Here is a 115,343-nt window from a genome sequence, read left to right on the forward strand (position 1 = left end):
CGCAGCAAAACTTGGATGCCGTGCTGGCGGTGGTAGTCGCCCTGCTCGGCGACAACAGCAAACAAGTGCGGCAAGCGGCGATGTTGTTGATTCCGAAATTGAGCTCGGAAAAGTTATTGGCTTATTTGGACGACCACTACCTTGCCTTCGACAATACCGCTCGTAAAACGTTGGTGCCGATGTTGCCGGTTCTGGCCGGCGACGGCGCTGTAGAGTTATTGGAAAAGTGGCAGAGTGCCGAGCCCAGCAAGGCCATTCGGGAAACCATCGGCCAGGCGTTGGCAAACAAGGCCGCTGCCCGGCACACGGCCCAGGCCGAGCTGGTGTTGCCGGAATGGGTTCCGCTGGCTACCGACGCCTCCATTCCCAATCACTGGTTGGAAAAGTTAACGGCTCAATATGCCAAATCGCTCACGGCCTACGAACGGGCCGCCGAAGAAGAGCGGACGCGAAACCTCGCGCAAAAAACCAAGTACGACTGGCAACAGAAAACCTATAAACGCTGGTTGGATTACAAGCCCGAACAGATTCGACGCGATTTGGACGCATTGCTGGGTAGCTCGACACAACCTGGGTTGGCGCAACGGATACAACAAGGGCTCGAACAATTGACGGGAAAACAAACCGACAGGGATTTTACCCGGCTCAAAGAATTGTGTCTTAAAGCTAACTTGTTGTCCGATGCCGATTTCACAGCCATCCATTTGGTGCGTTTTTTTCAGGGTGACGTCCAGATGGCCCGAGCCAGGCCCTGGTTTACCGCTCACCCCGGCGTCGTCACCGATTTACGCCAGTTGGCACAGTTGATTCACCAACAAGGTGGCGACGTCCGCAAACTGGCGCAATGGCTATTGATTCATAACTGGAACACCGATGCCGGCCTGCCGGATACTTACGGCATCACGATCTGGCCGTTTTTCGCCGAAAACGGGGACTATCTCAAGGAAGCTTTCGGCCTGATGGAAAGCAGGGAAAAAAACTATTATAAGTTCGAACTCGCCCACGGCATGGCTGTTATCGCGCAATTTCCGGTCATTCCCGAAACGTATTTGCAGGTGCTGTATCAACAAGCCTTGTCAACCGGCAAAACCTACGGCCCGTTGGCTCGGGAAATACTGGGCAAGTACGGCATCGCACCGCAACGCATCTTAGACGCCTTGGGTTCGGGAAAAGTCGACGAGCGCATTGTCGCAGCCGACTGGATTGCCGAACTAAAACTGAAACAAGCCGTTCCGGAACTGCAAAAAGCCTTGAAAAAGGAAACGCACCCGGCGGCCACGGCCATTTTACTCGCGGCGCTGCACGACTTGGATAGCGATATCAGCGCTTATCTGGCGCCTGCCGTATTGCTGAAAGAAGCCCAAAACAATTTAAAAAAAGCGCTGCCGAAAGGACTGGCCTGGTTTCCGTTCGACGCGCTGCCCGCACTCAAATGGCTTAGCGGCGAAGCGATAGACAGGGACGTTTTGCAATGGTGGCTGGCATTGGCCTGCAAACTCAAACAACCCGAGGGCAATCCCTTGTTGGATTTGTACGTCAGGCAACTGGAGGGCAACAGCCGAAAGTCCTTGGGTAACTTTATTCTGCATGCCTTCATCCACGAGGATACTTTAAATCCCGACGACGAAACGGCGCATGCCTTTGCCAAACAATACCACCAGCAGCATTTCGACAACTGGCAGAAGTGGGCGAAATCCGACTGGGGCAAGCAATATGCGGATAAAACTTTGGATGACGCTTACCGCGAGTTATTCAACCAAAAAAAGGCGGAGTATTTAGGTTCGGCAATCGGCGAAAAAGGCATCCTGGCGCTGGCGGCCTATGCCGAACCCGCCGAAGCGGTGCTGGTAGTGAAGCGTTATATGAAAGACCATTACACGCGGCGCGCACAGATCGAAGCCTTGCTGACCGCCTTGGCCAACAACAACGATCCGACCGTCATCCAATTGCTGCTCGCCGTGGCGCGGCGCCACCGTACCAAGTCCGTGCAAGAAACGGCCAGGGAACTGGTTGCCGCTATCGCCGACAGAAATGGCTGGAGCCACGACGAATTGGCCGACCGCACCATCCCTACCGCGGGCTTCGAAAGCAACGGCACGCAACGGCTGTCCTACGGTTCGCGCAGTCTAGTGTTGAAGCTGAACAACGACCTAACGGTCATTCTGGAAAACGAGGCCGGCAAGGTACTCAAAACCTTGCCGACTCCGCGCCAGGACGATGACGCCGAAGCGGTCAAACAGGCCAAGACAGATTTCTCCAACAGTAAAAAAGAACTCAAGCAAGTGCAGGAAATGCAAACCCAACGTTTGTACGAAGCTATGTGCGTCGGCCGTGTTTGGCAAGGTGCCGAATGGCGGACTTATCTGCTGGAACACCCGCTGATGCAGCGTTTGCTGCAACGCATGGTTTGGCAAGTCGAAACAAACGGGGAATCGCGCCGCTTACGGCCGACCGCCGAATTAGAACTGATCGACCTGGATGACGAAACCTACGATTTGGCCGACGACGCCCGGATCAGCGTGGCCCATGCCGGCCAATTGCCGCAAGAGGAAGCGAAAGCCTGGGCAAAGCACTTCAAGGACGAAAAATTGAAACCCTTGTTCGAGCAAATCAACTTGCCGCAACATGAACTGACCGATGCCGAGCTTGCCGGCAAGCAGTTGGATTACCATCAAGGCTGGATGACCGATACCTTTACGCTGCGCGGCGTATTGACCAAGCGCGGCTACCAGCGGGCGACGGCGGAAGACGGCGGCTTTTTTACCCACTACTACAAAGATTTCGCCTCCTTGAATTTGCGCGTGATGATCGAGTTCAGCGGCAATTGCCTACCGGAGGAAAACGTCGCGGCCGTCTTGTACCAACTAGCCTTCATCAGCCCGGACCAGCGCGGCTGGGTAGGCGAAGAAAGCTTTAAACCGCTGCACGGCATACCACGCAGTTTACTATTCGAAGCCATGTTGGATTATGAAGCCGTCGCCGCCAAAGGCAGCTTCGATGCCGACTGGCGGCAAAAATCGCCATGGTAAACGGGGAAAAGCAAATGTCCGAAGCAATCAAACAAGCCGCCGAATCGCTGTTTCAACAGGAATTGCAAATCCTGCGCGAACAGGATATAGGTCCCAAACCAGCCGGCTGGCAACTATCCGGGCAAGCGGTGCGGGACTTCGTGATCGGCAATCCGCAATTAGGCATTAGCCAGAAATTTTACGGCGACGATGCGCTGGTCGAGCGCGCCATCGTTACCTTGATGGGCCATCAAGCCTTGCTGTTGGTGGGCGAACCGGGCACCGCCAAATCGCTATTGTCGGAACTGCTGAGCGCGGCGATCAGCGGCGATTCGCAAAAAATCGTGCAAGGTACGGCCGGCACCACCGAAGAGCACATCAAATATTCCTGGAATTACGCCTTGTTGTTGTCGCACGGTCCGAGCGACGATGCATTGATACCCAGCACGATTTATCGTGCCATGCACAGCGGTACGCTGGCGCGCTTCGAAGAAGTTACGCGTTGTCCGCAGGAAATCCAGGACGCGCTGATTTCGCTATTGTCGGAAAAGCAAATCATGCTGCCCGAACTGAACCGCGTCACCGCCGCCAAGCCCGGATTCAATCTGATCGCCACCGCCAACCTGCATGATCGCGGCGTCAACGAAATGTCCAGCGCATTAAAGCGGCGCTTCAATTTCGAAACCGTCTATCCGATCCGCGACGTAGAACTGGAAAAACGCCTGATCCGCCAGCAAGTTGCCGAAAAACTGTCGCGCCAGTCGCTGGAACTGGCGATGGACAACGACGTGTTGGAGGTACTGGTTACCGCCTTCAACGAATTGCGCGGCGAGAAGCAGGCCGCCGTCAAAGCCTTGGATGCGGTACTGTCGACCGCCGAAGCGGTCAACATCGCCTATGCCTGCTGCCTGCAAAACCACTACATGGGCAGCCGGCCTTGCAGCTCGCAGGTCGCCGAACAAATGCAGGGCAGCATTCTGAAAGACAAACAGGACGACCGGAAAAAGCTGGCGCATTATCTGGACGTGGTGGTGCGCGACCGCGCCAAAAAAGACGGACGTTGGAAAGGCTTTTTCGAGGCGGGTAGAAAGTTGTGGCTGGGCGGTTAAGGTTTGGGCAAGAACGGATGACGTCCGTAATGCGCGCCCACTTGTCACGATGATCGAAGACAACCTGACTCCGCAACTCCAGGCCGCCCGCGCCAAATTTGCCGGCGACGACGGCATTCATTGGGCGCCGATTCGCCACCACAGCCCGGCATGCAGTATTTATTTGCGGCAATTGCTGGACCGCGTACAGCCGGACGCAATATTGATCGAAGGCGCGGTGGATTTCAATCGCCAACTCGAAACGCTGTTGCACGAGCAGACCTTGCCGCCGATCGCGTTGTACGGCCAAAACAGTTTTTACCCTTTGTACGATACCAGCCCGGAATGGGTTGCGCTGCGCTGGGGGCGGCAGCACAACAAGCGGCTGCATTTTATCGATTTGCCGATGGCCGATAAGGCCTGGCAGCGGGAAGAACGGGAACACAGCGGTATCAGCTTTCTGCGCGAAGCGTATTTGCTGCACAGCGAATTCATCCAAAAACTGGTCCGAACGACGCGCTGCCGGCACGGCGACGAATTATGGGAGCGTTGGTTCGAACTACAACGCTTCGACAGCCCGGCACAATTTTTCAGCCGGGTGTTCGAATATTGCACCGCCGCCCGTTTGACTTACAGCGAGCAAGCCATCGCCGACTCCGGCGATGCCGAGCGCGAGCAATTCATGCGCGGCGAAATTGCCCGCCATGCCAAGCCAGGTCAACGCTGCGTGGTGGTAACCGGCGGTTTCCATACCTATGCCCTGCTCGATTGGCAAGGTTCATCGTCCGCCAAATCGCAGTCGGAAAGCCCCAGTTGGCTGGTGCGCTACAGCGAAGACCGTCTCGACGCCTTAAGCGGTTATAACGCCGGCATGCCGGTACCCGGTTTTTACCGGCGCCTGTTGCAGCGGCGTTCGGACTTACCGGAAGACGAAGTTGCGGCCGAATTACTGCTGCAAGTCCTGGCCGATTTGCATCAATCGCCCTTGTTTCGGCAAAAGATGAATACCGCCGCGAAACAGGCGGTGTTTTACCAGGTGACGCAATTACAGCAGTTGCGCGGCCATGCCTGGCCGGGTTTGTACGATGTATTGGACGGCCTGCGTAGCGTGTTGATCAAACACGATTCGACCAGCGACGAACCTTTGCTGAAACAGGCCTGCCGCTTGCTCGCCGGCGACCGCTTGGGACGAGTCAGCAGCGATTTACCGCCGCTGCCGCTGGTAGACGAGGTTTACGGCCTGCTGAAACGCGCCCGCTTCAAGTTGGCGCAAACCACCAAGGTCACCACCACGTTCAATATCCGGCAACGCGACCATGAACGCTTGGCGCTGTTGTATCAATGCCGGTTTATTGGTTTGGACTTTGCCGAGAAAACCGCCGGCCCCGACTGGGAGCACGCCGTGCATCTGCATTTGCGCAGCGAAGAGTGGCAGTACGCCTGGACGCCGTGGGTGGAAGCCAGACTGGTCGATTTGAGCCTGTCGGCGCCGGATTGGCAAAGCTTGTTGAACCAGCGCATCCAAGAAAAATTGGCCGAATTGAAAGATCGAACCCTCGCCGAACACCAGGCGTTTTTCGTGCAACTGTTGCTGATGAAGCGTTTGGATTTAGCCGAGGGCCTGTGGCGGCAAATAGAGAAGAAGTTGAGCGATTGCAGCGATTGCGGGCAGCTGGCGGAATTTCTGCTGTTACTGCTGCGTCTGCGCCAACACCAGGGCGATTTGTTCGAACAATACGCCGAGCCTATCCGGCAAGTGGTCGAGCAAGCCTGGCAACAGCTGATGTTTATGCTGCCGACGCTCAACACGCTGCAAACCTCGGCAGGTTTACGCTTGTTGCTGCAAATCCAGGAAATCACCCGCGAATGCGCCGAAGCGCTGGCCGACGCCTGGCAAAATGTCTGGAGGGCTAGATTGCATTGGTTGGCAGAATACGGCGAACTGAGCGCAGCCTTGCGCTACGCCTGTCTCGCCTTGCTGGCGGAACTGGGCGACGGCAACCCTGTGGAATTGTGTACGGCACTGCGCAAGTTGTTCGACTACGACCCGGAAGCCGCTTACCAAGCGGTCAACGCGGTGATCACCGTGGCGCCGCATTATTTGCTGCATAACGATACACACGGTCTACCGGCCTTGTTGAACCGCCTGCTCGCCGGTTGGGACGAAGACCGCTTCTTATCGGCCTTGCCGGAACTGCGTTTGTTGTTCAGCCACCTCGATCCGGCTGCGATCGAAAAGCTCAGCGATACGCTGTGTGAGATGAATGGCTGGCAGGACGCGCCGGCTATGTTCGATGCGGATGTGGACGAACAATTGTTGATGCAGGCCCGGCGCTTGCAGCAACAACTCGCCGCGCAACTGCGAGCCGAAGGCTTAGATCATTGGCTGGAAACTTAGGCTTAGGGAGCAGACGTCATGGCAAGCAATCTCGAACAACGCTGGCGTCTGGTACTCGGTCGTTTCGCCAACAAGCATTTAGGCTCGGTGCCGTTAAACAAGCAGCAGAGCCAACAAGACCAAGTGTTGGAGCAACTGTATAAAAAACAATTGGAGCGCCGCGGCTTGCGTACTTCCGGCACCTTGGACGATTCCCGCCTACAGGTGGTCGATTGGCTGCACCAAGCCGACCGCCTGTTTCCGAAAACCGTGCGGGAAAAAATTCAGGGCCATGCGGTACACGAATTCGGCATCAAGGAATTGTTAAAAAACAAGGACTGCCTCAGCAACTTGACGCCCAACATGGCGTTGTTGAAGCAATTACTGGCGGTACGGGCCGAGTTAAGCCCCGAGTTGATGCAGGAAGTCAGGCGCATCATCCAAACCGTGGTCGACGAATTGCTGCAACAACTGCAACCGAAATTCAACCAAACCTTCAGCGGCCGATTGAACCGCCACCAAAATTCGCCGCAACCGGTGCTGGCCAATCTGGATTGGGCCAAAACCATTCGCCGCAATCTCAAGTATTACGATCGGCAACGGCAGTGCTTGCTGCCGCAAACCATCTATTTCAGCTCCCGTAGCCAAAAGCATTTGCCGTGGCGTGTCATTTTATGCCTCGACCAAAGCGGATCGATGATGGATTCGGTGATTTACAGCGCGGTAATTGCCGGGATATTGGCGCGATTGCCCTGCGTCGACCTCAAGCTGGTGTTGTTCGATACCAACGTCGTCGATTTGTCCGCCAAGGCGCACGATCCGGTGGAAGTATTGTTGTCCAGCCAAATGTGCGGCGGCACCCATATCGCCAAGGCGTGGAGCTACTGCCAGCAATTGGCCGAGCAACCAAGGCGCACCGTAATCGTCACGATCAGCGATTTCGAAGAAGGCGCATCGCCCAGTGCGCTGTTGCTACAAGCGGCGCAGATGCTGGAAAGCGGCATCAAAATGCTCGGCATTACCGCGATGGCGGCCGACGCCACACCGTTTTACGACCTTGCGACGACCTCCAAGCTGGGGCAATTGGGCATGGAGATCGCATCGTTGAGCCCGGACGTGTTCGCCGATTGGCTGGCCAAGGCGATGGAGCTGTAGCGTGTTCAGCATCGAGCAACTGGAAATTCTCAGCAGTCCCGGCGTGGTACGGCGCGCAGCGAAATCTCTGGAGAAAACCAAGGTCGAATGGACGGCCAAGGAAAGCGATGCCTGGCAATTCGATTTCGAAAGCCAGCAAGGCAAAATTTTGCCGGCCCGCATCGAACAGAGCGTTTGCAACTGTCCGGCAACCGGTCTGTGCAAGCATATCGTCGCGTCGGCCATCGATTATCTCAACCAACAAGACTTGCACAATTTTTCGCCGCCGGTTTTCGACCACGGCCAATTATTCAATAGCGCCGGTAAAGCCGCTTGCCGCCAGGTTTATCGGTTGTGGCAAAGCGGGGCTTGGCCGCAAGCCGAAATCCGCGTCGCCGAGCGTCATGTCGAAGTCAGTTGGCAAGGGCATAAAGCCGTCATTCGCCAAGGCGAAGGGCTAGATGCGGTGCTGTGCGAATCCGGCGCAACCACGGAGCGCTTGATCGCCACGCTGCTCTACCAGCCGCCGCCCGCTTGGCCCGACTGGTTGGAGCAGGAGCAGCAAGAGGCGCAAAGCGAACGCCAACTACAGCGCGAACAATTATGCGGACAAGTCAAAGCACAAGCCTGCATCCTGCTGCAAACCGGCATCAGAAACCTGCAGCCAGCCAACCTGAGCGAATTGGAGAGCCTGGTACCGCTACTGAAAAGCTGCGGCAAGCAGCGCTTGGGTAATGCCGTACTGGCATTGCAGGAATGGGTGGAGCGCCGTAGCCAAGCGCAGGGTTTGGACCCGAGTGCGGAGATCTTGCAGCAACTGGCGTTAATCTATGCACTGGCGGATACGACTTTGCCGTCGGCTGAGCGGGAGGAACAGCATGAAACGGAGCTGCATCTTTTGTGTCTAGGTGGCCATCAATGGCGCACGGTCAGCGGCGCCTTGGGACTGAATATGCTGTTTCTCGCCGCCGACGGGCGACTTTTCAGCGCCAGTCTGGCGCGTAGCGGTAAAGGCCAGGGGTTCAGCATTGCCGACGCCTGGGGAAACCGCAGTTTATGGTCAGGCGCACCGATCAACCAACACTTAGCGGGCCGCTATCTACGCTTGCAAGCGGCGGTCTACAATCCACGTAACGGCCTCAGTTTAAGCCAAAAGACCGAAGCCAAACCGACCGGGGACGCCTTCGAATGGGTCGATACCCTAGACTGGATGCAATTGACCGCGTTGCCCGAATACGGCTACGCCCTACTCAAAATCAAGCAATGCCTTTCGTGCGACTTCGACGAAACCCGGCAACAGTTGCTGCTGCAACTGGTCAACGATCGAAACCAGTGGTTGTTGCTCCGGCAACCATATACCGAAGGCATGTCCGAACGCCTAGTGAACTTACAAAGTCTGAAAAACGCCCGGGACTTTTATCTAGTCGTTCGCCATATCATCGCCAACAATTCCCATCAATTCGAAGCGCTGTGCGTTTACCGGGAACACTGGCAGTCGCTCGATTTTCAAATGCCGGAGAAACACCGTCTCGACCTGCTAACTCGCCTGCTAGGCGGCTTCAAAAGTCGGCCGTTCGAACAAGCCTCCGAGCCGCCGCTGGCGGAACTCTGCCGAAGCGCTTTGGTAACCTTACAGGATTACCCCCATTGTTCGGCAACCCGCCTCGATGCCTTGGACGCACAATTCGCCGCTTTGGGGTTAGAGGCATTGCAGCAGAAACTGACCTTAGGTCGGCGACAACCGGAAGCTGTATTACAACTAATCTACCTACTCACGCTAGCTTACCGCTTGGTAAACGGATGGCCGGTGGTCGAAACAAGCTAATTTGTCCGCGCCGCTTTCCAAACTGAAATTGAATTCGTAGCCAATGGGAATGAAGCCAGATCAAAACCACCCGCTGAACATGATTCGTACAAAATCGCAGTGGTTGGTGGCTATTAGTTCGGCAGAATACGGTAAGGCTCGAACCGTATCGTTCGGGATGACTAACAAAAATCACCGACTCAAACTAAAGGGAGGCAGCCGGGAGCGGTCGTCCAGGTTACCGAGGTCAGCGACAATGTTTTCGTAAAATCTTTGGCGTCGTTAACTTCTTCTAACGCCCCGCCAAGTATTCGCTCACTGTTCGAATTACCTATTCGGGAACCGCCGGCCGTAAGTACGGCGAATGCGTCGTAACCAATCCATCACATGTTCATTATCCAAGCGTTTAGGTAATGTCAGGTACAAGTCATCCATTTGTTCGGCAGTCATCGGTACGTGCCAGTCAAGGGTGTCAAAACGTTCTTGGACGACCCTGGCGCGTTGTTGTTTGGTCAATTTAGTTGTCATGTCCCATCTCCGACGTAGTGCTCGAGTATGTCGCTGAGTTCGCGTTGCAATCGTTTCAGCAATTTACTGTCCGATAGCGCGGCATACTCGGCGTTTTGTTTTTTCAGATCCTTAAAAACAGGATTCTTAAGCAAGGCTTGAAGTGTGATGCCATTGACCAGCAATTCGCTGAATGCATGGTTTGTCAGTGGATTGAACAACTGGGGATGTTGTTTTTGAAAGCTGAGCAAATCGGCATCGCTTTGCTGCGGAGAGATGTCCTCATAACCATCCGGCTCGAATTCATCGCTGTAATAATGAGCGGCGGTGGTTTCCATGGCGTAAAAACGATAAAACGCTTCAAAACTGGCGAAATTCAAAAAGTCGCGATCTTGGGCCTTGAATGACTCGAAGCACTCCCGGCAGGCGGTTTCTCGCTTGACGCCTTGCGCCACGCTAGCCTGTATGGCTTTTATCAGTTGCTTTAATTGCTTCAATTGCCCGATGGAAAACTCGTCCCGGTGATACCAATGCTCGGGCGGCAGACCACAGGATCTGAGCAGTGCGTAGCGCTCGTTCAGCGTTTCCACCACACGCAGAAAATATTTGGGAACTGCAGGCTGCGCTACCAGTGGCACCGGTAACGCCTCCAATAGGTCATTTAAGGCGAGTTCCTCTGCGACTTCAGCATGGTTATCGCCAACGGCCAACCAGAATGGCCCATATTGCAAGCGACGCCGTTTGGAAATTTCTCCGTACTGATGACCGAGCTTTCGGCAGTGCTGCATCAAGATGCCGGCCACCGGTTGAAAGAATTCGGCTAATGCGTTCGTTAAGGTTTTGAAGCCACGACTGAGGGTACTGGCTTGCCAACGGCGATCTTCGCTGGTTTGCAGGTAAAACAAAAACAAATCATGCATATTGGTGGGCTGCTCGACCATTTTGTTGGCTAATGACAAGCGGCGGCTCAGCACATCCGTCACGTAGAACCACGCTTCGGTGTTAAAACGTTTGCCGTTGATTTCAATGAATTCATAATCGCTGCATTCCGCATAATGGCGAAACAACAAGTTTTCGGTATAGAGCTTGTGACTCAAAAGCTCCAGCAAATCCAGCCAGATTTTTTCGCTTACGACAGCATCTTTGCTCAGATGCTGATTGAATATCTCTGTTGCCTGCTGGCAAAAGCGATAAATGATAGTGGCTGATTTGTTCATAGCTATCCTTGTTATTCCGTGTGATGCCAGAGAGAGGCAATGCTTCCTATCCGTGACGTCCGCCGACAGACAATTTTATGTTAGAATGCGACTGGTTTGCACTCAAAAATGCCTAAGCAACAGCCTGCCGCGCTCCATCAGTACCACAGATAATACCTTCTCGAAAAGTCAGAGGACCTATCAATCCGATTCGTCGGACCCGATATCGCTGCGCTTTGGGTAAGCTGCATTTGCTGGCTGCTCCATGTAGTCACCCATCCGGCTTTCTGTATGGGACTTCCGATGGCGGAGATGAAGTTTTCGCCACCCCTTTTTGTAGTGCTTACGCCAATGTTGATCCATGGTTTCCATAACCATGGGTAATGCATCACCAAACCAGGATTCCGCTGCGCACGGCCCCGTCGGTAGTGTCCATGCTTGCGCGGATTGGATAGCTTCGAGCCGTTCGCCTAGAGAGGGATGCGTGTCTGTCACCACAGAAGTCGCCTTCAATCCTTGCTGAATGGTCGCCATCAACTCTTCCTGCGAAAATCGGTACTGACGGCAATAATCATATAAATCTCGGTAGGGTGAGACATTGGGATTTGATAAGTGCCGGGTCATATCAGTCAGCGGTTTCCAGTAGTTTTCCCCAAACCAGGCGTTAAAAACCGCTGTACCCATCAGACTTTGGCCCGCCATGTGGCTTCCAACCAACTCAGCCGCAATCCTATCGGCGGCGTATTCATTGTTGTAGCGTAATGCGGAATCATAGGCCGCCAATTGGATAGTAAGCGTGGTCACTTTTTTCTGAAACGAATGAAAGCGCAATTTTGTCAGCACCCATTCGTAACAAGCCAACGTTATTAACGCATGCGTCAAACGCGTGGCTAGTCGTTGCAGCGGATTGGATAGATGCCCCCACTCGTGTGCCAGTAGTCCGCGTATTTGATCGGACGACATTACTAGTAGGCATTCCAGACCTATCATCAGGATAGGCGAGTGAATTCTCAGAAAATTGAAATGCGGAATAAATCCTGCCTTGCCATTCCCGGTATCGGTTAGAAACACTTTTGGCAATCGACCAATGTTTTGTTGGGCATTGAATGCCGCCAGCTCAGCAAACAAACCGGGGCAGTTATTTTCATTCAATCGAATTCGAACTTTATCTTGTCCTAATCGCTTGAGGGGGTTCGTGCTGAACAAGGCCGCCAAGATCGCAACGGGAATAAAATACGGCAAGAAACTTGAAAAATGCTCAAGCCCATTGAACAACAACAAACCGGTGAATACACCCGAAGTGATGTAAGTCAAACTGAGAATAAACTCCGCCAGAAAAATATAGCCGTAGCTAATTCGAATCAAGCGCGAGGCTTCGCGGACAAATTGCCGAGGATAATGGTTCAGTTGATTCAATGCGGCGTAGGCCAAAGTTTCGATCGTTTGTTCATCTGATTTTGTGTTCATGTAAATACCTATTCGCTTTGGATGTGGAATCCCACTATTCGGGATAGGGATTCGCCTGCTGATACATCATTCGATCAATTTTTCGGATACATGAATCACTTTTCAATCAACGATGCGCTTGCATGTCCACCGCGCCATGCCGGATGACTTCCAACTTGTCCATTCTCGCGTTTCAATCAACAGGGTGGTCCCATCTCCCAAAGACCTTACCTGGCAAGCGCTCTCGCGATTTGTGACCCCAAATGGGTCACTTTGCTCGCGGGACTTTCGAACGGGGCATGACTAGCATAGCCCTCAACCGTCGCTAAGCCGTCGAGGATGCTATGCCAACCTTGGAAGAAGATCTTGCCCGCTTGAATTTTGAATATCTAATACTGGTTCGTGAATGTGCTCGCAGCAATCCCGTCGAAACTGCATGGCGATTTAATCTGAATAAAACCCATGTCGCTGGCGTTGCCGATATGACGTTGGAGCAACTCCGAGAATATGCAGAAACAGGGCGAGCCGTGATTCAGTTAGTGCCATTTCGTATCCCGAATAATCTGTCGCTGGCTGCCTATTTGGGCTTGGTTCCTCCGATTGATCAAGGAGATAGCAAATGACGCGCACGACATTGGAAGCTTCGTTCCTGCTGGGACACAAACTGGTGACTGCCGAAAGGCTGATCCAATGGGGCGCGCGTCCGCCCGTGGTCAGTCGACTATGCCAGCTTACACCCAAGCAAAGTGTACGACTGTTCAAATGGGTATCTGGCTGTTCTCCCAAACAAGGCATGCTGCCCTACGATGATAATTGGATTGTCCGTTCAGCGACTAATAATATTCATGCTTCGCTATTTCTCGGCATTATCCAAGATCTGAAACACCTACTTTCAATAAGTGTCATCAGCGCTGATCAATTTTTGGTTGCATACGCGCTCTATGCGAGCCTCATGGCCAAAAACAAACCAGAACTAAGACAAGCTGCAGCATCCAGTGGTCACAGTCCGATTTTAGATATCAATCGCGCGTGGTATCTGATAGGCCAATTTGCAGCCGGAGAACTGATTTTCAAACACTGCGACACATGCCGCGCTCGCTACCTGGGTCTTCATCAGCGACATATTTCGTTCAGTCAATGCCCCATCTGCGAAGTCTGGACGGATCGATCGGGCCGAAGACGTTGGACCTCGCTCAAATCCAAACATAAACGCAACGCGTGATTTGAACGCTCGTTGGAAAAACAACTCGGTCGATAGTAAGGAGAAGGTCGATGCATATCGATGTCGTCACAGTAACCGATGCAAAAATCCCACAGCCGGAGCATGGCAAAAATTTAGCCCGTTTGGCCCGCGAATGTTTTGCCAATCGACAATCGCTCACGATTGATTTTCAGGGCGTCAAAACCATCACCCTAGGGTTTTTCCACGAATTGTTTTTACCGTTGGTCGCGGAATTTGGAGCGGATTTTTTGAAATCGGAATTAAAGGTCGAAAATATGGCCGCCGCCATTGACAGCGTGATGCGGTCGGCATATCAAAATCTCGAAGGATATTTGGACAAACGGTTGACACTCAATCATTTGGGCTGTGACGCAGAAATTTATTCAATCAATCATGCATGGTTGATTAAGGCCCGTGAAATAGCCAGAGAAAACCCGGTACTGACAGAATTGATTCTGGGCATTACCGATGAATCCATGCGTCAGGCACTGGGATCATTATCCTTAGAAGACATTGACTTCATCGCTCACTCCAATTGGCTGTGTTTTAGTCCCCGCTTCTCGAGCCAGTTTATTCAAAGCATCAACAAGGAAATGCCCCTCTTAGTTGAAGCGATGCTTGGTATAAGCTGTGCAGGCGACTAGGGAGAAGAAATCAATGCTTAAAAAATATCAACAACAAACCTTGGCAATAGAACTGCTCAATCGCCATGCCAAAGTTAAAATCGTGCATCAAGCGACGGGATTACCAATCAAACTTCTGAGGCAGACATACCGTCAATTACATGGCCGTTCGCCTAGCAGAGGATCGATCAAGTTTTCCACCAGAGGCTTGACAAGAAGTCGGCAAAACTACATGGATGCAACACTTTTTGCTGTTTGTTTTCAAACAGCAATTGCCAAGTCAACTGACGAAACTATCAAAATTCTTATTATTGCTTTTGATGCTTATAAAAAATCATACCCATTAGGTCGCATTAATTTCTCTGATGCATGGGTGATAGCCAGAGACATAATAGACAATAAAATCGCTCTTACACATTGTCCGCGCTGTCGCTCTTGGGTTCTTTTAAACTCACGCGAAGATAGCAGCATGGAGTATTGTAGTATTTGTAGGTCATATCTAAATTAAAAAATGAGCAAGCTTATTCTATTACCATCCAGTAAATCAAAAACCACCTGTTGCCATTGATAATAATTAATTTAACTCCACCATTAATTAGGTATAGAAGATTGATTCTTTACAAACTGTAGCAATAGTTTGCCCATTCTTGCATTAGAAATTGCCGCTTTTCAGTTAGATTTCCCCGTCTGTATGCTCTCTCAGTAGCATTTTTTATCGCATGAGCTAACGACATCTCGATAACGTCAGAGTCATGCTCAGTTTTTTCTGCAGCCCAATCCCTAAATGTGCTTCTAAAACCATGAGGCACTACTAGTTGACCAAATTCATCAAGCCAATTTTTTTCGTTTCTACGAATTACTGCACTAAGCGTCATATCACTTAATGGCCTTCCTTGACGTTGGCCAGGAAAAATATAGTCCGATGGGTTTAGATTTAGAGGTCGAATTACCTCCAGCAGATGTAATGCTTGGTGACTTAATGGAACGGTGTGGTTTTTTTTCATTTTCATCCTATCACCAGGTATAACCCATTTCTTTTCAATAAAATTTATCTCGCCCCAAGTAGCCAATCGAACCTCACCCGATCGCGATGCGCATAGAATTGCAAACTCAAGCGCTCTAGCGCCCATTCCTGGCTGATTATGCAAGTCAAACATAAACTCAGGTAAGAATGCATAGGGTAATGCAGGATGGTGAATCACTCTTTCGGATTTCTTAACAACAGGCAAACGGTGGTGAAGACGGCTAGACCATGTTTCCGCATCATCTTTAGCCCAGCCTTTGTCAGCGGCAAAGTTAATTACGCGCACAATTCTTGTTAAAACTCTGCTTGCGGTTTCATTTTTCGATAACCAAATCGGCCTTAAAGCAATTTCTACGTCATTGACCGTTACCATATCAACAGTTTTGTTATTGAAGGTTATACAGTATGTCGCCAAGGTATTTCGCCATTGATCTCGGTGTTTTGCATTCTTCCACCCATCTTCTTTACTCTCGATATATAGAATAGCTACCTCCGCAAACGTCGGATTAGTTTTACGGACTTCGCCAACTAAGGCCGATTTTTGAGTCTTTCTCTCTTCAATTGGATCGACACCTTGCCTCACCAACTTTGATAGCGCTAAGACTTCCGCTCTCACATCAACCACTGGTTTGTCTTCAAGAATTCCCAATCCCATTTCACGACGCTTACCATTGAGCTGAAATCGATAAATCCAACTCTTAGATCCAGATTTTTGAACCCTTAAATACAGACCATTGCCATCAGCATGCATACCAGGTTTTGCATGTTCGATTTCTTTTGCTTTCAGCATATTGCCACCTCACAGCCCACCACTTGGCCCACCACATTGGTTTAGACATCACAAGCTCTTGTTGGACAACAATATACCAGAAAAATTATAAACAATTGTTATTAAACGATTTAAAAACACACAAAAGACAATAAAGGACGCCAACGGACATCGCGACGGCGGACTAGCTCTCCGCCATATTACTAAAAGGCCTTGTTAATCAAGGCCTTTTTTATTTTAAAGACTCAGACAACCAACATTTTCTGCAAATGACTCCCGACTGGGCACAAAACCCAATCGACTAAGCAAGCGGAAATGTTTATTTCCCGTTTATCGTCGCCTGTTCAACAATATGCTTTGACGCTTCTTCCAGCAAAATCAGCGTCGATGTTTCCTCGCCGCCTAAATTTCGGAAAGCCTCGTATTGGGTGCCGGGCGCAAATTCCAATCCGGTAAAACGCTCGGCGCCGTCGTAGTCGACTAACAGCTTGCCGCTTTTTGTGTATTTTGCATTGTAGACCAACGATCCCCTGCCCGCGCCGAAACCTACCGTCAATCGTAATGCGGCATTGCCCGGATCAAATGCCGAAATCGCCACATCCAGCTGCGTAGCATTCTCGTCGGTGACAATATTAAATCCCGCCGTTAATAAAGAAGCCTGAATATAACGCCTGAGTTTATCGACAATCTCCAGGTTCTCGCCGCTTACATCAAGCTTAATGTCCTTGCCGTAACTCGAAACGTTTTCCGAAGATATTGTTTTCAGTTGGTGAGTCGAACACGCGCTTAAGATCAATAGCGATAGAATCAAAGACAGTACTTGCACATTTACCTCAGTTTTTGAAATCCATATCACATAAACCCGATTCAATCGAAGATTCGTTGAATATAGCCCCCTCGATTCCGTCAACGCTTCATTGAGGCTTATTATAAAAGGTGCCGCGATCGTGGCGGCTACCTACATAGCTGATTTGCCAATCACCGCCGGCAATTGCCTGGGCGCCTTGATGCGCAGTTGTTTATTGATGTTATAGCGCCCGATCACTACCTCGATATCGCCCGTTGCCACCCCAAACTCTTTGGCCAGAAAGCGCACCATATGATCGGTGGCCTTGCCGCCCACCGGCGCGGCGCTGACGCTAATCTTCAGTTGCTGACCCTTGGGTTTGCCAATTACATCCTGCTTGGCAGATGGCGTACCGAGCACATTCAGCACCAGCACATCGCCATCCCAGCCGCAAAACGAATCCATCACCAATCCCCTTGCCCGAATCCTTAGCCCCGCCCTTCGCTTTGATTTTTTTAGGTTTTGCCATGCTGTCGATTAATTTCGGAAAAATGCGTATTTTAAAAATGAATCATCAACGCGGTGTTTGCAAGACGACGCGGAGCGTCTGGGAACGCACACCTTATCGCGTTTCCAAAGGACGCGAAGGCAATCCCCATGAAGCCGAAGGCACATAAAAATGTCACGTAGGCACCCACCCAGCTTTCGAACATACCCTCGTGAATCTCGAATGCGCATTCAGCGACCTTGACCGAACCTCCAACACATTTGTCCATGCCCCCACAGCCGGCGAGCACACATTCCGGATATTTTTACATACGCCCGGGAAGTTTTTATACCTCTCCCAAGCCATTGAGAGTGCGTCCACGGGATTATTAGATACACACGGGACATCCGGATATACATTATTTAATACAACCGATGCGCTTCACGTTGTTCTGCACATCCTAAAAGGCGACGAGTTACCGCATGCCACGCCGAACATCGGAGATTTTAGCGGAGATAGCGCATAGGCACGATTAGGCCCGTAGCGCGGGCAAGTCCGTCGTTCCCACGTAGCGCATGGGAACGAGGAATTCTTTAAGGGGTTGGTTTACTCCCGTATGCCGCGCCGAGCACCGAAGGTTTTGCAGACAATGGCCCGCAGGGGAGCGGCAGGGATGCCGCTCGTTTTCGGAGGGGCAGGAAGCCCCTTCCGAAAACCCTCGGCAAAAGCGAGGAGCGCAGGAAACAAGCAGCATTCGGGTCGCCTTTTCTTTGGATACTTTCTTTTGGTCACGCACAAATTCGCCTGAAGCAAATTTGAACAGCCCATAGGCGGGCCCGAAGGGCGAAAACCAGGGATGGTTTTCGTAGCGAAAGTATCGCGGTTGCCGGTCTGTAAACCGGCGTTAAATCAAGTTTTACGTTAGCGAATCATCGTTGGTCCAAATTGGTAATCCCGCCTGAGCACAAAAACCGTGCCCGCCTTTACGAGACTAATTAATTGAATCCACGATGCATTACAAAAAAATGATTATTATGTTTTTCCAGAAGCAAAAGATCCGAAAAATTAAGCATCCATTCAAATTTCAATTTTTTCGGCGTTGCTAAGTTATTACTCGCGTACAAATCACGTACATATTCCATGCTATCCAGCTTTGAATCGATCTGATAAATAATCCTGGAATATTCACCTGCTGTTTCGACTACATGAACTGAGTGGCCTGACATTGCGATTTGCGTAGCAAGAACAACAGTACCGGACGGAGCTCCACGAGTAATGTAGGAGTCGAACATTGCCCAGAGCCGTTTTCGCTCATCGCTCATGGATTTATCAGTAAATTCAAAAACTGAATGATCGAATATGCCCATTAATGTGAACATTTCCCGGGATACATTTGCAAATACCAATTCGTTAGTTCGCTCAATATATCCGTTTCGCTCTGATTTCATACCAAGATGAAAATGATGAAACCCCATAGTGTTCAACAGAAAATCTTTATCCACCCATTGATCGACACCATGCTCCGTTTCTGAAGTTGATGGCGAATATCCACGAGTTTGTGGCAATGTAGAAAGATGTGGATTTAAATTATCGCCATCTCTGACTTTTTCAAGCAGCGCATAAACTTGATGTTTAAGGTCGCACCATCTCCGATCACTCATGACCGCCGGCTCTATTAAAACCTTGCGCGGCTTAATTGCAACGTATCTGATTACCCAATTGAGATAATGAATAAGCAAGTTCCCTAAAAACATTCCATCAAGCAAGTCTTTAGTTTCACGATTGTTGGGAAACGTTGGCAGCGCCGCGATAACTTCTCGTCGTAATTTCTTGACTCGTTTGGATTCTTCCATAAAGGATTACTTCAGTTCTGCATCTTCACATTATGCTTCAAGGCGAAACTGAACCGAACCAGTCAATATCTCTAAGCCGCCTGCAACTCCCTCAACGGCAAATGCAAAACCGCTAAATTTTGAATATCCGCTTTTTGACTTGCATGTTGAACATCGATCCCCACCAATGCACCGTTTTCGTCGAAATCCAATACCACACCATCACTGACTTCATCCGAATCGACCGAAGGCCTGTCGGCTAAATGAATGTAAAGAGAATCTGTCGCTTCGTCGTAGCTCAATTTCATGGTTTAAATCTCCGGTCGGGAAAGGCGTTGTGGATGGTTATGCCATCGGACAAGGTAACAACACGCAAATACTTATTTAATTCGGATACGAAAAACCAGTGACGAATTCTACCGTCTTCTTGAATTTCGCGGCGAAACGGTTCGGACAATGCAGATTGGCACCATTCGAGTCTGATGTAAGGCCTTTTTTGCAACACATCGTTACGAAAATACTCGGTCGTCGCTATCTCAATCATCGTCGGATTATAACGAACCGCACCAAATTAACCACACTTCGACTCCCCACAATTCAAACAAGTCATACACCCATCCATCAACACCATCGCCTTGGTGCTGCACTTGTTACATAAAACAGCCTTCTCAGGAAACGCCTGCCCTTCCGACGCGCCATGCTGGGCTTCAAACTCCCGGCGTTTTTCATCCAGTAATTGCTGGTGGTGATCGCTGAGTTTTTCAGGCTTGATCATGCCGATGTGTTTCATGTGCGATTCGATGGCGTGGCCGATCTCGGCGACCAGGGACGGCATGAAGACCCCGCCTTTTTTGAAATAGCCGCCCTGCGGGTCGAATACGGCCTTCATTTCTTCTACCAAAAAGGTGGCGTCGCCGCCTTTACGAAACACCGCCGAAATCAAGCGGGTCAGCGCCAGCACCCATTGAAAATGCTCCATGTTTTTGGAGTTGATGAAGATTTCGTAAGGTCTGCGTTCCTGATGCACCGTACCTTCGTTCAAGATGATGTCGTTGATGGTGATGTACAGGGCATGCTCGGACTGCGGGGTTTTAATCTTATAAGTGGAGCCGAGCAGCATCTCCGGGCGCGCCAGATTTTCGTGCATTTCCTCCAGGGAAGGTTTTGCCACTTCGGCTTCCGCCTGGGCGGCCGCTTCCAGGTTTTCTTTGGTCAGCACTTTGTAGCCGACGATTTTTTTGTTGATTTTGTGTAGGGTCATGGGGGTATCTCATATTCTGTGTAGGTTGGGTTACGCTAACGCTAACCCAACCTACATAATTTGATTATCAAAACTTGCCGTAATAGCCTTCTTTCAAAGCATCAAACAAGTTGGCAGCGGTGTGGGTTTCTCCATCGTATTCCACTTCTTCGTTGCCTTTAAATTCCACCACATGGCCGTCTTCCAGGGTGAACTGGTAGGTGGTGTTTTCCAGGTCGGATTCCTTGACCAACACGCCCTGAAACACTTCCGGGTTGAAACGGAAAGTGGTGCAGCCTTTCAGGCCTTGGTCATAGGCGTATTCGTAGATGGACTTGAAGTCTTCGTACGGATAATCGGTCGGCACGTTGGCGGTTTTCGAGATGGACGAGTCGATCCAGCGTTGCGCAGCAGCTTGAATATCGACATGCTGTTTGGGGCTGATGTCATCGGCAGCGATGAAATAATCCGGCAATTGCTGAGCCGGATCCTGGCTGTACGGCATGGCTTCCGGGTTGATCAGTTCGCGGTAGGCCAGCAATTCAAAGGAAAACACGTCGATTTTTTCCTTGGATTTTTTGCCTTCGCGAATCACGTTGCGCGAGTAATGATGGGCAAAACTGGGCTCAATACCGTTGCTGGCGTTGTTGGCCAGCGACAGTGAGATGGTGCCGGTCGGCGCGATCGAGCTGTGGTGGGTAAAACGGCAGCCCACTTCGGCCAGTTCATTAACCAGTTCCGGTAACTCTTGCGCGACTTTTTGCATGTAGCGGCTGTATTTGGCATGCAACACTTTACCGGGCACTTGGTCGCCCAGTTTGTAACCGTCCGCCGTCATTTCCGGGCGTTTGTGCAGCATTTCGCCGGTGACGGTGAACAGCTGGTCCATGATAGGTGCCGGGCCCTTTTCTTTCGCCAGTTCCAGACCAGCTTTCCAGCCTTCCAAAGCCAACTCTTTGGTGACTTGTTCGGTAAATGCCAGAGACTCTTCGTTGCCGTATTTCATGCCCAGCATAGTAATGGTGGAACCCAAGCCTAAATAGCCCATGCCGTGGCGGCGTTTGCCAATGATTTCTTCGCGCTGTTTTTCCAAAGGCAGGCCGTTGATCTCGACGACGTTATCCAACATGCGGGTAAAGATACGAATAGTTTTACGATAAGCTTCCCAATCAAAGCGGGCTTCTTTAGAGAAAGGTTTATCGATGAAGCGGGTCAGGTTGATCGAGCCCAGCAAGCAACTGCCGTAAGGCGGCAGCGGTTGTTCGCCGCAAGGGTTGGTGGCGCGGATGTGCTCACAAAACCAGTTGTTGTTCATCTCGTTGACTTTGTCGATCAAGATAAATCCCGGTTCGGCGTAATCGTAGGTGGAAGACATGATGATGTCCCACAAGCGGCGCGCCGGCATGACTTTGGTAATGCGGCAAGCCACCAAGCCGGCCTCGTTGACCACATAGCCTTTTTTATTGGGCAGATCGCGCCAAACGATTTTGTCGGTATCGGTTAAATCCAGTTTATCGGCATTGGCTTCGCGTTCGGTAACCGGAAAGGACAACGGCCACTGGCCGTTGCTTTTAACGGCTTCGACGAATTCGCTGGTAATCAGCAGCGACAAATTGAACTGGCGCAAGCGGCCGTCTTCACGCTTGGCGCGGATGAAATCCACCACATCCGGGTGGGCGACGTCGAAGGTGGCCATTTGCGCGCCACGGCGGCCGCCGGCCGACGATACGGTGAAACACATCTTGTCGTAAATATCCATGAACGATAACGGGCCGGAGGTGTAGGCGCCGGCGCCGGATACATAAGCGTCTCGCGGCCGTAATGTCGAAAATTCGTAACCGATGCCGCAACCGGCTTTCAGGGTCAGACCGGCTTCGTGAACCTTGTGCAGAATATCGTCCATCGAATCTTCGATAATGCCGGACACGGTGCAGTTGATGGTGGAGGTGGCCGGTTTATGATCCAAGGCACCGGCATTGGAGGTGATGCGACCGGCCGGGATCACGCCTTTCCGCAGCGCCCACAGAAACTCTTTATAGTGTTTTTCTTGCAGCGCCTTGGTTTTCTCCACGCTAGACAGGGCTTTGGCGACACGCTTGTAGGTGTCATCAATGGTTTCATCAATCGCTTTGCCATCCTTGGTTTTTAAGCGGTATTTGCTGTCCCAAATATCCAGGGAAGCACTTTGCAGCGGGATTTCGGTGGCGTCTTGTGTCACAACATGAAGTTTTGCGGTCATTCGTGGATTCCCTTTTCTAGTTGAATGGTTATAGGCCTATCTTGCCGCTCCGGCACGGCTAAGATGTTGATGTTTATTGGATTAAAACCGAAAACAATACAGTCCGGCGATATACTGCATATAGTGTCTATGTTGAAATTCTAGCACAACATATTGTGTTGTCAGCGGGAAATTTTTACTAAATAGCCGCACTTGCGTGCTTTGTTTTTTAACTCAAGGAGTTAGCGGCGGCATTTAATTTCAATTTCCTAATTAGATGGCCTAGCCATAAGATTTCGAATTGAGCGGATGGTTTACTCAGGCGCGGGAGGAGTCGAGGTTGCCGTATCAACCGATTATTCCCGGAATGCGGACGCGCCTAACAACAGCGGACCGCCACTGCATTTGGTGTTTATCGTGGGGATTGAAAATGGCGTCAATAAGACAGACAGTTCTGGTTTTGCGCTCGGCCTGGGCCAGTCAAAGGGCTGGAAGTAATGGAGAGTTCGCTAAACCGCAAAGCTAACAATGGCAAGGCAAAACTCAGCTTGCCATTTTGCCGAAAATAGGAATCCGTTGCGACGAATTGGCGTAGCGCTTGCCTTAGGGGTATTGATTGGGACGCTTGAGATTACCGAATAAGAATCGTGGGAGATTCTATGTTTAACCTCCGATAGTCTGGTGGGTGCTGAGGGGTTCGAACCCCCGACCCTCGCCTTGTAAGGGCGATGCTCTCCCAGCTGAGCTAAGCACCCGACTAAAGGACGCGCATTCTATCCAAAACTGGAGCTGCTGCAAAATGTTTTGTTAACTTTGCGATGCAAATACTCGTGCCACACGTGCGGTTGCCAAGAGTTTGCATTCTCCGGACAGCCATTAGAAAAACAGCCGGTACACGCAAACCATTTCTAGAAAAAAATTACACTGATAAACTCACCCCCTCAAAACCGGCCCCTACACACAAACCGCAAACACTGTGTGCGTCAGCTTATCGTATTGCCTCATAGAAAAAGGTAACCGAAGTATCAGAGTCGTTGCCTCACATTAGAGGTAACCTGGACTTGTGAAAAAATGAGTTTCAATTGTTGCTCAATGGCGGCCTTAAGAGCAAATGGATTGAGTTTGGCATGATGTTCCTGGAGAGTCTGTTTGGTGGTTTCCGGAATGTCAGGATGATTGATCACCCGTTGGTAAGGGGTTTGCGGGGCATGGTATTTTTTCACGACTTTGGCGCCGTCTCGGTGTTTTTTCCGCAGTTTCAGACTGGGACAGAAATGATTCTGCAAAGGGCACCAAAGCGTGCTGTAGACCGCGTTCATCAACGGCACCAGCGCGGCATTATCCAGCCGGTCGTAGCCGAATAATTGCCTGGCGTGAGTCCAGTTTTTCTGCTCGACGTGGGCATTGTCGTTTTTCTTGTAAGGCCTGGAGCGGGTAAACGCCGGCTTTTGCGGGTGGTCGGTGAAATAGCGAACCAGGTGATGATTGAGAAATTCAGAACCATTGTCGCAATCGAAGCCTTTCAAAGGGAATGGCAACAGGTTCTCGATGGCCTGAATCTGTTCCAGGATACCTTGCGAGCCTTTATTCCAGGTGGCCCGGCATTCGGTCCAGCCGGTGACAATGTCCGTCATCGTCAGGCTCCAGACGAAATCGCCGGCCAGCGAATTGCCACAGTGAGCGACAGTATCGGCTTCGACAAAACCGGGCTGGGTCTCGTCCCAGTGATGAGTGCGGATGGGAATCTGGGTTTTCAACAGAGACCCGGGTTTGGTGCCGGACAAGCCTTTGGGGTGCTGGACGCGCAAGGGTTTGAGCAAGCGATCCAAGGTCGCCGCCGACACCTTGAGCAAGTCGGCGCGCACGCCATCCGCCAAGGGGCCGTATTGATCTTCGTAATGAGGCAGCCAGATCGGTATCGCGGCTTTCAGGCGCTTGCCGCACAGTTGATCGCTAGCAAACCAGATGCGCTTCAATGGCTCCAGCAACACCTCGGCTTGATATTTCCGCTTGGGGCCGGGCCGTTTGCTAGGCGAAGCGGTTGGCTTGGCTTTTCGATTCAGCAAACGAATCGCGTACTTACGGGCGTAGCCGCAGACTTCGCAAAACTCGTTCAGGATCGTTTGTTTCGTGGCCCTATCACTTTGTCGATAACGTTTTTGGATAGCCTGTAAATAGGCTCGTCGTTCGTGTTTTCCCATGGTGGTAACCCGCTTGATTTCGGTTACACACAATGTGAAGCAACGACCCGTTTTTAATGACCCCTTGGGTTACTTTTAATTTGAGGCAATTCGTTATTTTCCGGATGTATTGAAAAATCCCGGTTTTAAGTTACTTTTATGTAGGCTTATGACTACGTAAAATGAAAGTCTGGAGGCTCAAAGTGTTTCAAGCCCAATTTAGCAAGGCACATCCCAGTTACCTTAAGGCACGTTCTACTAAGCGCTAAACCCGGCGCATTGATACGGAACAATCGAAAGCAGTGACAGGGTTAACAATCCCGGCGCGAGCAGTACTTAAACCGTTATACGTTTATCGACAACAATCTGATGAGTAAAGGCACCACTTACATACCGATTTACGATTTCTCGCCGAGCGTTAACGCCGGCCATCTAAAACAAATCCTGCCATTATTGATGCGTCATAACGTTGCTGCCAATCCCATCAACTACGCTATTTGGTACGACTATGTGGCCGGCGGCAACCCGAGCTTAAACAAAGCAGTCGACTCGTTGCTCGCCGAAAACAAAGCCTTCGATTACGACAACAGCGTCGAGCTTTACAAATCACACATTTGTAATGCCTCTTTGGAATCTTTCGAGCAAATCAACCGGCAACTGCACAAAGTCATCGAGCAAGCCACCAGCGCGATCAACGAAACCTACAACAAGGCCGAAGAGACCAACGACAGCTTTCAGAAAAAATCAGTCATCTTGGAGAACTTCTCCGCTTCAGACGGCTTGAAAACCATCTTGGAAGAAATCATTCAGGAAACCAAAGCGCTGGCGATGACCAGTCAGGCCATGCAAACCAAGCTGACCGAAGCCAACCAAGAAATGGAGCAATTGCGCACCGAGCTGGCTCAAGCCAGACAAATCGCCACCACCGACGGTTTAACCGGCTTGTTGAATCGGCGCGCATTCGACATGACCCTAGCCGAAATCATCGAACAATCCGCACCCGATACCGCGTGCCTGTCGATGCTGGACATAGACCATTTCAAACGCATTAATGACACTTACGGCCACACTATCGGCGATAATGTCATTAAATATGTAGCAAATTTAATGAAGAAACACGCCGAGGAACATCATCATGTGGCGCGTTACGGCGGCGAGGAACTGGCGATTATCATGCCCAACACCAGCCACGAAAAGGCGGTAGAAATCTCCGAAAATATTCGCACCGCGATGGCAGCCAGCCGCTTGCAACGCAAAAACGACAACCAGTCGCTAGGCAAAATCACCTTGTCGATAGGCGTTGCCAGATTGCAATCCGGCGATAATCCGGAAAGCTTTATTGTCCGCGCAGATAACGCCTTGTATAAAGCAAAGCAAAGCGGCCGCAATCGGGTAATCCATTCATAAACCGCAGAAAAAACTAGCGATCCGTCAAGCGCTGTACCACTAAGCAACCCACCATATCGCCCTCTACGTTGACCATGGTCCGCACCGTATCCAGTATGCGGTCTATGGGTAACAGTATCGCAATGGCTTCGGTCGGGAGACCAACCGATTGCAACACCATCATCATGGTCACCATGCCGGCACTGGGGATGCCCGGCGCGCCCATGGCGGCGATCATCGTGGTAAAACACACGATCAATTGTTGCGCCAAATCCAGCTCTATGCGCGCCAAATTCGCGACAAATAATGCGGCGGCAGCTTCGTAGAGCGCGGTGCCGTCCATATTGACCGTGGCACCCAGCGGCACCACGAAACCGGCAATACCGGGTTTGACGTGCAAATGCTGTTCAACGCAACGCAAGGTGACGGGCAATGTGGCAGAGCTGGAACTGGTGGCAAATGCGGTGATTAAGGCTTCCCTGGCGCCCAGAAAAAACTTCAGCGGCGAAACCTTGGCAACTATACCTAACAACAAAGGCAACACGACCAAGCCATGCAGCAAAGCGGTACCAATGACCACCGCGACAAACTCCGCCAAACTACTTAACAAGGCCAGATTTTGCGTCGCCAGCAACTGCGCCAGCAAAGCCATGATGCCCAAGGGCGCCAGCCGCATAATCCAGCCGACCAAGCGCAGCATCAACTCCAAGCCTTCCTTCAACAGCAGCAAGATATTGCGATAACGATCCCCTCCCACTACCAAAGCAATCCCCAACAACAGTGCAAACATCACGATGGGCAGGATATTGGCCTGCGCTAGTGCGGCAAACGGGTTAACGAATAAGCCATGCAGGAAGCTGGCTACGAATTGCGCAAAGCTCATTTGCTTGGCGGCGAAGTTGGGAAGAGCGTTATTGAACAAGTCCAGATTCAAACCTTTTCCGGGCTCGAATATATTTGCCGCCGCCACGCCCAGCAGGATAGCCAGAGCCATAGAGACCACAAAAAAAACCAAAGTAGACAGCCAGACTCGATGCAATTGGCCATGCATGCGCAAATTTGCCACCCCAACCGCAATAGAAGTAAACACCAAAGGCACCAAGACCATTTTCAACAAATCCATGAATAAAGTACTCAATAGACCGCAAACGTAGATACCTTGTTTGCTAAGCGCGGCGTCCGGCCCCAACTTGGCGAATCCCATGCCCAACGCTACGCCGATTACGGCACCCAGAAAAATTTGTGTGTTTAATGCGACTTTCAATCCGGCCTCCTGAAAATACGCTGATCGTAAAACCCCAAAGCTTAGAAATTTATCATAACAAGCCCGGCCCCCATCATCTAACAGCTCTGTCAGTGCGCGGATACGTTCCGCCGAGAGCGGCTAAGATTGGCTTTTGGCTTGTCTATTTCGGTAAAATCTGCGGCTATGACGACAATCACCGACCCACTAGAAACTTGTTTATGCGGCTCCGGCCTGGATTATGCCGATTGCTGCGGCCGCTATCACAGCGGCGAACACTACCCGCCAACTGCGGAAGCCTTGATGCGCTCGCGTTTTAGTGCCTATGCCCGGCGCGATGTGGGCTATTTATTGAATACTTGGGATACCAGCAAACGGCCGGCAGCCATCGACTTTTCCAAGGAAACCGCGCAATGGCAAAAACTGACGATAGTCAGCACCAAAAAAGGCAGCGGCCAAGACAGCAAGGGCATTGTCGAGTTTAAGGCTTTTTACCGACAAGACGGCGAAGACTATTTCATGCACGAAATCAGTCGCTTCGTTAAATCCAATTCCCGTTGGCTTTATCTGGACGGCGTCATCAAAGCCGCGGGCAAAGTCGCGGCAAGCACGGATACCGGCAAAAACGCGCCTTGTCCGTGCGGCAGCGGCAAGAAATTTAAACGTTGCTGCGGGCGATGATCTATCACTAAGTCAACGAGCCGCATCCACAAAATTCAATTGCTTCCAGGCTTCATAAAGCACTATCGCCACGGTATTGGAGAGATTAAGACTGCGGCTTTCCTTACGCATCGGCAAATACAGTTGCAGCGCGGTCGGATGTTGACTGAGAAATCCGGCCGGTAAGCCACGGGTTTCCGGACCGAATAACAAGGCATCTCCCGCTTTGTATCGCACCTCGCTGTAACCGGTGTGGCCTTTGGTGGTTAAAGCAAATAAACGTTGGGGCTTGGCTTTTTCGACGTAATCGTGCAGGGAACCGTACTGGCGGATGTTCACCCATTCATGATAATCCAGCCCGGCGCGACGCAGACGTTTGTCGTCCAGATCAAAGCCCAAGGGCTGGATTAAATGCAGATGCGCACCGGTATTAGCGCATAAACGGATGATATTGCCGGTATTGGCCGGTATTTCCGGCTCGAACAAGACAATATCCAGCATTGTTTCAGTATTTTTCCACGTCCACCGGCGACAGCTTCCAAATCTCGCGGTTGTATTCGCTAATCGTTCTATCGGTGGAAAACTTACCGCTGGCCGCGGTGTTGAGAATACTCATTTTGGTCCAGCGCTCTTGATCACGCCAAGTTTGCTCGACGCGCTTCTGTGCTTCCAGATAACTGCGAAAATCGGCGATAGTCATCCAAGGATCGTGCGGACTTTTAATCGAGGCAATGATGTCGTCGAAAATCCCCGGCTCAAACTGATTGAAATGCCCGCATTCCAGCAAGCGCATCACGCCTTGTAAATCGCTGTCCTGATTGATGAACCATTGCGGATCGTAATGCGGCCGCATCGCCTCCACTTCGGTTTCGGTCAAGCCGAACAGGAAGAAATTGTCGGCACCGACCTCTTCACGAATTTCGATGTTGGCACCGTCCAAGGTACCGATGGTCAGCGCGCCGTTCATCATGAACTTCATGTTACCGGTACCGGACGCTTCCTTGCCGGCAGTCGAAATTTGTTCGGACAAATCCGCGCCCGGACAGATTTTTTCCATCGCCGATACGCAGTAATTGGGCATAAACACCAATCTCAGCTTGTTGCCTACTTCCGGGTCTTCATTAATGACACTGCCGACATTGTTAATCAGCTTGATGATCTTTTTCGCCATGACATAGCCAGGGGCCGCCTTGCCGCCGATCAAGACGCAACGATCCACCCAGTTTTGCGTATCGCCGCGTTTAATCCGATCATAAAGATGAATCACATGCAGCACATTCAAAATTTGCCGCTTGTATTCGTGGATACGTTTAACCTGCACATCAAACAAAGCATCGACATTGATTTCAATGTCATGTTCTTCTTTTTTGTAGTCAACCAAACGTTGTTTACTGGCCCGATTCAAGTCGTACCATTTTTGCCTGAACGCCGCGTCCTCGGCATAAGGCGCTAATTTGGACAGCTGAGACAGGTCGGTAATCCAGCCGTCACCAATAGTTGCGGTGATAAACTCAGCCAATTCCGGATTACAGCCGGCCAGCCAGCGTCTAGGGGTCACACCGTTAGTTTTGTTATTAAATTTTTGCGGCCAGAGCTCATAAAAATCTTTAAACAAGCCTTCCTGCAACAGCTTGGAATGCAGCTCGGCGACACCGTTGACAGAAAAACTGCCGACGATAGCCAAAAATGCCATCCGCACCTGTTTTTGATAACCCTCTTCGATGATGGACATCCGCGCCATGCGTGGATTGTCGCCAGGCCAACGCGCCGACACTTCAGCCATGAAGTGTGCGTTGATTTCAAAAATAATTTCCATCAAGCGCGGCAGCAAATGCTGCATCAGATTGACCGACCATTTTTCCAAGGCCTCGGGCAGCAAGGTATGATTGGTGTAGGCCATCGTTTGCCGCGTGATGTTCCAGGCTTCTTTCCAAGGTAAACCGTGAATATCCATCAACAAGCGCATCAGCTCGGCCACCGCGATGCTGGGATGGGTGTCGTTGAGCTGAAAGCAGTTTTTCTCGGCAAATTTACTGAAATTATTACCGTGGCGCCCCACCCAGTTGGCGATGACGTCCTGCAAACTCGCGGAGGCCAGCAGATATTGCTGTTGCAGGCGCAAGGCTTTGCCGTTTTCGTTGGCATCGTTGGGATACAACACCATCGTAATGTTTTCGGCGGTGTTTTTCTCCGCCACGGCTTCGGCGTAATCACCGGCATTGAATTCCTGCAAATTGAATTCTTCCGTGGCGATGGCTTTCCACAAGCGCAGAGTATTGACCGTACCGTTTTTATAGCCAGGCACCGGCGTGTCGTAAGGCATGGCGATCACATCATGAGTATCCAGCCAGCTAGTGCGCTTGTTGCCTTTTTCGTCGATGTGGGTTTGGGTGTGGCCGCCGAATTTGATGCGGTGCATGTATTCGGGACGTTCTATTTCCCAGACATTGCCCATCCTCAGCCAGTGATCGGGTTTCTCGACCTGCTCGCCGTTGACGATTTGTTGCGAAAACATGCCGTATTCATAACGCAAACCATAGCCCGTGACCGGTAGTTGCAAGGTGGCACAACTATCGATGAAACACGCCGCCAAGCGTCCCAAGCCGCCATTACCTAGACCTGCGTCCGGCTCGCTCTCGATGAGTTCCTCGGCTTCCAAACCCAAGTCATACAAGGCTTGCGTGACAATATCGTCAACCCCGAGATTCAACATGGCGTTGCTCAAAGAACGCCCCATCAAAAACTCCATCGACAGATAGAAGGCCTTTTTACAATCGGAGTCGCGATAGACGTTGTAGGTTTTCTTCCAGCGTTCGACCAAACGGTCGCTGATCGCCAAAGACAAGGCTTCGTAGGCGTAATGCGGAGAACGGCAATTTTCATCGCGCCCGAGCCGATGACTGTAGTAGTGTTTGAAGTCGGCGATGAAATGCTTTTTTTCCATGCCCAACTTGGGGAGCTTGGTAATATCGGCGGCGGGATTACTCTTATTAAAGACTCTATGCGGCATAGTACTTACCCTTGAGGACAGTGAAAATTAAAAGCCGTGGGCCGCTGGTTTTGCAAGGCTGAAAGCGATGCCAAAGGCCCTCTAAATCGAATTGTCGGGCAGCCGCGACGCCCGGTTTGGGGCGCCGCGGTTAAACATTAGTTCAATTTGCCGTGGCATTGCTTGTACTTTTTACCGGAACCGCAGGGGCATGGGTCGTTACGGCCCACTTTGTTGCCGAGTCTGACAAAAGGCTGCTCCGCGCTCTCCGAGTCTGAGTCTGGCTGAGCTGCCTGTGCCGCCGCTGGCTCTTCTTCAAAAATGGAGTGGGCTTCCGCGTGTTCGTAGTGCATTTCCAGCGGTGCTTGGCGTTGTTCGTCGATCGCCTGCACGTCTTCTTCACGCGCCACTTGCACCTTGGCGAGTATACCCACCACTTCCTGCTTGATATGCGTCAACAGGCCGGTAAACATTTGGAACGACTCCCGCTTGTATTCCTGTTTGGGATCTTTTTGCGCATAGCCTCTGAAATGAATACCTTGGCGCAATTGGTCCATCGCCGCCAGATGTTCTTTCCAGCTATTATCCAGCACTTGCAACATCACGGATTTCTCGAAATGCCTTAGCACTTGCACACCTACGGCCTCTTCACGGGCGCGGCTTTCTTGCTCGGCTTTTTCGATAATCAGCCGGCGCAATTTCGCTTCATTCAGGGTACGGTCGTGCTCCAGCATTTCCACTAGCGGCATCTGCAGATTAAATTCTTGCTGCAAATGGGTTTCCAATCCACGCACATCCCATTGCTCTTCCATGGTTTTCGGCGGGATGTATTCGGTGATGACGTCGTTCAACACGTCAGCACGAATCGCGTTGATGATGTCGTTGATGTCTTCGGCAGCCATCAACTCATTGCGCTGCGCGTAAATAACCTTGCGCTGATCGTTGGCGACGTCGTCGTAAGCCAAAATTTCTTTGCGAATATCAAAGTTACGATTCTCGACTTTGCGTTGCGCGCTTTCGATGGAACGAGTCACCCAAGGATGCTCAATCGCTTCGCCTTCTTCCATACCCAGTTTTTGCATCAAGCTGGCGACGCGCTCGGACGCGAAAATCCGCATCAAATCGTCTTCCAGCGACAGATAAAAACGGGTCGAACCCGGATCGCCCTGCCGACCGGAACGGCCGCGCAACTGGTTGTCGATCCGCCGCGACTCGTGGCGTTCCGAACCGATCACATGCAGACCGCCGCTTGCCAAGACTTTTTCATGTCTTTCCTGCCAAGCAGCACGCACCCGCTCTTTATCGGCTTCGCTGGCATCCGGTCCCAAGGCAGCCAGTTCGGCATTCAGATTGCCACCCAACACGATGTCGGTACCGCGACCGGCCATATTCGTAGCAATCGTGACAGCTCCCGGCATACCGGCATTTTCGATAATGTGGGCTTCGCGCTCGTGCTGCTTGGCATTCAAGACTTCATGGCGGATGTTTTGCTGTTGCAGCATCCGGGAAATCAATTCGGAGTTTTCGATCGACGTCGTACCGACCAACACCGGCTGGCCGCGCTGCACGCAATCCTTAATATCTTCGATGACGGCGTTGTATTTTTCCCGCGCCGACAGATAAACCAAATCGCCCTTATCTTTACGGATCATAGGTCTGTGGGTAGGAATAACCACCACTTCCAGGCCGTAGATTTTGTTCAACTCAAACGCTTCGGTATCCGCAGTACCGGTCATACCGGATAATTTGTTGTAAAGACGGAAATAATTCTGGAAGGTAATCGAAGCCAGCGTTTGGTTTTCGTTTTGAATAGTCACGTTTTCCTTGGCTTCCATCGCTTGATGCAAACCTTCGGACCAGCGCCGACCGCTCATCATCCGGCCGGTGAATTCGTCGACGATGATGACCTGACCGTCCTTCACTACATAATCCACGTCTTTTTGGAACAGTACGTGAGCTCGCAGCGATGCGTTCAAATAGTGCATCAAGCGGATGTTGGCGGCTTCGTATAATGTGGAGCCGTCAGCTATCAAGCCGTGCTCCGCCAATAAGCGTTCAACATGCTCGTAACCGGCTTCGGTCAGATGAATCTGCCGCGATTTTTCGTCGACCGCATAGTCGCCAGGCATTTGATCCTGCTTTTCCGGATCGTCGGCTTTTTCCTGTTTGGTCAGGTAAGGAATGATTTGATTGGTCTTCAGGTAAATATCGGTACTGCCTTCCGCCTGGCCGGAGATGATCAAAGGCGTTCTGGCTTCGTCGATCAGAATCGAATCCACCTCGTCGACGATGGCAAAATTCAGATCACGCTGGACTTTTTGTTCCAGGCTGAAAGCCATGTTGTCACGCAGATAATCGAAACCAAATTCGTTGTTGGTGCCGTAAGTAATATCCGCCGCATAGGCAACCTGGCGTTGCTCATGGGTCAAATCGCTGACGATGACGCCGGTGGTCAAGCCCAGGAAACCGTATAGTTTGCCCATCCATTCCGCGTCGCGGCGGGCCAAGTAATCATTGACGGTCACCACATGCACGCCTTTACCCGGCAAGGCATTCAAATAGGCGGCCAAGGTCGCCATCAGGGTTTTACCCTCACCGGTTTTCATCTCGGCTATCTTGCCACTGTGCAAGACCATGCCGCCGATCAACTGCACGTCGAAATGACGCATGCCAAATACACGGGTCGAGGCTTCCCGCACGGCGGCAAAAGCTTCTGGGAGTAAATTGTCTAAGTTTTCGCCTTGGGCCAGGCGGTCGCGAAATTCCTGCGTCTTGGCTTGTAACGCCGCATCGGATAATTTTTCGTATTCGGCGGCCAGAGCATTGACTTTCTTGACTAGCTTGCGTTTCTTCTTGACCAGCCTGTCGTTGCGGCTGCCAACTACCAATTTAACCAGCTTACCCAGCATGATATTTCCAGAGTGAGAGTGAACCAAAGTTTGCGATTATAAACGGTATGGGGCGGCTGTGACCAGAAAACAAGCCCGGCAAGCTGAGACTATTCACCAGCCTGTTTTTGTAAATCGGCTATTTAAAACAGGATTTTTGCTTGGCAGCCGCAGCCCAACTGCATCATCCGGCGATTTCCATCGCCGCAAAGTTAGCACTCGCTGGATCATGGACAAGCCTATCGATCAGCGTATAATTCGCCGGCTTCGGCCCTTGTGGCGGCAAGCATTCGACATCATTACTGGCTTTAACAATTTATGAAAATAGTGATTCTCGGTGCCGGTGTGACCGGCTCTTCGGTTGCCGGCGCATTGGCCAGTGAAGAAAACGATATTGTCGTTATCGATAAAAATGCCCACTTGCTCACCGCATTAAAAGGCCGCCTGGATATAGCCACCGTCGAAGGTAACGCTGCCCATCCCAGCGTGCTGGAACAAGCCGGGATTCAGGACGCCGACATGGTGATTGCCGTTACCGACCGCGACGAGACCAATATGCTGGCCTGTCAGGTGATCAACACCCTGTATAGCAAACCCAAAACCATCGCCCGAGTGCGCGCCATCGATTTTCTCAACCATCCGGAATTATTTGCGCCGGGCGGTATTGATATTGTCATCAGCCCTGAGCAGGTTGTCACCGAATCCATCCACAACCTGATCAAATACCCCGGTGCGCTGCATGTGTCCGAGTTTGCCGACGGCTTGGTCAGGCTGTTTTCGATTCGCGTGGTACCGACCGGCTTTCTGACCGGCAAACGCATCCACGCCGTCAAAGAAAAACTGGCCGACAGCATGATCCGGGTCGCGGCGATTTTCCGCGACGGCAAAGCCATCGCGGTAAACGGCGAGGCGGTGATTGCCACCGGCGATGAAGTATTTTTTGTCTGCCCGCGCGATAAGGTCCGTAAAACCCTGGTGGATCTGCATAAACTGGAATCGCCGATCAAAACCATTATGCTGGCCGGCGGCGGCCACGTCGGCAAGCGGCTGGCCATTGCCTTGGAAAAAAACTACCACGTCAAAGTCATTGAGCAGGACATCGAGCGCGCGCGAGAAATCGCCAACGATTTGCGTAACACCCTGATTTTGCATGGGGACTGTACCGACGAATCGCTACTGCAAGAAGAAATGATCGAAGACATTGATTTGTTCTGCGCGATTACCAATAACGACGGAATCAACCTGATTGCCGCCGGTCTGGCGAAAAAACTCGGCGCCAAAAAGGCGATCTGCCTGATTAACAATAATTCCTACCTAAAATTATTGGACGGCACCGAAATCGATCTGGCGATTCAACCAAAACTGGAAACCTTGGGCGGCATCCTCAAACACGTGCGTAAAGGCGACGTGGTCGGCGTCAGCTCGGTGTGCGGCGGCAGTGCGGAAGCGATCGAAGCCATTGCTCACCGCAGCAAGAACTCCAGCTCAGTGGTTGGCTTGCGTGTAGATCAGGTCAATTTACCGGACGGCGTCATATTAGGCGCGCTAATTCGCGAAAAAGAAGTGATTCCGGTGCATCACGACACCGTATTCGCGGAAGGCGATCACGTGGTGATGTTTGCGTTGAACAAGAAAATGGTTAGAGACATCGAAGGCTATTTCCAGCCGATCTAGTCCGCCAAATCCGCATCGATAAAAGCCAGTGCCCGCTGCGGCAAACCTTCGATGCCCTCGCCTTGCAAAACGGCCTGACTGTCTTCGTGCACCGCTGTCATGAACTGCAACAACTGCATTTCAATTTTCATTTTTTCCTGCGGCTCTTGGGCATCCCACATCCGATTCAATAACTGCTTGGCGTGATGGTGGATGGTAAACGCCACCGCTTCCGGTAGATGTGCGTAACTACTGCGCAAAGACTCCTTCAGCTTATCCAGCGATTGCAGATATTGCTGATAGTCTTTTAAATCCTGCTGACATTGGGTTTTCACCATCGCCAACTCGTTGCTGTTGCGGGCTTTGCTGACGGCCAGCTCGTGAGCCAATTGCTGCGACTGTTTTTTCAGTTGCGCCACCAAGGCCTGTTCCGCCAGCGCCTTGGTTTGCCGCAGTTCGGCGACATCTTCGTGCCTGGATAAATGCCATTGCAGATTGTCGTCGCGACTGCGCCGCAAAAACGCCAGCGCTTCGCCCAGCCAACTGCTAATCGACGACATGCAGTTGGTGGCGTAAAGCCAGCATGGCCGCAGCATCGGCTTGTTTACGATAGGTACGCAAGGCTTTGCGCAGATTTTTATATCGAGTGGCTGGCAATTGCGCCCGCACCGCTTGCAATTCATCGCTAATTACCGCGAATAAGGCCCTGGCCTGTTTGCGGTTATCGGCTACCAGCAGGCGTTGCCGCTTGAATCTGCTCAGATAGCTCAACTGCCGGCATTCCGCAGCCTGGCGCCGCTCAATATTTTGCCGACGAATCTGTAAAGACAACAGCCGCCGTACCGCCGCCGATTCGCGACTGAAATACCCGCGCAGCTCACGGTAAATCGCTTTAAATAAGGTCAGCACGCTCAGCAAAGCCAGCAGACCCAAAGCCAACAACATCACTTTACTCGCTAACAGATAAAACAGCCCCATCAACAAGACCAAGCCAAACTGCAAACACACAAACCCCAGCACAAACAGCAGCATCGCCAGGCTGCATATCAGTAGTCCGCCGAAAAAAAGCCGTCCGAACATGACTCTCAAGGCCGCTCGATAAACTCCAGCGCATTGCCGTCTCTATCCCGGCAAAACAGCGCCTTGCGGCCGGAGATACTCAGCGTGTAAGCCGTACCGGCCCGCTCCAGATCTTCGCGTAGAGCATCAACGGAATCAATATGCATCGCCACATGCCGATCACGGCCGCCATGCGGCGGCCTGCCGGTGGTGGGATCGGGATTTTCCAATTCCAACAAATGAATTTGCTGCGCACCAATTTGCAGCCAGGCGCCTGGGAACGGTAGATTCGGCCGTTCGGTCTGCTCCATTCCCAACACATCGCGGTAAAAAAGCAGCGATTGCTCGGTATCGGAAACGATCAAACTGGCGTGATGTATCGTGAAATTATGTTTCGACATGACTAGCAATAGGTGATGAAGGCCCAGAGATTATACCGCCCGATTATTTCACCGCGTAGGTTTTCAACCAAGCCAAACTGGCAGCGGTCTCAACCGTCGGCCGGTACTCGGCACCGACCCAACCTTGGTAATCCGAGTTTGCGATAACATCGAACAAAATTTTGAAATCTACGGCGCCCGTACACGGCTGGCCGCGGCCTGGAGAGTCGGCAAATTGAATATGCCCGATTCTATCCATATGTTGGCGCAAAAATCCGGCGCAATCTTCGCCCATCCGACTCATGTGATAAATGTCGTATTGCATGAATAAGTTCGGATGGCCGATTTGCCTTAGCACATCCAGCATCTTGTCGCCGGTATCAACGATAAAGCCTGGCATGTCGTGGCTATTGACCGCCTCGAATACGGTTTTGATACCCAACTCGGCAAACGCTGCGGCGGCGTAAGCCAGATTTTCCAGCAAAGTAGCGTGATATTCAGCCAAGCGACGTGGATTAAAACAACGGCCGGGCAACACATTAATGACGCTTGGCTTCAAGCGTTCGGCGTAAGACAAGGTCTGCTCAACCGCAGCTTTAAAGTCATCGCGTCTTTCTGGAACCGCCGCCAAACCCTCGCCGCCCTGCAGCAAGGTATCGGCATCGACATTGAACAACACCAGCTTTAAGTCCTGTTGAGCTAATAGGTCACCGATTTGTTCGACTCGCAGCGAGTAGGGAAACTGGATTTCCACTGCGTCGAAACCGCACTGTTTAGCAGCCTGAAACCGTTCCGGCAACGGCCGTTCGGTAAACAATAAACTCAGATTGGCGGTAAAGCGCAGCATCAGTCTTGGCTATAAAGCTTGATAAGTGTGGAGGGATCTTGCTCCAAAAAGCCGCCGCTACCGTGCAATTGCATCAGTTGCGCCGCCAAGCCGGACATCGGTATCGCACTCCCCTGTTTGCCCGCTAAATCGACAGCCATATTTAAATCTTTCAATAAGGTTTTCACGCGCCACTTCACCGGTTCGAAACGCTGATCCGCCATTTCCGGGCCGACGATTTGCAGTGGCTTGGAATCGGCAAAGCCACCGGCCAGCGCTTCCGGAATTTTTGCAGCATCGACGCCGGCCGACTTTGCCAAGGCCATCATTTCCGCGATTACTAACACATTGCAACTGACAATCATCTGATTGCAGATTTTAGTGGTCTGACCACTGCCGACCGGCCCCATATGCGTTAAACGGCTATACAGCGGCCGCAATACGTCCCTGGCAATACCAATATCCGACTCCGCACCGCCGGCCATAATCGCCAAACTACCCTGCTCCGCACCGGCCGTGCCACCGGATACCGGCGCATCGACCCAGCGCATGCCGCAAGCAGACCGCAATTGAGTTGCCATGCGCCTGGTAGCTTCCGGATGAATGCTGGATAAATCAATCAACAGTTTGTCGGCAGCGCCGTTGGCGATAATGTGTTCCATCACCATCGCTTCAACCGCCATGGTGTCAGCCAGGCACAAAATCACCACATCGGAGGCTTTTACCAATTCACCGACACTGCCACAGACCTTAGCACCGGCACCCACCACCACAGCTAATTTTGCAGCGGTGCGATTCCAGACATTCACCTGAAAACCCGCCGCCAGAAGCCGCATGGTTAAAGGTTGCCCCATCAGGCCTATGCCGACGAAACCGAGCGTGTAGTGTTGTTGTGCCATAGTGACGCTCGCTGTTATTCGAATAGCGCCGGGCTTAAATCCAAACGCTCGGCATCGCCGCGCCCGCTCATCAGATGTTGGTAGACGATTTGAAAAGCCTCGTCGAAATCGGCATTGACAAAACGCTGGGACAAATGCACGCAAATTGCGTATAAGCCGGAATAATGCACGGTTTCGCCGGAAGTACAAAGGTTGATTTTCTCGGACAGCACTCGCACCACTGACAGCACGGAACCATCTTGCCGCCAGTTGGCGGACACACTGACCACCTCGTCGCCCCTGCACGCGATGGCGGCCAGCGCATTAAAGGCTAAATCCACCAGCCCAGCCAAAATTTTGATCAGGTCACCGCTGGCAATGGCTTTAAATGTCTCGCTACCGCAATCCAGCAATAAGGCTTGGCGCATCACAATATCCATGTCGGACAAATGCCCAATCTCGCCGTCATCAGGCTGCTTGATAGCGAATTTCCGGTGAAAATCTCTAACTTGTTGTAAATGTTTGTTCATGATTCTACTCCGGGCTTGGATTCAAAGAATTCGGGGAATAATGGCGCGGCGCGGGACAACATCTGCAGTCAACGACCTAGCCATTTTTGGACATCAGCGCAATCGGAGAATGCGCCAATGAACCAACTAGGGCAATAGGGAAATCGGTTTTAACGCAGTTGCCGGCGCGATTCAATCAACGACAAACTGACTATGACGATCAATAGGAACAAGGATGTTTCAAGTAATAAAAACGCGGCTATTTTGAAATAAGCAAAAGCCGGATCGACATAACGCACCAACCAACCCGCCGCTTCATCGGCAATTGCTGCGGCATAAACGATTGCGCTGATCCAGACTTTCATCAGAGTCGGCAACGAGGTCATCAGCATCAGATGCGTCAGCGTCAATACCAACATACCCATAGCAAACAAATGAAAATGACTGACTTCCAGTAGGCTTTGATAGCTTTTCGGCTCGTTAAACTCTTGCTCGTTACCCAAATAGTAAGAAACGACCGACTCTGGTGTGAGATTCATTTTATGGAAGTACATCAGACCATTGCTGATCCACAACAAGGCGACATAGGCCAAGAACATCAAGATCAAAGTATTGATCAGCAGCTGGCGATTCTGTTCGCCGGTTACAAAAAAACGCATTATTTGGGCTTGTTTTGGATGAGAACTTGATAAATCGCCAATACCTTGCGCGCGCTGTTAATTGCGGCGCGGGTGCTGAGCGTCGCCCCCGCCACACCCTGTATATCCTGATTCAGGCTCAACTCTTCGATGGAATGATTAGCCAGCAAGGCCATCCAGCGTTCCGGCGGTTGATATTCCGGCGGCTCATGAAACGCCAATGTATGGACGTTACGCAATTTGCCATCCGGCGTAAGCACCACCAACAAGGTTTCCGGTTTGGTTCTAACGGTGTGGGCCTCAATCGCGGCATAGCCGATCACTGCACCTTGCTTCTTACCCACATAAAAACTAAACAGATTGGATTCCAGCTTGACCTTCGCAAGCTGTTCGATCTGCGCTACTTCCTCCGGCGTCGGAAACAACGATTGCATTTCCACGGTCGCGTCGTCGCCGAAGGCCAGCTTCATCGCTTCGTCCTTACTGTAAAACACAGCGGCGGCAAGGTTTGCGCTCGTTAAACAAAAAACCAGCAGCGTCAGCATAAGCCGACGAGTTTTTGAAATCAGCATGAGTGGGAAAAATCCAGGGAGTGAACAATACGGCGGCTATGATAGAGACCGGCAAACAATTTGCCAAGCCGATACGCGCATAAGCAATTTATGCGGCTGTATTATATAACGATGTACCCCGCCGTATGAAACGGCGGGGCTTAACACGCAACTAGACAGCCGCTTTAGAAAATAAAGCCCACACCCAAGTTGAAATCGTCCGGAGACGTGCCCGACTTTTGGGTGAAATTACGGTAATCGGCTTTGATCACGACATTGGGAATCGGTTTGTAGTTGAGGCCGACTTGGTAGATTTCGACATCCCTGGTCAAATCGTCTCGACAAATGGCGTTTGCGCATGTCGAAGCAGTAGCAACAGTATCCATACGCTCGTAACGTACGAAAGGAGCCAAATATTGGGTTGTATCGTGCGCAAAGTGCGGCAATATGTCGTAACCAACTTCACTGTACCAACCATAGTTTTCTTCACCGATACTTTTAGCATTGGCAACACTCAGCAAGGCTGCATCGCCGATATGCCCCCAGGAACCCAAGGTACGAAATTCCAGGCCACGGTATTTCCATTGCAGATGGGCTTCGTAAAGTTGCGTTGCTACTTCGAGTTGCCGCCCGTTATACAGCTGATTCTGCCCGGAATTACCGACATACGCCGAGCCGCCCACCATGACGCCAGGCAACATCGGCGGCGCATAGTCCACGCGACCGACATAAGCCAAATCTTCCGCCAACGCCTGTCCTCCTGATTGCCGGCCGCTACGAATGCCGTCAGCGCCAAAATTCTTAGCGTTCATACCGTTAACCACATAGGTTGTGTAGGTCAGACCCGGCAACAATTCACCGAATAACCCCACACCGTTTTCACGCCAAGTGCTGGGAATAATGCGTCTTTCGACTTCCGGGCGATTGTTACCGAAGAAAAACGGCGGCTCATGTATCTGGTTGATAAAGCCCATCGGCATTAACACCATCCCGGCCCGGACGTTGACCAGCGGGTCGATGAAGAAATCCAAGGAGGCCATTTCAACGGAGACAGTGCCCGTGCTACCCGATCCGTTATTACCGGTCGAGGAATGTTCGAACTCTATTTCACTGTTGAATAGTATGCTGTCAGTGAACTTATAACCCGCGTAAATGACTAGTCGTTCGAAATCTGTATTGTCCGGATTATTGACGGTGCCGGTTGCCGCATTACGCCCACCCTGATCATCAACCCGCGCCTGATAATTGGCCTCACCGTAGCCACCTAAAGACAGGCCCTTACCAACTTGATAAACCTTGGAAGCAGCCGGCCCCAAACCGTAGGCACTTTTGTATTCGACTTTTTCCGGCACCACCAACTCGGTACGCAGCTTTTCCACTTCTTCCGTCAATACATTGGTTTTACGCTCCAAATTGCTGACTTCACCGGTGGGCGCCTTTTGCGCGACCGCTTCCAGCTTTTTGGTCATGCTGTCAATCTGCTGCTGCTGTGCCTGAATGATCTTCCACATTTCATCCATGGTCTGCGGCTTTTCGGCGGGAATTCCCGCAGCGTTTACCCCGGCACTGACAACAATCGCCGAAATTGCGGCGCTAAGTTTTGAGTTTAATGGCTTCATATCGGTCTCCAAGAATTTGAGACTCGAGTATAAAACCCCTACAACAACTAATGCAAATCATTCTCAAATCTATCCGCATTACGAAAAATAGCTATCCCCAAAATATTGACTCCCATCCAATTCGGCCGCTATAAGCAGCTACACATTGCGATAAGATGAAGTTTTTCAGTACGTTTCATTTTTTTGATGAACACTTCCCTTCTTGCGGCAGAAACACGATCATGTCCCGCTTCAACAAACACCAATTGCCGAGGTTGACGGCTTCTAAAGTATTTGGCTCCTTTTTGCATCAGATGCTGGCGGAAACGTCTTTCAACATCGGTACTGATTCCGGTATACAGACTACCGTCATCACACTGAATGATATACACCGACCAATTTGACACTGGCGCGCTATTCAGAGTCGGTGGATTTATTCAACCAACCATTCAACAAAACCGCTACCAATACGCCAAACCCGATATAGGCATAGCGAACGATGAAGATCAGCGCGGCACTTTGGCTGTGACTTGCAGCATCTTTGACACTTGGCGTGATAGCCAAAGTCCAGAGTAGCGCCGCCAAAAAATACACCACCACACCCGACACCGCCCATGAGATTGGCGGACGACTTGAGCGTGCCGCCGTGTTGTAAAACCAAATGCCGACTAACGCAGCAGCTATCGAACCTAACATGTATTTTCCTGATTTTAAGTGATTTATCGGCGAGACAAGCGTTCGATTCCCAGATTGGCCAACTGATCGGCACGCTCGTTACCGACATCCCCGGCATGTCCCTTCACCCATATCCAATCGATGTTGTGACGCTGGATAGCAGCATCCAAACGTCGCCATAAATCTTCGTTTTTCACCGGCTTATTTGCCGCGGTTTTCCATGCCCGCTTTTTCCAATTAGCCATCCATTCGGTAATACCTTGCAAAACATATTTAGAGTCAGTGTGCAATTTGACGCTACACGGTTTGGTCAGTGTTTCCAGAGCCTGTATTGCGGCCACTAATTCCATCCGGTTATTCGTCGTTTCAGGTTCACCGCCGCATAGCTCCTTTTCTTTATTTCGGTATTCCAAGCGCACGCCCCAACCTCCTGGCCCAGGGTTGCCCTTGCATGCACCATCCGTATAAATAATGACTTCAGTCATGGCCCACCTTTCTATGTAAGTTCGATTTCAATCCCAATCCAACCGCAGCCAAATTGCTGCGGCGTTGCTGTGCCGCTGTCAAAGGAATCAATGTGTATTGCCTTTTCACCGCCTTAATGCCGTAAGCCATAGCAAACAAAGACGCAAAGCTGAACTCGAATTTACCGTGAGCAATGGTGTAACTGTCTAATCCAAACTCGGCAGTGGTTAGCAATTCGAAATTCATCAGTTTCAACCAATCCAAAACCCGAGCTTTGGTAATCAAATGCGCCCGCCAGGATTCCGCAAGCTTCCAGTCCCATAAAAACTGAAAACGTACAGACATACTGAACGGATTGAAATTCAACATGACCAATTCGCCGCCCGGCTTTAATACGCGATTCACTTCACGCAGGGTTTGAAATCGCCGTGCGTCGAACTCCAAAATGTGCGGAAGTAGAACTAAATCCATCGATTCAGTTTGGATAGGCAAATTAAATGCCTTGGCGGTCACTTTCAATGCGCCAGCATCCCCCATGGCCTTGCGGTCCAGAATTAGATAATTCCGATACAAGGAAAAATCGACGAACTCGTTTTCCCAGCCCAAACCACCTATCTGGAGTTGTTGTTGCTTGCAACTCACCGTTATCGATCTGCGCAGATAGTTGGCTTCCATGGTTTGCAGTAGCTTACCTCTTGGGGTTTGGTACAACGCAAATAGAAATTGTCTCTTCATTTAACCGCCGCTAAGGGTATGTTTTTTTGGCTATTTTAGAAAGCCATGCTAGGATCTAATTTTTTTATTTTAGCGAGTTCAGACAATGCCCCGCTCAATTTCCAAAAAATCAGGCCGTCATCTGTCTTATCTACTGCCTATTTTGCTGGCAACCGGTTGTAGCCAACATGCGCAAAAAGACCATCTGAGCCAATCCTCAACTAGCAAGTTTTCCGTGTTTACCCGCAATGGCAATAGCGGAAAAATCCACAACAAACAGGTAGAAGCAAAAGAACACGCCACTATTTGGGATAGGATGCTGTCTCTTTACGCCTTACCGGAAATCGATAATGCCAGAATCGACCGCGAAGTAAACTGGTATCTCAGAAACCCTGAATATCTGACCAGAGTACAACAACGCGCCGAGCCTTATTTGTACTTCATCCTCAACGAAATCGAAGCGAAAAACATCCCCGGAGAATTGGCCCTGTTACCTGCGGTTGAGAGCGCTTTCAGACCTGACGCAATGTCGCCAGCTCAAGCATCCGGTCTTTGGCAGTTCATTCCGCCGACCGGGCGTCTTTACGGGTTGAAGCAGAATAGCTGGTATGACGCGCGACGCGATGTGGTGCAATCGACTCAGGCAGCCACTACCTTCCTGAAAGAACTGAGCGAGACTTTCAATAACGACTGGTTACTGGCGCTCGCTTCATACAACGCCGGCAAAGGCAATATCAAAAACGCCGTAGATAGAAACCTCGAACGCGGACAGCCTACCGACTTCTGGTCTCTGGATTTGAACAACGAGACCTCAGCTTACGTACCCAGGCTGCTGGCAATCGCCAAGATCTTTGCCAACCCGGAAAAATATAACGTCAATCTGCATCAATTCGCCAACCAACCTTACTTTGAATTGGTGGATGTAAAGTCGCAGCTCGACTTGGGTAAAGCCGCCGAAATGGCGCAAACCCCGCTGGACGACTTCTTAAAGCTCAATCCCGGCTATAACCGCTGGAGTACCGACCCGAACGGCGCGCAACATCTGTTGATTCCGGTAAGCAAAGCCGATTCCTTTAAAGAGAAACTCGCTGAACTGCCACACGAAGAAAGAATCAAGTGGGAACACCATACAGTTGGCAAGAAAGAGACGCTGAAAAGCATAGCCAGCAAACACAGTACCAGTGTAGAAGAGATTATTAATGTCAATCATCTTGACGACGATACGGTTGCCCAAGGCACAATCCTGCTAATTCCAGTGTCTTATCATTCACAGAAAGGCGAACCAACCACATCGGCTGTTGCCGCAGTGTCACAACAATCCACGCCAACCCCCGCCCAATCAAGCAAACAGCAATATACGGTTAAGAAAGGCGACACCTTATGGGATGTCTCGCAACGTTTTTCTGTTGATAAAGATGATATTGTGAGTTGGAATAAATTACCCAAGAAAGCGGCTCTGAAACCCGGTCAAAAACTGACTATCAAGAAAACCAGCAGCAGTATAACCGTGGCATCTACCGCGCCTTCCGTCAAGCAAATCAGCTACACAGTCAAACCCGGCGATACATTGGCGCAGATCTCCAAAAAATTTAACGTTAACGTCACCGAGCTCCGCAAATGGAATAACGTTCCCAAAAACAAGGCGGATATCAAACCGGGCTCTAAGCTAAAAGTGATGATTGAAGCCGGTCATCCGTCTACCTAAAGCTTCAGACAACAAATACGTAAGTTCAATATGGATCTACGACACTAGATCTTTCTCATCGCCGCAAGAGTAAACTTAAATAAGCGATTTAGGTTTACTCTTATGCTTCGCGAGATCAAACCGCCCCAGTAAAGCGATCAGCATAGAAGACACTAGTCGCCACATCACCACAGAAATAGTGATTGGACTTAAAATACTGAATTAAAACAGACGATATAGCAAACTTTGCACAGCATTATTTCCGCTGCGCAAGAGCTATAAATTTAAGAATTGATGGCGTCCCCACGGGGGTTCGAACCCCGGTTACCGCCGTGAAAGGGCGGTGTCCTAGGCCACTAGACGATGGGGACTAAGACTATTTTTTTAGAATGACTTCTTCAACAAGAAGTACCGGCTTAACCGACTTTAGCCAAGTTGGCGTCCCCACGGGGGTTCGAACCCCGGTTACCGCCGTGAAAGGGCGGTGTCCTAGGCCACTAGACGATGGGGACTCAGGACTAAATCAACTACTTTGGTGGAGCCAAGGAGGATCGAACTCCTGACCTCTTGCATGCCATGCAAGCGCTCTCCCAGCTGAGCTATGGCCCCGTAGTTGAGTTCTCGTATTATACGGATTTTCAGAGCTTTGTCTAGGAATTTTCTACATTCTTTATGTATCTGATCGCTCGCTCTATTCTGTGCAAGGTTTTCTCTCTGCCCAATAGCGCTAAAGTCAGGTCAATAGCCGGCGATACGCCGCTGCCGCAAACCGCTACACGCAAGGGCTGCGCAACCTTACCCAGATTAAGTTGCAACTGCTCCGCGCTCTCCAATACCACTTGATGAAGGCCTGACGCTTCCCATTCGCCGATAGCGCTAAATTGCACCAGTAAATGTTGCAATACATCGTCCACGCCCGCTTTGAAATTCTTCTTGGCGGCTTTTTCTTCGTAAGCGTCGAATTCCTTGTAAAAGTATTCGCTCTCGGCGGCCATATCCACCAGAGTTTTGCATCGCTCGCGCTGCGCTTTAACCACATCCGCCAGCGCCGGGCCGGTGGTCGGATCGATACCGCGCTCCCCCATATGCCAAGCCAAGTGCCGAGCAACATGTGCCGGATCGCTATTCATAATGTACTGGTGATTCAACCACACCAGCTTCTCGGTATTGAACGTGGACGCGGAAACGTTAACTTTTTCCAACTCGAACAAGGCCACCATTTCTTCCAAGGAAAACAATTCCTGATCACCGTGCGACCAACCCAACCGCACCAGATAGTTCAACAAAGCCTCGGGTAAATACCCGTCATTGCGATATTGCATCACGCTGACCGCGCCATGGCGTTTGGACAATCTTGCACCGTCGGAACCTAAAATCATTGGCACATGCGCATACACAGGCAATTGCGCGCCCAAGGCTTTCAGAATATTAATCTGCCTGGGCGTATTGTTAACATGATCGTCACCCCGTATTACATGAGTAACTCCCATATCCATATCGTCGACTACTACCGTCAGGTTATAGGTCGGGGTGCCGTCGGAACGGGCAATAATCAGATCATCCAGCTCCTTGTTGGCAACGACGATGCGACCTTTCACCAGATCGTCGATAACCACTTCGCCCTGCTCCGGATTCTTAAAGCGCACCACGCGCTCGCCTTGCGGATTTTCAACGCCATGCCGGCACTTGCCGTTGTAACGCGGCTTTTCCTTGTTGGCCATTTGCTGCTCGCGCAAAGATTCCAACTCTTCGCGACTGCAGTAGCAATAATAGGCATCGCCCTGCGCCAACAATTGCTGAATGACTTCTTTGTATCGATCAAAACGATGCGTCTGATAGAACGGCCCCTCGTCATATTCCAAGCCTAACCAAGTCATGCCTTCCAGAATGGCATTCACCGACTCCTGGCTGGAACGTTCAAGATCGGTGTCCTCGATTCGCAAAATAAATTTGCCACCGTGTTTGCGCGCATACAACCACGAAAACAGAGCGGTTCTGGCACCGCCAACATGTAAATAACCGGTGGGACTGGGGGCAAAGCGGGTTCTAATACTCATCGTCAATTATTTAGTTGTTAAAAATTTCTTGGCATATTCGCCGGGAATAGAGCGAGAGGCGTTTAAACGCATCGCCTGGTAATTAAATTGCACGCTGCCTTTGGCTGCATCGTTTCTGCCCAGAATCGCCAGCGAGGTGGCATGTCCTTGTTTAGCGGCTTTTTCGTACCAATCGGTAGCCTTATCTCTGTCGCTATTCACACCCATGCCTCGATCATACATCGCACCCATCACCACCTGAGCATCAAGCAAACCTTGATTCGCCGCCCTTTCCATCCACTCCGCGGCCTTGTGCTCGTCCTTCTCGAAACCTTCTCGGCCCAGTAAATACAGCGATGCCAACTTGGCTTGAGCCTGCGCATTCCCCTGCTCAGCCATTTCTTTCACGCTGTCAGCCTTTACCGCACTGGCAAGTAAAAACATCGCACAGAAAATTAAAATCTTGCCCATTACATTCTCCAAGGAATCCTAAGGATTAAAAACAAACCGGCATTATTTCACGGCGCCCGGCTAAGATGAACGCACTATTTAAAAATAAGGGATTGATGTTAGACTTAAGACACCAAGGCGGTACGCTAGGCCTTGTCGATGCAGAACAATAACCTGGAGAATCAATACATGAAAAGAAACCTTTTATTCACGGCCGCTCTGGCCGGAGCGCTGCTTTCGGGTTGCGCGACGCAGTCGAGCAATAATTTCCAGGCTTTCCAGCCTGAAGACCTTAACGCGCTGGTTAAATCCGGAAAACTGGTACAAAAAACCAACAGTTTTTTCGTGATTAATGATTCATCTTCATCCATGAGCCGTACCTATGTAAATTCTGCGGATTACAGCGGCACCAAGCTGGATGTCGAAAAAAATCTGCTCAATAAGTTTAACAAATCCATTCCGGTTATGCCGCTGACATCCGGTTTGCGCAGCTTCGGTTTTGGCCCATGCCTGTCTTGGGGCTCAACTTATCTCAACCAAGCCGTGCAAAATTACACTCAGGCAGGTTTCGAAACTGCAATTACCTCTCTACAATGCTCTAGCGGTGGCACCCCACTGGCCACGGCGCTAAGCGAGTCCGGCAAAGACATCACCTCTGCTCCCGGCAATATTGCCTTAATCGTTTTAAGCGACGGTATCGAGGAAGTCTCGCCCCTACCGACTGCCGAAGCACTTAAATCCCAATACGGAGACAAGCTATGCATTTACACAGTCTGGGTCGGTAATGACCAAGATGTGGCCGGACAAGCGGTGCTGCAAGACCTAGCCAATGCATCGGGTTGCGGATTCTCGACTACTGCCGAAGCGATCACCAGCGCCAAAGGCATGAGTGATTTCGTTAAAAACGTCTTCTTGAAAGCAGGCACACCCAAAGTGGCCGATTGCTCAACCCAAGACGACGACAAAGACGGCGTAAGCAACTGTGCCGATAAATGCCCTGACACCCCTAAAGGCGCTATCGTCGATAAAGACGGTTGCTGGGCGTTCCGCGGCCTACTGTTCGATTTCGACAAATCCGACGTCAAAGCCAAATACGGCCCGCTGATCCAAAACGCCGTGGAAGTCATGAAAATGAACCCAGGTTTGACCATAGAGATTCAGGGCCACACCGATAGTTACGGTAAAGATGCTTACAACCAAAAGCTTTCCGAGCGCAGAGCCAATGCGGTCAAAGCCGAGTTGATCAAACAAGGCGTGGAAGGCAAACGCCTGACAGCGGTTGGCTTCGGCGAGTCCAAACCCGTCGATACTAATGAAACCGACGAAGGCCGTGCCTACAACCGCCGTGTCGAATACAAACGTACCGACCGCTAAACGATAAGCTTCCAGCTTAACGAAACCAGGGAGGCCCAGGCCTCCCTTTTTTATGTCCAGATCAATCAAATGGGCTCAGCATCGTTCGCGCTTGTTGCGGTCCGTAAACTCAATACACACTCGATGTGTGCATTTAGCCGAACCCCGCCTATCCCCGCTCCCAGAAATACAATGCGTCAAACGCCAGGTCAGTACCTGACCAACACCGTTTCGTTGGACAGCAAGCGCCGTAGGCGGATCAGAAGCTCATCGCTCGGGCGCACGCGCCAGTCGTCGCCCAATTGCAGGGTCGCTTTGTCGGTGCCAGTGCGGTATTCGATTTGGATCGGGCATTGACCGCCGCTGAATGGCGTCAGTGTGGTCTGTAGATTTGCCAGCCAACCCGGCGGCAAGCCGCCATTGGCCAGGTCTATCGTCAACGTAATGCCGCGGGCATATAACTCGCGCGCTTCTTCCATACTGTAGAGCTTCTCGGCAGTCATCCTAAGACTGTTGGTAAAGTCATCCATTGCCAATGAACCTTCGGCAATCAGGATCGTGTCCTTGCTGAGCAGGTTGCGGTATTTGTCGTATATATTGCTGAAGGCCGCCACTTCCAGCCGGCCGGTACGGTCGTCCAGCGTTGCGAAGCCCATCATCTTGCCTTGCTTGGTTTGCCGGGTACGCATTTCCACGATCAGGCCGGCAACACGCGCTTCCATTTTACCCCTGGAGCGGCCGGCATCGACTTCCAGACTGGCTAACGAGCCGTGGGTGATATGTTTTAATTCCGGCAGATATTCGGCGATGGGATGGCCGGTCAGAAACAGACCCAAAGTCTGCTTTTCCGCTTCCAGCTTTTCTTTTTCGGTCCACGGCTCGACCACGGTGGAATAAGCTTCCGCTTCACCGTCGCTGACTTCCACTTGTACCGCCAAACCGAATAGATCGTTTTGACCGGCCAACGCCATTTTTCCGTGTTGTTCGGCCACTCGCAAGGCGGTAGTCAATTCAGCGAGATGCGCCGCACGATTAGGATCGATGGTATCCAGCGCTCCGGCTCTGATCAATGCTTCCAGAACCCGACGATTGACCTTGCGTAAATCGACACGCTTGCACAGATCGTACAAACCCGCAAACGCTCCGTTGGCGGCCCGCTCTTTTAACAGATCTTCAATTGCATTTTCGCCGACACCCTTGATCGCACCGATACCGTAAACAATCTGCCCCTGGTCGTTTACCGTAAAACGAAAGTCGGAAACATTAATGTCCGGCGGGCAGATCTCCAGCTTCATTTCCCGGCATTCGTCGATCAACACCACCACTTTGTCGGTGTTATCCATATCCGAGGACATTACCGCCGCCATGAACGCGGCCGGAAAATGTGCCTTCAACCAGGCGGTTTGATAAGCAACCAAAGCGTAGGCCGCCGAATGCGACTTGTTGAAACCGTAGCCGGCGAATTTCTCCATCAGGTCGAAAACGTAAGTCGCGATGGCTGCGTCTATCTGGTTTGCCACCGCGCCCGACATGAATTTTTCCCGCTCTTTTGCCATTTCCTCCGGCTTTTTCTTACCCATCGCCCGCCGCAACATATCGGCGCCGCCCAGGGTATAGCTAGCCAATTCTCGGGCAATCTGCATTACCTGCTCCTGGTACAGAATAACTCCGTTGGTGGGCTTTAAAATCGGTTCCAGTAATGGATGCGCGTATTCAGCCTTGGCGCCGTGCTTGACGTTGATGTAATCGTCAACCATGCCCGATTCCAACGGTCCGGGACGGAATAAAGCCACCAGCGCGATAATGTCGTCGAAGCAATCCGGCTTGAGTTTTTTGATCAACTCCTTCATGCCGCGCGACTCCAGCTGAAACACGGCCGTGGTCTGGGCATTTTTTAATAATTCATAGCTTGGCAGGTCATCGCGCGGAATCTGGCTTATATCCACCGGCTCTTCACCGCATTGCGCTCGCTGGCGATTGATGGTTTGCAGCGCCCAATCAATGATCGTCAAGGTTCGCAAACCCAGGAAGTCGAATTTGACCAAGCCAACCGCTTCGACATCGTCCTTATCGAACTGCGTCACCAGGTTGCCGCCGCCCTGTTCACAATACAAGGGGCTGAAATCGGTAAGTTTGGTGGGCGAAATCACCACGCCGCCGGCGTGTTTGCCGGCGTTACGGGAGATACCTTCAAGCGAACGCGCCATATCGATCAGCGACTTGACCTCTTCCTCGGTATCGTACAAGGCCTTCAATTCGGCACTGTCTTGCAGGGCTTTGTCCAGGGTCATGCCGATTTCAAATGGGATCAGTTTTGCCAACCTATCCACAAAGCCGTAGGCATGCCCCATCACCCGCCCTACGTCGCGAATTACCGCTTTAGCCGCCATCGAGCCGTAGGTAATGATCTGCGAGACGTGATCGCGTCCATAGTGACGCGCTACGTAATCGATGACCTCGTCGCGGCGTTCCATGCAAAAGTCGATATCAAAATCAGGCATCGATACCCGCTCCGGATTCAAAAACCGCTCAAACAGCAAATCGAATTCGATCGGATCCAGATCGGTAATCTTCAATGCGTACGCCACCAAGGAACCGGCACCGGAGCCCCGCCCCGGCCCCACCGGTATCGCATTGTTCTTGGCCCACTGAATAAAGTCGGCGACAATCATGAAATAGCCGGGAAAACCCATTTGGGTGATCACGTTCAGCTCGACTTCCAAGCGTTCGTCATAGACTTTTCGGTTTTCCGCGAAGCTGCCCTTGCCTATTGGCGGATACTGGATTAAACGCTCTTCAAGCCCTTGGCGTGAGGCCTGCTTGAAGTAGTCGTCCAGGGTCATGCCCTCTGGGACCGGAAAATCGGGCAAATAGTTTTCACCCAGCGTCAGCTCGACATTGCAGCGTTTGGCAATTTCCACGCTATTGGCCAAGGCCTCCGGAATGTCGGCGAACAGTTCGGCCATTTCCTCGGCAGTGCGCAAATATTGCTGAGCGGTATAGTTTTTTGGCCGGCGACTATCGTCCAGCACCCGGCCCTGATGAATACAGACGCGCACTTCATGCGCGTCGAAATCGTTTTTACTGATAAAACGCACGTCGTTGGTGGCAACCACCGGCAAATCCAGTTCGGCAGCCAAATCCGCTGCTAGTTTGATGTAACGCTCCTCGTCCGCTTTACCGAGCCGCTGCAATTCCAGGTAAAAACTGTCTTCGAACAAATCCCGCCAATATTCGGCACAACGTTTGGCTTGCTCGGCATTTTCCGCCAACAAGGCCTGACCGACATCGCCGTCCATCGCTCCCGATAACACGATCAAACCCTCATGATTCTCGGCAATCCAGTCTTTTTGCAACATCGGAATCCCTTGATGCTGCCCTTCCTGGTAGCCTCGGGAAATTAGCTCGGTCAGCGTGACGTAGCCTTTTTTATTACGCGCCAACATGGTCAAACGAAACGGGGAGGCCGGTTCGTCGGGGTTGAAAATCAGCACATCGGCGCCGATCAAGGGTTTGATGCCGGCACCTTGCGCGGCTTTATAGAATTTAACCAACGAGAACAAATTGCTCTGTTCGGTAATTGCAGCGGCTGGCATGACATACTCAGCCAGCTTCTTCACCAAAGGCTTGATCCTGACGATACCGTCAACCAGGGAAAACTCAGTATGAATACGAAGATGAACGAAACTCGGCGTCATGGCTGTTTAAACAAGATACTTTTTAACAGGGGCAAACGATTTTCGATGCTGCGGGGTGATCCCAAGCTGCGCTAATGCCGCTAAATGCTGCTGGGTCGGATAGCCTTTGTGGATAGCAAAAGAATAGCCGGGATACAGCCTATCCAGCGTCTGCATTTCCTCATCGCGGGCGACTTTGGCTAATATCGAAGCGGCGGAAATTTCCTCGACCAATAAATCGCCTTGCACGATAGCTTCGCCAGGTATATCCAATATTGGCAAACGATTGCCGTCCACCTTGACCCAATGCGGGCGATAGTTCAATTGCGACACACCTCTTTGCATCGCCACCATTGTTGCTTGCAGAATATTAATAGTGTCAATTTCGCTGGCTTCGGCGCGGGCAACGGCCCAGCACAAGGCGTTGGCCTTGATCTGTTCGGCCAGCAGCTTGCGTTTCTTTTCGGTGAGTTTTTTAGAGTCGGTCAATCCGGGAATCGGTTTGGCAGAATCGAGAATCACGGCAGCGGCAACCACCGGGCCGACTATGCAGCCGCGGCCAACTTCGTCGATACCGGCTATGCGTGGGGTGTTATCGGAGGATACCGCGCGTGACATTACGTAGAAAGCTGACCATATTGGAAAGTTCGTTGCTTTCGCCGGCCATATCTTCCATTTCTTCGATGGCGTCTTCCAGACGCAGATTGTTTTTATAGAGGATTTTATAGGCTTTACGAATCTGCCGAATCACTTCAGGCGGCACGCCGTTACGTTCCATACCGACCGAATTGATGCCGTGCGGCCGGGTCGGTCTGCCACCCACCATCACATACGGCGGAATATCCTGAGTAATTGCACTACCCATCGCCGAAAAACTGTATTCGCCGATTTGGGTAAACTGATGCACCAACGTAAAACCACCCAAAATAGCGTGATCGCCGAGATGCACATGACCAGCGATCGAGGCGCCATTCGCCATGATGACATGATCGCCGATTTCGCAATCGTGTGCCACGTGGGTATAAGCCATGAACAAATTATCGCTACCGATCAAAGTCAAACCCCGATCTTGCTGCGTACCACGGTGCATCGTGCAAAATTCGCGTATCACGTTGCGGTCGCCGATTTCCAGACGGGTGATTTCATCGGCGTACTTTTTATCTTGCGGGTCTTCGCCTATCGAGGTGAATTGGTAGATCGTATTGTCTTTACCAATGGCGGTAGGGCCTTTAATCACCACATGCGGTCCGATCTCGGTACCTGAATCTATCTGCACATCCGGGCCAATAACCGAGAATGGCCCCACTTTAACATCGTCGGCCAATTCGGCATTGATATGCACAACCGCTCTGGGATCTATCATTTACGCCTCTGCGGCCACAGCGGCACACATGATTTGCGCACTGGCGGCCAGTTCACCATCCACTTCCGCACGGCAATCGAACGACCATAGGTGACGCTTGTGTTTGATATAAGTCACTTCCAGACGCAATTGGTCGCCGGGAACGACTTGTTTTTTGAAACGGGCATTGTCGATGCCCGCCAAGTAATAAATCGTGCCTTTGCCCAATTGGTCGTTACTTTGCGAGGTCAGTAGCGCGGTGGCTTGCGCCAGGGCTTCCATGATCAACACACCAGGCATGATGGGCTGACTTGGAAAGTGGCCTTGAAAAAACGGCTCGTTAAATGTCACGTTTTTCACAGCCAGCAAACGCACGCCCGGCTCGCACTCAAGCACCCTGTCTACCAGCAAGAAAGGATAGCGATGTGGCAAGAGTTCCTGAATTTGTAAAATATCGAGTGTGCCGGCCATGAGTTATCTGTGCGAAATGAGGAGAAGCGGGAAGTTCGCTTAGACCAGGAACTCCCCCACTTAAGGTGCTGCATGCTTCCGCAATCAGGGAAGCATCGGGGAAAATCTTACTGCGACAAGTTTTCCAGTTTTTGCTGAACGCGGCTGGTAACGTCAATTTGATCGTTGGCGTAAATAACACCGTCGGTCAGCAACAAATCAAAAGACTCTTCTTTGGCTAACGCTCTTACTGCTTCTACGATGCGTTTTTGCAGGTTGCCCAACTCTTCGTTTCTACGCATGTTGAAATCTTCACTGAACTCTTGTTGTGCACGAGCCGCGTCGCGTTTTTTGTCCAGAATGTCTTTTTCGATTCTATGACGCTCTTCTTCGCCCATTACCGCAGTGTCACGGCCCAATTTTTCTTCCAGCGATTTAATCTCTTTTTGCTGAGAAACCAGCGCTTTGTCTCTTGGTGAAAATTCAGTTTCCAAGCGAGTTTTTGCTTTGGCGGCTTGTGGCGCTTTTTCCAAAACTTTGGCCACATTGACAAAACCGATTTTCAGCTCTGCGCGACTCACGCCAGCAAAAATCATCAGCATTAGAAACAAAGAAATTCTATTTTTCATGGTCAAAACCATCTCCGGTTAATTTTTTTGAGTTTAAGACAGAACGCAAACGCGATTATAGGGCAAAACAGGCTCAAACTAAACTAAAATCCCGAGCCGAAGGTGAACTGGAAGGCTTGAGTTCTATCGGTGCTCTCCGAATTCAGCGGTTGGGCGACGCTCACTGCCAAGGCACCAAACGGGGATAACCATTCGCCGGACAAGCCCACCGAATAACGGAAATACTTGCGCAAATCGCCAGTATTAAGTCCTGGGGCTAGCGTACCAGCGTCAACAAAAGAGCCAATCCGCACCGATTTCATATCACTTAAGAACGGCACAGGGAAAAACAGTTCGGCTTTGCCAATCATCTTTGTAGAACCACCGATAGGACGGTTGTAGGTGTTGGCAGTATTGATTTCGTTTGTATCGATTACACCCAGGGTGTTTTGCATAAAACCGCGAACGTCCCCAGTACCACCGGCAAAGTAGTTTTCAAAAAACGGCAAACCGGAACTACCACCGTAGCTGCCGCCATGCGCCACCTCACCTAACAAACGGAAGGTAAAGTCGTTGGATAAGGGGAAATAATGCTGATGTTTATATCCGACTTTGAAATATTCCAGATCACTACCGGGTACAGTAATCAATCCGGACAGCCTCTGCTGTCCACCGCTGTGGGCAAAAGTCGCTCTATCCAAAGTATCGTGAGTCCAACCGGCAGAAGTTGACAGGGTATCAAAGCTTCTGGATCTGATAGCCGAGATATTATCACCCTTCTGAAACCCTAAGAATTTTAGAATCGTGTCCGACGATAAGTTAGTATTTTCGATCTCGGTGCGCTTTAGATCGATATCGAAACCAATGCGGTCGAACTCATTCAACGGGATACCGAAGTTGATACCGGCGTTAGTGATCGTTGTGTTGTAAGCCGCCAAGTTAGCCGCATAAGCATTTCGAGATGTGTAACCGAGGTTGTAGCCCATCGCCACGCCATCCAACGTGTAGTAAGGATCGGAAAAACCCAGATTGTAGCGCGTCAAAATACTGCTGTTGTTAAAGGCAAAATCTACCCGCTTACCGGTACCGAAGATATTGTCTTGCGACACGTTGGCGTTAAAAATAATCCCTTGCACCTGCGAGTAACCGACACCAGCCTGCAAGTTACCGGAGGCTTTTTCCTTGATGGTGTAATTGACATCGATCTGATCGGCCGAACCCACTACAGGCGGGGTTTCTACACCTACTTCCTCAAAATAACCCAATCTATCCAGACGGGTCTTAGTTCGTTCAATCTTGCTGCTGGCCGCCCAACTGGACTCCATTTGCCGAGCTTCCCGGCGAATCACTTCATCACGGGTCTTGGTGTTGCCCTTGACGTTAATTCGTCGCACATACACACGTTTGCCCGGATCGACAAAGAAGGTCATCGCCACGGTTTTTTGCTGCTCGTTAATTTCCGGCACCATATTGACGTTGGCAAAGGTGTAGCCTTCGTCGCCCAATCGGTCAGAAATAGACTTAGACGTTTCGGTGGCGTTCTTCCGGGAGAAAATCTCGCCGGGCCCGACTTTAACCAATTTGATCAGCTCTTCCGGCGGCACGATCAACTCACCGGACAGTTTGACCTTTTCCAAGGTGTACACATCGCCTTCCTTGACGTTGATGGTGATGTAAATTTCCTTTTTATCAGCCGTAATATCGACCTGAGTGGATTCAATGGAAAAATTGATATAACCGCGATCCAGGTAATACGAACGCAGCTTTTCCAAATCGGCGGACAGCTTTTGTTTGGAATATTGGTCGTCTTTGGAATAAAAAGACAGGAAGTTGGTCGTGCTTAATTCGAATTCTTTCCGCAATACATCGTTGGCAAAGGATCTGCTGCCGACGATATTGATTTGCTTGATTTTGGCAACCCGGCCCTCCGAAATATCGATATGAATACCGACCCGGTTACGCGTCAATTCCGAGACTTCGGTTTTAATTTTCAGGCCGTATTTACCGTGGCTAAAATATTGCCGGCGCAGTTCTTGCTCAACCTTATCCAGGATTTGTTTGTTGTAAACCTTGCCTTCCGCCAAGCCGATTTTCTTCAAGGCTTCGGTCAAATCTTCTTTTTTGATGTCCTTGTTGCCTTCGATAACCACTTTCGCGACCGAAGGCCGCTCGACCACATTCACCACCAGCGTGCCGCCATCGCGTTCCAGCGATATATCCTTGAAAAATCCGGTGTTGAATAAGGCTCTGATGGCCGCGGCTTGCTTGTCTTCGGAAAAGGTTTCGCCGACATTAACCGGCAAATAGTTGTAGACAGTACCGGCGGAAATTCTTTGTAAGCCCTTGACCTGAATATCCTCAACTACAAAGCTGCTTGCATGAGCGGCCTTGCCGGACAGCATACTCAGCAACAGTATTTGGAATAGCGGTTTTTTCTTCACGCAGTCAACCATGGAAAAGGAACAGGCGCGATTGTAACACGCTGTTTTCGGATTCCCGCGCCTTCAATGGTAAATACTCGCAAATTCTGGCCGAAAAATTGCTTTCTTATTCAGTTTCAATTGCAAGGAAAAACAATTCAAAAAAAATTACAAAAAACTAACACAAACTATTGAAATAAAACATTTATGATCAAATTAACCAAATGTATCGGCAATCAAGCTCCGATAAACGGCACGCGTATAATCCGCTTCCATAGCGACCGCTTCGCCATCCGTTCGCGCACTGACGCCGCCAGCTCCTTTCACCGGCGCAATCGCGTTGGCCGAGTCCAGTTCGTAAACTCCGGCCACGGAAATACCGTGCTCAGGCGTGATCAGGCTATAGCAGGTATTGAGCCAATGCGCTTCAGCGATGGGCGACTGATTGATCAAGCTCGTCACCGCCAACGCACACGCTTTGGCCTCGGAATTCGCGGCAAAAGCGGATTTAGGGATGGGCGCGTAGTGCGCGGAATCGCCGATTACATGGATAAACTCGTCAAATAACGATTGCCCGGTCAACGGCCGAACCGGACACCAAGCGGTGCTATCGGTCAAACCATGTTGCAAGGCGATTTGTGCGGCGGTTTGCGGCGGAATGATATTCAAAACATCGCCCCGGAATCTGTCGCCGAATTCGCTAGTCAGCATCCTATTCTGCTTATCCAGTTCGAGCAAAGGATTATCCGCCAAACTATGCCAATCGATCAGGCTATTGGCGGTTCCATAGCCGTAATGTTTTGTCCAGCCGGCTTCGAACAGCGCCTGCTTGGAAAAGCTGCGTTTGGCATCGAGGATGAGAATTTTCGACCGTGGCTTATGTTGTTTCAGCCAATAAGCCATCATACTGGCTCGCTCGTAAGGGCCAGGCGGACATCGATAAGGATCGCCCGGCACCACTATTAACACCACCCCACCATCGGGCATCGCTTGCAGTTGCCTCGCCAGCATCAATGTCTGCGGGCCGGCCTGCCAGGCATGCGGAAATTGCTCCGCGGCGGCCTGATCGTAACCGGCCATCGCATCCCAGCGAAAATCTATGCCGGGCGACATGATTAACCTGTCATAGGTGACACTTTGTCCCCCGGCCAAGCGCAATTGCCTTTGTGCAGCGTCCAAACTACTAATGCGATCAACTAACAGCTTGACGCCATATCTGTCTTGTAAATCCTGGTAATCGACCGTCAATTGGTCGAGGTTCGCCAAACCGGCAAACAGCCAATTACTGCCGGGACAAGTGATATATTTGGCTTTGGGTTCGATCAGCGTGACTTGAATATTCGCGTCCAGCAAACGCAGATATTTCGCCGCCGTCGCGCCGCCGAAGCCGCCGCCGACCACAACGACATGCGCTTTACCGCCACTACGGAGCGGCACCCCGCCACAACCGCCAAGAACGCCCGCTCCCAAGCCAGCAACCCCTTGCAAAAAACGTCTGCGGGATAACCCAGCCATTAATTTCGACTCAAGAATTCCGCAACAGCCGCAAGTTCAGCATCGCTATAAGCTTTAGCCAGACGGGGCATCAATGTGGCTGGGTTTTTATCGTATTTAAAATCCAGCAAGGCTTGCCGGATCTGTTGTGCGGATAAATTTTTTAAAGAAGGGATTGAGCTTTTGGCATCCAAGCTCGACTCGGCGTGACAATTCCGGCAATTAAAGGCAATCGCTCGTGCATCAATTTCGGCATGAGCAATAGAATTTAACGCACTAGCAACTAGAGCCGCCGCCGCATAGAAAATTCGCTTCATGCCGTTTAAGCAAGCAGTTTCTGCCGAAACACTTCGTACAACAATACGCCAGCCGCCACCGATACGTTTAGGCTTTCCACCTGTCCAGCCATAGGAATCTTCACCAGAAAATCACAATGCTGACGGGTCAAATGGCGCATGCCGGTACCTTCCGTACCCATTACCACCGCCAGGGGCATATCCAGCTTCGTCTGAAACACGGTCTGCTCGGCTTCGCCGGCCGCGCCCATGATCCAAATGTTCTGCTCTTTCAACCAGCGCAGTACCCTGGCCAGATTGGTGACCTGATAAACCGGCACCGTTTCCGCCGCGCCACTGGCTACTTTGCAAACCGTCGGCGTAATCCCGGCGGCATTGTCTTTGGTGACGATCACGCCATGCGCACCTACTGCATCGGCGGTGCGTAGACAAGCGCCAAGATTATGCGGATCTTGCACTTGATCCAGCACCAGATAAAACGGCGTAGTGGTTAGCGCTTCGACATCCTGCTTAAGTTGGTCTTCGCTACGCATCGCCGGCAATTCCACAGCCACCACAATGCCTTGGTGATTTTTGCCGTCGGCCATCTTTTCGAGTTTTTTGCGCTCGGTTTTTTCCGGATTGATGCCAAGCTTGGCGAGATCGTCAATCACCTGCTTCAAACGAACATCTTGGCGTTGACTATCCACCCAAGCACGGCGAATTTTCTGTGGCGAATAATCCAACGCGGCCTGCACCGCATGAATGCCAAACAATTGGGTTAAATTCATGAGCGACGGCGTCTTTTGGCTTTTGGCTTACTTGGGGCTTTTTTATCGTTATCTGATTTAACAGTTTTGCTGTTAGCTGCAACTTTTTTACGGCTGGAAGATGACTTGGTTTTGGCGATTTTCTTACCCGACTGTATCAACTCGAAATCGATTTTCTTGTCGTCCAGATTAACCCGCACCACCCGGATTTTAACCATATCACCCAAGCGGTACCGCACACCGGTGCGTTCGCCGTACAGCTGATGCTTGCTGGCGTCGAAAGCAAAATAATCCTGTACCAGGGAGGCGATATGCACCAAGCCTTCCACGTAAATCGATTGCAATTCAACGAAAAAGCCAAAACCGGTCACGGCGGAAATCACGCCGTCGAACTCTTCGCCGATCTTGTCCATCATGTATTCGCATTTCAGCCAGCTCACCACATCGCGGGTGGCGTCGTCGGCGCGGCGCTCGTTCGCCGAACAATGCTCACCCAACAACACCATGTCAGGATGCGTGTAATAAAAACTATCAACCGACTTACCGGCCAGACAATGCCTGATCGCCCTATGCACCAGCAAATCAGGATAACGGCGAATCGGCGAAGTAAAGTGCGCGTAAGCATCCAGCGCCAAGCCAAAATGACCTTTGGTTTCCGGGCTGTAAACGGCTTGCGACATGGAGCGCAGCAAAATCGTCTGAATCAAATGCGCGTCGGGACGTTCCTTTACCGACTCCAGCAGATGCATGTAATCCAATGGCGTGGGTTGAGCCTTACCCCCCAGAAATAAACCCAGTTCGCCTAGAAAGGTTTTCAGTGCCAGTAATTTATCCGGGCCGGGGCCATCGTGGATCCGCAGCAGGCGCGGCATTTTTTTCTTGTTCAGAAACTTCGCCGCTGCCGTGTTGGCGGTAATCATAAATTCTTCGATCAGCTTATGGGCATCGTTGCGCTGCAAAGGCACGATTTCAGCGATTTTGCGCTCTGGCCCAAAGACGATTTTGGTCTCCTGGGTGTCGAAATCCATCGCCCCGCGCAACTCGCGCTGCTTACGCATCACCTTGTACAAGTCGTACAGAGTCTGTAAATGTGGCAGCAAAGCGGCGTGTTTTTTTGCCAGCTTCTGATCGCCATCCACCAGCATTTTTGCTACGTCGGTATAGGTCAAACGCGCATGGGAGCGCATCACAGCTTCAAAAAACCGCGAACGCAGGACATTACCTTCATCGTTGATCAGTAATTCGCAGACCATGCATAAACGATCCACTTCCGGGTTCAACGAACACAAACCGTTAGACAGTATCTCCGGCAGCATCGGAATGACTTTTTCCGGAAAATATACCGAGGTACTGCGATTTTTGGCTTCGGCATCCAAGGCCGTATCGACTTTTACATAATGTGAGACGTCGGCAATCGCCACCAATAACTTCCAGCCTTTCGGGGTTTTTTGCGCGTAGACAGCATCGTCGAAATCCCGGGCATCTTCGCCGTCTATGGTGACCAAGGGCAACTTGCGAATATCTTCCCTGCCCTGCTTGGCGGACTCCGGGACTTGCGGCGTGAGCTCCTTAATTTCTTCTAGTAACTGGTCCGGCCACTGATTGGGTAAATCGTGCGAGCGAATCGCCATTTCGATTTCCATGCCCGGCGCCATATGCGCGCCCAGTACTTCGATGATGCGGCCCAAGGGCTGGCAATGCTGGCTAGGTTGCTGAATTATCTCTGCGACCACGATCTGGCCTTGTTTGGCATGACCAACGTCTTCCTTGGCAATCAGTACTTCGTGGGCAATCTTTTTGTTATCCGGCACCACATAAGCCACGCGGCCCTCGGTAAAAAACCGACCGACCACTTGATGCGTATTGCGTTCGCTGATTTCAATCACTGCCGCTTCGCGACGGCCGCGTCTATCAATGCCGGCCACGCGCGCGATGACTCGGTCATTAGGCATCAGCGGCTTCATTTCCCGCGGCGACAAAAACAGGTCTTCGCTACCGTCATCGGGTTTCAAGAAACCGAAGCCTTCCGGATGGCCAAGCACCCGTCCGGCGATAGTGTTGCCGCCGGAGCCCAAGCAATATTTTTGCCGGCTGTTAAAACTTAACTGGCCGTCACGCTCCATGGCGCGCAGCCTGCGGCGCAGCGCCTCCAGGGCATCAGGTGTTTCCAGGGCAAATTGTTGGGCGATTTGTTGGCGGCGTAGCGGCTTGCCGGCTTCTTGAATAAGCTGGAGAATCAGCTCGCGACTGGGGATGGGATTCTCGTATTTTTCGGCCTCACGCTGGGCGTGCGGATCGACGAGGGCGTTAAAATCAGATGTCTGATCGGTATTTGCTGTCATTGAGTCTGTTTGCTGGGTTCTGCCGCCTATTCCCTGTCGGAACCGGTCGGCAATCGTCTTTGTTATATAAAATCATAGCCTTTCTTCTTGTTCTGCGTGGGAACAACGTCGTCCAGAATACGCCGGCATTCGAACTGCCAATAGCCCAAGCCGATATTTCTACGGCCGTTCAAAATAATGGGAAAATTCTCATGCCCCATGAACATTCGCAATAAATCGCCGTCTTTCAAGCGAAAAGAATCCATGATGATAAAGCTCTTTTCGCCTTCATTATCTCTTATGCCATAGATCAAGGCTTTCTTGCGCTCCGCATCGGTATCCGCCTCAAGCGCCTGATAGGCCACCGGGAAAGCTTGCGCGGCGATGACCATCACCTCGAATATCAGCTTGGAATCCTGCTTGGGGAGCAGTATTTTGCAAACCACGCCGAGCGAACGTTGTTGCGGCATCGCGTCTATCTTACGAAAACTCACCAAGCTGCCGATAGACAACACGCCTTCCTTGTGGAAATTACAGGACAAGGCGCGTTCGGAGTCAGTCTCGGCCCGTATTTCCAGACCGGTTTCCAGACCGGGTCTACCGGTTTCCAATAGATCATAGGTCGTTTCCAAACCAATAGCCACATATCTATCCAGCCTATCGGCAAAATAGACCGTCCCTTGCGGCTCCTTCCCTTGCCAGCGCTGCATCAGATAGTCGAACAGTTCCGCCGAGAGCTTTTGATGATTATTCTTATCGACTTCCAGCGAACTAAAGCGCGCTTCCTCCTTGCTGCACAACTTGTCCGCCTGCTTGATGACTTTACCCAACTTGGTCAGATTCAGGTAAAGCATGGCCGAATCCGACCGGCGATCTGTCTGTGTGCCGCCGAGCAAAAAAGCCGGCGGCAGGTCTTCGTCCATTAAAATCGCGCATTGCACGGCTTGTTCGGCTACCGGTTTGGTTTCGATTTGCAGAAAATCGCTGATTTTCTCGAGAAACTCATAAACCAGTTGAAACTCTTTCTGCATTAAGCCGGATGGATAGGCCAAACTTAACAGCAATATTTGTTTATAGCTGTCTTCGACTGACGACAGTTTGCTGAATATACCGCCCTGGTCGGCCACCTTGGAGCCCGCCTTATCCAGCTTCATGGCGAGTTTATACAACGAGTGCAAATCGATCCAGATCCAATCCGGCACCGGATAGCTCATCATGTAATGACTTATCACAATACGGCTCAAACCCCGGATAGTCCGCTGTATCGCCAAGGCCGTGGATTTACCCTGCAACCAACCGATTTCGCGGCGGGTCAAATCCTTGACCACGCTCCAATAGCCGATGGTAAATTGTCTTTCGATTGCGCAGGCCAAGCCGAAGATTTTTTTTTCGCTTTCGCCCTTTGGGAAACCGAACTTGATTAACCGCGAGCGCAAATAATCGTCGATCAAGTAGAAGCTGTCTTTGAGTAACTCCAATGCATGCAAGCGCTTTGCCGCCGGCATTTCCACCGAAATTAATTCACCTAACAACTCGTAAAACAAACGGGCAGCCAGACCGGGATTGGCTGTCGGCAGTTCCGCGATCCATTGCCGTAGCGCATCGTCGGTAAACGACGCCGATAATTGGGGATCATTTTTTTGCTGGGGTATGACCAGAAAAAAAGAGTTTTTCACAGAGCATCCATTATTGATGAACGTGCTGCGAATCGCTCACTATTCAGGATGACATCCCAATAGGCGACAAAACCAACAGCACGCTGTGTTGCTAAGCCATCAACCATTGCCTAGAACAACCCTTCGTCGTCTACCATCAAATTTTGCAAAGCATTCACATCCTTTCTGAGTTGCTTCCTTGCCAATAACTTGGTTTGCACGCGCTCAGGAAGCTCAGTAAAAATCAACACCTGATTGGCTACCAGTAAATCCACCAAGTCGTCTATGACCCTGACCATATCGTTATCGGTAGCTGACAAGGCTTCCCTTGCCTTATCACTTGGGACCTGCTGCAAGAATGCAACTACTTCCGGGTGGTCGACATCGAGCCACTCGTCGCCGCTGTCGCGCAGTTGCACAATTGCTCCCGTCTGATCTCGGACTACAAACGGCACGGGTCACCTACCATCGACATAATCAGCAAAATCCCAGACCTTATCGGTAAGCACCGGCAACGCAAAAACCGATCATCTAGGTGAGATAGTCAAAGCGCCCAAGGTCACGCCAATGTCTATACCGCGCCCCTTGCCGGACAGCGCCAAAGAAATTTCGCCTCGGGTTAACAATTGCCCGTCTATCGATTTAGTGGCACCGGCATGCCCTTCAAAAGCCGCAAAGCTGCCGTAGATTTCATTCAGATTTCTAACTTCGGAAAACACCCCGGTCCCCTCGATTTCCGATTTACCGATGGTAAAACCTATGCTCTTGGACGCCAGTGCAACTTGCGCCCGCTGTCCGTTACTGCAGCTGATATTACCCAGGCCATCGTATTGCTTATAAACGAGTGACCAACCGCTCAACTTGTAAGTCATCGTGCAGGATGTTAGCGATTGCGCAGCCGCCGGAGACACGAAAAACAGTCCGCCAACGCTTAGCGCCAACAGCGGAATAAATCGAAAGAACTGGGTTGCCATTTGAATCTCCATTTTTATAAAACCTTAAATACAAATCGATGCGCCACTATCGCTGCGTAAACGCCATTATATTACAAACAGTGTAAGCTTCCGTTTACTGTGAAACGCTCAACGATAGCACCGATTTAATCCCATCGGCTGTTTCAGCCTGATTCAACTCGGTCGCCATTAGATACAGCCTATCTTTGCTAATCCCGCCAGGTTCGGCCAGATACTGCGCGATATGATTGGCTCTGGCAATCGCCAGATCGTTAAGGCGCTGCGGATCGGGTGGAAAAATGCCTTCCAATTTCTGTTGCGCCAACGGGTAAAAATCAGAGTCCGGATTAGCCTTGATCCGCGGCTTGCCTAATAAGGATCTATCCATCTCCTGCGGGAAGACTTCGCCAAAAAACTTGGCCAGCAAGCGCTTGTAGTCATCGTCGGTCAATTCAATGTATTCGTGCCGAACTTTCTCACCTTTGTCGCGCAACTCGCCGGACTTCATTTTTTTCAATACATCCTTTACTGCTTCAAAGCGCATCGCCGGCCAATCCATGTTTTGGTAGGCAATACCTTTGATTTCCAGGGTCAACTCGGGTTTGCTGAGCAAGGCTTTATTAAGCTGATCCAGTTTGGCGGATTCTTCGACAGCCAATTCAGCACTGCCCGGTGCGAAAGCCACCGCGCTAAAATCCTTGTCATCATCGAGCAGCGAACCCAGCGCTTTGAACGGCGACATCGCCACTTTAGAGATCAGATTAACCAACACATCGGCCAGCAAGGAACCAATACTGAATTTCGGATCTTCCAGACTGCCGGTGATGGGAAAATCCAGATTAATTTTGCCGTCCGCATCTTTCAGCAAGGCAATCGCCAAATGCAAAGGCAAGGACACCGCATTCGGATTTTCCACATGCTCACCCAAGGTCAACTGATCAATGAGCAATTTATTCTGCACTGCCAACTGCGCCTGCTTGATGGTGTAGCGCAAATCCAACGCCATTTGGCCTTTCTCAATCCGGTAGCCGGCAAACTCAGCCATATAAGGCGTAATCAACGGCAAAGGCATGTTAGTAAAATTTAGGGCAATGTCCGAATCCCCCGTATCGAATTGATATTTGCCTTTGATACCGACCGAGGCCATCTCGTAAACCTTGCCTTTTAAAGCCAACTTGGCCTCGGCATCTTTGTCCGAGGAAAAACCGCTGACTTCGCCGTTGAGACTGTTCATGGCCGCTACGAACGGTAATATCAAGGAGTAGTCGGAGAAATCCGACTTACCCTCTTTCAGTTCGATTTTACCGATACTGACCCGCGGCTCGGTGGATTTGCCGGCCGCCGGTTTTGCAGGAGGTTTAGCTGCCGGCGCTGGTTTTGCGGGTGTTTGCGGCAGCATTAGATCGTCGATATTGGTTTTACCATCCTTTTTGATATTAAACCGCAGGTAAGGACGGTCAAACATTACCTTGGCGAATTTGAAATCCTGTTTCGCCAAATCGATGTCTATTCCCGACACCTCCAGATTGGACCATTTCAAGAAATCCACATTTTTGAGCTGATCCCGAGTCACCAAACCTTCTAAATTCGCGTCCCCTTGAAACGTGAGTTGCAGCTGTTCGGCCACCGCTAATTGCAAATTACCCTTCCCGCTGAAATCGCCATCCACCAATTCCAGTTTTAAAAAGGGGTCCAGATAAGATTGGAACACTTTCAGGTTAATATCGTGAATATACAGCGCCCAAGACCCCGCAAAAGGCTGCAAACTCATCTCGCCGTCCACTTTCAACCCGCCGGTATTATTGAACTTGCAGCTCAATTGCACCGGCAATTTACCACTGTCCTGCGTGCTAAATTTTTGCACCTTGCCACTCAACTCGCTCAGTTGCAGCTCCAGCGGCTTCGGCAAACTGTAATCGGTGAAATGAACGTTGTAGTTGTTGAATGCCAGCTCATCCACTTTAACCAGCCAGGGCTTGCTTTCCTCGGCAACCGCCGGCGGTGCAGTTGGTTGATTAACGTCTTGAGCCGCGGCATCTCCGGCAAACAAAGCCTGATAATTGACAACACCGTCCGCTTGCAACCATGCGCTAATCCCCGCATCGCTGCTGGATACCGCACCAATCTCAACTTGCTGCTGATTAACATCGACATTAATGCCGTTGACCGCCAAGGCCGGCAGACTAACTAAGGGCTTACCGTGATTGTTCTCGGTGATCTCCAGCTGTTTGATCTCGACATTGCCGTTGCTTAGTTTTGTGAGCATCCCATCCGCTGCTTGGGCAAGCGTGTAATCGACTTGCAAACCCAGCACGCCGTTGACGATTTCCACCGGCAGGATTTGTTGCAAAAATAATTGCCAGCTTCTGGCGAGACCTATTTTTTCCAACTGCAACTGCCCCTTAGAAGCCAGCGGTGCAATCGAGAAATCGCCATGCCATTGGATAGTACCGCCCGATTCCAAACCCACACTCAATTCGCCCGGCGCACTGCTTGCCGCCTGAGTGCTGAATTCGTTGAGTGATAGATTAAGCGGTAACAGGTTTTCCGATAGCACTTGACCGCTGGTAGCATCCTGCCAGCCTATGCGTCCTTCTGTGATCGCGATTTGATGAACCAACAGCGCCAAGCTTTCGCCGTCACTGTCTGTTGTGTCAGGCTGCGACTCTGATTGCTTGGTTTTTATATCCGCAAAATTGAATGCGCCGTCGGCGCGACGTTCGATATTGACTTGCGGATTATGCAAATCAATGACATCTAAAACCACACCGCCCAGCTTTGCCGACTCGACGGTGTCCAAATCGACAAATAAACGCTCGAAACCCGCCAGATCTTTGCCGTCTTTCGCCGCCAGGGCAAAGCCTTCCAAGGTCAGTGTGAATTTGAAGGGGTTAAAGCGAATTGCCGAAAGCCGGGCTTGCTGTCCGGTTTCTTCCAGAATTAAAGCCGGTAGTTTTTTTAAGGCCAGTGCCGGCACCAGGTAAAACCCCAATAAGGCGTAGATCGCCAAAAGCGCAATAAGCCCCAATCCTGCGATCAAGCCGTTTTTTCGATTCATTGTCACCACCACACGCTGGAAACTAGTGCAGCTTATTCAACAAATCGGCATCTATCCGGCATCCACCGAGATCCGGATAATCGGCCAGGTTTTGTTCGAAATCTCGAAAGGACGGATGTTGAAAAGCAAGGCGGGTAATCTTGCCTTGCACTAACTCAAATTCCAAAGCCCCGCCTTTTTCACGCGGGCTGCCGGGTTTGGTGACAAACAGCATGATGCCGATATTCGCCAAAGGCTGACCTTGATCTTGAGCCGGACGCGCACAAGTGTAGGTCTCGACATTGAGCCCACTAAACACACCCGCCAGCTGAGCGGCGTTGATGAGCACGCCTTCGTCAGCAACCGTCGGCACTTGCAGTAGCGCTTCCAAACCAAAGTTGCCCAAATGGTTTTGCAGTAGCACCGTGCCGTTCCCGCCTTTTTCGGTATTTAATAACGGGTATAGCTGCCGAGCGGCTTCGTCTTTGTTGGGATTTTGCAAAGCCGACAAAAATTGCCGCGCCGCCGATTGAATTGGGTTGATGACGCCTTCTTTTTTCTGCCGGGAGTTGGTCAGCGCCTCCCAATCCTGCTCGGTGTTAACCGCTAGCTTCATGCTCTTCATGACGGCGTAGTCTTCGCTCGCCAGACAGCCGGCGAAGTCCTTAGCCCGATATTGTTCCAGCAACTTGGGGCGGATTTCGTCGGTCATGGCCCGCTGCGCGGAGATATTAAAGTTTTTCCAATCCGGCGAGGTTTTGCTCAGGAAATAGTACAACACCGCATTGCGATCAAATTTATTGAAGCCCAAATCCTTCATCGCCAGCTTCAAGCGCCGGCATTGGCTTTCCACATCCGGGTAATTCTGCCAATCCGGTTGCAGATTGGGTTTCGCGGCCGGGTCGACTTGATCGATCAACTGCCGCAAACTGACTTCGCCATTGGCCGTTTGAATCGGTATCCGCCACAACTCATCAAGTGACAAATCATGCGCGTCGGGCGGCAGGTCGCCCGAGGTTTTCAACAGTAATGAGGAGACTATTTCCGGGTATACCCGCAATTCGCCCAGCAGTTTGCTTTCGGAAGACCAAGCACTCAAGCCACCTTCAACCACCTCATAAACACCCAGACGAATTTGATTGAAACTACTGCTGTCCCCCGCAAGTACCACACTGGCAGGCAAAGAATGCGTCTCGGAACTGTATTTACCGTTACCAGAAGTACCGGCTGCGGGAGTTTTGGCCACCACTTGCGGATTGCTCTCCACCCAGTTGCCGGCCAGCTTGCCCATCACCGCCATACCCGCGCCGACACCGGTGAATGCGAACAAACTGCTGGCGGCATTCACGTCGTTAATTAACTGGGAAAGATTGGCTTCGTGGCTGTTACTGGTCAGAAAGTTGTATTCGATCAGGGTGTCTTTGCTGGAATCGAGTCTTAACCAAGGGGTTAGATAAGATTTTTTGGTTTCCAGCTTGAAATTGCATTTGCCGGTCGTGGCTTGGTACAAAAAGCCGCTGGCTTCGCGCTTCAGTTTTAAGGCATCGTTATGCACACTGAATACCAGCGCCGCGGACAGGTCACCGTTTTCGTAATGACCACCGACATCGCTGCAACCGCCTTTCAGGGCGTTATCCCCTTTGAAATCAAAGTCGGAGACCAATTGTACATAGTAGTCGTCACCGCTCACCATGGATTGACCGCGTAGCGGCTTGATCGGTAAAGACTCGGTTTTGGGATAATCGACGGCAATTTGCCGGGTTGTGGCGCAACCGGCCAGCAAACCGCTGGTGAGCAATGCAGTAGTCAGGACTGAAAAACAACGTATCGACATTAAATATCCTATGGTGTCGCGAAACCCAGGCAGGCATGTGCCCGATGCAGTATCGTTTAAATGTAGAATCGAGTTCTTAGGCGCCGCTTAATCGTGACGCGATAAAATTTATCGTAAGGCATCTTGATGCCGCGGATAGACGCTATTCAAGCACTAATTCCATGCAAGTTAGCCGGGAATGATAAATTGAAGTGTGTTTTGTGGCTATTGTTTTGTTCGACGCACCAATAGTGCTTAGAGCGCGTCCTGTTTGAAGCGATGGATTTGCCGGCGTTGTTTTTTGTTGGGTTTATGCTCGCGCTCTGACGGATGCAGCAAGGCTTGCTGCTGCTTGTGTAGCTCGATTTGCTTAAGCCGCTTATCGATACTGGTTTGGTCTTCGCTGTAAAGCGCCACAGCCTCTTTAGCCGGACGGCGTTGATTATTCAGATCAGTCACCGTAAGCTCCCAAGTGTATTGGTCTTTGGTAACGCTAATCAAATCGCCGACTTTCACTTCCTTGCCCGGCTTGCAGCGCTGGCCGTTGACGTGCACCTTGCCGCCATTGACCGCATCGGAGGCCAGACCGCGCGTTTTGAAAAAACGCGCGGCCCACAGCCATTTATCGATGCGGACTTGATTTAACTCACTCAACGCTTAAACCGCTCTCCGTCCAGGCTTTAAACCCGCCCGCCATGCTAACCGCACCGCTATAACCCATTTGATTCAAGACCCGAGTAGCCAGTGCCGAACGTCCGCCGGTCTGGCAATAAACCACTATGTCCGCCTGTTGCCGACCTTGAAAATCCGGATGGCTATCGATCTTAAATTCCAACAAGCCACGAGGAATATTGACAGCCCCCGGCAAATGCCCGGCAGCGTATTCCGCGGGCTCGCGCACATCGAGCAATAAACTGCTCAAGCGCGTTTGCGCAGTCGCCACGTCGATTTCGGTAATCTGTTGTTTGGCGGCAGCCACCAGTTCTTGGGCAGTAAGGCTCATAAAAATTCTCCAGTCGGAAACGGAATCAAGCTTCCATATGTTTTTTCAATTCTTTCGGAATCGAGAATACCACTTTTTCTTCTATGCCTTTGTTTTCACGAACCTGGGTGGTTTCGCCGCCCCACTCTTTGAGTTGATTAATGACTTCCTGCACCAGCACTTCAGGCGCGGACGCACCGGCAGTCACGCCGACTACGTTGATGCCCTCCAGCCACTCTTGTTTCAAATCCTTGTAGGTATCGATCAAAAACGCCTGCTTACCCAGCTGTTCGGCGATTTCCCGCAAGCGGTTGGAGTTGGAGCTGTTCGGCGAACCCACCACCAAAATCAGATCCGAAATCTTTGCCAGATCGTGGACCGCGTCTTGGCGGTTTTGGGTGGCGTAGCAAATATCGTCTTTTTTCTGTTCCTTGATGGACGGAAATTGCTCTCGCAAGGCGTCGACCATTATTTTGGTGTCGGTCATAGACAATGTGGTCTGGGTGACATAAGCCAAATTATCCGGATTATTGACTCTCAGGTTTTTTACATCATCCGGGGTTTCAACCAGATAAATGTCGCCATGCTCGGTGCACTTATCGTACTGCCCCATAGTGCCTTCAACTTCGGGATGGCCGGCATGGCCAATCAGAATCACTTCCCTATCCTGTTTGGCATGTTTGGCTACTTGCATGTGCACTTTGGTAACCAACGGACAAGTCGCGTCGAAAACCGTTAACTTGCGCTCTTCCGCTTCTTTTTGGACCTGCTTGGACACACCGTGGGCACTAAAAATCAGGTAGGACCCCACCGGCACGTCACTGAGTTCTTCGATAAAAATCGCGCCTTTTTCCTTCAAGCCGTCAACTACCGTACGGTTATGCACCACTTCGTGCCGCACATAAATCGGTGCACCGAAGGTATCGATCGCTTGATCGACAATTTCAATAGCCCGGTCTACGCCGGCACAGAATCCACGAGGGTTTGCGAGTACGATTTGCATATTCTTGAGTATTTTACTTGGTTAAGACAAAACGATTTTAATCCAATTTTGTTTCCGAGACGATAATTCCGTCGCTATCGGCGTAAAGATAGTGATCTTTTTTGAAATTGACGCCGGCAAAAGTGATCATCGAATCCCGATGTCCATGTCCGTGCTTACTGCTGCAAAGCGGGTGAGTGTTCAGAGCCACCACACCAATCGGCATTTTGTTGATCGCTTCCGAACCGCGAATACTGCCGTAAACGACGATACCCTGCCAGCCATTTTCGACCGCCAAAGCAGTCAAAGTATCCCCCAACAAGGCGCAACGCTTTGAGCCGCCGCCGTCGATAACCAGCACCCGATCATTGACTTTTTCTTCCAGCACGGTCCGCACCAAAGTGTTGTCTTCGAACACTTTTAAAGTCGTGATTTGCCCACTGAACCGGCTTTTACCGCCGAAATACCGGAACAAAGGCTCGGCAATTTGAAAGTTTTCTTGGGCAGAAAAGCGGTCACATAAAGCGCCGGTAAGAAATGACATACAGCCTCCAAAGGCTAGTAATAACGCGCCAGCAGTCCGTACTGGCAATCAGCATCAGGCAGTGGAATTTTCACTTCATAACCGCCCCCAGAGGCTTCCTGCATGGGCTGACCGTATTTATCGACCATATTCTCCACGGTTATATCCCGATTGCCGTGCGGCAGGATTAACTCCAACTTGTCGCCCAGCGAAAATTTGTTCTTGACGCTAATATCCGCCCAACCCGTTTCGGTGTCGTAATGGGTAATTTCGCCGCAAAATTGCTGCTGATGACTTTTGGAATAACCGGATAGGTAGTTTTGATGTTCGTGGGTATGGTGGCGCTGATAAAAACCGTCTGTATAACCGCGATTCGCCAAGTTATCCAAAATCCCCAACAACTCGGGCTGAAACGGCCGGCCCGCCAATGCGTCGTCTATCGCTTGCCGATAAGTCTGCGCAGTGCGCGCTACGTAAAAATGCGATTTGGTACGGCCTTCGATCTTCAGGCTGTCGATACCGATTTCCACCAAGCGCTGCACGTGCTCTATCGCCCGCAAGTCTTTGGAATTCATGATGTACGTACCGTTTTCGTCTTCCATAACCGGCAACAATTCGCCTGGGCGGCCTTCTTCTTCAAGGAAATAGATATTGTCTGCCAAAGGATGCCGGTCGGCGCCACCGCAACTGGCGGTATTGAGCCCGGCATTCAAATCATTCATCGAAATGACCGCACTATCAGCCAGCAAATAATCGCCTTCCGCATTTTCCACAGCCGGTTTGGTGTCGTATTTCCAGCGGCAGGAATTGGTGCAGGTGCCCTGGTTCGGATCGCGATGATTGAAGTAACCTGACAACAGGCAACGGCCGGAATAAGCGATACACAACGCGCCATGCACAAATACTTCCAGCTCCATGTCCGGACATTGCTGACGAATCTCGGCGATCTCGTCCAGCGACAACTCGCGTGACAGAATCACCCGCTCCACGCCCATACTTTTCCAGAATCTGACGCTGGCGTAGTTGACCGTATTGGCTTGCACCGACAAATGAATCGGCATCTCCGGCCATTGTTCCCGCGTCATCATGATCAAGCCAGGATCGGCCATGATCAACGCATCCGGCTGCATCGCAATGATCGGCGCCATGTCTTTCAAGAACGTTTTAATCTTGGCATTATGCGGAATGACATTGGCGGCCAGAAAGAATTTCTTACCCAACTGATGCGCTTCGGCTATGCCTTTGGCTAGGTTGTCGGCCATAAAATCGTTGTTGCGCACACGCAGGCTATAACGCGGCTGCCCGGCATAAACCGCATCTGCGCCAAACGCAAAGGCGTACCGCATATTACGAATGGTGCCGGCGGGGGAGAGAAGTTCGATGTGTTTCATGTCTGTACTAAAAAATGAGCTAACAGGCATTCTAGCAAATTATCAACGGCTCCAGGGTATCGGAAGCATTGACCAAAGAACCCGTAAATCTTGGCCTGAACGAACGCGGAATTACTTAACGGGGACAGTCGGTCTATTAAAAAACTGCGGCATCCGGGAAAGAACCTTACGTAAAATAAACATCGGCATTCGCACGGGCAGGTTATTCTTTCGGCAAGCGTAATAAGCTTCTATGTTTCCTTTGATAATGCCGATCAGACTATTATTGGAAATACCGCCGATCCGCATTTTTATCCAGATTTTGGGAATATAAACAGCCTTAACCTTATTCACGGCTAGAAATCGCATAGTCAACTCAAAGTCTGCTTGTCTGGAAAACTGTAAATCGAATCCGCCCAACTGCTCATAGAGGCGGCGACGCACAAAAAAAGTGGGATGCGCCGGCATCCAACCTTTTTCGAATAAACCGCTACGATAGTTACAAGAAGTCCAATATCGAACAATTTTTGAAGCATCGTACCTATCGACATACAACAAATCTGCGTAGCAGACGTCTACAGTAGGGTCAGAAAAAATGTCGGCGACTTGGGATAATATCGTGTCATCCGCATACACATCGTCGGCGTTCAGTGTACCTATGACATCACCGGACGCCAGAAAAATACCTTTATTCATCGCATCGTAAATACCGTGATCAGGTTCGGAAATAAACTTGGCCAGATGCTGACCGTATTTACACACCATATCGACGGTGCCATCGGTTGAGCCACCATCAATGACGATATGCTCGATGTTATTAAAATTCTGCCTCGATACTGACTGCAAATTATCGTGAATAAACTCAGCCGCATTATAAGATACGGTGACAATTGATATTTTCATTGACTTGAGATAAATACTTAAGAATCTTGAAACAATTAATAGCCGTCTCCTCCTTTAGCAAAAAGAAATCATCGGTATGTTAATAAGGTGAACTTTATCAATCTTTAATAAAAACAATTGCTCATAAGCCAGAACACTAATGCCTAATAAATTTGCCTAACCGTACCCAAACAAAAGCGCAACCACGCCTGAAGTCGCCAGTCAACACTCTTCCGATAAAAACTGATATAGCACCGTAAATTATTGCCAATCCTTTTGGCAGCTTAAAAATTGGCGCGACAAAACAATGAAAAGTCCAATGCTGAGAAAATCTGGCATTAAATCGTGAATAGGCAATACTCAAATCTTCAGTTCCCTGCAACCGCAACCTTAACACGTAGTATGGATAATAGCCTATCAGCATATCCGATTCGAGTTTATATTTAGTATCGACGGATAATCCACTATCAATATATTTATCAACAATAGCGCCAAACTTATCAACGAACACGTCGGAAAAGGAGTACCCGCCGCTATTATTACGCTTATAAGCCACCAAATAGCTGTCTACATATAGATTAACAGGCGCCTTTAAAGCAGCACTGTAAATTAAATCAATGTGTACCAGATTGGTTCCGCAGTAATCGTTAGCATCGACACCTTGCAAATAATCCTTGGATATTATATTCACGGAAATCAACGTCGAAAACTTACCTAACTTGATAATAAACTCGTTTGAGTTTGCAAATTCGTACAACTTCTCGCTACCGCCAGGGTATTCATCCCTAAAGTCGAAGTCGTAACCATATGCTCGGACTGACACCACACCATAATTTTTACGCGCCAATAAACTTTCCAGATGTTTTAACGAGCCATCTATCAGTAAGTCATCATCGCCAAAAATTAAAACGTATTGCCCAGCCGCCTGATTAAAGCATTGTGCAATATTTAGATCAGGACCTATGTTCTCCGAGTTTCTTATATATCGTATCGGAAGTCCTTTGTTTAAAAACTCGTCGACGCAGTCTTTAGTATTATCGCTGGAACAGTTGTCGGATACTAAAATCTCTATTGGATAAGTTAATTCACCAAGCTGAGATACAATTTGTTCGATATTCTTAACTAAATAATTTGCCCTATTCCAAGTTGGAATGGCAATAGTTAGCAAGGGCCTATTCTCTTTATTCATATTTTTATTATATTATCGCGTGCCACTTTTTACGAAGCATTACCCACATCACCAGCGATGTCGGAAAACCGAACCCAACATTCACTAAAAACAACACCAGCACAATACCCGCCGAACCCCAACTCGGCGCCAACCAAACCGAGCCACCAACGGTCAACAACGCTCCTGACAAGGACAACCAAAGAAAGGGCTCCTTACGATGCGCCCTGAGATAGATAGCTAACAGTCCGGAAATATGGGCAAACAAAATTGCACCGATGAGAACAAAAGTTTCCCAAAACGGTAAAAATCTTACGCCATACGCCGTGTAATCGGCCGCATAGCGAATCAAAACAAAAAACACCGCCCCCAGGACAAATACCGCAAGTGAACGTTTAAAACCCTTTTTGAATTCCTTGTCCAGTAAATCCCAATCCTGTTGACCGGCAGCTTTCGCTAACACGGGGATTCGGCTCGTCATCCAAGCTAAACTTAACAAACCCAACATGTTGCAAACGGTCATGGTGACACCCATTTGCCCTGCAACCACAGCATTCTGAGTTTGAAACAATAGCGGAGTATGCATCTGCGTTAAAAAATATCCGCAGAGCCAACTGATTCCCAAACGCCATTGCATCGGCCAAAGCTCTCGCCACCAACCGAAGTCTCCAGAAATTCCAAACAACGCTGACACCCATAGTTTCGGATAGCGAAATAGTGCCCATACCAAAGCAATCAAGGCAGCCGATGCGGGCATCATAGCGACCGCATAAAGACCGCCCCCCTGCATTAGGGTAAACCAAATGGCGATAGCGCCAACAATACCTTGCACCAAGCGCAGCGAATAGACCTCCACAACTTTACCGCTGCCTTCCACTATAGCCAAAACCGGTAATAAGGCCAAACCTACTGCGGTACTGACAACTAGAACCAACCAAGGTTGCTGCCAGGCTAAATCCGACTCCTGGGGCCGATGACTAAAGAAATACAAACCGCCCGGATAAACCAACAAAAACAGCAGTCCTGAAACACCATACCAATACAACGCTTTTTTAGTCAGAGCCAGATAGCGGCCGACATTTTTACCAACGACCGCCCCATGCGGCAACCAAGTCAATTCGGCAAATTCATGCGCCGCCTGTTGCACCAGTATGGTGGATAGGCCCATATCCAATAACGCCTGCAAGCCGGCGAGACTGGCAAAGGTGTAGTAGTAGCCTTGTTCAGCGGGCGATAAATATCGTGCGATGCAAAACAGCGTAATCAGGCCAGCACCAGCCTGCCAGCCGCGTTGCGCTAAAACTGCTAACGTTTTCTTATCGACCTGCATATAGTTTTGCCTCGGGTTCCCTGTATCCAATGAATGGATTGGCTAGTTATAAATTCAATTCGGCAAAAAAATCAAAGCCTGGATCGATCAATAGATAAAGTTCTCTCGGGTAAATTAAAAAGCTTACGATAAAATCGCCGCAAGCCTCCTGCCAAACGGCCGGGAATTAAGCAATAGACCAGCAATACGATTAGGATGCGACCGCGCCAACCATCACCATATGCCAGCATAGACAACAAATAATTGAATTGATTTATACCTTGGGCCTTGTAATTTAAGGCTACTTTAACCAACCACAAACAGCCGTTCTTACTATTCCTGTCCCTTGTCATATACCGAGTGATTTCCGCAATAAATTTTATACGGAGTTTTTTGTCCTGCAAAAATCGACTGGTCCTAAACCACCCCGCATACCACTCCAAATCGCCAAAATAATATCCGGGAGCTGCATTTGGAGTATGTGTCATTAAATCATTTTTAGTACTGTAGACTGTAAGAGACTTCTCCTGCATTGAGAGCATCGTAGATACCAATTGCGGATATGCGTCACCTATATTCATATATGCAGAAGGCAAATGAGCAGCCGCAACGCTGCGACGAATAATGGTTGCAGAAATCATGCTGATACTGGCGAAAAACAATTGCTCATTATAAGCCAGATCCAGCGCAGGAATAGATTTACCTTTACTACAAACTTCAACAAGCCAGCCTAATCGAATAATATCGGCATTTTGAAAATTTAATACCTCAATTAATTCATCAGTAAATTGTAAATGCCAGTCGTCATCATCACCTATAATCCAACAATATTCAGAATCCGTTATCTCTATGGCGCGCAATATATTACCGTTACCACCGATATTGTATTTATTTTTATGGTACTTAAGGTTAGGCCAAACATTCTGAAACTTCATAACCACATCCTTGGTGTTATCAGTAGAAGCATTATCTAAGATATGTAGCTGCATTCCTATCAGACCAGCTTCGACAAATTTTTGCAGCGTTAAATCCAAGCAATTACCACGGTTATACGTAATAAGTACCGGCGCTAGTAGTTGGTTATTCCATTTAAAAGATGAATTCATTTTTTATTTTTACGGTTTTAGCAATTTAAAAACAGAAGCATTACGGTATTAAATAAAAATTCTTTAAATCGCTTTTAGAAATACAACACATATCCCCTGCCTTTTTAACAAGACCTGAGTAAGGAGATATAATTGAGCTGCAATTGGCTACCAAACCATCTGAATCAACTGTTGAAAAAAATTGACGTATAGACTTATCGTCATTTCCAATCCATACATAAGTAATTGCCATTGGCCATTTACTCTTCTGGAAGAAAAAATAGGAGTTATCATCCACTAAAATTTTTTTTCCTTGAACCGGGTCAATGTTACATACTTGCGAAGCTAGGATTAAGTCAGCACGTGCCTTCGCCGTATCATATTTTGCAATTGAGACGCCAGGACCGACGTATCCATCCATAAACTCAGACAAATATCTTGAGATAAACATTGCTTGCGAGAACAACGCCACCAAGCCCAAATATACAACGACCATGCTCATTCTAAACTTCAGAAAAATTCCAGAAAAATTCTCACCTAAAAAGAAAATTAGAATTATTAAAAGCAGCGAATAAACATACCCCGCATCGTACCAATTCTTTGGAAGATTAAATACCCCCCCCATAAGAACGCACCAAAATATAACCAACAACACAAAATTAACAGTAAGAAATCGCCGACTTGAAATGTCTTTCCAATATTGATACGGAATTAAAAAAAATAGCGTAAAAAAAACCAACGAAACATTTAACCATATAAAAATATTTATACCGTTCTCTGTGACTGTAAGAGGCAAACTAGGCAGATAGTCAACATCCGTCTTCTCTTGAAATCCAAGCTGATGTAAATACTTACTGAACATACTCAAACTTCTAAACGCCATATCAAAGAACTGGCCTGGGTCGTGGATTAAAAGCCCGGGATCAATAGAAAAGCTTTTAAGCATATTTTGAAATGCAGGAGTTTCATCGCATTGAAACGCATACTTAAATGCGATGAAGTTTTGTATAACATGCAATACCAACAGTAGCGCTGCAAAAAGAAAAATTAATCGAGACTCGAAGCGACGAAATAATTGCCATCCAACTACAAAAAAAAACGGAGCCAGGAACAATCCTTTTGGATGACCATACAGGATAAGGGAAACAGCAACAAAAAATAGAAAAACTAAACCCAGTAATTTTTTTAAAGCATATTTTTGACCAAGACTTTGATTCCAAATAAAAATAGATATAAGTAAAATAACCGAAGGAAAGATAAGCTGCTCACCTCGATTGATTACCAAAAAAACTGGAAAAACCCCAATGGAAAAAACAGATATGACAAAACCCAAAATACGCAAATCTTGAGAAAAGCTAAGTACATGGGATTCATTTTGTACAAGCTCTTGCTTTACCTTCAATTTTAGATAAAAAGCCAAGCATGAAACCCATAGAAACGCTACTAATAAACCGACTTTTCTTAACGCGGGAGGATCCGTGATCCAGCCATGGATAAGCCAATTTATCAAGCCGGGCAAATACATTGTTGCAGGTATAGATTGAAAAAATGTAGCAACGCACGTAGGGGCACCGCTGATTTTATAGGGATAATCGTAGGGAAGGCGTGAAAGCCAAAATCTAATCTGAACCTCGTCAGGATATATTGGAAAAAAATACGTAGTGATTAGCGTTATGCAAAATACGAAAGCTAAAGCAAGGTGTATATAAGAAGACCAATCAACATGTCTAAAATATTTTATGACCTTAAAGCTTACCGGAATAATTTGATCTTTAACTGTATAGAGTTGAGCCAAAAATACCAATAAACCGGCCAATGCGATAAAGTAAAATGCATATAGGATTTTAGCACCGGGAAAACTGCCTATCTTTATAGAAACGTTTTCTATTCGCCCCTGAAAATATCTAGAACTATCAAACCCTTGCCCTACCAATATCTGAGAGGTATACACAGACAAGCTGGAACTCCGATAATCAGCCACATCTAATCCATCCAAATTAGCTTTTACGAAAGAGCCATTAAGCGCCTCCACTTCAAGATCATACCACTGGTCTTTTCTAAGGTTCTCCGTAATTATCAACCCCTTTATAGCATTAGGAGCAGATGAATCGTTAACAACAATAGATGCCGTAGTACCAGAGATTTCTAGGCGTACTCCCTGATTGATAGGCGCGGTTTGAAACAAATTTGGGTAGCCATCTGTAGCATCTACGCGAAAACGTAGCTTTATGCTGAAATAAGCAATATCGGACGCTTTAAACTCACCAACCGAAGTCACTGAAGTTTCCCCGTAAATGTATGGCTTAGCATTTATAGCTTCTAAATGACTCGCGAAAATCGCTACAAACGGAGACTGAGCTCTAAGCCATGCATTGGAATCTATATGATTAATACCCAACGCCATAAGCGCTGAAAGCCATATTACCAACAATATTTTCATAGAAGTTTCGCTTGTCTTTACGCAAAATTTAACGCATTGACCAAAGCTTCGCTGTTGTGAAATTGAAAGCCACGATGAATGGAATTAGCGCCATCTGTACGAGGAAAGGATCAACATTAGTAGTTTCTACAATATAATCCAGTACCCACATATTCAACAATATGGACAAAACACTAGCCAATAGAAACTTGAAAAATCTAGCCCTAAATTGAATTTTCTGCTCTGGATTGAAAACCCACATAAAATTCAACGTGTAAGAAAAAATCATACCGACACCCCAAGCGGTAAGTAACGAAAGTAAATAATTCACTTCCAACAACTTCAGCATTGAAGTAAATATGAAAAATGTTAGAACAAAATTCGCACCTCCTACGAGCGTAAATCGTGTAGCCTCGACTCTAAGTTTGCGCATTTTTCAACAGCAGATATTAAATGAAAGACCGCTTGAGTTTTTGAAATATTTAGTCGTTCTTTTGCGCCACTATCACTAAGGTACCTCCAAAAGGAAGCGAGACACCAGCTTTAATAAGCGTTTCATCTATTCGCATAAAAAAATCAAAAATTATATTTAATAACAGGGGAAACTTAACCCTTTTCTCTAACTCTACTTTCTCTGATTTTAGTTGCTTAAATCCTTTATCAAATATTCGAGAAACCAACATCAACGGAAATAGAATAAAAACAAAAGAGGTAGCAAAAATAATGTCAAACCCATTATTTTTGAGTTTGGTCACCAGCTCTTTCCGAGAATATCTACGCTTGTGTTTGACTATTTCATCAAGCCTGCTCCACAAAAACATATGCTGGGGAACAGTAATAATCGCACGCCCTCCTGGACGGAGTAATCGGTTAATATTTGCCATCGCGGTAACATCGTCACCAATATGCTCAAGGACATCAAATGCAATAACTAAATCAAATTGTTGGTCAAGGTATCCGTTTACAATATCAAATTGAATGAAGTCCACATCAGGAAGTTTATTTTTTGCATACAACAACCCACTAATATAAACTTCAGAGCCGGTTATTTCTAGGTTTTCGTTCTCTACAATATGTCGAATAAACCCGCCTGTCCCACAACCAATTTCCAGTAATTTAGTCCGACCCACTTTAGCTTGATTATAAACAATAGCTTTAAAAAGCCTATTTCTGGAACGAACCCAAAAGCTGTTTTCCTCATTCTCATCGGTCAGCTGGAACCCGCTGTCCGGATAGTCGGCATAGGAACTCATCACTTCTGGATTAAAGCATTTGACTCCTTCAATTACTGTGTATTTTCCAGCATTGGTCATAGAAACTTATCCCTAACGACATAGTTTGGTCTTTTTCGTACCTCTTCATTGATCCGCCAAACATACTCCCCGATAACACCTAGCATTACCATGATTAATCCTCCCACCAAAAGGATTGCAATCATAATGGGAGCCCAACCTGAAAATGGCGTCTCTCCACGCCACCAACTGAAGACAATTGATAGACTATATAGCACCCCGAGTGCTGAGGTTATCACACCAACCAAGGATATAAATCTAATTGGCAGGTATGAAGCATCTAACACACCATCCAAAAAATTTTTAAGCTTCTTACCGAAGTTATATTGCGATTTACCAATAGTTCTCTTCAACCGGATATAAGGAATAAAACTAGTTCTATATCCAGTCCAAAGTAGATCGCCTTGAAAAAACCGATGCCGCACGTCGATTGCGTTAAATGCATCCATAACTTTTCTATCCATTAACACGAAATCAAAACCACCGGGAGGTATTTGCGGCAACGAAATGCGTAAAACGCCATAAGCCAAACGTGAAAACAATTTTGCAAGCAATGAGTCGGAACGGTCCGTACGGTAACAAATTACAATTTCAGAACCTTCATGCCATTTTTCAACCATTTGCGGAATAAGTTCGACAGGGTCTTGCAGATCGGCTGATATATTAATGACTGCATCGCCGGTAGCTTCCTTGAAACCCGCCAGCATAGCCGCCATTTGACCGAAATTTCTTGTAAACGTAATAACTTTAACTCGAGTGTCGTGCTTTCTTAAGCTCAATACCTCTTGTAAGGAACCGTCTTTAGACCCATCGTCCACAAAAACGATTTCGTATTCGTCGTCAACCAGTTGAGTTGAAAAAACAGAGCGAATCTTTTCATATGTTTTAACAAGAGCACCTTCATTATGATAGACAGCAACAACGAATGAAATTTTCACTATTTTTGGCCTCGTTCGCACAACAAAAAAATACTCGAACACAAATCTGGATACTGTTGACCTAATTTATAACATGCCTCCAAATACTCTTTGGTAATTATGTCAGTCTGCAAAAGGCGATCCCATTGAAAATTTGCCAGTGCTTTGAAGAAAATCCCAGACCGATAAACCACATTAAGGCCCGCTGTAACAGCATCTCGTTCCAGGGTATCCAGTGTATAAGTGCAACGATGACCGTGTTCGGCTTCTGATTTAGTGACGGCTGAATTATGCGAAATTAACCCCATTTTTACAGCAATCTGTCTCGAAGGTGCATTTGCATTAGGGCATACTAGAAAAAGCCGGCCATTCTCTTCCAACCACTCATAGTTGATACGTTTCAATAAAAATATAGGATCATCCAAATGTTCCAATACGTGAGTAAGTACAACGTTGTTATAGCGAGAAGGGAGGCTCGCATTCTCAAATAACGAATTAACGAACTTTACACCATTATCTAATTTGAGCTTTGCTTCAGATATAGCCAAATCAGAAGCTTCGACACAGGTTAAATCATCAAAATACTCATTTAGTCTTCGCGTAAAATCGCCCTTAAAACTACCAAGCTCAAGTACGTTCCCTGGATTAAAGAAAGGCTCAAACGACCGAATCATGAACGGATGCATAACATCGATATCGAAGCTATATGCATATTTAGAGTCGCCAATATCAATCAACTCTTTATTGTAATCTCTCTCGGAATTCATAATACATTTATTCCCAATAATTAGTTTTTTCCAAGAGCTCGCGGTAATCTTTCGAAGTGATACCAACCAATACCTGATCCCAATAACGTCCTTTTCGAAAGAAATAATTTCTCCTACGCCCTTCTTCTATCCAGCCCAATCTCTTCCCGCAATATGTAGCAATAGAAAGCTTATTGTATTCAATCATCGATCCATCCAATCGTTCTAAATTGAGCTCATCAAAAGAGTAACGCATTGTAGCCATAATGGCGTCGATAGCATAACCTTTACCACGATAGCTGGATTCTCCAATAACAAGGCCATGCCAGGCATGTCTATTACGCCAATCGATATTAACAATACTGGAAATTCCTATAATCCCAATTTCTGGGACATCAACAACGAAACGCTGATTCAGCCTATCACTTTTTAAATTATGGAACCATTCTTCATGGAAATCTAATGAACTTGGAAAGTGAATTTCGCCGATTCCATCTTGTGTAACAGGATCATTGGCCCATTTCTGAAGCAATTCCAGATCGCTCTCTTCTATGGCCCTTAAGGTCAAATGTTTTCCCTTTATGTTCAATTAATTCACCACAGAACAGTACGATTAACAATAGTAAAAAACAAATAACAATTATGCCAAATATCGATTACCCATTTACCCGGCATAAACTAATATAATATTAGCTCTCATACTTAGCTACACCAAACCCGAATCGACCGAAGTCGTTACCGTTATATAACATATAAATATTACCGTCCATTTCAAAAACATGGGGATAGCATAGCATATCTGAATCCCAAGCACCTTTTGTCACGTCAATTCCAACATTATCATCATCCCTAATCCAATTAACCAAATCAGTTGAATATGCATACCCTATTCTATATGACCTGCTTGTATTGGTTCTAAAATCAGAGGCGTATCGATAACAAAAAAACATGTGGTATTTATTGTCAAAATGAATAACAGATGGGAGAGCTTGACACTCGTCAAGTAATTTATCTTCTACTAACTGCCTACCCTCTTTACGCCACGAAACTCCATCTTTAGATGTAGCATGTGCAATTTTATATACACGATCAGGCCCCTTCGCAGACGTCCCTTTAACCCATTTTGTACCATGGATATACCACATATGATAAGTATCGCCATAAACAGTAACAAAAGCGTCACCAACTAAAAAAGGCTCATGTAAAGAAGAGGTTAGTACGGGACCTTCTCCAATTTTCCTAAAAGTCACACCGTCATCGGTACTTATTGCCAAGCCAATAGATGCATCGGTCGATACGGATACTTTTCTATTCCAGCCGGTCGTATATCCTAATATTTTATCCTTAACCCTAACAACATTCATCGGGAAAATCCCGTGCTCATCAAAGCAACCCAAGCCACCTAGTTCAATTACTGTCGAACTCGATACTGCTATAATTTTCTGAAAATATTTATCCATATCAACAAAAGAAATATGACTTAAATATTTACCGCGCCCATCAATTTCTCTTGTTGAAAAATAAATTCTAATATAATTATCAAAGACCAAGGCTTGAGGAGATTGAGCAAACTCGAAACAATTATTAGATAAAAAATGCTCCCTTGGATCGAATATTTTTCCTAATTTTTTCCATTTCATAAGTACTGTATAATAAAAATCAAGTCAATCTTCCTTCTAACTGCGCCAACCCAAAACCATACCTGCCAACCTGATTTCCAAGATATAACATGTATATCTCCCCATCAAGCTCAAACACGTGAGGATAAGCGATTGACTGATCATCCCAGCCCTCTTCAGAAATATCAATACCTGCTTTACTATCATCTCTGTGCCAATCTATCAGATCATTTGAAAATGCATAGCCAATACGATACCCCCTGTCATTTTTTCGAAAATCCAAACTATATTTATAGCAAAAAAACATATGATATTTATTATTGTGGAAAAACACATCGGGGCTAGCTTGGCATTCATTTTCCTCTAATTTGCTTTCAATAATATTTTTACTATCTCTTACCCATTCAAATCCGTCATCTGAATGTGCCATACGAATTTTATATACCGCTTCCGGGCTGCCATCATTCTTTAGCCAACTAGTTCCGGCCACGTACCATAAATACCATCTATTGTTAAACCTTCTAATTTTAGGGCCGCTTAAGACAAAAGGATCATTAACATTGCAAGATAGGACCGGTCCTTTGCCAGCCTTTGTGAAAGTCTCGCCGTCGTCGTAACTGATTGCTGCACCTATCGCAACCGTAAAAGGAATAGACTCGCACCTCGTCCAACCACCGTAATAAGCAAAAACACTATTATCGTGCCTAATCACTGATACGGGATAAGTACCGAATTCATCAAAACTACCTAAATCTCCCAACTCCAGAATCGGAGATTTAGATACACTTAAAATTTCAAATAAATTATGTCTATTCAAGTCTACATAAGCTGAATAACTAATATATTGGCCATGTTCATCAGGCAGCGGCCTACAGGAGAAATATACCCTTATAAACTTATCAAAAACTAATACGGAAGGCGCTTGAGCAAACTCCTTTAGCCAACTTCTACCTTCAATTTCTTGAGGTTTAAAAACTAGACCAAGCTTTTTCCATTTAAACAAAATAATCCACCTAAGGGTTAATTAAAACTAGAACGACCCTTCACGTATATAACAGAAATCTTCTAAAAACAAAAATGTATATATCCGAAGAGAGAAGATATGACAAGGCTGACGAAGTTGTTTAAATATTATCTTAAGCCTAGCCTACACGCATAAGGACAAACAGCTAATATTTATTGCAATTAAGGGAAAAACGTATTCATAGGCTCCTTATAGCTCTTATATATTGAAGTCTCTAAAAACTCTAATAATACTTCTTAGTTGCTACAGCTAAGAGACTAGCACAATACTCAGGAATATCTTCTCCCAAAGAATAAAATGCACGCACGGCATCGTCACCTAATTCAATCATCTGCTTTTCCGACAGCGGCTTAAGATACATTCCTTTAACAGATAGCACTTTTAAACCTGCTTTATCACAGTGATCTTTTAACATATCCACGGTGTATAAACGTCTATGCCCAACTTCATAATCTTTTGGTGCCATTTTTTCGTAATTTTCCAGAACACCCATTTTATATCCTGCACGTCTATTTAAAGACATACAATTTGGAGCTGAAATAAAAATCAGCCCTTCATGTCTAATTAAATCAGCAAGGATTTTGAGAGACTGAACAGGGTCTTCAACATGTTCAATGACATTTAAAAAAAATATAAAATCAAATCGACGGGAAGTAGAGAACTCCTCTAAAAGCAATTCATGGCATTTTACATTTGAAACCCTATTTTTTAACAACGCCACATTTTTTTTCGAAGGCTCAATTACCTCTATATCTCGAAATATCTTATATAATTTTTCAGTAGAAGAACCGCTACCGCAACCTACTTCTAAAGCACTTTTACCTTCGGCACTATATCGCTTTATGATTTCGATCTCGCGATCTATCATCAGCTCGTCCATATAGTCACCTTTTTCATAGAAAGCACTAATTGTCTCTAGGTGCTCTATTTCTTTGTTACTCATCAAATCCTCCAATAGGATTTCTAAAGGCTATACGATATTTTTAACACCATTTTAAGCAAATAAAGTTAAATATTTTTACGGTAAGAATAAAATCCAATTCCTGATTTTTTTCCAAGCTTACCTGCGCGCACATACCTCTTTAACAAAATAGCGGGCCTATATTTTACATCCCCAGTCTCTTCCATCAGTGTCTCCAATATACTCAAACAAATATCCAAACCTATCAAATCAGCAAGCTCCAACGGCCCCATCGGGTGATTAGCTCCGAGCCGCATGCAATTATCAATAGTTTTAGCATCAGAAATGCCTTCCGACAATAAAAGTACAGCCTCATTAATCATCGGAAAAAGTAATCGATTAACAATAAAGCCGGGGGTTTCGGGAATAACTACGGGATGTTTGTTAATTTCACCTAATACATTTAAAGCAAACTCCAAAGCCATATCAGTAGTCAATTCACCCTTTATTACCTCAATCAATTTCATCGACATCGGTGGATTAAAAAAATGAATCCCTAAAAACCTACTCGGGTTTTCGGTAAAAGATGCAAGCTCGGTGATACTTAACATCGAGGTATTCGAAGCCAGCACCTTCGCGTTCCTAGCAACAACATCTATTTGCCTTAAAACTATAGCCTTAACTTCCTTGTCTTCCTTTATAGCTTCAACAATAAAGTCGCAACCCTCCATAACCGAGATATCATTTGTATAACTTATGAGCTCTATAACTTTTTTTATATTTTCTTTATTAATTAATCCAAGTTTTGATTGAATTGTTGCCAATCTAAAAATATCTCTTTCGTAACTTGGTTGCTCCTTATGATTCCAGATTACCGTAGCAATATCATGAGACGCAAAAAGTAATGCAAGTTGCATCCCCATATTTCCAGCACCTGCAATGCCAACAACATGACTTTTCATTCACGATACCTCTATTAAATCGTATTTGACATTCAAGCATTCTTTTATTATGTCAGTCGAATTGAACATTAATACATCAATAATAGACAACCAAGGCACAAACACGGAACCGAATTGTTGATATTCGAATGGCTTCGACTGAATAAATTTCAAATCAACGCCTCTTAGACGGAACATATATTTTGAATATAATTCGATTCCACCTATAGCATTTATGTACGTCTTCGCTCCGACATAATCGCACAACGCGAGAACTTTTTCCTGACTCTTAAGTGAATGATCAATATCTATTTCGGATGAAATTATGATTTCAGTACTAATACCCAAATAGGCGCAGGTTTTGACTATAGAGTTGTGTAGGAAGCGAAATAAGTTTTCATCCTTAAACGACACTATCTGCTCTACCAATTGAAGCGTTTCGGTAAAATATGGCGCTCCCCGATAAGCTCCACTGAGTTGATTTAGAAATTTGACGCGATTAAAATCGGCCGCCACCTCTCGCTTGCAAATATCAAGAGTATCCGAATCGGATTTTAAGGGCAGTGTAAGCATAACATCTCTGCCATTCTGCAAAATGCGATTACGATTAATCCACCCCCTCTTTGTATATTTTATATTGTCGTAAACGATGAATATATCAACAGCGCTAATCAACTGAAAATACCCAATATACGGAAAGAAATAGGGTTGCATAATTGCGACCCTCATCTAATACCCACTATCTTTATGAAAGATTGCAACGTGCACATCTTTATTGTGCCAAGATTATGCTCGATATTTCATCGACAATAGCCATATCCAGATCTGGATAGATCGGCAGACACAGAACTTTTCTAGCTGCATCTGTAGCGATGGGCAGATTTTCTTTATGCGCAGAACTCAAGCCTCTATACATAGGAAACTCAGATATCAACGGATAAAAATAACGACGGGGATGTATGCCAGCATCTTTTAATTTCTGATAAAGTTCATCTCGAGTAATAGGATAATTTATATCAACAAGAATAGGAAAATAGGAATAATTAGCTACTTTCTCTCCGGAATCACCCAAACACGTTATTCCTTTTACTCCCACCAATCTTTCCCTATAAGCAATATCAATCTTCTTTCGCGCACCAAGCGCTTGATTTATATAGTTCAACTGTAGCAATCCGAGTGCAGCATTGAACTCGCTCATTTTTCCGTTAATACCAGGAGCGACTACTGTTACCTCTCCAACGTGACCAAAGTTTTTAAGCTGATCTATTCTCACTTTAGTCTTGGCATCCGGGCAAACTATAGCTCCACCTTCAAAAGTATTGAAAACCTTTGTGGCATGGAAACTTAATACTGACAAATCTCCGTGATTTAACACACTACCATTGGCATCTTCCACGCCAAAAGCATGAGCAGCGTCATAAATCACTCTAAGACCATAGTTGTCAGCTATTTTTTGAATAGCATCGACATCGCAGGGATGACCATAACAATGTACAGGCATGATCGCTGCTGTGTGAGGGTTAATTGCCGCTTCAATTTTTGATGGGTCGAGATTTAGCGTATTTGGATCAATATCTACAAATACGGGCTTAATATCATTCCATAACAGCGAGTGGGAAGTAGCAACGAAGGAAAGCGGGGTAGTTATAACCTCCCCTCTAATTCTCAAAGCTTGTAAAGCAGTCACTAAAGCAATGGTTCCATTAGCAAATAAACTAATATAATTTACACCCAGAAATTCACAGAGCGCGTCTTCTAATTTCTGATGAAAAGGCCCACCATTAGTCAATATCTTATTATCCCAAATCTGTTGCAGATAGGGAATAAATTCCTCTAATGGCGGCAAAGATGGTTGCGTTACATAAATGTTTTTTTTATTCATACCTAAAATTTTCTATGGCATCTTATTTAAACGCCTAACAGAAATTTAACGAGTCTTCAAAGGCAAAACCATCAAAACACTTCATCAATGCCTGCTCAAATCTATCAGCGTTAAATTATTTTAAAAGCCAACCAATAATATTTTAAGTCACTGTACTTTCAAAAAGTTCATATAAAAACCATACCTAGCAGAAATTAAAATCTGTTTGCCTTTAAACGCAGAAAATATATACAACTCACCTATTCTAATACTTACGATCTACGGTATTCAACGATTAGCAGGCTTGAAAACATCCACATGAATATCGCTACTAAATAAACTGTTCCATAATCGATAGATACAATATCAAATGACTTTGACGCGGGAGCCACGATTTCTGTTGGCCTCATGCTCAAAATAATCAATTTTAGCTGGGAAATTGTTTCAACGACCTGACTATTGCATTCTTTCTTGTCTAAAATTTTCTCCCAATAAAGTATTTCACTTTTGACACTATTGAGTTCTTTGTTTAATTTTTGCTGATGATGATCGACAATTTTCTGAGCTAAAGCAGAAACTAAGCGTTCAGCATCGTCAACAGAATCCCAATGGACTAGTATCTTTATTGCTTTATTATTATCGATAGGATGCGTCCTAATTCTCTTTGAAAGGCCCGTAGGAGATACGTTATTAGCAGTCGCCACCGAAATTAAGGTTTCTGAGTTACGTAAATATTCGATGGATTCCGCCGCGCCAGCAATGGGCGTATTGTTATCAAATTGACCTAATTTAATTATAACTTGCGCCTCATATTTAACAGGCATTACTTCCAGTAAAATAAAGGCCATCAAAACCCACAATAGGAGATTTAAACCTATATATCTTTTATTTTGTATAAGCGCATCAACTAGGCTTTTAAATGTCATGAAAATTTCCTTAAAGATACTAAAACCGGGTAACTCATGATTATCAACATGAAAAGCAGACAAAATGGACGAATATATGCACCAAATGTCAATCCGGTTGATACATCCACGTAATGCTGCGAAAGAAAACTAAATTGATTGAACTCAATTATCGGACCAACCACAAAATCCAGAGGAATCAACAGCACAAACATGATTATCCTTCTATATTTATTAGCATAACTTCCAATTAAAATTGCACTTAAATATGGCAGTAACAAAATAACTGCATACCCACCTGGGGAATCAGTAGCGACCATCATAGAAAGCAAAACAACTACGCTTAATTGCTCCCAAGTAAAAAAATGAGCTTTTCGCGCCGATAAAAATAAAATAGACGCCGCAACAAAAAGAACAAACCACCTTAAAAAGTGTGCAGTCAAATAGAGGATTACCGGAATCCTGTCCTGATAGTAAAAGACAGCTTTCGACCATGAACTCAGCGAAGTTGTGTACCAAACTTTCTGAAAGAAATCCGAATTAACAGCGCCGGAAAAAGAAAACATATTTTCGAAAATTTGCCTATAGTTTCCATCTTCCAAGACAATCATACTTATTTGATTAATCAATAATGATGCAAAAAAACTTATCAGAAAGTATGTATATTCTCTTTTAAAAAACGGCACGAACCAGAGCACTATTAAATACTGCTTAATATTTATAGCCAACGCAAGAAATACTGCGCCTTTCCAATTGGCGCCAATAGCCTGAGAAAAAGCCAACAACATAAAAGCAACTATAATATAGTTACCTCTTTCTAACGCATAAAGCCCGGGAAATTGCATCAGCAACGCAAGAAATATAACAATCTCAACCGAAATATATTTTATACCCACCTGCTTTACGATTAATTTTGTACATACAAAAATCGCACAAAAATAAAACAAAAATAGCCAAGCGATAGAATATGGCGAGCAATCTCGTAACTCTGCCGGTAAAACAACGGAAGCACAATAATCCGGCACTAACATTTGCGCCAATGCAAATACGCTTATCGGATAAATTGATTGCCATATGTCATAACGCCCATCATTTAGACTCCAATAATTTGTATTATAGAAGTCCATAAATGTATCTAAAGGCGCAAAGAAAAATGGCGGCATTGCATAACCGCTGGATTCAAAATACTTGACAAAAAAGATCAGAAAAACCAACTCTGAAAAGATTATCCAGACAAACCACCAATGAATATTTTTATTTTTTACACAAACACTATCAGCTGAAGTCATTCAATATGCCATCCATACTAGATAGTAAATTTAAGATAACTTACTTTGCGCACCATTCTTTTTAAAAGAAAATCGGCGATGCAAGATATAACTGCTTATCACAGTAATAGATACTATAATTGCTTGGGCAATCAATGTATGTAGATTAAGTCTCTCGACCAAAAGAGGTAATGCTATTAAATTAAAACCAAAAGCACCAAGGTAAACCATATTAAACCTAAAAAATTCTTTCAACCACCGCCCTTTCACGCGAAACACATAAATCCTATAACCCAAATATGCATTAATCACCGATACAAAATGACTTATGATTAAAAGCCACACATAATGTAAATCATGGTGTAGGAAAAACCAAATAACTGCAAAAAAACCATACCCAAAAGCGGTATTGTACAAACCTACAAATAAATAACGAATTTTTTCGTTACCCCAAAAACGTTTAGTTATTGAACCCAACTTGCTTTCTCACGATAAAATTAGGGCGATTCTTCACTTCCTCGTATATCAAACCAATATATTCTGCAACAATACCCAACATAGTAAATAATATTCCGAACATCAAAAACATAACGGTCATAATGGTCCCATATCCAGCAAACGGCACACCCCAGAATATTGCTTTTACTATTGTCCATACTAACAGGATAAAAGACGCCGCAGATATGGTTATTCCTAATATAGTAATAAGCTTTAAAGGCACATAAGAATGGGCCAATATGCCTTTTAACGCCAGTTCGATAACCTTGAAAGTGTGAGCTCCCGATACGCCGGCAAAGCGTTCAGCTCGCTCATGCTCAATACCTATGGATTTGTAACCAACCCAGGCAAATAGTCCACGAATAAAACGGTTACGTTCGTGTATGGAATTGATGGTTTCGTATACTTTTCTATCGATCAGCCTGAAGTCACTAACATTTCTGGGAACCATGCCGTTGGTCAAACCGTTGGCCACCCAATAAAACAATTGCGAGTTAAAACGGCGAATTAAGCCCGTGCCATTACGTTTGGTAACAATACCGTAAACGTTTTCATATCCCTCTTCCCATTTTTTGATGAACTGAGTTATTAAATGTGGTGGATCTTGCAAATCCGCAGTCATGATCACGGCAGCATCACCAGACGCATAATTTAGTCCAGCGGTAATGCCGCCATCCATTCTAAAATTACGCGCCAGTTGCACAATTTTAAACCGCGGGTCTTTCTCATGTACCGCGCAGAGCTTTTCGTAGGTATTATCTTGAGAACCGTTCTCTACGATAATAGCTTCAAAATCGTAAGCGCTATTTTCCGCAAATACTGCTGTTAATTGTTTAGCCAATTCATCAACATTGTCCTGCTCGTTATAGGCAGGAATTACCACTGAGATTAGTTTTCTATTCATACTGGATATGTTTATTGCAAATATTGCGCTACTACGGAATATAGATTCTCATCCAAGTCCGGAGTCATTTGGTGCAAGGGATTTGATTGCATCGAACCTGTTTCCGTTACCCTACTGGTAATTTTGGGAAAATAGGTTTGTTCCGGATCTATCGGTACAACAAACCCAGCCGGTTCATCGCTTGCGAATAGGCGTTGGAATTCCGGGTCTTGCTCGAAATTGGCATCGAGTTTGATACAAGGCAGATTAAAGGCTTTAAATAAGGTTAGCCAATCCGGTAAACCCAATCCCGAGGACTGGTCGCAACCAATATAGGCACCATTAAAATAATTTCTTTGCGTCATGCGAATGGATGCATAGCCATTATCGTTAAAAATGAAAATTTTCAGATTTAACTTATTGACAGCAACCGTGCCCAACTCCTGTAAATTTTGGGCAAATCCACCATCGCCTTCCACTAGAACTGTCCTGCGCTGCGGATAGGCGAAAGCCGCGCCTATTGCTCCGCTCAAACCGTACCCCATCGATGCCAAGCCCTTGTTGGTAACAATGTGTTGGCCGCGCTGTTGGGCGAAGGTTTGCATCATCACGGTAAAGGCTCCACCGCTACTGCAAGGAATGACATTGTCCGTATCTCGGCAGTGTACCGACAAACGGCTGACAAAATCGTACGGCGATAAATAATGCTCTGCCGTGTTATTAATTGGCTCGATCAACGGCAATTGGGCTTTCACTTTTTGGCAAAAAGCCACCCATTCGGCATGATCGCCAAGGCTAGCTGCCGCCAATGCTTGTAACACTTGATTGGCATCGCCTTGCAAACCGCTATCGACGCGGGGATGGCCTTTGTTAAGCTCGGTTGGGTCGCATTCCACTTGCACTACTCTGCCGTTAGGTACGAACTCCTGCCAGTTAAACCCGGTTTGTTGCAGACCCAAACGGGTTCCCAGTGCGATCAGCAAATCGGCTTGTTGCATCAATAAATTGCTGTAACGTTGCCCCCAGGTATTGGGGCGGCCAAAATACAAGGGGTGATCCGCTGCCACCCTATCCGCGCCATTCCATGTGGTTGCCAAAGGAATACCCATGGGCTCCAAAGCCTCGTATATCTTTTCTACCGTCTGTCTGGCAACACCGGCTCCAATCAATAAAAACGGCCGTTTTGCCGTGCGAACATCGTCGATTAGGCGTTGGATTTCGGCTGAATGTATAGGTGGAATTGCTTGTTTTGCGGCTGAGGAAAATTCGCATAGTGGATCGTTTACGTCGACCGGCGCACCTTGAATATCCAACGGAATTTCAAGAAACACCGGACCTTTGCGGCCTGTAACCCCGGCGTCGATAATCCGGTTAAATGCCTCACAGGAAATCAAACTATCCATCAGCACCGATTTTAAGGTGATCGGCTTGACGATATCGACACCATCAATCTCCTGAATGCCGCGCTGCCGTAGTTGTTGCCGACAAAGATCGGCAGTCTTTACTTGCCCGCCAATCACCAACAATTCCCGGCTCTCCAAATAGGCACCCGCCACTGCGGTGACAATATTGGTTAAGCCGGGACCGGCGGTTACCAAAGCAAAGGCTTTGCCATCGGTGCTTATTTCATTGAAATATTCCGCTGCAATACCGGCTGCCACCTCATGTACCACGCTAACGCATTTGAAATGACGATTCACGCTGGCGAGAATATGCATGATATTGCCGCCCGCCACGTAGAAACAGTGGGTATATCCTCTTTCTTTTAACCAATCGGCCAATAGATCGCTATATTTTATGGTCTTGTTTTGCATTGCTTGTTTGCCAGCTTATTGACGGATACCAAAAAAGATTTCTATTTTTTCGGCAACGAATTCCAGCATCTCTGTGGTCAAGGCTGGATAAATACCGATCCAAAAAGTTTGCCGCATAATTCTATCGGTTACATCCAATGAGCCAGAAATTCGATATTGTCTGCCTTTCATATAGGGCTGACGGGTCAAGTTTCCGGCAAACAGCAAGCGGGAGCCGATTTTGTATTTATCCAGATATTTCAACAATTCCACGCGCTCGTGACCTGAGTCTTCCTTCAGCGTGATAGGAAACCCAAACCATGAGGGATCCGATCCCGGTGTGGCTTCCGGCAGAATCAAATACTGCTCGCAAGTAGCCAAGCGTTGCTTCAGGAATTTAAAATTACGTTTTCTGATTTCAATCAATTCCGGCGCACGCTCTAACTGCGCTAAGCCACATGCCGCCTGCATATCGGTAATTTTTAAGTTATACCCCAAGTGCGAATAGGTGTATTTGTGGTCGTAGCCAGCCGGCAAATCGCCTAACTGCCAACCGAAGCGCTTTTTACAGGTATTATCAACACCGGGGGCGCAGTAACAATCCCTTCCCCAATCCCGAAACGACTCGATGATAGTTTTCAGGCGGCGACTGCTGGTAAATACCGCGCCACCCTCGCCCATGGTGATGTGGTGAGCAGGGTAAAAACTGAGTGTACCAATATCGCCGAAGGTACCGACATTACGGCCCTTGTAGGTTGTGCCTAAGGCATCACAGCAATCTTCTATCAACCAGAGATTGTATTTTTTTGCGATTTCGACGACTTTATCCAGGTCAAACGGATTGCCCAGCGTGTGGGCAATCATAATTGCTTTGGTTTTAGGCGTGATGGCAGCCTCGATTTTACTGGGATCGATGTTGTAGGTAGGAATTTCCACATCGACAAATACCGGAACAAGGTCGTAAAGCAGAATGGGATTAACCGTTGTGGGAAAACCGGCCGCTACGGAAATGACTTCATCGCCTTTCTGTAAGGCACGATCACCCAGTTTTTCGGATGTCAAACAGGCAAAAGCCAGCAAATTCGCAGAGGAACCGGAATTGACCGTCAACGCGCTGCTAACCCCGATAAACTCTGCCAATTGCTTTTCAAACTGGTCGTTAAATCGTCCGGTAGTCAACCAACCGTCCAGCGAGGCTTCGACCATATAACTAAGTTCTTTAGCGCCGAGAATTTTACCCGAAGGCGGCACTACGGACTGTTCCGGAACGAAAGCTTTTTCGGCATAACGTTCGGCGGCGTATTGTTCAACCAAATCCAAAATCTGCGCTTTTAATGTATTTTCTGTCACTGTCTTATCTTTGTGTTCAATAAAATTAATGTTGATCAGCCGTCAAAAACTGCTCTAACTGCTCCGCGCAGACTTGCCGCATATCCTTGCCTTGTTGATAGGCCAGGTTCCAGTCGACAATCATCGCCAACGCTTGGGCCAGAGTCCAACGCGGTACCCAACCCAGAAGGGTCTTGGCTTTGGAGCAATCAAGCTTCAAATAGTGCGCTTCATGCGGCTGCTCACTACCATCGATTTGCCAACTTGCGCCATTGCCCCATAAATCTGCCAGTTTTTCCAATATCCACGATACGGGTTGCGCATCTGCTTCGCCAGGCCCGAAATTCCAGCCCTCCGCATATCGGCCACCTTGTTTATACAGTTGTTCTGCCAGCAGGACATAGCCGGTCACCGGCTCCAGTACATGCTGCCAGGGCCTGATGGCCGTAGGGTTACGAATCGTCACTGCCTCCCCAGCCATGAACGCCCTCATAATATCGGGGATTAAACGATCTTGAGCCCAATCCCCGCCGCCGATCACATTACCGGCACGCACCGACGCCACCGCCACACCGTGTTCAGCGTAGCGTTCGCTGGGAAAAAAGGAATTGCGATAGCTGGCAGTCACCAACTCTGAGCAGCCTTTGCTGTTGCTGTAAGGATCGAAGCCGCCCATCGGCTCGTTTTCACGGTAGCCCCACAACCATTCCTTGTTTTCATAGCATTTGTCGCTGGTGACTATCACGACTGACTTTACCGACGCAGTGTGCCTGACCGCCTCTAGTAAATTAACCGTACCCATCACATTGGTGGCATAGGTTTCCACCGGCTGTTGATAGGAATAACGAACAAGCGGTTGCGCGGCCAAATGAAACACAATCTCAGGTTGAAAACTTTGCATTTCCGCCATCACGCTGACTAAATCGCGAATATCGCCTTCAACATGCTGCAGTACCGAAGCCACATCAGCCACTTGGAATAAACTGGGCGCAGTAGGCGCCGGTAACGCATACCCTTTGATCTCCGCACCTAACCGGTGCAGATATAACGCCAACCAACCGCCTTTAAATCCGGTGTGCCCGGTTATAAAAACCCTTTTGCCTCGCCAAAAATCGCTATGCTCTACCATATTTTCCACGGTGCTTTTTGCTGTTGCCAAAGCTGTTCCAAATGCTGTTTATCTCTTAATGTGTCCATGGGTTGCCAGAAGCCTTTGTGGAAATAAGCGTGCAGCTGATTGCTGTTCGCCAGGCGCTCCATCGGTTCTTTTTCCCATAGCGTTTCGTCGCTATCGATTAAATCGAACACTGCCGGTGACAACACAAAAAAACCGCCGTTGATCCAGGCACCGTCGCCCTGCGGTTTCTCCTGAAAACTTTTGATGCGGCTACCCACCAATTCCAAGGCACCAAACCGGCCGGGCGGTTGCACGGCGGTCACTGTTGCGGCGTCATTGTGAGAATGATGAAAATCGATCAACGCATGAATGTCGACATCGCCGACCCCATCCCCGTAAGTAAAACAGAATGTTTCATCGCCGACATAATCGCGAACTCTTTTTAAGCGACCGCCCGTCATGGTTAACTCACCGGTGTCAACCAAGGTCACCTTCCATGGCTCCGCATATTTTTGATGCACCTGCATCTCGTTATGCTCCATATCGAAGGTCACATCCGACATATGTAAAAAGTAATTCGCAAAATACTCCTTAATAATATAGCCTTTATAACCCAAACATATTATAAATTCGTTAATTCCATAATGAGAATATAACTTCATTATATGCCATAAAATAGGCCTGCCGCCTATTTCAATCATCGGCTTAGGCTTCACCGAGGTTTCTTCATTAATACGAGTACCCAATCCACCCGCAAGAATAACCAACTTCATTAATATTTCCTCTTGGTTATAGACATAATCATCTACCCACTACATGTATTCAAATTACGAATATACTCGGCAGTTTCTAAAATCTGTCGATCCAGACCTGTTACGGGAAATTCGAACCCCTTTATAATGTCTTTAATAGGCTGCTCGTTTCCCAAATAGCTATCGGGTTCCCCATTTATCATATTCGGACGTTCAACTGTTAAGTCAGCAGCATTAAGGAGCTTGCATACTTTTTCAGCTAACTCACCCACTTCCACCGTTTCATCACCCACGGTGTCGAAACAGACGATGTTTTCGAAACGTTCCGAAAACATCAGGCGAATACAGATCAGCAGTAAATCCAGTATGTAAATATAAGACCGAAACACGGGCTTATTTGCCCGAATTAACACATTTTCTCGGGCTACGACATTCGCAATAATCGAGGACAAGGCATAAGCGCTTAGCTTATTGATATATGGCCCGCTTAGATTAAATATTCTCGGGATAAGAAGTTTTATATCGGATTTACTGCATATCTCTTGAAAGAGCAACTCATCTTCATATTTTAATCTACCGTAGAGATTTGCAGATTCATCTCTGTTGCTATCGTTTAAATAATCGTAGACTGCTCCGGACGACGACAATAGCACAGCTTTTACCTGTGATTGTTCCAATACCTGTGTCACCAAGCCCTGAATAGCTCTATTCAAACGAATATACTCATCGTCTGTATATCCGCCAACCTTATCCTTGGTTAAAAACGCAAAGTGAAACAAATAGAGAGTATGTTGCGTATGCCTATGGGTGATTTCCACCAAAGGTCTAACGGATACTGTACGGGCATCAGCCAATACTATCTGCTGTTCGCGCGACCCATAGGCCGATACCCGCAGGTTAAATTCATCGCCGTACAAAGCGGAAAACAATTCCAGAGTTGCCCGGCCTAACCAGCCGCTGGCACCGGTCACAGCAATATGGCTTTGTTTACTAAATAGGTTATCCAATATAAATGGATAATCAGCGCCAAACGCTTTTTTGAAATCAAAAGCCATTATTTGTAGCTCTGATTAATGACTGAACTAATCGCAGACTTCAAATTGATTATATTTGCCTCGGTTTTATCGATAAATAACCGCTCTAACGCTCCGGAACCATTCACACTGATAATAATAAAATGACTGGTGGAATGCTTTTTATCGGATATAAAACACTCAAAGACTTTTTCCACATCAATTCGCTGGATAATTTCCTTCAGCATCGGAATTTCATCCAATAAGCCAATGACATAATCTTTCAACTGTTGAGTATCCGCCGGAATGTGCTCCAGGCCACCGCTCACTTGGGCATAGTTAATAGCAATCAGCATACCTAACCCAACCGCTATGCCATGGCTCACTTCAAAATTGGAAGCACCTTCCAAAGCGTGCCCGAAGGTATGACCAAAATTCAGTAATAAACGCTCGGCCTTATCAAATTCATCAATTTCGATAAACCATTTTTTTGCTTTTAAACTTAATTCAATGACGTCCGCATACCCTTCTACATTCATATCCATTTGCGGATTTAACCGCATATACTCAGAAAAACACGAACTTCCTTTGGCATAGCAAATCTTCACGGCCTCGCACAATCCGGCGATTTTCTGTTCTGAGTTGAGGGTTTTTACTAAATTCGGATCAATTATAATGGTTTCCGGGGGATGGAAGTTTCCAACCAGATTTTTATAACGTCCAACATTGATAGATGATTTACCCCCAATACAAGAATCCACCATACCCAATAGAGTGGTGGGAATATAATCCCATTTGATACCGCGCATATAAATCGATGCACAAAAGGTGGCTATATCCTGCAGGCTACCGCCACCGACAGCCGTCAATTTAGCTTGCCTTGTTAAGGCTAAATCTCGCATTTTTACGATTATCTCGGGTACGGATGTCAAACTCTTGGTTTCTTCATTCGCCGGCACCGCAATAACCTTGGCATTCCCGGAAAAAGCCGTTTCAAAAAAGTTATCGCATAACACGGCGCTATTCTCATCTTGCCGTTGTACTTCGGCAAAAGCACCGTTTTCTATTACCACGCGATAATTTGCAATACTGGATTGAATATCAAACGATACGGACATGACTAAACCCTAAGTCTGCACTAATAAATTGACCTGTTATACCGGTATTTTCCGGAGAACACAGAAAATAAACCATATTGGCCACATCCTCCAACGTGGCTAGTCGGTTAAACTTCGTCGCATCGATTATCTTTTTCAGCTGTTCCGGCGCAAGATTTTGATGAGTCATTGGCGTATCCAATGCCCCCGGCAAAACCGCATTAATTAAATAGCCGTCACGGGCAAGATCGGTTGCAGCGGAAAGCACTAATCCATGCAACGCGGATTTAGTCATGCAATACGATAACTTGTCCTGTCTGGCGATATTTTGCCATATTGAACTAATCACGGCTAAACGCGCATTTTCGGCTAATATATTTTCATTTAATAAAATATTTAATGCTTTGACAATAAACAAGCAATTAGCTTTATATAGTTCAATATTTTTATCTGTATCAACATTATAAACACTATCGTTACAATTCATCCCTTGCGCCCAACACACGGCATTGAATTGCCCTGCTGCTTTAAGCGCGGATAAATTCAAATTGTCATCGAATGGGTCAAATAAAATATGCTCAGGAAGCGCGCTTTGCTTTCTGGACGCTATAACGACCTGCCATCCCTTGGTATCGAATAATTGGCAAACATGTGCACCTATTGTACCGGTACCGCCGAAGACCAGAATTTTTTGCATTGCTTCGACCGAATTAATTGCTATCTCTTAATACGTTCCAACGTCCCTCAAGCATCGCTATTCGAGACAGATCTTCCTTGGCAATAATGTCGTAATAATCGCGTTTATTCTGTAACCAAAGTAACTCAAAATGCACAGCGTTTAACAAGCCCTTTTCAATATCCGGCTTGTCTAACGAATGACCGGAAAATATGACTTTTCTGGTTTCAAATCGGGTAAGGTGAACCTGATTAATTTCTTTTAATGCGGGTAATGCATCAATGGAAACACCGCCGCCCACTACAAAATCCAAACCTTTTTCTTTACACTCTTTGGCAGTGGCAATGCAACATTCCGTTACTTGCGGCTGATTAATGGCATCTCTCGAATAACCTCGTGACAAGGAAAAATCTACACGGCCAAACACCATGCCATCGACACCGTTATCTTGCCTAGCTTGATCGGCCAAGCTTTGCACCACTTGAAACGCTTGTTCGGTTTCAATATTGAATAAAAAATCAGTATCTTGCTGCTCGTCTTCCGTGAATACTTTGTTCTTCGCGTCTATATACTTAGACAGCGCGTAAGTGCTTTCAATCATCGGCGCGATGATATGATCCACACCAATTAACTTACTCTCTAATAAATCCCGCATTGCTTCGCAACCGCCAATCTTCAAACCCACTTTCAGGTCAGCTCTGCGCACTATCTCAATCAGCCTCAACAGCTCGTCCGTTCTAGTACCTTCCGCTTCAAACTCGGCTTTAATGCCTTCGTATCCATACTCCTGCTTTCCCTTCTTTAAAAGGTCGAGCATTGAGCGTTCTCTTTTATTCATATAACTTCCTCTTTTATTGAAATCAAACCAAGCGGCAGCGATAAACTGCATGCTGCAGTGCCAGCCCGGCGGATATAAACATGTTAAATGTTAGGCTAACAGGCATCCTTGAACGTTGCGCCCAGCAAATCCTTGCTCGAAAGTTGCGGCACGCCCTCAAATGGCCAGGCGATTTTCAAATCTGCATCATTCCAGGTAATGCAACGCTCATATTCGGGCGCATAATAATCAGTGGTTTTATATAAAAACTCGGCTGTTTCGGACAACGTTAAAAAGCCATGCGCAAATCCCTCCGGTATCCACATTTGCTGTCGATTTTCCACAGAAAGTATCTCGCCGACCCACTTTCCGAATGTAGGGGAATTCTTACGAATGTCCACCGCCACATCGAACACCTCTCCCTGGACCACCCTCACCAACTTGCCTTGCGCCTTAGGCGGCAATTGGTAATGTAATCCGCGCAACACTCCTTTTTGAGATTTGGAGTGGTTGTCCTGAACAAAATTGACACTTAATCCTGTCAGCTCCTGAAAAATTTTTTGGTTGAAGCTTTCAAAGAAAAAACCACGTTCGTCACCGAATACTTTTGGTGAAAATAAAACGACATCGGGTATAGCAAGTCTAGTTGCTTGCATTAAAACACCTGCTTATTCAATAGGCCCAGTAAATACTGGCCGTAGCCATTTTTCGCCAATGGCTTGGCCAATTTTTCGATTTGCTCATCGCCAACCCAGCCGCTACGCCAGGCGATTTCTTCCGGACAGGCGATTTTCAAACCCTGCCGGGTTTCGATGGTTTCGATGAAATTGCTGGCCTCGATCAAACTGGCATGAGTACCCGTATCCAACCAAGCATAGCCGCGACCCATGATTTCGACGCTAAGCTGATTTAGGTCCAGATACATTTTATTGACGTCGGTAATCTCCAGCTCGCCGCGCGGCGACGGCTGTAAATTGGCGGCTATATCGACGACTTGATTGTCGTAAAAGTACAAACCGGTGACTGCATAATTACTTTTTGGCTGCGTCGGTTTTTCCTCTAGCGAAGTTGCCCTACCCTGAGCATCAAAGCTGACGACACCGTAGCGCTCCGGGTCATTGACATGATAGGCAAAAACCGTTGCCCCTGAGGATTGATCGGTCGCGCGTTCCAATTGAACGTGTAAATCGTGGCCGTAAAAAATGTTGTCACCCAATACCAATGCACTGGGTTGCGAACCGACAAAATCCCTGCCGATGATAAAAGCTTGCGCCAACCCGTCGGGACTGGGTTGTACGGCATATTGCAGATTAATCCCCCAATCGCTGCCGTCACCCAATAAATGCTGAAACAAAGGGGTGTCTTGCGGCGTGGAAATGATCAAAATATCGCGAATTCCGGCCAGCATTAGCGTGCTGAGCGGGTAATAAATCATCGGCTTGTCGTAAATCGGCAGCAATTGTTTGGAAACCGCTTTGGTTACCGGATACAGCCGGGTGCCGGATCCTCCGGCCAGGATGATGCCTTTGCGCTGGTTCATAGTCACTTCCCGTAGAGTTCAGACAACATTCGCTCGACACCCTTTTGCCAAGCCGGCAGTTGTAAATCAAACACGCTTTGCAACTTTTCAGTATTCATACGTGAGTTTAATGGCCGCTGCGCCGGCGTTTGGTAAGCGCTGGTGGGAATTGCCGTAACCGATTGTTTGTCGGTTTTCAGCGCCAGCCCGGCTTGACGGGCATAATCAAGCACCAAATGTGCGTAATCGTACCAACTGGTTTCGCCGCTAGCGGTAAGATGATAAACACCAGCCACTTCAGGTGTTTTCAAGGCATGACGAATAGCGTGGGCACTCACATCCGCCAGCAATTCGGCGCCGGTTGGCGTACCGATTTGATCGTTAATCACCGACAGCTGTTGCCGTTCTTGCGCCAGGCGCAACATAGTTTTGGCAAAGTTATTACCTCTGGCTGCGTAAACCCAACTGGTCCGAAAAATCAAATGCCGGCAATCGCTGGCTTGAATGGCACGTTCCCCAGCCAATTTGCTTTGCCCATAGACATTCAACGGCCCAACCTGATCATCTTCCCGCCAGGGTTTATCACCGCTGCCGTCGAATACGTAATCCGTCGAATAGTGCAGCAACCAGGCATCGATACGTTTGGCTTCTGCCGCCAAAACTCCCGGCACCACCGCATTGATCGTATTCGCCAAGTCGCTTTCCGACTCGGCCTTATCCACTGCGGTATAGGCAGCAGCATTGACGATGACATCGGGACGCAGCGCGCGAACCGTTTCGGCAATCCCGTTGGGGTTGCTTAAATCGCCGCAATAATGTTGGTCGAATCTGTCAAGCGCAAGCAATTCGCCCAAAGGCGCCAAACTGCGTTGCAACTCCCAACCCAGCTGGCCATTTTTACCGAACAATAAAACTTTCATTCACTCAACCATGCAAAGCATTGATCACGCAGTGCGCCCTGCATAGTTTTTATCGAGCCAGGACTGGTAGTCACCGGACAACACATTGCTAACCCAGGCTTGGTTATCCAAATACCACTGCACGGTTTTGCGAATGCCGGTCTCAAAGGTTTCCGCCGGTTTCCAGCCTAGCTCCCGTTCCAACTTGCCGGCATCGATGGCATAACGTCTGTCGTGCCCAGGCCGGTCGGTGACATAGGTAATCTGTTCGGCATAGGATTTGCCGTCGCTACGCGGCTGCAGCTCATCCAGAATACTGCATAGCGTGTTGACTACATCCAGATTGGCTTTTTCGTTCCAACCGCCGACGTTATAAACCTCGCCAAGCTTGCCGGATTCCAACACACGGCGAATCGCACTGCAATGATCTTTCACATACAACCAATCGCGAATCTGTTGACCGTCGCCATAAATCGGCAAAGCTTTGCCGGACAAGGCATTTTGAATGCACAGTGGGATGAGTTTTTCCGGGAAATGATAAGGGCCGTAATTATTGGAGCAATTAGTGGTCAGTACCGGCAACCCGTAAGTGTGGTGATAAGCACGCACCAAATGGTCGCTAGCGGCTTTACTGGCGGAATAAGGACTATTGGGTTGATACTGATTGGTTTCGGCAAACGGCGCATCGGACTTTTCCAAAGAACCGTAAACCTCGTCGGTAGACACGTGCAGTAAACGGAAAACCTGCTTGGCCGGCTGTTCCAAGTTGTTCCAGTATTGCCGTACCGCTTCCAACAAACGGAAACTGCCGACGATATTGGTTTGAATAAAATCTTCCGGTCCGTGGATGGAACGATCAACATGTGATTCGGCAGCAAAATTGATCACGGCCCGAATCCGGTACTTTTGCAGTAAACTCAGCAGCAAATCGTAATCCGCAATGTCACCTTGAACAAATACATGCCTGTCATCGTCATGTAGCGAAGCCAAATTCTGTAAGTTACCCGCATAGGTCAATTTATCCAAATTGACGAGCAATTCGTCGCTTTGCGCCAACCAATCCAATACAAAATTGCTGCCGATAAACCCGGCCCCACCGGTGACTAAAATACTCATTTTTAAAGTTTTCTTATTTTTTCTAACCGTCTGCCCGACGAAAAACGCTATTATTATCGGGGCCATTGTACCTTAGTACCATCCTTCAGTGTCTAATGATTCTGCAATCCTTAAGGCAAAAAAAGTTTAAACCTCGCCCCACCCAAACGACTTTCGTTGTCGATCCGCACAAATCCGTTTTTCCCGGCATTTTTGTGCAGGCCGGCCATTACCGACACAAAATACAAACCCAGGCCGGTATTTCCCGACACCCAGTCCAATTCGGCCGTATCGTTTAAGTCCGCGGTTAAAAAATGAGGCGGATAACCCGCACCGTCGTCTTCGATGGCGATGGTTAGATAGCCGTCCTCCTCAGTCACGGCAATCAAAACGGTTTTGTGGGTATAGCGCAAAGCATTATTCAAGACAGCTGCCAGCGCATTGCTGATGATGGGATAGTCGCAATAGCAAATCACATCAGCACCGCAATCCACTTGCAGATCGATATTGTGCAATCCGCTCAAGCGCGCCTGCTGATGAATCGCTTCATAGATGATATCGATTACCGAGCATTCCTCGAGATCCAAACTAAATTTTTGCGAATCGACCTTATACATCACCAGCAATTGCATCAGACTGTGATTAATGCGAGCCGCCTCGAATTCCAACTGATTTAACTCAGCGGATGGGCCGTCTTGTTTGGCAGCAGTTTGCCTAACCAGCTCCAGCAAGGTACCCAATGAGTTTTTTATATCGTGAACGGTTGACGCGAGAATAGTCGGAAACAAATCGTTGTTTTTAGGATGGGTTTGCATGGTTTTAAGCCTTGACCGCTTGAGACTGCCGCAATTTCGCATACTCCATTTGTAATATCCCCAGCTTATGTGGATCAACGCCAATTTGCTTGGCTTTAATAAATAAAGCTCTGATGCGCTGATTTTTTTCTTCGCAAAACTCATTAACCTTCAAATCATGAATCATGATCTTCAACATATTCACGATGATGGTTTTATTATCCGGCATAGTCAGAATGGCCTGTTCGAACAAATCCAATGCTTCGGAAAACTTACCCTGTTTATAAAGCGCCACCCCTTTGTTGTTAGTCGCAATCAAAGCCTGCTTGGTTTTTTGAATCAGAATTTCCGAGTGATTATCCATGCCAATGCCGCTTTGCATGCGGCGCAAATCGTTCAAAAATTGTTCGTCGTCGATATGTGCATGAATCAGATCGTAAAGTATTTCTTCGGCTTTATCGTGTTCATCGCTGAGGAAGCAGGTTTTCACTACTTCCAACTGCAAGTCCCTGGGCGCTTTATTACCCAAGCGGCTGCATATATCCACCGCTTTTAGCAACGCTTTCTGCGACAACTCGTCGTTACCCAGCGTTTTATACACATCCGCCTCCACAGTCGAGGCGCGTAATTCCGCCTCGGGATGATTGGCATATTCTTTGCGCATTTCCTCCAGCGTTTTTAATGCCTCGTCCGCGGCATTGGTTTTGGCATAAAGCTTGGCCAATCCGGCAAAATCACTGCAGGAACGATGCACGGAATGCTTGCCCAGCTTCACCACCGACTTATAGGCCTTCTCGGCGGTTTCCAGATTGCCGTTCCGGTCCGCCGCTTCGGCCAGTTTTTTTTGCCTGAGTATCGATTGCGGCGACAATTGCAAAGCCTGCTGCAACACACTTTCGACGTCGCTGTACTGATCCAATGCTTCGTAGGCCTTGCCCAGCCAGTCGTAACACTCCATCAACATCGGATTATCAGCCACCAGGCTCTGAAAACCGGCAATCGCTTGTTCGATGTTATTGTTTTGAAAATCGATCACGCCCAAACCTAAGCGCGCCCAGGGCAGTTCTCTATGCTCCAGAACTTCATGATATATCTGCCTGGCCTTATCGAAATCACCCGCGGAAATCGCCAACTCGGCACGCATTTTCAGCAAATGCAAATGCATTTTCTTGTCCCCGGACAGCAATAGTGCATCGCATAACTGAATGGCTTTAGACAAATCGCCAGCGGCTAACGCCTTGTCGACACTGGCCATAAATTCCTTGCGGGCAAAATTCCGTGTCAGCCGACTCATTAGTTGCTGCGCGTTGAAGGGCTTGGTCAGATACTCATCGGGCTTGCTGTCCATAACCCCCAACACCGCACTGGTAGTCTGCTCGGCGCTGATCAATACAAACACGCAGCGATAATCGATTAAATTCCGGTGTCTGGCTTCCTCCAGCACCTGCTGCCCGTTCTTACCCACACCCAGGTTGTAATCGCACAACACAATATCGAAACTGCTTTTGCTCATGGCATTGATCGCGGCTATGCCATTATCCGCTTCGACAACAGTGACGGCTTGCAAGCTATAAAGCATGTCGCGCATCGCTTTCCGAAACACGGGATTGTCCTCGACAATCAGGATACTTTTGCCTGCTAAACTAAAACTCATGGCAGAAAGGCTAATAAAACGCTCAAGAAATCGGCTCCATAAAATCCACGTAGCGGGCGGACTTGAAAAATAAAATTATCATCCCCAACTCGCCCGAGTCCACTTTACAACCAAATGAGTATAGACATGACTGTTGAAGCAAACAAACAAACCCTTGGTTTTCAAACCGAAGTAAAACATTTGCTGCACTTGATGATTCACTCCTTGTATAGCAACAAGGAAATCTTTTTGCGCGAGCTGATCTCCAACGGTTCCGACGCCGCCGACAAATTGCGCTTCGAAGCCTTGGCCAATGACAGCCTGTACGAAGGCGATAGCGAACTGAAAATCCGCGTCGATTTCGACGAAGCCAAAAAGACCATCACCATCACCGATAACGGCATCGGTATGACCCGCGAAGAAGTGCAGGACCACATCGGCACCATCGCCAAATCCGGCACCAAAGCCTTCTTCGAAAGGCTGACCGGGGACCAGGCTAAGGATAGCGAACTGATCGGCCAATTCGGCGTGGGCTTTTATTCATCGTTCATCGTCGCCGACAAAGTCACCTTGACCACCCGCAAAGCCGGCGCGCCGGCCAGCGACGGCGTGCGCTGGGAATCCGACGGTCTGGGAGAATACAGCATCGAATCGGTCGACAAAGCCGGCCGAGGCACCGAAATCGTCTTGCATTTAAAAGAAGGCGAAGACGAATTTTTAAGCGCCTGGAAACTGCGTTCGATCATCAAAAAATACTCCGACCACATCTCCCTGCCGATCATCATGAGCAAGGAAATCCCGGCAGAGAAAGACGACGAAGGCAACGAGACCGCGCCAGCCCGCGTCGAAGACGAAACCGTCAACAGCGCCTCGGCCTTGTGGACCAAGTCTAAAGACGACATCACTGAAGAACAGTACAACGAGTTCTACAAACACGTCGGCCACGACTTCCAAGATCCATTGGCTCACGTCCACAGCAAGGTGGAAGGCACCAACGAATACACCTTGTTGCTTTACGTACCGGGCCGCGCGCCGTTCGATTTGTGGGACCGCGACGCCAAACACGGCGTCAAGCTGTACATCAAGAAAGTCTTCATCACCGACGATGCAGAGCAATTGATGCCGCGCTACCTGCGCTTTGTTCGCGGCGTGATCGACACCGACAGCTTGCCGCTGAACGTCTCGCGCGAAATCCTGCAACAAAGCAAGCAGATCAGCACCATCAAAGGCGGTGCGGTTAAAAAGGTCTTGGGATTGTTGGAAGACCTGGCCGAAAACAACGCGGAGAAATACCAAAAATTCTGGGAGCAATTCGGTAACGTCATCAAAGAAGGCCCGATTGAAGACCACAAAAACAAGGACCGCGTTGCCGGCCTGTTGCGCTTCTCATCGACCCATACCGACGACAAAACCCAGAACGTGTCGCTGGCCGACTACGTCAGCCGGATGAAGGAAGGACAAGAGAAAATCTACTTCATCACCGCCGACAGCTTCGCCGCCGCCAAAAGCAGCCCGCATCTGGAAGTGTTCCGCAAAAAAGGCATCGAAGTATTATTGCTGACTGACCGTATCGACGAATGGCTGGTATCGAGCCTGACCGAGTTCGACGGCAAGCACATGCAATCCATCGCCAAAGGCGAGCTGGATCTGGACAAATTCGATACCGAAGAAGAGAAAAAACACCAGGAAGAAGTCAGCAAGGACTTCGAATCCGTGGTTAAACAACTCAAAGAGGTACTGGCCGACAAAGTCAGCGAAGTCAAAATCAGCCACCGTCTGACCGACTCCCCGGCCTGCTTAGTGACCGGCGCTTACGACATGAGCCTGCACATGGAGCGGATCATGAAGGAAGCAGGCCACGCCGGCGGCATGTTCGGCATGGGCGGTAACAGCAAACCCATCTTCGAAATCAACCCGGATCACGCCATCGTCCAAGCCCTGAAAAACGAGCAAGACGACACCCGGTTCGCCGACATCAGCCACATCTTGTTCGACCAGGCTATCCTCAGCGAAGGCGGCCAGTTGGACGATCCGGCAGCGTTTGTGCATAAGTTGAATGGGTTGTTGCAGGGGTTGTTGAAGTAAGTTGTTTGAATTGAGAAAGGCCGGGGAACCGGCCTTTTTTTGGTGTTTAGATAAATTCATCTGGTGTATCTGTTAGTTTTGGATGATATACAGATACATTTAGTTACTTGTTACTTGTTTTGAGGCAACCAATGCGTGATGGCGAACTAGAAGAGTCTCTGTTATCTGTCCTTGGAAACAAGGGCGGTAAGGATTTGATTCAAGAGGCTGCCGAATTTTCACTTGACGCTTTGCTTGATGATGGCGTTGTAAAAGACATTCCTATAGTTGGTTCAGTTGCAAAGCTCTATAGTGTTGCAGTTGGTGCGCAGGGTTATGTATTTGCTAAGAAAATCCGAAAGTTTCTTGCCGAGCTCTCTTCGATACCGCAACAACAACGAGAGGATTTTGCGCTCAAGCTAGAAGAGGACAAGAAATTACGTGAACGCACGGTTGAAACCGTTCTAGCGCTTTTGGACAAACTCGATGACCTTCAGAAAGCCAGCCTGTTGGCGCGCGCATTTACGGGGTACGTAAGGGATGAATTCGATTTTTCCACATTTCAGCGCTTAGCTACCGCGGTGGATCGCTGTCTTGTTGCCGATCTACCATTACTCGAAAAGATGGCAAACCCAATTAGTCTTGAGGGCTACATTGGAGATATGCTTGTGAGTGCTGGGCTTGCGACGATTGAGAGTATCCCGGCGATCCGCGCCAGCGGCGTCAACAAAACTTACGGAATATCTCATCTCGGTGAATTGTTTGTTCAAGTTGTCGTGAAAGGATTGCCCAGAGATGATTGAGCCGCGTAGGGTACGCACCGCGTACCTTCTGGCTTCCAACATTAGGACGCCCATCTTTCGGTACGCGGTGCGTACCCTACGTTGGATTGCCGATTGGTTTAAAACCGTCCACAATTCGCTACCTGGATTTCTGCAAACGGGGTTCGCGATGGCGAATTATCGGCGCTGTTATATACCGGGCGGTTCTTACTTCTTTACCGTGGTAACGGAGCGGCGGGCGCCGATTTTGGCAAACGATGCGGCACGGGATTTACTGCGATCGGCCATTCGCGGTTGCCAACAACAATGGCCGTTCCTCGTTCCCACGCGCCGCGTGGTAATGCAGGGCTTGGCCGCGCTGCGGCACAAATGCACCGCAGCGCGGTAAATCTGAGTTCCCACGTGACACGTGGGAACTAGAGCAATTTAGCCTACTTAACGATAAATTCCGGAGTGGAGTCTCTCCCGTATGCCGCGCCGAGCACCGGAGCTTTCGGCGGGATCAGCCCGAAGGGGTGCGGCAGGGATGCCGCACGTTGACGAAGGGGCAGGAAGCCCCTTTCGTCAACCCCCGGCGAAAGCTTCGGCGCGCAGGATCAAAGCGGCATCCGGGTGGCCTTTTCTTTGGACACTTTATTTTGGCCAAACAAAAGAAAGTGTCGCGGTTGTCGGTCCGCGAACCGACATTAAATCAATCCGTCGCGCCAGCGACATAAATCACACAAGGCTACCGAATAAAAACACAATCCCCTATAATCGAACTTACTCAAAATTAACCAACCCAATCATGCCAAGCCCCTTCCAGCGTATCGGTATCATCGGCAAATGCGGCGATCCCGGTATTGCCGTGACGCTGAACGAACTTTTCCGTTACCTAAAAACCCGTGGTCACGACATTGTCGTAGACAGCCAAAGCGCGGAGTTAATAGCCGGTGAAAATATAAATGGCGTGCATATCGAGCGCCTGCCGGAATTGTGCGACTTGATTATCGCCGTGGGCGGCGACGGCACTTTTCTGGCCGCGGCCCGCGCCGCTGCCGATTTCGAAACGCCGCTGCTGGGTGTTAACCTCGGCAGGCTGGGCTTTTTGGTGGATATTTCGCCGGAACAATTGTCCAGCCGCCTGGATAAGATTTTGGCGGGAGAGTTCAAGACAGAGCAGCGCCAGATGCTCAGCACCCATATCATCCGCGATCACGAAATCATCCACCAGCAAACGGCCGTCAATGAGGTGGTGGTACACCGCTGGGTGACGCCGAGCATGATCGAGATTGTCACCAGCATCGACGGCGTGTATCTGAATACCCAGCGCTCGGACGGCCTGATCGTCGCCACGCCGACCGGCTCTACCGCTTACTCGCTATCGGCGGGCGGCCCGATTCTGCATCCGGCTTTGAACGCGCTGGTATTGGTGCCGTTGAACCCGCATACCTTGTCCAATCGTCCCATCGTCATCGACGACAACGTGGTCATTGAAATCCGTTTCAGCCAGACCAAACAGATCAATGCGCTGGTGACTTGCGACCACATGGAGATTCCGGACGTGCGGATCAACGACAAAATCGTCATCAAAAAAGCCGCCAAACCGATTAAAATTTTGCATCCCGCGGATCACGATTTTTTCCATACCCTAAGAAGCAAACTCAACTGGAGCGGCTACCCCGCCTAAGGCTATGCTGTTAAACCTGAATATTATCGACCTAGCCGTCGTCGACGCGCTGGACCTTGATCTGGATCCCGGCATGTCGGTGCTGACCGGCGAAACCGGCGCCGGCAAATCGATTCTACTGACTGCTTTAGGATTAGCTTTGGGCGACCGCGCCGATTCCGGCTACGTGCGGCCGGGCAGCAAGCGCGCCGAAGTCAATATCGAATTTGATCTATCCAAGGCACCGCTGGTCAAACAATGGCTGATCGATAACGAACTGGACGATGACGGCCAGTGCATGATCCGCCGCACCATCAGCGACGACGGCCGTTCCAAGGCCTACATCAATAACCGGCCGGTCAACCTGCAAACCCTGCAAGGCCTGAGCCGGCAACTGGTGGAAATCCACGGCCAACACGCGCATTTGACCTTGCTGGACAGCGAAGAACAACGCCGGCTACTGGATGGCTTCGCCGGCAACCAAACCTTGCTGGACGATCTGAATAACTGTTACCAAAACTGGAAACAGGCGCATAAGCAACTGCAGCAATTGTTAAAAGCCGGCAGCGATCAGGCCGAGCGCGAGGAATTACTGCGTTATCAACTCGACGAGTTGCAGCAACTGGATTTGGAAAATTTCGATTACCTAGCCTTGGCGGACGAGCATCACAAGCTGGCCAACCTCGGCAAAATCCTCGTCGTCGGTCAACAGCAACTGGATATTTTGTACGACAACGATCAACAATCGGTGGCCGACATGCTGGGCCATGTGATTCATGCCATCAACGAACTGGCCCAATATGCCGGCGAGTTGAACGGTGTTGCCGAGTTATTGAGCGATGCGGAAATCCAGATCGGCGAAGCCACCCAACAATTGCGCCGCTTCCTAGACAACCAGGAAGCCGATCCGCAACAACTAACTTGGCTGGAAAACCAGATCGGCGTGATTCAATCGCTAAGCCGCAAGCATAAAATCCAGCCGGAAGAATTGCCGGAATTGGCCGCGCGCTTTGCCACAGAACTGGATAACCTCAGCCACAGCAGCGAACGCATCGAAAGCTTGAATGCCGATTGCGAGCGGCTGTTAAGCCAGTACCGCAAACTGGCCAGCGAATTGTCCACCAACCGCCGCCAAGCCGGCACGGAGTTACAGCAACGCATTTCCGACGCCATCAAGGAATTGGGCATGCCGCACGGCGAGTTCCTCGTCAATCTCCGCACGGCGGACGACACCGAACCGCAACGCAACGGAGTGGACAGCATTGAGTTTTTAGTGAGCACCAACCCCGGTCTGCCGGCCAAGCCGTTGGCAAAAGTGGCATCCGGCGGCGAGTTATCGCGGATTAGTTTGGCGATCCAGGTCACCACCAGCACCGATAAAACCACGCCAACGATGATTTTCGATGAAGTCGATTCCGGCATCGGCGGCGGCATCGCCGAGATCGTCGGCCAAAAACTCAGGCGTTTGAGCCTCAACCGCCAGGTATTGTGCGTCACTCACTTACCGCAAGTCGCGTCGCAAGCGCATCAGCATTTATTTGTCGCCAAGAATCAAAAAGCGGCGGTGACATCGTCCACGGTTCACCGCCTCAGCGACGACGAGCGCGTGCATGAAGTCGCGCGCATGCTGGGCGGCGTGACCATTACCGAAAACACCTTGGCGCATGCGCGGGAGATGTTAGTATCGGGCGGCTTGGCGCCCGATTAACGGCCCCTCACTTCCAAGACAAACTCAATACTCCAACCATCACCAACGCCGCCCCGCCTATCTGCGCGGGCGTCAATTCTTCGCCCAACACATAACTGGCCATAAACAAGGTTGCCACCGGCCCCAGCGAGCCGATCAACGAAGTGTGGCTGGAACCTATCATCTTGATCGCTGCCGACAGCATGAACACCGGCAGCACCGTCGAGAAAATCGCCATCAACAAGCTCAATTGATATACCCGCATCGGCAGCAGCAAAGCCTGCGGCGGATGGGTGAGTAAAAATTGCAGCAGCGTCGCCGCGCAAGCCACCAGCATCGCGTAAGCGGTAAAGCGTGAAGCACCGATGCGGGCAACCGTTTCGCCGGTGCCGATCAGATAAGCCGAGTAAGTCAAGGTGCTGGCAAACACGAAGCCGGCTCCCAGCAACAGATGTTCAGACTGAATATTTATTTCGTCGAAAAACACCACGCCGATGCCGGCGTAACTGAGCACCAGTGCCACGACTTCCTTGCGGCCAAACGGTTTGCCCAACAGCAACGCCGACAGCACGACGACCATGGTCGGATACAGAAACAGAATCAAGCGCTCCAGCCCGGCGGAGATGTATTGCAAGCCGATAAAATCAAACAAACTGGACAG

105 protein-coding genes and 4 tRNA genes (2 of these 109 cut by a window edge) are annotated in these 115,343 nt (G+C 48.5%); 20 read left to right on the plus strand and 89 right to left on the minus strand.

Annotated elements, in window-relative coordinates; genetic code table 11:
* The 5 genes in view from JWZ98_RS14090 to JWZ98_RS14110 are tightly spaced (at most 49 nt apart) and all read left to right on the plus strand, a layout consistent with a single transcriptional unit that may run on beyond the window.
* Nucleotides 1-3,029: the 3' portion of a DUF4132 domain-containing protein gene (locus tag JWZ98_RS14090; protein WP_205450529.1), read on the plus strand. It extends 670 nt beyond the left edge of the window; only the last 3,029 of its 3,699 coding nucleotides appear in the window; its start codon lies beyond the left edge, outside the window; it ends in the stop codon at nucleotides 3,027-3,029.
* Nucleotides 3,030-3,043: 14 nt separating this feature from the next.
* Nucleotides 3,044-4,117, plus strand: a complete 1,074-nt coding sequence (locus tag JWZ98_RS14095; protein ID WP_205450531.1) for an AAA family ATPase — start codon at nucleotides 3,044-3,046, stop codon at nucleotides 4,115-4,117.
* A gap of 49 nt (nucleotides 4,118-4,166) precedes the next feature.
* The gene (locus JWZ98_RS14100; protein WP_205450533.1) at nucleotides 4,167-6,494 is read left to right on the plus strand and encodes a DUF5682 family protein; all 2,328 of its coding nucleotides are present in this window, start codon (nucleotides 4,167-4,169) and stop codon (nucleotides 6,492-6,494) included.
* Between the two features lie 18 nt (nucleotides 6,495-6,512).
* Nucleotides 6,513-7,628 (plus strand): VWA domain-containing protein, encoded by a 1,116-nt coding sequence (locus JWZ98_RS14105; RefSeq protein ID WP_205450535.1) that lies wholly within the window; start codon nucleotides 6,513-6,515, stop codon nucleotides 7,626-7,628.
* Nucleotide 7,629: 1 nt separating this feature from the next.
* Nucleotides 7,630-9,432, plus strand: a complete 1,803-nt coding sequence (locus JWZ98_RS14110; RefSeq protein WP_205450537.1) for a hypothetical protein — start codon at nucleotides 7,630-7,632, stop codon at nucleotides 9,430-9,432.
* Nucleotides 9,433-9,738: 306 nt separating this feature from the next.
* Here the strand turns inward: JWZ98_RS14110 and JWZ98_RS14115 are convergent, their stop codons facing one another.
* The 3 genes from JWZ98_RS14115 to JWZ98_RS14125 form a co-directional block, all read right to left on the minus strand.
* The gene (locus JWZ98_RS14115; RefSeq protein WP_205450539.1) at nucleotides 9,739-9,939 is read right to left on the minus strand and encodes a hypothetical protein; all 201 of its coding nucleotides are present in this window, start codon (nucleotides 9,937-9,939) and stop codon (nucleotides 9,739-9,741) included.
* Nucleotides 9,936-11,135, minus strand: coding sequence for a hypothetical protein (locus tag JWZ98_RS14120; protein WP_205450540.1), 1,200 nt, complete (start codon nucleotides 11,133-11,135; stop codon nucleotides 9,936-9,938). The genes JWZ98_RS14115 and JWZ98_RS14120 overlap by 4 nt, the downstream gene beginning before the upstream one ends.
* Nucleotides 11,136-11,315: 180 nt before the next feature.
* Nucleotides 11,316-12,545 carry a M48 family metalloprotease gene (locus tag JWZ98_RS14125; RefSeq protein ID WP_205450548.1) on the minus strand — a complete coding sequence of 410 codons (1,230 nt, stop codon included), beginning with the start codon at nucleotides 12,543-12,545 and terminating at the stop codon, nucleotides 11,316-11,318.
* 359 nt (nucleotides 12,546-12,904) lie between these two features.
* On the opposite strand from JWZ98_RS14125, the gene JWZ98_RS14130 reads away from it, so the two are divergent.
* From JWZ98_RS14130 to JWZ98_RS14145, 4 genes are read left to right on the plus strand one after another with little or no spacing between them, the layout of a single operon-like run.
* Nucleotides 12,905-13,183, plus strand: a complete 279-nt coding sequence (locus JWZ98_RS14130) for a hypothetical protein (RefSeq protein ID WP_205450551.1) — start codon at nucleotides 12,905-12,907, stop codon at nucleotides 13,181-13,183.
* Nucleotides 13,180-13,782 (plus strand): FlhC family transcriptional regulator, encoded by a 603-nt coding sequence (locus JWZ98_RS14135; protein ID WP_205450553.1) that lies wholly within the window; start codon nucleotides 13,180-13,182, stop codon nucleotides 13,780-13,782. The genes JWZ98_RS14130 and JWZ98_RS14135 overlap by 4 nt, the downstream gene beginning before the upstream one ends.
* 50 nt (nucleotides 13,783-13,832) lie before the next feature.
* Nucleotides 13,833-14,426 (plus strand): STAS-like domain-containing protein, encoded by a 594-nt coding sequence (locus JWZ98_RS14140; RefSeq protein WP_205450555.1) that lies wholly within the window; start codon nucleotides 13,833-13,835, stop codon nucleotides 14,424-14,426.
* A 13-nt stretch (nucleotides 14,427-14,439) separates the two neighbouring features.
* Entirely contained in the window at nucleotides 14,440-14,913 is a 474-nt protein-coding gene (locus JWZ98_RS14145; RefSeq protein WP_205450556.1) for a FlhC family transcriptional regulator, read from the plus strand.
* Between the two features lie 109 nt (nucleotides 14,914-15,022).
* On the opposite strand, the gene JWZ98_RS14150 is transcribed toward JWZ98_RS14145, so the two are convergent.
* From JWZ98_RS14150 to JWZ98_RS14160, 3 genes are all read right to left on the minus strand, one after another.
* On the minus strand, nucleotides 15,023-16,219 hold the full coding sequence (locus JWZ98_RS14150) for an integrase arm-type DNA-binding domain-containing protein (RefSeq protein WP_205450563.1): 1,197 nt from the start codon (nucleotides 16,217-16,219) through the stop codon (nucleotides 15,023-15,025).
* 298 nt (nucleotides 16,220-16,517) lie between these two features.
* Nucleotides 16,518-17,024: a DUF4410 domain-containing protein gene (locus tag JWZ98_RS14155; RefSeq protein WP_205450565.1), complete on the minus strand. Its 507-nt coding sequence runs from the start codon at nucleotides 17,022-17,024 to the stop codon at nucleotides 16,518-16,520.
* Between the two features lie 132 nt (nucleotides 17,025-17,156).
* On the minus strand, nucleotides 17,157-17,450 hold the full coding sequence (locus JWZ98_RS14160; protein WP_205450567.1) for a DUF167 family protein: 294 nt from the start codon (nucleotides 17,448-17,450) through the stop codon (nucleotides 17,157-17,159).
* 62 nt (nucleotides 17,451-17,512) lie between these two features.
* Between JWZ98_RS14160 and JWZ98_RS14165 the strand changes: the two genes are divergently transcribed.
* A complete protein-coding gene (locus tag JWZ98_RS14165; RefSeq protein WP_205450569.1) occupies nucleotides 17,513-17,662 on the plus strand; it encodes a hypothetical protein in 150 nt (49 codons plus the stop codon).
* An 805-nt stretch (nucleotides 17,663-18,467) separates the two neighbouring features.
* Here the strand turns inward: JWZ98_RS14165 and JWZ98_RS14170 are convergent.
* The 7 genes from JWZ98_RS14170 to JWZ98_RS14200 form a co-directional block, all read right to left on the minus strand.
* Entirely contained in the window at nucleotides 18,468-19,325 is an 858-nt protein-coding gene (locus JWZ98_RS14170; protein WP_205450571.1) for a hypothetical protein, read from the minus strand.
* A 71-nt stretch (nucleotides 19,326-19,396) separates the two neighbouring features.
* A complete protein-coding gene (locus JWZ98_RS14175; protein WP_033155182.1) occupies nucleotides 19,397-19,612 on the minus strand; it encodes a DUF2283 domain-containing protein in 216 nt (71 codons plus the stop codon).
* Complete coding sequence (locus JWZ98_RS14180; protein WP_205450573.1) at nucleotides 19,609-19,848, minus strand: hypothetical protein; 240 nt, start codon at nucleotides 19,846-19,848, stop codon at nucleotides 19,609-19,611. The genes JWZ98_RS14175 and JWZ98_RS14180 overlap by 4 nt, the downstream gene beginning before the upstream one ends.
* A gap of 27 nt (nucleotides 19,849-19,875) precedes the next feature.
* Nucleotides 19,876-20,565: an NrdJb gene (locus tag JWZ98_RS14185; RefSeq protein ID WP_205450575.1), complete on the minus strand. Its 690-nt coding sequence runs from the start codon at nucleotides 20,563-20,565 to the stop codon at nucleotides 19,876-19,878.
* Nucleotides 20,566-20,632: 67 nt separating this feature from the next.
* A complete protein-coding gene (locus JWZ98_RS14190) occupies nucleotides 20,633-22,783 on the minus strand; it encodes an adenosylcobalamin-dependent ribonucleoside-diphosphate reductase (protein ID WP_205450578.1) in 2,151 nt (716 codons plus the stop codon).
* Between the two features lie 658 nt (nucleotides 22,784-23,441).
* Nucleotides 23,442-23,517: transfer RNA gene (locus JWZ98_RS14195), tRNA-Val, on the minus strand.
* 270 nt (nucleotides 23,518-23,787) lie between these two features.
* Nucleotides 23,788-24,963, minus strand: a complete 1,176-nt coding sequence (locus JWZ98_RS14200) for an integrase (protein WP_205450356.1) — start codon at nucleotides 24,961-24,963, stop codon at nucleotides 23,788-23,790.
* A gap of 348 nt (nucleotides 24,964-25,311) precedes the next feature.
* On the opposite strand from JWZ98_RS14200, the gene JWZ98_RS14205 reads away from it, so the two are divergent.
* Nucleotides 25,312-26,349 (plus strand): GGDEF domain-containing protein, encoded by a 1,038-nt coding sequence (locus JWZ98_RS14205; protein ID WP_205450584.1) that lies wholly within the window; start codon nucleotides 25,312-25,314, stop codon nucleotides 26,347-26,349.
* Nucleotides 26,350-26,362: 13 nt separating this feature from the next.
* Here the strand turns inward: JWZ98_RS14205 and JWZ98_RS14210 are convergent, their stop codons facing one another.
* Entirely contained in the window at nucleotides 26,363-27,592 is a 1,230-nt protein-coding gene (locus tag JWZ98_RS14210; protein WP_205450585.1) for a dicarboxylate/amino acid:cation symporter, read from the minus strand.
* A 165-nt stretch (nucleotides 27,593-27,757) separates the two neighbouring features.
* Here JWZ98_RS14210 and JWZ98_RS14215 point away from each other — a divergent pair, with 165 nt between their 5' ends.
* Nucleotides 27,758-28,252, plus strand: a complete 495-nt coding sequence (locus JWZ98_RS14215; RefSeq protein WP_205450586.1) for a YchJ family protein — start codon at nucleotides 27,758-27,760, stop codon at nucleotides 28,250-28,252.
* A gap of 12 nt (nucleotides 28,253-28,264) precedes the next feature.
* Here the strand turns inward: JWZ98_RS14215 and trmL are convergent, their stop codons facing one another.
* From trmL to secA, 3 genes are all read right to left on the minus strand, one after another.
* Nucleotides 28,265-28,732: a tRNA (uridine(34)/cytosine(34)/5-carboxymethylaminomethyluridine(34)-2'-O)-methyltransferase TrmL gene (gene trmL, locus JWZ98_RS14220; protein WP_205450587.1), complete on the minus strand. Its 468-nt coding sequence runs from the start codon at nucleotides 28,730-28,732 to the stop codon at nucleotides 28,265-28,267.
* 4 nt (nucleotides 28,733-28,736) lie between these two features.
* Complete coding sequence (locus JWZ98_RS14225; RefSeq protein ID WP_171695783.1) at nucleotides 28,737-31,241, minus strand: glycogen/starch/alpha-glucan phosphorylase; 2,505 nt, start codon at nucleotides 31,239-31,241, stop codon at nucleotides 28,737-28,739.
* Nucleotides 31,242-31,378: 137 nt separating this feature from the next.
* Nucleotides 31,379-34,129 carry a preprotein translocase subunit SecA gene (gene secA, locus JWZ98_RS14230; RefSeq protein ID WP_205450590.1) on the minus strand — a complete coding sequence of 917 codons (2,751 nt, stop codon included), beginning with the start codon at nucleotides 34,127-34,129 and terminating at the stop codon, nucleotides 31,379-31,381.
* 297 nt (nucleotides 34,130-34,426) lie between these two features.
* Here secA and trkA point away from each other — a divergent pair, with 297 nt between their 5' ends.
* Complete coding sequence (gene trkA, locus JWZ98_RS14235; protein ID WP_205450593.1) at nucleotides 34,427-35,782, plus strand: Trk system potassium transporter TrkA; 1,356 nt, start codon at nucleotides 34,427-34,429, stop codon at nucleotides 35,780-35,782.
* Here the strand turns inward: trkA and JWZ98_RS14240 are convergent.
* The 13 genes from JWZ98_RS14240 to JWZ98_RS14300 form a co-directional block, all read right to left on the minus strand.
* Nucleotides 35,779-36,321, minus strand: a complete 543-nt coding sequence (locus tag JWZ98_RS14240) for a hypothetical protein (RefSeq protein ID WP_205450594.1) — start codon at nucleotides 36,319-36,321, stop codon at nucleotides 35,779-35,781. The genes trkA and JWZ98_RS14240 overlap by 4 nt on opposite strands.
* Nucleotides 36,308-36,841 carry a hypothetical protein gene (locus JWZ98_RS14245; RefSeq protein ID WP_205450595.1) on the minus strand — a complete coding sequence of 178 codons (534 nt, stop codon included), beginning with the start codon at nucleotides 36,839-36,841 and terminating at the stop codon, nucleotides 36,308-36,310. The genes JWZ98_RS14240 and JWZ98_RS14245 overlap by 14 nt, the downstream gene beginning before the upstream one ends.
* Nucleotides 36,842-36,846: 5 nt before the next feature.
* Nucleotides 36,847-37,221, minus strand: coding sequence for a VOC family protein (locus JWZ98_RS14250; protein WP_205450599.1), 375 nt, complete (start codon nucleotides 37,219-37,221; stop codon nucleotides 36,847-36,849).
* A gap of 43 nt (nucleotides 37,222-37,264) precedes the next feature.
* A complete protein-coding gene (locus tag JWZ98_RS14255) occupies nucleotides 37,265-38,047 on the minus strand; it encodes a TIM barrel protein (protein ID WP_205450600.1) in 783 nt (260 codons plus the stop codon).
* On the minus strand, nucleotides 38,047-38,925 hold the full coding sequence (locus JWZ98_RS14260; protein WP_205450601.1) for an NAD(P)-dependent oxidoreductase: 879 nt from the start codon (nucleotides 38,923-38,925) through the stop codon (nucleotides 38,047-38,049). Before JWZ98_RS14260 ends, JWZ98_RS14255 begins: the two co-directional genes overlap by 1 nt.
* A 14-nt stretch (nucleotides 38,926-38,939) precedes the next feature.
* Nucleotides 38,940-39,434, minus strand: coding sequence for a nucleoside triphosphate pyrophosphohydrolase family protein (locus tag JWZ98_RS14265; protein ID WP_205450602.1), 495 nt, complete (start codon nucleotides 39,432-39,434; stop codon nucleotides 38,940-38,942).
* A gap of 149 nt (nucleotides 39,435-39,583) precedes the next feature.
* The gene (locus JWZ98_RS14270) at nucleotides 39,584-40,072 is read right to left on the minus strand and encodes a hypothetical protein (RefSeq protein ID WP_205450603.1); all 489 of its coding nucleotides are present in this window, start codon (nucleotides 40,070-40,072) and stop codon (nucleotides 39,584-39,586) included.
* Entirely contained in the window at nucleotides 40,072-40,623 is a 552-nt protein-coding gene (locus JWZ98_RS14275) for an FMN-binding protein (RefSeq protein ID WP_205450604.1), read from the minus strand. The genes JWZ98_RS14270 and JWZ98_RS14275 overlap by 1 nt, the downstream gene beginning before the upstream one ends.
* A 164-nt stretch (nucleotides 40,624-40,787) precedes the next feature.
* Complete coding sequence (locus JWZ98_RS14280; protein WP_205450605.1) at nucleotides 40,788-42,221, minus strand: hypothetical protein; 1,434 nt, start codon at nucleotides 42,219-42,221, stop codon at nucleotides 40,788-40,790.
* Nucleotides 42,222-42,349: 128 nt separating this feature from the next.
* A complete protein-coding gene (locus JWZ98_RS14285; RefSeq protein ID WP_346015177.1) occupies nucleotides 42,350-42,607 on the minus strand; it encodes a GIY-YIG nuclease family protein in 258 nt (85 codons plus the stop codon).
* Between the two features lie 7 nt (nucleotides 42,608-42,614).
* Nucleotides 42,615-42,896: a hypothetical protein gene (locus JWZ98_RS14290; RefSeq protein WP_205450606.1), complete on the minus strand. Its 282-nt coding sequence runs from the start codon at nucleotides 42,894-42,896 to the stop codon at nucleotides 42,615-42,617.
* A gap of 23 nt (nucleotides 42,897-42,919) precedes the next feature.
* Entirely contained in the window at nucleotides 42,920-43,360 is a 441-nt protein-coding gene (rnhA, locus tag JWZ98_RS14295; RefSeq protein ID WP_101055429.1) for a ribonuclease HI, read from the minus strand.
* Nucleotides 43,353-44,075, minus strand: a complete 723-nt coding sequence (locus tag JWZ98_RS14300; RefSeq protein WP_205450607.1) for a methyltransferase domain-containing protein — start codon at nucleotides 44,073-44,075, stop codon at nucleotides 43,353-43,355. The genes rnhA and JWZ98_RS14300 overlap by 8 nt, the downstream gene beginning before the upstream one ends.
* An 85-nt stretch (nucleotides 44,076-44,160) precedes the next feature.
* Between JWZ98_RS14300 and JWZ98_RS14305 the strand changes: the two genes are divergently transcribed.
* Entirely contained in the window at nucleotides 44,161-45,759 is a 1,599-nt protein-coding gene (locus JWZ98_RS14305) for a LysM peptidoglycan-binding domain-containing protein (RefSeq protein WP_205450608.1), read from the plus strand.
* Between the two features lie 274 nt (nucleotides 45,760-46,033).
* On the opposite strand, the gene JWZ98_RS14310 is transcribed toward JWZ98_RS14305, so the two are convergent.
* The 5 genes from JWZ98_RS14310 to JWZ98_RS14330 all read right to left on the minus strand — a co-directional run bounded on the left by JWZ98_RS14310 (nucleotide 46,034) and on the right by JWZ98_RS14330 (nucleotide 48,245).
* Nucleotides 46,034-46,109: transfer RNA gene (locus tag JWZ98_RS14310), tRNA-Glu, on the minus strand.
* Between the two features lie 65 nt (nucleotides 46,110-46,174).
* Nucleotides 46,175-46,250, minus strand: a tRNA-Glu gene (locus tag JWZ98_RS14315).
* Between the two features lie 21 nt (nucleotides 46,251-46,271).
* Nucleotides 46,272-46,347, minus strand: a tRNA-Ala gene (locus JWZ98_RS14320).
* A gap of 41 nt (nucleotides 46,348-46,388) precedes the next feature.
* A complete protein-coding gene (gene gltX, locus JWZ98_RS14325) occupies nucleotides 46,389-47,795 on the minus strand; it encodes a glutamate--tRNA ligase (RefSeq protein WP_101055423.1) in 1,407 nt (468 codons plus the stop codon).
* 6 nt (nucleotides 47,796-47,801) lie between these two features.
* Nucleotides 47,802-48,245, minus strand: coding sequence for a tetratricopeptide repeat protein (locus tag JWZ98_RS14330; protein ID WP_101055421.1), 444 nt, complete (start codon nucleotides 48,243-48,245; stop codon nucleotides 47,802-47,804).
* Between the two features lie 168 nt (nucleotides 48,246-48,413).
* Here JWZ98_RS14330 and JWZ98_RS14335 point away from each other — a divergent pair, with 168 nt between their 5' ends.
* A complete protein-coding gene (locus JWZ98_RS14335; RefSeq protein ID WP_205450609.1) occupies nucleotides 48,414-49,598 on the plus strand; it encodes an OmpA family protein in 1,185 nt (394 codons plus the stop codon).
* A 188-nt stretch (nucleotides 49,599-49,786) separates the two neighbouring features.
* Here JWZ98_RS14335 and dnaE read toward each other — a convergent pair whose 3' ends face one another.
* The 53 genes from dnaE to JWZ98_RS14605 form a co-directional block, all read right to left on the minus strand.
* Nucleotides 49,787-53,275: a DNA polymerase III subunit alpha gene (gene dnaE / locus JWZ98_RS14340; RefSeq protein ID WP_205450610.1), complete on the minus strand. Its 3,489-nt coding sequence runs from the start codon at nucleotides 53,273-53,275 to the stop codon at nucleotides 49,787-49,789.
* A gap of 6 nt (nucleotides 53,276-53,281) precedes the next feature.
* Nucleotides 53,282-53,872: a ribonuclease HII gene (gene rnhB, locus JWZ98_RS14345; RefSeq protein ID WP_205450611.1), complete on the minus strand. Its 591-nt coding sequence runs from the start codon at nucleotides 53,870-53,872 to the stop codon at nucleotides 53,282-53,284.
* Nucleotides 53,847-54,617 (minus strand): acyl-ACP--UDP-N-acetylglucosamine O-acyltransferase, encoded by a 771-nt coding sequence (gene lpxA, locus JWZ98_RS14350; protein ID WP_020485709.1) that lies wholly within the window; start codon nucleotides 54,615-54,617, stop codon nucleotides 53,847-53,849. Before lpxA ends, rnhB begins: the two co-directional genes overlap by 26 nt.
* Nucleotides 54,618-55,067 (minus strand): 3-hydroxyacyl-ACP dehydratase FabZ, encoded by a 450-nt coding sequence (fabZ, locus tag JWZ98_RS14355; RefSeq protein ID WP_026604275.1) that lies wholly within the window; start codon nucleotides 55,065-55,067, stop codon nucleotides 54,618-54,620.
* A 107-nt stretch (nucleotides 55,068-55,174) separates the two neighbouring features.
* Nucleotides 55,175-55,675, minus strand: a complete 501-nt coding sequence (locus JWZ98_RS14360; protein ID WP_205450612.1) for an OmpH family outer membrane protein — start codon at nucleotides 55,673-55,675, stop codon at nucleotides 55,175-55,177.
* 83 nt (nucleotides 55,676-55,758) lie between these two features.
* Nucleotides 55,759-58,107, minus strand: a complete 2,349-nt coding sequence (bamA, locus tag JWZ98_RS14365) for an outer membrane protein assembly factor BamA (RefSeq protein WP_205450613.1) — start codon at nucleotides 58,105-58,107, stop codon at nucleotides 55,759-55,761.
* Between the two features lie 183 nt (nucleotides 58,108-58,290).
* Nucleotides 58,291-59,589 carry an NAD(P)/FAD-dependent oxidoreductase gene (locus JWZ98_RS14370; RefSeq protein WP_205450614.1) on the minus strand — a complete coding sequence of 433 codons (1,299 nt, stop codon included), beginning with the start codon at nucleotides 59,587-59,589 and terminating at the stop codon, nucleotides 58,291-58,293.
* Nucleotides 59,589-59,885 carry a hypothetical protein gene (locus JWZ98_RS14375; RefSeq protein ID WP_020485704.1) on the minus strand — a complete coding sequence of 99 codons (297 nt, stop codon included), beginning with the start codon at nucleotides 59,883-59,885 and terminating at the stop codon, nucleotides 59,589-59,591. The genes JWZ98_RS14370 and JWZ98_RS14375 overlap by 1 nt, the downstream gene beginning before the upstream one ends.
* Nucleotides 59,886-59,890: 5 nt before the next feature.
* Nucleotides 59,891-60,634 carry a 23S rRNA (guanosine(2251)-2'-O)-methyltransferase RlmB gene (gene rlmB, locus JWZ98_RS14380; protein ID WP_205450615.1) on the minus strand — a complete coding sequence of 248 codons (744 nt, stop codon included), beginning with the start codon at nucleotides 60,632-60,634 and terminating at the stop codon, nucleotides 59,891-59,893.
* Complete coding sequence (rnr, locus tag JWZ98_RS14385) at nucleotides 60,631-62,955, minus strand: ribonuclease R (RefSeq protein WP_205450616.1); 2,325 nt, start codon at nucleotides 62,953-62,955, stop codon at nucleotides 60,631-60,633. The genes rlmB and rnr overlap by 4 nt, the downstream gene beginning before the upstream one ends.
* Before the next feature lie 62 nt (nucleotides 62,956-63,017).
* Entirely contained in the window at nucleotides 63,018-64,610 is a 1,593-nt protein-coding gene (locus JWZ98_RS14390; RefSeq protein ID WP_205450617.1) for a hypothetical protein, read from the minus strand.
* A 110-nt stretch (nucleotides 64,611-64,720) separates the two neighbouring features.
* Nucleotides 64,721-65,008: a hypothetical protein gene (locus JWZ98_RS14395; RefSeq protein ID WP_240347996.1), complete on the minus strand. Its 288-nt coding sequence runs from the start codon at nucleotides 65,006-65,008 to the stop codon at nucleotides 64,721-64,723.
* Nucleotides 65,009-65,116: 108 nt separating this feature from the next.
* Nucleotides 65,117-65,563 carry a hypothetical protein gene (locus JWZ98_RS14400; protein WP_205450619.1) on the minus strand — a complete coding sequence of 149 codons (447 nt, stop codon included), beginning with the start codon at nucleotides 65,561-65,563 and terminating at the stop codon, nucleotides 65,117-65,119.
* 94 nt (nucleotides 65,564-65,657) lie between these two features.
* Nucleotides 65,658-68,600 (minus strand): DUF748 domain-containing protein, encoded by a 2,943-nt coding sequence (locus tag JWZ98_RS14405; RefSeq protein WP_240347997.1) that lies wholly within the window; start codon nucleotides 68,598-68,600, stop codon nucleotides 65,658-65,660.
* 22 nt (nucleotides 68,601-68,622) lie between these two features.
* Entirely contained in the window at nucleotides 68,623-70,413 is a 1,791-nt protein-coding gene (locus JWZ98_RS14410) for a hypothetical protein (RefSeq protein WP_205450621.1), read from the minus strand.
* A gap of 234 nt (nucleotides 70,414-70,647) precedes the next feature.
* On the minus strand, nucleotides 70,648-71,046 hold the full coding sequence (locus tag JWZ98_RS14415) for a S4 domain-containing protein (RefSeq protein ID WP_205450622.1): 399 nt from the start codon (nucleotides 71,044-71,046) through the stop codon (nucleotides 70,648-70,650).
* Nucleotides 71,039-71,395 carry a rhodanese-like domain-containing protein gene (locus JWZ98_RS14420; protein WP_205450623.1) on the minus strand — a complete coding sequence of 119 codons (357 nt, stop codon included), beginning with the start codon at nucleotides 71,393-71,395 and terminating at the stop codon, nucleotides 71,039-71,041. The genes JWZ98_RS14415 and JWZ98_RS14420 overlap by 8 nt, the downstream gene beginning before the upstream one ends.
* Before the next feature lie 25 nt (nucleotides 71,396-71,420).
* Nucleotides 71,421-72,377 (minus strand): 4-hydroxy-3-methylbut-2-enyl diphosphate reductase, encoded by a 957-nt coding sequence (gene ispH / locus JWZ98_RS14425; RefSeq protein ID WP_033155221.1) that lies wholly within the window; start codon nucleotides 72,375-72,377, stop codon nucleotides 71,421-71,423.
* Between the two features lie 37 nt (nucleotides 72,378-72,414).
* A complete protein-coding gene (gene rraA / locus JWZ98_RS14430; RefSeq protein ID WP_205450624.1) occupies nucleotides 72,415-72,900 on the minus strand; it encodes a ribonuclease E activity regulator RraA in 486 nt (161 codons plus the stop codon).
* A gap of 14 nt (nucleotides 72,901-72,914) precedes the next feature.
* Nucleotides 72,915-74,270: a tRNA 5-hydroxyuridine modification protein YegQ gene (gene yegQ, locus JWZ98_RS14435; RefSeq protein WP_205450625.1), complete on the minus strand. Its 1,356-nt coding sequence runs from the start codon at nucleotides 74,268-74,270 to the stop codon at nucleotides 72,915-72,917.
* Nucleotides 74,271-74,381: 111 nt separating this feature from the next.
* Entirely contained in the window at nucleotides 74,382-75,152 is a 771-nt protein-coding gene (locus JWZ98_RS14440) for a glycosyltransferase family 2 protein (RefSeq protein ID WP_033155224.1), read from the minus strand.
* 136 nt (nucleotides 75,153-75,288) lie between these two features.
* Nucleotides 75,289-76,320, minus strand: coding sequence for a glycosyltransferase family 2 protein (locus JWZ98_RS14445; protein ID WP_205450626.1), 1,032 nt, complete (start codon nucleotides 76,318-76,320; stop codon nucleotides 75,289-75,291).
* A 7-nt stretch (nucleotides 76,321-76,327) separates the two neighbouring features.
* The gene (locus JWZ98_RS14450) at nucleotides 76,328-77,629 is read right to left on the minus strand and encodes a hypothetical protein (RefSeq protein WP_205450627.1); all 1,302 of its coding nucleotides are present in this window, start codon (nucleotides 77,627-77,629) and stop codon (nucleotides 76,328-76,330) included.
* A 71-nt stretch (nucleotides 77,630-77,700) separates the two neighbouring features.
* Nucleotides 77,701-78,714: a glycosyltransferase gene (locus JWZ98_RS14455; protein WP_205450628.1), complete on the minus strand. Its 1,014-nt coding sequence runs from the start codon at nucleotides 78,712-78,714 to the stop codon at nucleotides 77,701-77,703.
* A gap of 40 nt (nucleotides 78,715-78,754) precedes the next feature.
* Complete coding sequence (locus JWZ98_RS14460) at nucleotides 78,755-81,133, minus strand: hypothetical protein (protein ID WP_205450629.1); 2,379 nt, start codon at nucleotides 81,131-81,133, stop codon at nucleotides 78,755-78,757.
* Nucleotides 81,134-81,594: 461 nt separating this feature from the next.
* Nucleotides 81,595-82,425, minus strand: coding sequence for a class I SAM-dependent methyltransferase (locus tag JWZ98_RS14470; protein WP_205450631.1), 831 nt, complete (start codon nucleotides 82,423-82,425; stop codon nucleotides 81,595-81,597).
* Nucleotides 82,422-83,342 (minus strand): glycosyltransferase family 2 protein, encoded by a 921-nt coding sequence (locus JWZ98_RS14475; protein ID WP_205450632.1) that lies wholly within the window; start codon nucleotides 83,340-83,342, stop codon nucleotides 82,422-82,424. The genes JWZ98_RS14470 and JWZ98_RS14475 overlap by 4 nt, the downstream gene beginning before the upstream one ends.
* Nucleotides 83,342-84,088, minus strand: a complete 747-nt coding sequence (locus tag JWZ98_RS14480) for a class I SAM-dependent methyltransferase (protein WP_205450633.1) — start codon at nucleotides 84,086-84,088, stop codon at nucleotides 83,342-83,344. The genes JWZ98_RS14475 and JWZ98_RS14480 overlap by 1 nt, the downstream gene beginning before the upstream one ends.
* Before the next feature lie 7 nt (nucleotides 84,089-84,095).
* On the minus strand, nucleotides 84,096-84,656 hold the full coding sequence (locus tag JWZ98_RS14485) for a GNAT family protein (RefSeq protein WP_205450634.1): 561 nt from the start codon (nucleotides 84,654-84,656) through the stop codon (nucleotides 84,096-84,098).
* Between the two features lie 100 nt (nucleotides 84,657-84,756).
* On the minus strand, nucleotides 84,757-85,707 hold the full coding sequence (locus JWZ98_RS14490; protein ID WP_205450635.1) for a hypothetical protein: 951 nt from the start codon (nucleotides 85,705-85,707) through the stop codon (nucleotides 84,757-84,759).
* Between the two features lie 19 nt (nucleotides 85,708-85,726).
* On the minus strand, nucleotides 85,727-86,689 hold the full coding sequence (locus JWZ98_RS14495; RefSeq protein ID WP_205450636.1) for a hypothetical protein: 963 nt from the start codon (nucleotides 86,687-86,689) through the stop codon (nucleotides 85,727-85,729).
* A 244-nt stretch (nucleotides 86,690-86,933) separates the two neighbouring features.
* Nucleotides 86,934-87,653 (minus strand): class I SAM-dependent methyltransferase, encoded by a 720-nt coding sequence (locus JWZ98_RS14500; protein WP_205450637.1) that lies wholly within the window; start codon nucleotides 87,651-87,653, stop codon nucleotides 86,934-86,936.
* Between the two features lie 65 nt (nucleotides 87,654-87,718).
* Nucleotides 87,719-88,573 carry a 3-hydroxyacyl-CoA dehydrogenase NAD-binding domain-containing protein gene (locus tag JWZ98_RS14505; RefSeq protein ID WP_205450638.1) on the minus strand — a complete coding sequence of 285 codons (855 nt, stop codon included), beginning with the start codon at nucleotides 88,571-88,573 and terminating at the stop codon, nucleotides 87,719-87,721.
* Nucleotides 88,574-89,266 carry a WbqC family protein gene (locus JWZ98_RS14510; protein ID WP_205450639.1) on the minus strand — a complete coding sequence of 231 codons (693 nt, stop codon included), beginning with the start codon at nucleotides 89,264-89,266 and terminating at the stop codon, nucleotides 88,574-88,576. It abuts the gene before it with no gap.
* A 58-nt stretch (nucleotides 89,267-89,324) separates the two neighbouring features.
* On the minus strand, nucleotides 89,325-90,434 hold the full coding sequence (locus JWZ98_RS14515; RefSeq protein ID WP_205450640.1) for a DegT/DnrJ/EryC1/StrS family aminotransferase: 1,110 nt from the start codon (nucleotides 90,432-90,434) through the stop codon (nucleotides 89,325-89,327).
* 251 nt (nucleotides 90,435-90,685) lie between these two features.
* Nucleotides 90,686-91,339 (minus strand): hypothetical protein, encoded by a 654-nt coding sequence (locus JWZ98_RS14520; protein ID WP_205450641.1) that lies wholly within the window; start codon nucleotides 91,337-91,339, stop codon nucleotides 90,686-90,688.
* The gene (locus JWZ98_RS14525; RefSeq protein ID WP_205450642.1) at nucleotides 91,336-92,607 is read right to left on the minus strand and encodes a hypothetical protein; all 1,272 of its coding nucleotides are present in this window, start codon (nucleotides 92,605-92,607) and stop codon (nucleotides 91,336-91,338) included. The genes JWZ98_RS14520 and JWZ98_RS14525 overlap by 4 nt, the downstream gene beginning before the upstream one ends.
* A 30-nt stretch (nucleotides 92,608-92,637) precedes the next feature.
* Nucleotides 92,638-93,063 carry a GtrA family protein gene (locus tag JWZ98_RS14530; RefSeq protein ID WP_084153194.1) on the minus strand — a complete coding sequence of 142 codons (426 nt, stop codon included), beginning with the start codon at nucleotides 93,061-93,063 and terminating at the stop codon, nucleotides 92,638-92,640.
* On the minus strand, nucleotides 93,047-93,988 hold the full coding sequence (locus tag JWZ98_RS14535) for a glycosyltransferase family 2 protein (RefSeq protein ID WP_033155237.1): 942 nt from the start codon (nucleotides 93,986-93,988) through the stop codon (nucleotides 93,047-93,049). The genes JWZ98_RS14530 and JWZ98_RS14535 overlap by 17 nt, the downstream gene beginning before the upstream one ends.
* Nucleotides 93,989-93,999: 11 nt before the next feature.
* Nucleotides 94,000-95,781, minus strand: a complete 1,782-nt coding sequence (locus JWZ98_RS14540) for a thiamine pyrophosphate-binding protein (RefSeq protein WP_205450643.1) — start codon at nucleotides 95,779-95,781, stop codon at nucleotides 94,000-94,002.
* Nucleotides 95,782-95,796: 15 nt separating this feature from the next.
* Nucleotides 95,797-97,110, minus strand: coding sequence for a lipopolysaccharide biosynthesis protein RfbH (rfbH, locus tag JWZ98_RS14545; protein WP_033155238.1), 1,314 nt, complete (start codon nucleotides 97,108-97,110; stop codon nucleotides 95,797-95,799).
* A 25-nt stretch (nucleotides 97,111-97,135) separates the two neighbouring features.
* Complete coding sequence (rfbG, locus tag JWZ98_RS14550; protein ID WP_240347998.1) at nucleotides 97,136-98,248, minus strand: CDP-glucose 4,6-dehydratase; 1,113 nt, start codon at nucleotides 98,246-98,248, stop codon at nucleotides 97,136-97,138.
* On the minus strand, nucleotides 98,212-98,979 hold the full coding sequence (gene rfbF / locus JWZ98_RS14555) for a glucose-1-phosphate cytidylyltransferase (RefSeq protein WP_033155240.1): 768 nt from the start codon (nucleotides 98,977-98,979) through the stop codon (nucleotides 98,212-98,214). Before rfbF ends, rfbG begins: the two co-directional genes overlap by 37 nt.
* 32 nt (nucleotides 98,980-99,011) lie before the next feature.
* Nucleotides 99,012-100,013: an NAD(P)-dependent oxidoreductase gene (locus JWZ98_RS14560; RefSeq protein WP_205450644.1), complete on the minus strand. Its 1,002-nt coding sequence runs from the start codon at nucleotides 100,011-100,013 to the stop codon at nucleotides 99,012-99,014.
* A complete protein-coding gene (locus JWZ98_RS14565; RefSeq protein ID WP_205450645.1) occupies nucleotides 100,013-101,089 on the minus strand; it encodes a 3-dehydroquinate synthase family protein in 1,077 nt (358 codons plus the stop codon). Before JWZ98_RS14565 ends, JWZ98_RS14560 begins: the two co-directional genes overlap by 1 nt.
* Nucleotides 101,073-101,765: an SDR family oxidoreductase gene (locus JWZ98_RS14570; RefSeq protein WP_205454457.1), complete on the minus strand. Its 693-nt coding sequence runs from the start codon at nucleotides 101,763-101,765 to the stop codon at nucleotides 101,073-101,075. The genes JWZ98_RS14565 and JWZ98_RS14570 overlap by 17 nt, the downstream gene beginning before the upstream one ends.
* A 13-nt stretch (nucleotides 101,766-101,778) precedes the next feature.
* Complete coding sequence (locus tag JWZ98_RS14575) at nucleotides 101,779-102,582, minus strand: aldolase/citrate lyase family protein (protein ID WP_033155744.1); 804 nt, start codon at nucleotides 102,580-102,582, stop codon at nucleotides 101,779-101,781.
* Between the two features lie 95 nt (nucleotides 102,583-102,677).
* Entirely contained in the window at nucleotides 102,678-103,217 is a 540-nt protein-coding gene (rfbC, locus tag JWZ98_RS14580) for a dTDP-4-dehydrorhamnose 3,5-epimerase (protein WP_205450646.1), read from the minus strand.
* Nucleotides 103,217-104,101, minus strand: coding sequence for a glucose-1-phosphate thymidylyltransferase RfbA (rfbA, locus tag JWZ98_RS14585; protein WP_205450647.1), 885 nt, complete (start codon nucleotides 104,099-104,101; stop codon nucleotides 103,217-103,219). Before rfbA ends, rfbC begins: the two co-directional genes overlap by 1 nt.
* 2 nt (nucleotides 104,102-104,103) lie before the next feature.
* Nucleotides 104,104-105,000, minus strand: coding sequence for a dTDP-4-dehydrorhamnose reductase (gene rfbD / locus JWZ98_RS14590; protein ID WP_205450648.1), 897 nt, complete (start codon nucleotides 104,998-105,000; stop codon nucleotides 104,104-104,106).
* 24 nt (nucleotides 105,001-105,024) lie between these two features.
* Complete coding sequence (gene rfbB / locus JWZ98_RS14595; protein WP_205450649.1) at nucleotides 105,025-106,095, minus strand: dTDP-glucose 4,6-dehydratase; 1,071 nt, start codon at nucleotides 106,093-106,095, stop codon at nucleotides 105,025-105,027.
* A gap of 110 nt (nucleotides 106,096-106,205) precedes the next feature.
* Nucleotides 106,206-106,889: a HAMP domain-containing sensor histidine kinase gene (locus tag JWZ98_RS14600; protein WP_205450650.1), complete on the minus strand. Its 684-nt coding sequence runs from the start codon at nucleotides 106,887-106,889 to the stop codon at nucleotides 106,206-106,208.
* Nucleotides 106,890-106,893: 4 nt separating this feature from the next.
* The gene (locus tag JWZ98_RS14605) at nucleotides 106,894-108,522 is read right to left on the minus strand and encodes a tetratricopeptide repeat-containing response regulator (RefSeq protein ID WP_171695825.1); all 1,629 of its coding nucleotides are present in this window, start codon (nucleotides 108,520-108,522) and stop codon (nucleotides 106,894-106,896) included.
* A 126-nt stretch (nucleotides 108,523-108,648) separates the two neighbouring features.
* Here JWZ98_RS14605 and htpG point away from each other — a divergent pair, with 126 nt between their 5' ends.
* From htpG to recN, 5 genes are all read left to right on the plus strand, one after another.
* Nucleotides 108,649-110,586 carry a molecular chaperone HtpG gene (gene htpG, locus JWZ98_RS14610; RefSeq protein WP_205450651.1) on the plus strand — a complete coding sequence of 646 codons (1,938 nt, stop codon included), beginning with the start codon at nucleotides 108,649-108,651 and terminating at the stop codon, nucleotides 110,584-110,586.
* Nucleotides 110,587-110,717: 131 nt separating this feature from the next.
* Nucleotides 110,718-111,368 carry a hypothetical protein gene (locus tag JWZ98_RS14615; protein WP_205450652.1) on the plus strand — a complete coding sequence of 217 codons (651 nt, stop codon included), beginning with the start codon at nucleotides 110,718-110,720 and terminating at the stop codon, nucleotides 111,366-111,368.
* 67 nt (nucleotides 111,369-111,435) lie between these two features.
* Complete coding sequence (locus JWZ98_RS23230) at nucleotides 111,436-111,735, plus strand: hypothetical protein (protein WP_240347999.1); 300 nt, start codon at nucleotides 111,436-111,438, stop codon at nucleotides 111,733-111,735.
* Between the two features lie 399 nt (nucleotides 111,736-112,134).
* Nucleotides 112,135-113,016, plus strand: coding sequence for an NAD(+) kinase (locus JWZ98_RS14625; RefSeq protein ID WP_205450653.1), 882 nt, complete (start codon nucleotides 112,135-112,137; stop codon nucleotides 113,014-113,016).
* 4 nt (nucleotides 113,017-113,020) lie between these two features.
* Nucleotides 113,021-114,703, plus strand: coding sequence for a DNA repair protein RecN (gene recN / locus JWZ98_RS14630; protein ID WP_205450654.1), 1,683 nt, complete (start codon nucleotides 113,021-113,023; stop codon nucleotides 114,701-114,703).
* Nucleotides 114,704-114,710: 7 nt separating this feature from the next.
* On the opposite strand, the gene JWZ98_RS14635 is transcribed toward recN, so the two are convergent.
* Nucleotides 114,711-115,343, minus strand: partial view of a DMT family transporter gene (locus tag JWZ98_RS14635; protein WP_205450655.1) — the 3' portion only. It continues 279 nt past the right edge of the window; only the last 633 of its 912 coding nucleotides appear in the window; the start codon falls outside the window, past its right edge; it ends in the stop codon at nucleotides 114,711-114,713.

The organism is Methylomonas sp. EFPC1 (assembly GCF_016925515.1).
Taxonomy (GTDB): Bacteria; Pseudomonadota; Gammaproteobacteria; order Methylococcales; family Methylomonadaceae; genus Methylomonas; species Methylomonas defluvii.

Excerpts from the sequence above, each read along its gene's own strand:
- JWZ98_RS14105 (WP_205450535.1), top strand. The coding sequence starts at position 6,513 with ATGGCAAGCAATCTCGAACAACGCTGGCGTCTGGTACTCGGTCGTTTC.
- lpxA (WP_020485709.1), bottom strand. The coding sequence starts at position 54,617 with ATGATAGATCCCAGAGCGGTTGTGCATATCAATGCCGAATTGGCCGAC.
- JWZ98_RS14145 (WP_205450556.1), top strand. The coding sequence starts at position 14,440 with ATGCTTAAAAAATATCAACAACAAACCTTGGCAATAGAACTGCTCAAT.
- rnhA (WP_101055429.1), bottom strand. The coding sequence starts at position 43,360 with ATGACTGAAGTCATTATTTATACGGATGGTGCATGCAAGGGCAACCCT.
- ispH (WP_033155221.1), bottom strand. The coding sequence starts at position 72,377 with ATGCAAATCGTACTCGCAAACCCTCGTGGATTCTGTGCCGGCGTAGAC.
- JWZ98_RS14460 (WP_205450629.1), bottom strand. The coding sequence starts at position 81,133 with ATGAAAATATTGTTGGTAATATGGCTTTCAGCGCTTATGGCGTTGGGT.
- JWZ98_RS14270 (WP_205450603.1), bottom strand. The coding sequence starts at position 40,072 with ATGCGTTTTTTTGTAACCGGCGAACAGAATCGCCAGCTGCTGATCAAT.
- JWZ98_RS14255 (WP_205450600.1), bottom strand. The coding sequence starts at position 38,047 with ATGCTGCGCTTTACCGCCAATCTGAGTTTATTGTTTACCGAACGGCCG.
- JWZ98_RS14280 (WP_205450605.1), bottom strand. The coding sequence starts at position 42,221 with ATGAAGCCATTAAACTCAAAACTTAGCGCCGCAATTTCGGCGATTGTT.
- rfbA (WP_205450647.1), bottom strand. The coding sequence starts at position 104,101 with ATGAACCAGCGCAAAGGCATCATCCTGGCCGGAGGATCCGGCACCCGG.
- JWZ98_RS14095 (WP_205450531.1), top strand. The coding sequence starts at position 3,044 with ATGTCCGAAGCAATCAAACAAGCCGCCGAATCGCTGTTTCAACAGGAA.
- JWZ98_RS14375 (WP_020485704.1), bottom strand. The coding sequence starts at position 59,885 with ATGAAGCGAATTTTCTATGCGGCGGCGGCTCTAGTTGCTAGTGCGTTA.
- JWZ98_RS14515 (WP_205450640.1), bottom strand. The coding sequence starts at position 90,434 with ATGAATAAAAAAAACATTTATGTAACGCAACCATCTTTGCCGCCATTA.
- JWZ98_RS14200 (WP_205450356.1), bottom strand. The coding sequence starts at position 24,963 with ATGGGAAAACACGAACGACGAGCCTATTTACAGGCTATCCAAAAACGT.
- JWZ98_RS14275 (WP_205450604.1), bottom strand. The coding sequence starts at position 40,623 with ATGCTGATTTCAAAAACTCGTCGGCTTATGCTGACGCTGCTGGTTTTT.
- JWZ98_RS14410 (WP_205450621.1), bottom strand. The coding sequence starts at position 70,413 with ATGTCGATACGTTGTTTTTCAGTCCTGACTACTGCATTGCTCACCAGC.
- JWZ98_RS14335 (WP_205450609.1), top strand. The coding sequence starts at position 48,414 with ATGAAAAGAAACCTTTTATTCACGGCCGCTCTGGCCGGAGCGCTGCTT.
- JWZ98_RS14140 (WP_205450555.1), top strand. The coding sequence starts at position 13,833 with ATGCATATCGATGTCGTCACAGTAACCGATGCAAAAATCCCACAGCCG.
- rnr (WP_205450616.1), bottom strand. The coding sequence starts at position 62,955 with ATGACAGCAAATACCGATCAGACATCTGATTTTAACGCCCTCGTCGAT.
- JWZ98_RS14150 (WP_205450563.1), bottom strand. The coding sequence starts at position 16,219 with ATGCTGAAAGCAAAAGAAATCGAACATGCAAAACCTGGTATGCATGCT.
- JWZ98_RS14520 (WP_205450641.1), bottom strand. The coding sequence starts at position 91,339 with ATGACATTTAAAAGCCTAGTTGATGCGCTTATACAAAATAAAAGATAT.
- JWZ98_RS14165 (WP_205450569.1), top strand. The coding sequence starts at position 17,513 with ATGCTGTCGATTAATTTCGGAAAAATGCGTATTTTAAAAATGAATCAT.
- fabZ (WP_026604275.1), bottom strand. The coding sequence starts at position 55,067 with ATGGCCGGCACACTCGATATTTTACAAATTCAGGAACTCTTGCCACAT.
- secA (WP_205450590.1), bottom strand. The coding sequence starts at position 34,129 with ATGCTGGGTAAGCTGGTTAAATTGGTAGTTGGCAGCCGCAACGACAGG.
- JWZ98_RS14450 (WP_205450627.1), bottom strand. The coding sequence starts at position 77,629 with ATGCAGGTCGATAAGAAAACGTTAGCAGTTTTAGCGCAACGCGGCTGG.
- JWZ98_RS14570 (WP_205454457.1), bottom strand. The coding sequence starts at position 101,765 with ATGCAAAAAATTCTGGTCTTCGGCGGTACCGGTACAATAGGTGCACAT.
- JWZ98_RS14250 (WP_205450599.1), bottom strand. The coding sequence starts at position 37,221 with ATGTCGAAACATAATTTCACGATACATCACGCCAGTTTGATCGTTTCC.
- JWZ98_RS14535 (WP_033155237.1), bottom strand. The coding sequence starts at position 93,988 with ATGAATAGAAAACTAATCTCAGTGGTAATTCCTGCCTATAACGAGCAG.
- yegQ (WP_205450625.1), bottom strand. The coding sequence starts at position 74,270 with ATGAAACACATCGAACTTCTCTCCCCCGCCGGCACCATTCGTAATATG.
- trmL (WP_205450587.1), bottom strand. The coding sequence starts at position 28,732 with ATGCTGGATATTGTCTTGTTCGAGCCGGAAATACCGGCCAATACCGGC.
- JWZ98_RS14480 (WP_205450633.1), bottom strand. The coding sequence starts at position 84,088 with ATGAATTCCGAGAGAGATTACAATAAAGAGTTGATTGATATTGGCGAC.
- JWZ98_RS14160 (WP_205450567.1), bottom strand. The coding sequence starts at position 17,450 with ATGGATTCGTTTTGCGGCTGGGATGGCGATGTGCTGGTGCTGAATGTG.
- rraA (WP_205450624.1), bottom strand. The coding sequence starts at position 72,900 with ATGTCATTTCTTACCGGCGCTTTATGTGACCGCTTTTCTGCCCAAGAA.
- JWZ98_RS14490 (WP_205450635.1), bottom strand. The coding sequence starts at position 85,707 with ATGAAATGGAAAAAATTAGGAAAAATATTCGATCCAAGGGAGCATTTT.
- JWZ98_RS14500 (WP_205450637.1), bottom strand. The coding sequence starts at position 87,653 with ATGAGTAACAAAGAAATAGAGCACCTAGAGACAATTAGTGCTTTCTAT.
- rnhB (WP_205450611.1), bottom strand. The coding sequence starts at position 53,872 with ATGTCACGCGCGGTATCCTCCGATAACACCCCACGCATAGCCGGTATC.
- JWZ98_RS14560 (WP_205450644.1), bottom strand. The coding sequence starts at position 100,013 with ATGGCTTTTGATTTCAAAAAAGCGTTTGGCGCTGATTATCCATTTATA.
- JWZ98_RS14360 (WP_205450612.1), bottom strand. The coding sequence starts at position 55,675 with ATGAAAAATAGAATTTCTTTGTTTCTAATGCTGATGATTTTTGCTGGC.
- JWZ98_RS14245 (WP_205450595.1), bottom strand. The coding sequence starts at position 36,841 with ATGTTCGGACGGCTTTTTTTCGGCGGACTACTGATATGCAGCCTGGCG.
- JWZ98_RS14225 (WP_171695783.1), bottom strand. The coding sequence starts at position 31,241 with ATGCCGCATAGAGTCTTTAATAAGAGTAATCCCGCCGCCGATATTACC.
- JWZ98_RS14405 (WP_240347997.1), bottom strand. The coding sequence starts at position 68,600 with ATGAATCGAAAAAACGGCTTGATCGCAGGATTGGGGCTTATTGCGCTT.
- JWZ98_RS14455 (WP_205450628.1), bottom strand. The coding sequence starts at position 78,714 with ATGAATTCATCTTTTAAATGGAATAACCAACTACTAGCGCCGGTACTT.
- JWZ98_RS14370 (WP_205450614.1), bottom strand. The coding sequence starts at position 59,589 with ATGGCTGGGTTATCCCGCAGACGTTTTTTGCAAGGGGTTGCTGGCTTG.
- JWZ98_RS14565 (WP_205450645.1), bottom strand. The coding sequence starts at position 101,089 with ATGTCCGTATCGTTTGATATTCAATCCAGTATTGCAAATTATCGCGTG.
- JWZ98_RS14260 (WP_205450601.1), bottom strand. The coding sequence starts at position 38,925 with ATGGCACAACAACACTACACGCTCGGTTTCGTCGGCATAGGCCTGATG.
- JWZ98_RS14170 (WP_205450571.1), bottom strand. The coding sequence starts at position 19,325 with ATGGAAGAATCCAAACGAGTCAAGAAATTACGACGAGAAGTTATCGCG.
- rfbF (WP_033155240.1), bottom strand. The coding sequence starts at position 98,979 with ATGAAGTTGGTTATTCTTGCGGGTGGATTGGGTACTCGTATTAATGAA.
- JWZ98_RS14510 (WP_205450639.1), bottom strand. The coding sequence starts at position 89,266 with ATGCAACCCTATTTCTTTCCGTATATTGGGTATTTTCAGTTGATTAGC.
- JWZ98_RS14135 (WP_205450553.1), top strand. The coding sequence starts at position 13,180 with ATGACGCGCACGACATTGGAAGCTTCGTTCCTGCTGGGACACAAACTG.
- JWZ98_RS14115 (WP_205450539.1), bottom strand. The coding sequence starts at position 9,939 with ATGACAACTAAATTGACCAAACAACAACGCGCCAGGGTCGTCCAAGAA.
- bamA (WP_205450613.1), bottom strand. The coding sequence starts at position 58,107 with ATGGTTGACTGCGTGAAGAAAAAACCGCTATTCCAAATACTGTTGCTG.
- JWZ98_RS14205 (WP_205450584.1), top strand. The coding sequence starts at position 25,312 with ATGAGTAAAGGCACCACTTACATACCGATTTACGATTTCTCGCCGAGC.
- JWZ98_RS14290 (WP_205450606.1), bottom strand. The coding sequence starts at position 42,896 with ATGTTAGGTTCGATAGCTGCTGCGTTAGTCGGCATTTGGTTTTACAAC.
- JWZ98_RS14540 (WP_205450643.1), bottom strand. The coding sequence starts at position 95,781 with ATGCAAAACAAGACCATAAAATATAGCGATCTATTGGCCGATTGGTTA.
- JWZ98_RS14305 (WP_205450608.1), top strand. The coding sequence starts at position 44,161 with ATGCCCCGCTCAATTTCCAAAAAATCAGGCCGTCATCTGTCTTATCTA.
- JWZ98_RS14605 (WP_171695825.1), bottom strand. The coding sequence starts at position 108,522 with ATGAGTTTTAGTTTAGCAGGCAAAAGTATCCTGATTGTCGAGGACAAT.
- JWZ98_RS14470 (WP_205450631.1), bottom strand. The coding sequence starts at position 82,425 with ATGACCAATGCTGGAAAATACACAGTAATTGAAGGAGTCAAATGCTTT.
- JWZ98_RS14240 (WP_205450594.1), bottom strand. The coding sequence starts at position 36,321 with ATGTCGTCGATTAGCAGTTGGCTGGGCGAAGCGCTGGCGTTTTTGCGG.
- JWZ98_RS14185 (WP_205450575.1), bottom strand. The coding sequence starts at position 20,565 with ATGACCCTACACAAAATCAACAAAAAAATCGTCGGCTACAAAGTGCTG.
- JWZ98_RS14445 (WP_205450626.1), bottom strand. The coding sequence starts at position 76,320 with ATGAATAAAGAGAATAGGCCCTTGCTAACTATTGCCATTCCAACTTGG.
- JWZ98_RS14615 (WP_205450652.1), top strand. The coding sequence starts at position 110,718 with ATGCGTGATGGCGAACTAGAAGAGTCTCTGTTATCTGTCCTTGGAAAC.
- rlmB (WP_205450615.1), bottom strand. The coding sequence starts at position 60,634 with ATGAATTTAACCCAATTGTTTGGCATTCATGCGGTGCAGGCCGCGTTG.
- JWZ98_RS14600 (WP_205450650.1), bottom strand. The coding sequence starts at position 106,889 with ATGCAAACCCATCCTAAAAACAACGATTTGTTTCCGACTATTCTCGCG.
- JWZ98_RS14420 (WP_205450623.1), bottom strand. The coding sequence starts at position 71,395 with ATGAGCCTTACTGCCCAAGAACTGGTGGCTGCCGCCAAACAACAGATT.
- JWZ98_RS14525 (WP_205450642.1), bottom strand. The coding sequence starts at position 92,607 with ATGACTTCAGCTGATAGTGTTTGTGTAAAAAATAAAAATATTCATTGG.
- JWZ98_RS14265 (WP_205450602.1), bottom strand. The coding sequence starts at position 39,434 with ATGAACAAACATTTACAACAAGTTAGAGATTTTCACCGGAAATTCGCT.
- JWZ98_RS14130 (WP_205450551.1), top strand. The coding sequence starts at position 12,905 with ATGCCAACCTTGGAAGAAGATCTTGCCCGCTTGAATTTTGAATATCTA.
- rfbB (WP_205450649.1), bottom strand. The coding sequence starts at position 106,095 with ATGAGTATTTTAGTCACCGGTGGGGCCGGGTTTATCGGCAGCAATTTT.
- JWZ98_RS14190 (WP_205450578.1), bottom strand. The coding sequence starts at position 22,783 with ATGACCGCAAAACTTCATGTTGTGACACAAGACGCCACCGAAATCCCG.
- JWZ98_RS14505 (WP_205450638.1), bottom strand. The coding sequence starts at position 88,573 with ATGAAAAGTCATGTTGTTGGCATTGCAGGTGCTGGAAATATGGGGATG.
- JWZ98_RS14175 (WP_033155182.1), bottom strand. The coding sequence starts at position 19,612 with ATGAAATTGAGCTACGACGAAGCGACAGATTCTCTTTACATTCATTTA.
- rfbC (WP_205450646.1), bottom strand. The coding sequence starts at position 103,217 with ATGCAAGCAACTAGACTTGCTATACCCGATGTCGTTTTATTTTCACCA.
- JWZ98_RS14215 (WP_205450586.1), top strand. The coding sequence starts at position 27,758 with ATGACGACAATCACCGACCCACTAGAAACTTGTTTATGCGGCTCCGGC.
- JWZ98_RS14330 (WP_101055421.1), bottom strand. The coding sequence starts at position 48,245 with ATGGGCAAGATTTTAATTTTCTGTGCGATGTTTTTACTTGCCAGTGCG.
- htpG (WP_205450651.1), top strand. The coding sequence starts at position 108,649 with ATGACTGTTGAAGCAAACAAACAAACCCTTGGTTTTCAAACCGAAGTA.
- trkA (WP_205450593.1), top strand. The coding sequence starts at position 34,427 with ATGAAAATAGTGATTCTCGGTGCCGGTGTGACCGGCTCTTCGGTTGCC.
- gltX (WP_101055423.1), bottom strand. The coding sequence starts at position 47,795 with ATGAGTATTAGAACCCGCTTTGCCCCCAGTCCCACCGGTTATTTACAT.
- recN (WP_205450654.1), top strand. The coding sequence starts at position 113,021 with ATGCTGTTAAACCTGAATATTATCGACCTAGCCGTCGTCGACGCGCTG.
- JWZ98_RS14180 (WP_205450573.1), bottom strand. The coding sequence starts at position 19,848 with ATGATTGAGATAGCGACGACCGAGTATTTTCGTAACGATGTGTTGCAA.
- JWZ98_RS14120 (WP_205450540.1), bottom strand. The coding sequence starts at position 11,135 with ATGAACAAATCAGCCACTATCATTTATCGCTTTTGCCAGCAGGCAACA.
- dnaE (WP_205450610.1), bottom strand. The coding sequence starts at position 53,275 with ATGACGCCGAGTTTCGTTCATCTTCGTATTCATACTGAGTTTTCCCTG.
- JWZ98_RS14400 (WP_205450619.1), bottom strand. The coding sequence starts at position 65,563 with ATGGCAACCCAGTTCTTTCGATTTATTCCGCTGTTGGCGCTAAGCGTT.
- JWZ98_RS14625 (WP_205450653.1), top strand. The coding sequence starts at position 112,135 with ATGCCAAGCCCCTTCCAGCGTATCGGTATCATCGGCAAATGCGGCGAT.
- JWZ98_RS14100 (WP_205450533.1), top strand. The coding sequence starts at position 4,167 with ATGATCGAAGACAACCTGACTCCGCAACTCCAGGCCGCCCGCGCCAAA.
- JWZ98_RS14300 (WP_205450607.1), bottom strand. The coding sequence starts at position 44,075 with ATGAAGAGACAATTTCTATTTGCGTTGTACCAAACCCCAAGAGGTAAG.
- rfbD (WP_205450648.1), bottom strand. The coding sequence starts at position 105,000 with ATGAAAGTTTTATTGTTCGGTAAAAATGGCCAGCTGGGTTGGGAGTTG.
- JWZ98_RS14440 (WP_033155224.1), bottom strand. The coding sequence starts at position 75,152 with ATGAAAATATCAATTGTCACCGTATCTTATAATGCGGCTGAGTTTATT.
- JWZ98_RS14575 (WP_033155744.1), bottom strand. The coding sequence starts at position 102,582 with ATGAATAAAAGAGAACGCTCAATGCTCGACCTTTTAAAGAAGGGAAAG.